Genomic DNA, 113,295 nt, shown 5'->3' on the forward strand with positions numbered 1-113,295 from the left:
TCGACCTCGAGATCATCGCCACCCTCCCAGAAAAACAACAGGCCGAACTCCACCACGTCCCCGCCAACACCCGCCTCGTCTCCTTCGTCCCCCTGCACGCCCTCGCCCCCACCTGCTCGGCGATCATCCACCACGGCGGCGGCGGATCCTTCTCCACCAGCCTCGTCAACGCCGTCCCCCAACTCATCCTCGCCGACATGTTCGACGCCCCCCTCAAAGGCCGACTCCTCGCCCAGCAAGGCGCCGGCCTCACCCTGCACAGCAGCCAGGCCACCGGACCCAGCGTCCGCGAACACCTCCTACGCCTCCTCAACGACCCATCCCACACCCACGCCGCCCAGCGACTCCGCCAGGAAACCCTCACCACCCCCGGCCCCAACCAACTCGTCCCCGAACTGGAAAGACTCACCGCCCAACACCGCGACACGGCGGGCTGAGGCCGGGCGCGGGCGATCAGACGACGTGGACCTCGGGCACGTACAGGATCCATTTGCCGCCCGCCTCGCGGAAGGCGCGCTCCTTGGCCATGATCTCCTCGGCGTGGTTCCAGGCGAACAGCAGCGCGTAGTCGGGGTACGGCTCGGCGAACGCCGAGGGCTCACGAACCGGGATGTGCGATCCGGGGGTGAGTTTGCCCTGCTTGGCGACTGTGGTGTCGCAGACGAACGGGACCAGCTCCGGGCCGATGCCGCAGTAGTTGGTCACCGTCGCGCTCTTGGCGGTCGCCCCGTAGCCCACGACCCGCTTGCCGTCGTCGCGCAGGTCGCGCAGCAGGGCGACGAGGTCGTCGCGGATCCGCTCGACGTTGCGTGCGAAGCCCTTCAGCGTGGGCATGGCCGCGAGGTTGCGCTTGTTCTCGTCAGCCAGCAGCTCGGCCACCGCGGCCGTCGGCGTCCTCGCGCCCGCGTGGGCCAGCGTGTAGCGGACCTCGCCGCCGTGCACCGGGAGCCTCTCGACGTCGACGAGCTCCAGGTCGAAGCGGGCGGCCATCGCCTGGACCGCGCGGACGGTGAAGAAGTAGAAGTGCTCGTCGTAGATCTGGTCGAAGGACGTGCGCTCGACGATCTCGGAGAAGTAGGGGTCCTCGAACACGAAGACGCCGGTCGGGGCGAGCAGCGCGGTCACCCCGCGCAGGATCGACTCGATGTAGGGGATGTGGCACAGGGTGTTGGCGGCGTAGATGACGTCCGCCCTGCCGTCGGTGGCGAGGATGTCCCTCGCGGTCGTCTCCTCGAAGAAGTCCTTGCGGACGCGGATGCCCTTGGCGTGCGCCATCTCCGCCACCCCTCCGGACGGCTCCACCCCCAGGTGCCTCACCCCGGCGTCGGCGATCGCCTTCAGCATCACCCCGTCGTTGCAGCCGAGCTCGACCACGAACGGGTCCTCGCCGGTCAGCTCGGTGGCGAGCAGCCGCCTGGCCAGCTTCTCGAAGTGCGCGCGCATGACGGCCGAACCCGAGGACACGTACGGGTAGTCCTCGTGGAACATGCGGTCGCGGGGGATCTCCTCCATCAGCTGAACCATCGTGCACGACTCGCATATCCCGACGGCGAGCCGCACGAAGAATTCGTCCGCGAAATCGTCGGAACGGACGAACGCGTCGGAGAGCGGCTGGCGCCCGAAGTCGAAGAATTCAGCGAGGGATCCGGCGCAGACACGGCACCGCGACGTGGCAGACATACTTTGCTCCTCGATTCTGGATGGCACAGGGTGAATCAGCTGTAAATCGCATCGCGGCCCGCCGCCTGCGTACGAAACAAAGAGGCGCGGGAGCGTTTTATCAGGACACGGGGACGCGGCCGGCGGCCACTTTCCTCGCTTTTGGCGGTCATATCGTTATCCGCCGGGCCCGCTCGCGGATCGCGTCGACGAGCTCGGCCTGGGCGAGGGCCGGCTTGGTGTGCTCGGCCTGGCCGCCGCCCTCCCTCACGGATCGCGCGAAGGACTCCAGGATGTTGACGAACTGGCGGTCGGCGGCGAGCGTCCGCTCCTGCAGGAGGTCCTGCCGCTCGATCCGCACGATGGGGCGCATCGAGTCCGGAGGGGTGTAGGCGCGGTCCAGGAGGATCGACCCCTCCGAGCCCCACAGCGCGTACGAGCTGCGGTAGGAGTGCTCGAACCCGAACCGGATCTGCGCGGTGACGCCTGCGGGCGAGCACAGCAGCGCGCTTCCCTCGACGTCCACCCCGCTGGCGGCGTCGTAGCGCAGGAACGCGCCGCAGACCTCGAGGTCGTCGCCGAGGAAGAGCCGCGCGGCGCGGATCGGGTAGACGCCGACCTCGAACAGGGCGCCGCCTCCGAGCTCGGGCCGGTAGCGGAAGTCGCCGGGGTCGCGCGGGGGGATGCCGAAGTCACCGGCGAAGGAGCGCAGCCGCCCGATCGTCCCGCCGTCGAGCAGCCGGCGCACCTCCTCGTGCTGGGAGTGGTGCGGGAAGACGAGGTTCTCCACGAGGAGCAGGTCGCGCTCCTCGGCGAGGGTGAGCAGCCTCTCGGCCTCGGCGCGGCTGGTGGCCAGTGGTTTCTCGGCCAGCACGTGCTTGCCCGCCCGCAGCGCGCGGTCGACCCACTCGGCGCGCAGCCCGGTGGGCAGCGGGATGTAGACCGCCTCCACGTCGGGGCGCTCCAGGAGGTTTCCGTACCCGGTCACCGCGTCGCAGCCGAAGCGCCGGGCGAAGGTCTCGGCCTTGGCCGCGTCGCGGCTGGCGACCGCGACCGGCAGCACGGCCGGGGCCTCCGTCATCGCCGGGAGCGTGCGCCGCCAGGCGATGTCCGCGCAGGAGAGCACGCCCATGCGTACGGGTGAGGTCGTCGTCAACGCTCTCCTCCCCAGAGTCCCTGCAGGCAGGCGACGAGCGTTCGGGCCTGGACGTTGAGGTAGTAGCTGTGCCGCAGCAGCCCGGACAGCTGGCCGACGGTGACCCAGGTGTAGTCCTCGGGCACCTCGACGGGGAAGTCGTCGTCGGCCTCGATCACCAGGTATCTGATCACCGCGCCCATGAAACGTCCGCCCTCCTCCGACAGCAGCGACTCGAAGCGGATCCGGGAGCGGTCGGCGTTCAGCACGTAGTCCATGAAGTACGGGCGCCGGTCGGCGGGCACCCCCTCGTAGCTCTCCGGCGCGCACTGCAGGGTGGCGGCCAGCTCGACCATGTCCGGCAGACCTCCCTCCATCCTGGCGTGGACCAGCACGTGCAGCACGCCGTGGATCCGCTTGACGACGAAGGCGACCACGCCCTGACCCACCGGCACGAACAGGGGCTGGCTCCACGAGCCGACCTCCCTGCCGGCCCCGCTCACCGCGACCGCGGCGACCGTGAAGTACTTTCCCTCCTCGTGGGCGATCTCGTCGCGGGAACGCTTCCAGCGGGTGACCTGCTCCAGGTTCACGCACCAGCGGTCGACGAGCTTGGTGCTTCTCGCCGCGGTGAACCAGCTCAGCAGGCTGGAGGTGGTGTGCAGGGCGGCCCCGCCGCTCACCACCGAGCGGCGCAGCGCTCCCAGAAAGTCCTCGCAATCCTCGCGGTCGCCGTCGGCGAGGGTCGCGCCGTCGAAGGGGACGCAGGCGAGCACGGTCCTGGAGTCCATGTTGACGAGGTTGTCGACGCGCAGCAGTTCCTGCAGCTGGCCGATGGTGAGCCAGCGAAAGCCGTCGCGGACCTCGATGTCCTCGGTCACCTCGACGACCATGTTGCGGTTGCGTTTGCACCAGAACCAGGACCCGTGCTCGGACTGGAGCACGTCGACGAGCACGCTGCCGGGCCGGGGCCGGATGAAGTACTCCAGGTAGGGCACGCCCGCGCCGCGGTGCACGCCGACGTAGTTGCTGTGCGTGGCCTGCACCGTGGGCGACAGCTGCACGGAGTTGACGTTCCCCGGCTCCATCTTCGCCTGCATGAGGAAGTGGACGACGCCGTCGATCTCCTTGGCGAGGATGCCGAGGATGCCGATCTCGGACTGGTTGATGATCGGCTGCGACCAGCCCTCCGCCGGGTCCGAGCGGGTGCTGACCCGCAGCCCCTCCACCGAGAAGAACCGTCCGCTGCGGTGGACCAGGTTGCCGCTGCCCGGCGTGAAGCTCCAGCCGTCGAGGTCGGCGAAGGGGATCCTGGTGACCTCGGCGCGCTCCGTGCGGTGACGTTCGGCGAACCACTCCCTGAACTCGGCGAGCGGCAGGACGGCGCTGTCCCTGGCCATGGACGATTTCGTGAGGCGGGCTCTGAATTCGTTATTCTCCCGGCGCAGAGAATGTGATATCTGGGGGAGGCTGGTCATATTCCGACCCTCCGGTCTTTGGATCGCACGGCCTTCGCCGGAGAGTAATTATATAAATCTCGTTAGTCCATTGCATTCGTTCTTCCCGAGGGCTCCCAAGGCGCCGAGAATCACTTGACCGCCGGGTTCTCGAAAAATAGCGTTTGTCCCGCTGGCGAGACGGGACGGGGCGGAACGACCCCTCGTCCGAGGGAGGGTGGAGGCTCGATGAGTTCTTCTGTGAACGGCGACGAGGACCTCGCGGTCGGCAGGGTCGAGCCATGCCGCCTCGTCGAGCTTCCGGAGATCGTCGACCCTCGGGGCAGCCTGTGCGTGGTCGAGTCCGGCAAGGAGATCGACTTCGACGTCAAGCGGGCCTACTACATGTTCGACATGCCGCCGGGCACCCGGCGCGGCGGGCACGGCCACCGCCGCCTGCGGCAGCTGATCATAGCCGTGCACGGCCGCTTCGAGGTGAAGGTGGACGACGGCTTCAACCGGCGCACGTTCGTGCTCGACCACCCCCGGCTGGGGCTCTACATGACCCCGATGGTCTGGCGGGACATGGTCGACTTCGCACCGGGGACGGTCGGTCTGTGGCTGGTCTCCGAGCCCTACGACGAGGGCGACTACTACCGCGACTACGACGAGTTCCTGCGAGACGCGCGGAGCGGGGCGTGAAGGTCCCCTTCCTCGACCTGCGGGCCCCGTACGAGGAGTTGCGGGACGACCTCGACACGGCACTCCAGCGGGTGCTGAGCTCGGGCTGGTATCTCATGGGTCCCGAGCTGGAGGCGTTCGAGGCGGAGTTCGCGGCCTACTGCGGCAACGCGCACTGCGTGGCGGTGGGCAGCGGCTGCGACGCGCTGGAGCTGTCCCTGCGCGCGATGGGCGTGGGCCAGGGCGACGAGGTGATCGTCGCGTCCCACACGTTCATCGCGAGCTGGGTGGCGATCTCCAGGGTCGGCGCGCGGCCGGTGCCGGTGGAGCCGGACGAGCGCACCTGCACCCTGGACCCCGCGCGGATCGAGGAGGCGATCACCCCCCGCACCAAGGTGATCATGCCGGTGCACCTGTACGGCCACCCCGCCGACCTGGGCGCCGTCGAGCGGATCGCGGCCAGGCACGGCCTGCGCGTCCTGGAGGACGCGGCACAGGCCCACGGCGCCCGCGAGCACGGCCGCCGGGTGGGGTCGGGCTCCACCGCCGCGTTCAGCTTCTATCCCGGCAAGAACCTCGGCGCCCTCGGCGACGGCGGCGCCGTCGTGACGGGGGACGCGGAGCTGGCGGCGCGGGTGCGGCTGCTGCGCAACGTCGGGGCCCGCGAGAAGTACCGGCACGAGGTCGTGGCCGCCAACTCCCGGCTGGACGAGATGCAGGCCGCCGCGCTGCGGGTCAAGCTGGCGTGGCTGGACGAGTGGAACGATCGCCGCCGTGCCGTGGCCGCGCGCTACCTGGACGAGCTCAAAGGCGTGGGCGACCTGCTGCTGCCTGTGCCGGCCCCGTGGGCCGAGCCGGTCTGGCACCTGTTCGTGGTGCGCACCGCCCGCCGGCGGGAGCTCCAGGAGCGGCTCGCCGCCGCCGGGATCGGCACGCTCGTGCACTACCCGATCGCGGTGCACCTCTCCCCCGCCTACGCCCGCGAGGGGTACCCGCCAGGATCGCTGCCGCTGGCCGAGCGGCTCGCCGACGAGGTACTGAGCCTGCCGATCGGCCCTCACCTCGACGACCGGGCGGTGGACGCGGTCGTCGCCGCGACCCGCGCGGCCTGCCTCTGAGCGGAGGCGTCCGGCAGCGGTTGTGCCCCGAGCCCGCGGCGCGGGCGCCCCTCCCCGCCCGCCATGAGCCTGTGCCCCGAGGTCGTAGCCGATCGTCAACCCGTCATCGGCATCCTCGCCAGGGAGCCTGCGCCGTCCCGCGGCCGCCGGTCAGGTGGAACCGCTGTCGGGCTGCTCCAGCCACCGGGGGTTGGCCCGCGCCCAGTCGATCGTCCTGGCCAGGCCGTCCCGCAGGGTGGTGGTGCTGCGCCATCCGAGCACGGCGAGTGCCTTGGAGGTGTCGGGAACGCGCCGCGACAGGTCCTGGTAGGCGTCGCCGAAGCCGTCGCGCGGGTCGACGGGGACCGCCTCGTCCCCGCCCGTCAGCTCCACCACGAGCTCGATCACCGCGCGGATGGTCGTCTCGACGGAACTGCCGATGTTGAAGCACTCCCCCAGCGCCGCGGCGGCGGTGCCCGCCTCGATCGTGGCCTCGATCGCGTCGTCGACGAAGGTGAAGCAGCGCGTCTGCCCGCCCTCGTCGTACAGGATCGGCGGCAGGCCGCGCAGGGCGCGGTGGACGCTGCGGCTGACCACGAAGCCGGGCCGCTGGCCGGGCCCGTAGACGTTGAAGTAGCGCACGATGGTGGCGTCGAGTCCGCGCTGGCGCATGTAGGCGAACGTCAGGTGCTCGGCCAGCGCCTTGCTGGAGGAGTAACTCCACCTGTCGGTGGCGGTGCTGCCGAGGACGCGGTCGTCGTCCTCGGCCCACGGGACGGCCGGGTTCTTGCCGAACACCTCGCTGGTGCTGGCCAGGACGACCCGGGCACCGGCCTTCTCGGCGAGTTCCAGGACGTTCTTCGTCCCCGACAGGTTGATGTCGATGACGTCGAGCGGCCGGTCGATGTAGCGGTCGACGCCGACCACAGCGGCGAGGTGGTAGACGGTGTCCACGTCGCCGGTGATCGCACCTGCGAGCGCCCCCGCGTCCCTGATGTCGCCGTCGACATGGCGGGGGGAGTCGCCGTCGCGGCCGGGCGGGGGCGGCCCCGCGTCGAAGACCGTCACCTCGTCCCCGCGCCGGGCGAGGGCGCCGGCGAGATGACCGCCGAGGAAACCGAGACCGCCTGTGACCACCACGTTCGCCACGGCCCCTACCTCCCGATCCCGCGGTAGGCGAACCCGGCCCCGCGCAGCAGCTCTATGGTCTCGCGCGGATAGTAGGCGCGGCCGTCGACCACCGCGCACGCGGGGGCGACCCGCTCGCGGAGCGCGGCGAGGTCGATGTCCTCGAACTCCCGGTGCCAGGCGAGCACCGCCAGGCAGTCGGCCCCGCGCACGGCCTCCTCCAGCGAGGAGGCCCTCGGCAGCCCGAAGAGCTTCTCCGCCTCGTCTCCGTCGACCAGCGGGTCGTACAGGCTCACCTCCGCGCCCGCTTTGCGTAGTTCTTCCACGACCGGTCTGACCGGTGTCTCGCGCAGGTCGCCGGTGTTGTTCTTGAAGGCGAGCCCGAGGACCGCCACCTTCGCGCCCACGGGCGACCTGCCGAGCTTGGCCAGCTCCTGCACGATGAGGTCACTGGTGTAGTGCGGCATGGAGTCGTTGACCTCGCGGGCGGCCGGGATGGTCAGCAGGTCGATGCCGCGCTGCCTGGCGGCTCGCCAGACCATCCAGGGGTCCTTGGTCAGGCAGGAGCCGCCCACTCCCACGCTCGGCAGCAGGATGTTGACGTTGCCGTTGCCCTTGGGGATCGAGTTCGCCGCGGAGATGATGTCGAGGACGTCGACCTCCAGCGCCGCGCAGAGCCGGGCGAGCTCGTTGGCCAGGGCGATGTTGTGGTCGATCCACCAGTTGTCGGCGAGCTTGACCATCTCGGCCGCCTCCAGGGAGGCCACCGGGATCACCTCCACCCCGACGGCCCCGCGCCAGAACGTCACCGCCGCCTGTGTGCTGTCGGCGCACCACCCGCCGACGATGATGGGGAAGCTGAGCAGCTCGCGCAACGCGGTCCCCTCGGAGAGGCGCTCCGGGCAGAAGGCGAGGCCGAAGTCCTCACCGCAGACCAGGCCGCCGCGCTCCAGCAGCGGCAGGGCGAGCGAGCGGGTCACCCCCGGCGGGACGGTGCTCTTGAAGACCAGGAGCTGGCCCGGCCTGATGTGCCGGCCCAGTTCCTCGCAGGCGCCGCGCAGCTGGCTCTCCTTCATCACCCCGCGCTCACCGGTGGGCGTGCCGACCGCGACGATGACGACGTCCGCCTCGGAGACGCTCTCGTAGCTCGTGGTGACGCGCAGCCGGCCGGTGCCCGCGTGGCGGGCCACGAGCTCGGGCAGCCCGGTCTCGCTGAACCGGCAGTGCCCGGCGTTGAGCTCCTCGACGAGCACGGGGTCGGTGTCCACCCCGATCACGTTCACGCCGCGGTCGGCCAGGACGGCGGCGACGCACGAGCCGACGTATCCCAGGCCGAGGACCGCGGCAGTGATGTTCTCCCGATCGGGCAGGAAACGCATGTCATCTCCAATGGTCTCGGCTTTACCGGGTGAGGACACGGCGCAGACGCCAGACGCCGAGGGCGAACAGGACCGCCGCGTAGCAGCTCAGGACACCGAACTGGGGCAGGATGTCGACGATGGTGCCGCCGTTCCTGACCAGTTCGGCGAAGGCCTCGTAGGCCCAGGCGTGTGGGGTCAGGTGGGCGACGACCTGCATCACGCCGCCGAACGACTCCAGGGGCAGCATGGAGCCGCCGAGCGCGGCGAGCCCCAGTCCGAGGATCATGGCGACGGAGATCACCGCTCCCGGCGTCTTGAACGCCGACCCCAGGAGCATGGCGGCCCCGCTCCCGACCAGGGAGAAGACGACGACGAGCGCCGCCGCCGCCAGCGGGTCGCCCCAGTCGACCCCGAAGATCAGCGCGGAGCCGAGCATGATCAGCAGCGCCTGTGTCAGCGCTATGACCATCCGTCCGAGTGCCTCTCCGGCGACGATGGCGCGGGCCGAGATCGGGGTCGCGTACATCCGGCGCGCCACTCCGAGCAGCCGGGTCTCGACGAGCCCGATCGCGGCGGTCAGCGAGGTGAGGAAGGTGAAGAGGAGCAGCAGCGGCGGAGCCGAGGCGGCGAAGGGGTTGAACCCCTCGGGGAACAGGCTCCGGCCCGTGGTGGTGACGCGCACCTGGACCTCGGCGACGCTCGCCTGCCCCGCCTTGCTCAGGCTCTCGTCGAAGCTTCCCGCCCCCTCCTGCTGCCCGAAGCGGGCGGCCCGCAGCAGGGCGGCCTGCTGGGGGACGACGGAGCGGACCCAGGTGCCGATCTCGGCCGCTCCCGGATCCTGCTGCCGGGTCAGGTAGCGCACCTCGACCTGGCCGCCTTCGCGGATCCGGGCGTCGTAGTCGGCCGGGACGACCACGCCGGCCCGCAGCTCGCCGCGCTCCACCGCGGTGCGCAGCTCGGACTCGTCCCCGGCCTTTTCGACCGTGACGCGCTCGCCGGAGCCCAGTGCCCCGACCAGTTGCTCGGTCAACGGCCCGGGGCCGCTCACCACGCCCAGTCTCAGCTGCTGGTCGACGCCGAACATCTGCCCGAGCACGAAGACCATCAGGAACGGCGCGACGATCACGAAGAAGATGTTGGTGCGGTCGCTGAAGACCCGGCGGAGGTTGACCATCCCTATGGCGAGGGCCTTCACGCGTGCACCATCCTTCCGACACGGAACAGGGTGAGGGCGCCACCCAGTACGGCGAAGCCGAGCAGCGCCGCGACCGGGACCGCCACGGCCTGCACCGACCCTCCGCCGGCCAGGTCGGCCAGCCCCTGCATGAACCACTTGTGCGGCGTGAGATAGCCGAGCGCGGTGAGCCCGCCGAGTTGCGCGCCGGGGAAGAACACCCCGCCGAGGATGCCCAGCACCATCGCCACCACCGACTGCCAGTTCGACGCCTGCTCTGCGGTACGGGCGAACGTGGCGAGCGCGGCCATCAGCCCGGTGGCGGCGAGCACGCCGGAGACCACCAGCGCGGCCACGCCGAGCGGATCGCCCCAGCGGGCGCCGATGACGAGGGTGGTGACCACGACGAGGATCGTCATGCTCACGATGCCCACCAGGACGCCGCTGAGCAGCTTGCCCAGCACGATCGCCGGCCGGGAGATCGGGGCGGCCAGCATCCTGGTCAGCGTCCCCGCCCTGCGCTCGTCGAAGACGCTGGTGATGCTGAAGACGACGGCGAAGAAGAGGAAGAACATCGCCATGCCGGCGGCGTAGTAGGTGGTGACGTCCAGCTGCCGCCGCACGGCGGAGGCGTCCTCGCGCACCGACACCGGCACGGGGAGCGCACCGGCCCGCTCCGCGAGCTGGGCGGCCCGCTCCGCGTCCGGCGCCGTCCCCGAGGGGGAGACCACGGCCACGGCCAGCTGGACCGAGCGCAGCCCGGTCGCGTAGGCCTGCCCGACCTCGCGGGCGACCTGGACCGCGACGGGCGCGGCGACACTTCCGATGATCTCCAGGGTGGTGGCACGTCCCGCCCGCACGTCGGCGGAGAAGCCGGCGGGGATGACGAAGGTGGCCTCCACCTCGCCGCGCTGCGTCAGCGCCCGTCCCTCCTCGGCCGTCGCCACCGGCCGCAGGGTCACGATGCCCGACTCGCGCATGGGCTCAAGGACCTGCTGGACGAACCCGCCGCCCGCGGCGCGGTCGGCGTCGGCCACCGCGTAGCGGGCCGTGAAGTCGCCGCCCGCTCCGCCCAGGACCGCGTTGAGGATGAACGCCATGCCCAGCGGCAGCACGATCGCGAAAACGATCAGGGTGCTGTCCTTCGCCCGCTGGCGCAGGTCCTTCAGCAGGATGATGATCATTCCACGCACCGTAGGCCCCGTCCCACTCAGTCCCGAAGCGCCTTACCTGTGAGGTGCAGGAAGACCGCCTCCAGGTCGGGTTCGCGCACCTCCGCGGACCGGATCGCCGCGTCCTGGCCGGCCACGACCTCGAAAATCCCGGGCAGGATCGCCCTCGCCCCCTCGACGAGCAGCTCGATGTGCGGGCCCTCGCCGCTCACCTTGCGGACCTGCGGCAGCCCGGTGAGCGCGCGCCTCACGCGGTCCAGGTCGCCGTCCACCTGCAGGACCACCTGGTCGTTCTCCCCCACCATGTCCACCAGCTCGCGGCGGGTGCCCTCGGCCTTCATCTGGCCCTCGTCGACGATGCCGACCCGGTCGCAGAGCCGCTCGGCCTCCTCCATGTAGTGGGTGGTGTAGAGCACGGCCACCCCCTCCCCCGTCAGGCGCCGCACGCTCTCCAGGATGGAGTTGCGGCTCTGCGGGTCGACTCCGGCGGTCGGCTCGTCCAGGATCAGCAGGCGTGGCCGGTTCAACAGCCCGATCCCGATGTTGAGGCGGCGGGCCATGCCTCCCGAGTAGGCGGAGACCGCCTCGTCGGCGCGGTCGGCCAGCCCGATCGTCTCAAGCACCTCGCCCACCTTGCTCCTGCCCTGGCGTCCTCGCAGGCCGTACAACTGCCCGAAGAACCAGAGGTTCTGACGTGCCGTGAGATCCTGGTAAAGCGCGAGCTCCTGGGGCACGTAACCGATCAGCGCTTTCGTCTTCGTGTTCCGCGCGTCGTGCGGCTGCCCGTCGATGAGAACCGTGCCCTCGTCGCGCTCGACAACTCCGACAATCATCGAAATCGTCGTCGTCTTTCCCGCCCCATTCGGACCGAGCAGGCCGTAGACCTCGCCCTCCGCAATGGAAAAACCGACTCCGTCGACCGCGACCATCTGGCCATAACGTTTACGCAGTCCTTCGCACGCCAGAATGATGTCGCTCATGGGGCCCAATTGAACACGGCCCCTTCTCGGGGCACAAGGCAAGGGAAAGTCAGAAAGGATCGCGGCGCGTTTCGCCGTCTCATCGGCGGTCGCGCGGCCCGTCACGGAGTGTGGTGCCCCGCCTTGAGGAGGGCACCCGGCGTCCGGCCACGAGATCCGCGTCCACCGGGTGTGCCGGTGACCGCGAACGCGGGGGGAGGCACAGGTCCGCCCCCCGCGAACACGGGGGAATCAGCAGGTGCTGTTGCTGATGGTGCTACTGGGGAGATCGGCGTACTCGGGTGCGACGTCGATCTCCTGCAGCTCAAGAATGTTGGACAGGTCCATTAAGACACCTCCTTCGAGGGCTCGAAAGTCAGACCGGCCGTGTGGCGGCCCCGGGCCGGCCGGGTCTTCCTCGTTGGCACACCGCCGCCCTCGCCGACTTCGGAGGGTGAACCGCGCGCATTCCACGGATTTCACGGAGCCTGCACCGTGACACCTACACCGAAAAACGATGACGAGCGAAAGCGCCATAAAGGCGTTAATCCCGGCCGTTCCGCTGACGAAACATAGTTATGGAACCCCGGAATGCGCAACGGCCTGTCCTAAAACGGCCATCCCCGGCGTTTCCATAAGTCGGAAACGACGACGGTCCCGAGACTTTAGCCATGACATTATATTTTCATGCGCCACGCCGATACAAACAGCAGCGAGGATCGGATAATCACACCACAGGAACTGCGTGAAGTGTTTTCCCGGATGGCGGAGAGCCGGTATCGGGAAGTCCTGGTGGTGCTCTCCGACGATCCGCTGGGGCGCTTCCTGTCCGGCCGGGTGGGAGAGCTGCTCGTCGAGGGGAATTGCCCGGTGTCCGTCGTGCGCGCCGGGGGCGGCGAGGAGAGCGAACCTCTCGCGGCCCCTTCCCTCGATCCCCGGCACGCCCGGACCAGGACGCTGCCTTCGGCCCCCCTGTCGGTGGTGATCGCCGACCGGCGGGTGGCGCTGCTGAGCCTGCGGCCCCCACCGGGGGAGGTGGCGCCCGTGACCCTGGTGACGCGGGCCGGTCACCTCTCCACGCTGCTGGCCATCTTCGGCCACCTGTGGAGCACCGCGCACGTGCCACCACCTCAGGAGACCGGGTCCCGGCAGCGGCGCGGCGCCGTGCTGAGCCTCCTGGCCGAGGGGCTGACCGATGGCGGCGTCGCTGCCCGGCTGGGCGTCGCGGAACGGACGGTGAGGCGCGAGGTCAACGGGCTGATGCGGTCGGCGGGCGCGACCAGCAGGTTTCAGCTGGCGTTGCGGGCTCAGGAACTCGGCTGGCTGCCCCGTCCCGCCGGCGAGACAACGCCGGATAACGATTCCGCATTTCACGGGCGCGCCGCTTTCTCATAGCCCCGGATAGCGAAACGTTGACGACCCGGGAACGCCAAACCTAGTGTCCATATATCGACGAGCTCAGGACGGTTCGATCCCACGGGACCATCGGGTCCGGAAACCATCGCCGCCGAAAGAATTCAAGGTGACAGAGTCGTGCTCATTCCCCATGTCGAGACTCAGCGGACGGCGCTCACCATCGCCGACCCGTCGGACGGGGTCGCCCTCTACGAGCTCCTTCTCGGCCTGGGACTGCACAGCATGCCGCCGCTCAAGGTATTCGTTGACCAGCTGAAAAAGCAGGACATCTCCGCGATTTTCGCGATCAAGCTGCGGCACAGCGGGGAGACCGTCGGGTTCGGGACCCTGCACGAGATGGACCCGGCCGGACACATCCAGGTCGGCATATTCACCGACACCGACAAGGCCAGATACGGCCTCGGCGGCGAGGCGATGATGCTTCTCGTGAATTACGCGTTCGCCACCTGGGAAGATATAAGAAAAGTATATTTCGTCACCACGGACGCCAGTATCGACCGGATCGGCTGGGTCGGTGACCTCATTCCCAAGGAGGCGACCCTCCCCAAGCACATGTTCTTCCGGGGATGCCTCTGGGACGTGCATTTCTACGCCATTTATCGGCATATGTGGGAAAAGCAGGGCGCGGATGTTCTCACCCGGCTGGTCCGGGGGCCGGAGGCCGAGCGCCCCCGGGGCATCAGGGCGCTCATCCACCACCTCAGGTGGCTCGTCACCAGGCCGAAGCCCGCCACGAGCCCGAAGGAGTACGCGCGGTGACCGACACACCGGCCGACCGCCGGCCCCCCGAGTTCGGCGGCGAGCGCCTGCTCGTGATCGGCACCGGCGCCATCGCCGCGATGTACCTGCCGTTCTGGCTCAACTGGCTGATCACGGCGTACCGGGACCTTGAGGTGCAGGTCGTCCTCACCCCGAGCGCGGAGCGCTTCGTGAGTGGGGAGGCGTTGAGCGTGCTCGTCCGCCGGGAGGTCGTGCGGGACCGGTGGCCCGAGGAGGCGCGGCCGGACGCGCTGCACGTGCGGCTCACCGAGTGGAGTGACAGCGTCATCGTCTATCCGGCGTGCGTGAACTTCATCTCCAGGCTCGCGCTCGGGCTCGCCGACACCCCCGCGCTGCTGTCCCTGCAGTGCACCTCCGCTCCCATCGCGCTGGCGCCCTCGCTGCCCCCCGGGGCGCTGGACAACCCCACGTTGCGGGGCCATCTGCGGACCCTCGCCGAGCGGCGCAACGTCGTGGTGGCACCGGTACGGGCGACGAGGAGCCTGACCACCGGACGCCAGGACGCGGCGGGCGCGCCCCCGCTGTCGACGATGATCGGCCTTCTGGAGCGGCTGCGCGTGTCCCTCTCCGGCGACGGCGAGAGCGACACGGACGGCGGAAGCAACGGAGACCGCGAGAGCAAAGCGGACAAAAAGAGCAACGGGGACGGCGAGAGCGGCGGGGACGGCGCGGGAGCGAAGAACACGGGCGAGGAGCACCACGCGTGCAGGACATGATGCAGATCTACACCCTGGCCGACCCCCTCTTCTTCGAGGAGCCCACGCGCTGGTCGGGTGGGGTGGGCTTCATCCGGGACCACGCGTTCACCGTGTCGGGCACGGCCGTTCCCGAAGGGTGGGTGCGCAAGGAGCGCGGGGTCTGGGTGTCCCTGCGCCCGCAGGGCCAGACCACCGCAGAGCAGGGCTGGAAGGTCCACCTGTCCGCGACACTGGAGAACGCCGACCGGCTCTGCTCCGCCGCCTGGGACTACTGCGTCGAGCGCGGCATCCCCTTCAAACACCTGCGCGACCGCAACATGCTGCTCGTCTTCAACGCCAAGTACTCACCGCGCGGCTCCAGCGGAAAGCTGGTCACCGTCTACCCGCGCGACGAGGAGGAGTTGCGAGCCGTACTGACGGACCTGTCGGCGGAACTGGAGGGCGAGCAGGGTCCGTACATCCTCAGCGACCTGCGCTGGGGCGACGGCCCGCTGTACGTCCGCTACGGCGGTTTCACCGAGATGACGTGCGTGGACGAGCACGGCGAGACCGTCTTCGCGATCCGTCACCCCGACGGCACCCTGCTGCCCGACCGGCGCAGGCCGTTCTTCGACCCGCCGAAGTGGGTGGAACTGCCCGGCTTCCTCCAGCCGCACCTGGACTCCCGTCGCGACGGCGCGGGCGCCGAGCTCCCCTACCTGGTGCGCCGGGCCCTGCACTTCTCCAACGCCGGGGGCGTCTACCTCGCCACCCGCCGCACCGACGACAGCCAGGTCGTGCTCAAGGAGGCCCGCCCGCACGCGGCGGTGGACGCCAACCATCACGACGCGACGACGAGGATGGAACGCGAGAGCTGGGCCCTCACCGCGTTGCGCGGCATCCCCGGGGTCCCCGCCCTGTACGACGAGCTCGACGTGGCGGGTCACCGCTTCCTGGTCGAGGAGTACGTCGAGGGGCAGCCCCTGAACGTGTGGTGCGGTACCGCCCATCCATGGGTGGTCATGGCCGAGCCCACGGCCGAGGACATCGAGTCCTACACCCGCAGGGCCGTGCTCATCACCGACCGCGTCGAGGCGCTGATCGCCGAGATACACGCCCGCGGGGTGGTCTTCGGCGACCTGCACCTGGGCAACGTCATCGTCCGGCCCGACGAGACGGTGGCCCTGGTCGATTTCGAACTGGCGTTCGATATCGCGGACACCGACTGGCGGCCGGGACTGGCCGCGACCGGTTTCGCCGGCCGGGACACCAACGGTGTGGCCCGCGACCTGTACGCCCTCGCCGCGTTGCGCCTCACCATGTTCCTGCCGTTCAGCAAGATCACCGCACTGCGGCCCGACCGGGTCCACCGGCTCGTACGCACGATGTGCGACAACTTCCCGGTTCCTGCCGGCTGGGCCGAGACGATCCTCTCCCACCTCGCCCCTTCGCGGAAGCTCCCGAACACCCCCGCCGCCGAGCCGGTGGAGGTGGAGGTGGGGCCCGCCGGTCCGGACGCCCCCGCCGTGGACTGGCGGGCGGTGCGCGAGTCCCTGGCCAGGGGAATCCTGAGTTCCGCGACCCCCGAACGTGAGGACCGTCTGTTCCCCGGCGACGTGCACCAGTTCGTCTCCGGCGGGCTCGGGTTCGCCTACGGCGCCGCCGGGGTGCTGTGGGCCCTGGAGGTGACCGGCCACGGCAGGCATCCGGAGCACGAGAGGTGGCTGGTCGACGCCGTGCGGCGCGACAGACCGCGCCGCCCCGGCTTCTACGACGGTACGGCCGGCATCGCCTACGTCCTCGACCACCTGGGATATACGCAGGAGGCGGCCGAGCTGCTCGACCGCCACCCGGTGCCCGACCGCGCGAACATCTCGATGTTCTCCGGGTACGCGGGCATCGGGGCGGCGCTGACGCACCTCGCGGGCACCCGGGGCAGGCAGGACCACCTCACCGCGGCGCTGGCCGTCGCCGACCGGCTGACCGACGCGGTGGAACGCGGAGACCCCGGCACGGCACGCGGCCCAGGGCTCCCTGCCCCCACCCGCCCGCTGGAGGCCGGCCTCATGCGGGGCTGGTGCGGAGTGGCCCTCTTCCTCGTCCGGCTGTTCGAGCGGACCGGCGACCCAGCCCTCCTCGACCACGCCGCCCGAGCCGTCGGGCTGGACCTCGACCGGTGCGTGACGACCGCGGACGACTGGCTCGTGGTCGAGGAGGCGGGCGTGCGCACGATGCCCTACCTCGACGTCGGCAGCGCGGGCATCGCCCTCGTCGCCGCCGAACTCCTCGCCCACCGAGAGGACGACCGGGTCCGCGCGAGCCTCCCCGGCCTGCTGCGCGCCTGCCGGACGCGCGTCTCGCTGCAGGCCGACCTCTTCCGCGGCATGGCCGGACAGGTGGCCGTACTCTCCCGGCTCGCGAACGGCACGCCCGACGACGGGACGAACGGCAGGACGGACGACGACACGGCGGAGGACCGGCGGCTGCGGGACCTGTGCGAGCACGCCGTCTCCTTCCGGGGGCACCTCGCGTTCACCGGCACCAGGGGCTTCCGGATCTCCATGGACCTGGCGACGGGTGGCGCGGGCGTCCTGCTCGCCATGTCACAGGCGAGCGGGGTCGCCGGGACCACTGCTCCCTTCCTGCCGTTCTTCTCCCCCCGCGGAGGGCGGTGAGGTGGACGACGGCGCGGCGGTGTCCGTGAGGGGACTGCGCAAGGAGTACGGAAGGATCGAGGCCGTCAGGGGCGTCGACTTCGACGTCGCCCCCGGCGAGGTGTTCGGCCTGCTGGGTCCCAACGGGGCGGGCAAGAGCACGACGATCAACATGTTGTGCACGCTGATCCGGCCCAGCGGGGGCAGCGCGACCGTCGGCGGGCACGACATCGTGCGCCGGCGCGACGAGGTGAGGCGCGACATCGGCCTGGTCTTCCAGGAACCGACCGTCGACGGATACCTCACCGGCGCGCAGAACCTGAGCTTCCACGCCGAGCTGTACGGCCTGCCCAAGAACGCCATCGACGACCGGATCAGGCGGGTCCTGGACATCGTCGGCCTGTGGAAGCGCCGCGACGACCGGGTGCACACCTACTCCGGTGGCATGCGGCGGCGCCTGGAGATCGCTCGCGGCCTGCTGCACTCCCCTCGGGTGCTCTTCCTCGACGAGCCGACGGTCGGGCTCGACCCGCAGACCCGCGCGGCCATCTGGGGGTACATCACCGAGCTCCGCGACCTGGAGAAGATCACGATCTTCATGACGACGCACTACCTGGAGGAGGCCGAGCACTGCGACCGCATCGCGATCATCGATCACGGTTCCGTCGTGGCGCTGGACACCCCCGAAGCGCTCAAGGCCGCGGTGGGCAGGGACCGGATCCGCATCCAGACCGGCGACGACCCGGCCGCCACCGTCATGCTGCGGGAACGCCTCTCGGTGGAGGCCGTGGCACGCGACGGGGGACTCACCTTCTCCGTCCCCAGCGGCGAGGAGTTCGTACCGCGCCTGTTCGCCGAGCTGGGCGTCCCCATCCTCTCCGTCCAGATGACCCGCCCCTCCCTGGACGACGTCTTCCTCTCCTACACCGGCTCGACCATCCGCGACGCGGAGGACACCGACGGCACCGACGCGGAGGACAGCGCGGAGACCGGGAGAACCGGCGGCCCCGGACAGGTCGGCGCGAAGGTCTCCGCGGAGACCGGGAACGACACGAACGGCGAAGCCGAGCACACCGCGGGCGCGAAGCCCTCCTCCGAGATCGGGGACGACGCGAACGCCGAAGCCGAGCACACCGCGGGCGGGAAGGCCCACGACGAGGAGGTGCCGGCCCATGGTCGCGGCTGAGACGGCCACGCCCCGCGTCCCGCTGCGCGGCGCCGCACACAACCTGCGCGCGGTGAAGGTGGTGCTCCGCAGGGAGATGATCCGCTTCGCCACCGACGGCAAGCGGGTCACGGCGATGCTCTTCCAGGCATTCATGTGGATCTTCATCATCGGCACGGGATTCGGATCCCTGATGCCGGGGGTTCCCGACGGCGTGGACCTGAAGACCTTCATGTTCCCCGGCGTGATCTCGATGACGGTGATCCTGACGGCGATGTTCTCCGCCTCGTCGATCGTCTGGGACCGCGAGTTCGGCTTCCTGCGGGAGATGCTCGTCGCCCCGGTGAGCCGTACCGCGATCGTGGTCGGCAAGATACTCGGCGGCGCGCTGGTCGCGACGCTGCAGAGCCTGGTGATCGTGGCCATGGCGGGACTGGTCGGCGTACCCTACGACCCGGTCCTCATCGTCTCGCTGGTCGGGGTGATGTTCCTGACCGCCTTCACCATGTCGGCCTTCGGCGTGCTGGTCGCCGCGCGGATGACGAGCATGGAGTCGTTCCAGGGGATCGCCCAGATGGCGATCATGCCGCTCATGTATCTGTCGGGGGCACTGTTCCCGCTCACCAACCTGCCCGGGTGGATGAGCACCGTGACGCTGCTGAACCCCCTGACGTACGCGGTCGACCCCGCTCGCCAGGTCGTCTTCGCCCACCTGTCCGTCCCGCCCGAGGTGATGGCCGTGTACGGTCCCGGGGTGTCCTGGTCGGGATGGATCGTCCCGATGGCGCTCGAACTCCTGCTGGTCGGCGGCGCGGGCCTGCTCATGCTCGCCCTCGCCGTCGCCCGCTTCAACCGGACCGGCTGAACCCCCGCCGGCCGCTTCCACCCGATCGGCTGAAACCCGCCACCCGCGTCCAGCGGTCCGGCCGAAACCCCGTCAGCCGCTTCCGTCGGACCGCTGGAAACCAGCTGACGCTTCCACCGGAACGAGGGAAAGCCGAAGCCCGCCGCCCGCGTCCCCGGTGGCGGTCGGGTCAGACGGACTGCGCGTCGACCGTGCCGAGCAGCTCCCCGAGCCGGTCCTGCTGCTCGGGGGTGAGCACGGAGAACAGCTCCTCGGCCACCCGCCTGCGCGCCTCGCGCACCTGCTCGTACCGCTTGAGGCCCTCGCCGGTGACCACGAGCAGGGTGGAGCGGCGGTTGGCGGGATCGACCTCGCGGCGGACCAGCCCGGCCTCCTCCAGCGCGTCGACCACCGGAGTCACCGAGCGGGGCACGATCCGCAGTCTCTCGGCGAGCTGCACCATCTTCAGCGGCGGCTCGGAGTCGACGATGACCCGAAGCGCCCGCGCCTGACCGGGGCTCAGGCCGAGCGGGCCGAGCCGCTCACCGTACCCCTGCCGCAGCCGACGGCCGACGCCGTGCACCAGGTCGGCCAGTTCCGTCTCCACAGCGCCGAACCTATCCCAGTGCCATAGGAATGAATGTGAGTTAACCTCTGTTTGAGAGTACATCAGAAAGGAGTTCCGTGGAGGAACAAACCAAAAGTGCCATACGGCACGAAACACCTGAGGTGAACGACGAACCTCGCGCCCCCCTGCGACGCGTCATCGGTCTGTTCCGCCCCTACCGGGGCCGCCTCGCCATCGTGGGCATCCTCATCGGACTGTCCTCCCTCGTCTCGCTCGCCTCGCCGTTCATGCTCCGCGCGGTGCTCGACGACGCGATCCCGCACGGCAGGACCGGCCTGCTCACGCTGCTCGCGCTCGGCATGGTCGCGGTCGCCGTCGTCACCAGCGTGCTCGACGTCGTCCAGACGCTGATCTCCACCGGGGTCGGCCAGCGCGTCATGCACGACCTGCGCACCAGCGTCTACGGCCACCTGCAGCGCATGTCCATGGCCTTCTTCACCCGCACCAGGACCGGCGAGGTGCAGTCGCGCATCGCCGGCGACATCGGCGGCATGCAACTGGTGGTCACCTCCACCGCGGCCTCGATGGTCTCCAACCTCACCACCGTGGTGGCGACGATCATCGCGATGCTCGTGCTGGATTGGCGGCTCACCATCGTGTCGCTGCTGCTGCTCCCCGTCTTCGTCGCGATCAGCCGCAGGGTCGGCAGGGAGCGCAGGAAGATCACCTCCGAGCGGCAGCGGAAGATGGCCGCGATGTCGTCGATGGTCCAGGAGTCGCTCTCGATCAGCGGCATCCTGCTCGGCCGGACGATGGGCCGCGGCCCCGAGCTCGCCGGGCGGTTCTCCACCGCCTCCGACGAGCTCGCCGACCTGGAGGTCCGCTCCAGCATGGCCGGACGCTGGCGGCAGTCCACCATCCAGATCATCATGGCGGCGATGCCCGCGGTGATCTACTGGGCCACCGGGCTCACCTCGGTCGTCTCCATCGGCACCGTCGTCGCCTTCACCACGCTGCAGATGAACCTGTTCCGGCCCGCCGTGTCACTGCTGCGGCTCGGCGTCGACGTGCAGAGCTCCCTCGCGCTGTTCGCCCGGATCTTCGAGTATCTGGACCTGCCGGTGGACATCCACCCCGGCACCCGCACCCCGGAGACCGTACGCGGTGAGATCCGCTTCGAGCACGTCGACTTCGCCTACGGCGAGACCCCGACCCTCTCCGACATCGACCTCACCGTCCCCGCCGGCACCACCCTGGCCGTGGTCGGCGAGACCGGCTCCGGCAAGACCACGCTGAGCTACCTGCTGCCCCGCCTGTACGACGTGACGGGCGGCCGGGTCACGATCGACGGGGTGGACGTGCGCGACCTCACCTTCGAGTCCCTCGCCGAGACGGTCGGCGTGGTCTCGCAGGAGACCTACCTGTTCCACTCCTCCATCGCCGACAACCTCAGGTTCGCCAACCCCTCCGCCACCGACGAGGAGATCGTCACGGCCGCGCGGGCCGCGCGGATCCACGACCACATCGCCGCACTGCCCGACGGGTACGACACCGTGGTCGGCGAGCGCGGCTACCGCTTCTCCGGCGGCGAGAAACAGCGCCTCGCCATCGCCAGGACCCTGCTGCGCGACCCGCCCGTGCTCATCCTCGACGAGGCCACCAGCTCCCTCGACACCCAGACCGAACGCGCCGTCCAGGAAGCCCTGGACACCCTGTCGCGGGGCCGTACCACCATCACGATCGCCCACCGCCTGTCGACGATCCGCGACGCCGACCAGATCGTGGTCCTCGACCACGGCCGCGTCGTCGAACGCGGCACCCACGACGAACTCCTCGCCGCCGACGGCCCCTACGCCGCCCTCGTCAACCGCGACCGCTCCCTCACCTCCGCCTGACCCAAGCCGTGTTCGGCCCTCCGTCGCAGCGTCCTCCGGCCAGCCGTTCCCGCCTCGAACACCACACCCATCTCCGGTCACCAAGCGGGCCGGGAGCGGAAGGTCACGCCTTGGCGGACGGGATCCGGTCGAGGGTGACTCCGAAGTGATCGCGGTAGGCGGGGAGAAGTTCACTCTCGTCCAGGTCGCGTTCCGTGCGCTCGCCGTCCACGGTGTGGATCAGTTTGCGGTCGCGGAGCGTGATCCGGCCCTCGGCCGTGCGCATCGAGCAGACCGGCGACCTGGTGAAGTGCGACTTCGGAGAGGTCTCCTGCCACCAGCACATCGGGACGAAGTCCGCCAGCTCGTAGGGCCGGGCGGTCAGCCGGTAACCCGGGTCGCCGTTGTGCGCGATGTCGAGGTCGCCGTGGTCGCCTGGGGCAAGCCCGACCAGGAACGCGCCCCCGCCGTTCTTCTGCTCCGCGCGCCCGTCGAGCCGCAGCGGCTCGTCGGAGAAGTCACCGAACCCGACGTCGACCAGCCACGGCTCGTCCAGATCGACGCGCAGCGCGAGATGGTCGAAGAGCGGCCCCGGCACACCACCACCGCCGAAGACGCGAGCGGCGAGCAGCGTCACCCGGTAGCCGAGCGCGGTCAGCAACTCGGCGAGCAGTCCGTTCAGCTCGTAACAGAAGCCACCGCGACGGCGGACGACGATCTTGTCGTACAGGGTGTCGGGGTCGAGCGAGATCGGCTCACCGAGATGAATGCTCAGGTTCTCGAACGGCACCGCCCTGAGGTGCGCGAGCTGCAGGGTCCGTAGGCCCTGGACATCCGGCTCCGCGGGGCGGTTCACGCCCAACCTGTCCAGGTAACGAGTGATCCGCGATTCATCCATGGGGAAAGCAAATCACGCGCCGCCACCCGCCGGATCCCACCACCGGATCCCCGTCCGCCCCACCGTACGGAGAGCCGCGACCGGACGAAAAGAGCCCATCACCGCCGGGACACCGTGCGCGCCCCTCGATATACGCAGTCACTTATTCAGCACTGGCGAGACATCCGACCACGAAGTAGCGTTCCGGGCATGGGTGACGTCCACGCCGCCAAAAAATGATCCTGCTGTGCTCCGCAATCGCGTTCATGTCGGCCTGTTCCGGACAAGCGGGACCGGGCAGCGACTCCAGCACGGCGGCAGATCAATGGCGCGATTTTCCATACACACGCGATCCACGCCCGATAATCATCGTTGACGATCTCCCAAAACTCGTTGGTGAAGCCAAGCCCGGAACTCGGTTCACTTTACGGGAAAAGCTGTCCGACGATCCACCGGGGAGCCCGGATGTCCTGCTCGACGGAGACAAGGTAAGCCTAACCCGGATATCGGCCGCAGATGCTTTCGATCGCCTTTCCGAGCGGCTTCGGGGGTTACCCGGAGAGACCATAACCGTCGTCGAAGCGCGCCTTAACCAGCTGGAATGGATGACGGACAGGGGCTCGCTGTCGCTTCCCTCATGGAGCTTCCGCACGGACAACGGAGGGTCGGTAAGCTGGCCGGCGGTAACCCCTGACGCGTTTTGGCGCCTGGGTCAGACAAGGCGCTCGGCGGCGATCGACAGTGTTTCCCTGGACGCGTCGAGAACCTCACTTTCCTTTAAAGTCACCGTCGCTCCGACTTCCTGCGATGGATCAACCGGCGACGATCATTTCGAAGCCGGCCAACTCCAGTCCGCCGTGGTGATCCTTACCGGTGAGCCAAGCACCGCGCAGCCCGACTGCGATCGGCCGGCCTTCGCCATGCTGAAAAGCGGAACCGTACGAATTGATCGCCCCCTGGAGGGAAGGGTCGTCGTCGATCAGCAAGGCAACCCTGTGCCGGTTGAAACACCGTGAAATCATCACTCCCGACAGAGTTTCACCCCCGGCCATACAGGCTCTCGGAGCGTCAGTAGGTTCGCAGTTGTAGCGGAAAACCGGCATCGAGGATCAGTGGCATCATGCTCATCCCCGCACACCTCGAAGGGCCGCTCCTCGGTGGGCGCATCACCACCCCGTCTGCGGTCTGACCATCCAGCGGACGCCTTCTTCCGTCCTCGTGTCCCGGTGTCCGGTCATCTCTCGCGGCCGTTCGGGCGTGTCTTGATCGATGAACGTTCACTGGCGTGAGACAGGGAGACGTTCATGCGGTGACTCGTGACGTCGCCCGCGTCACGGCCCGCTCAGGCCACCGTCGCGTGTCTCATCTGGCGGAGAAGTCGAACTCCCCGTCCTTGACACCACCGACGAACGCCTCCCACTCCGCACGGCTATAGACGATCACCTCACCATCAGGCCGATGACTATGCCGCACCGCAACCCGCCCGCTACCGTCCCCCAACGGCCCAGCTTCAACGCAGCTCCCGCCGCCGTTGTCGCTCTTCGTACTGATGCGCCAGGCAACGTGGGCTAAATTCATGGAATCAGGCATTTCACACCCTTCCCTCGCGTTTACCGCAATAGCTCCTCTGCTATCGCGGAGATCAATACAGCCGACTCCTCGGGAGTCAGAGCCAGCTCCCGCAGTTCATCGTACGTCCGCACGAAACGCTGAGCATCTGGCGATTCAATATAAATAGCCCCTTTCGGAGTCTCCGCGTAGCCGACCTCAGGAAACGGCTTCTCCATCGTGAAAATCCGGAACGCACCGGCCGGACTGGCATGCGCCCCAGCGCTGAATGGCAGGACGCGGACCTCGATGTTGGGCTGAGCAGCATGCCTGGCCAGTTCTCCGAGTTGCTTCGCCAGGCATACGGCACCACCGACCTGCCTGCGCAGCACAGACTCATCGATGATCGACAACAGACGGGGTGGGTTGTCTCCCGCGAGGATCCCTTGACGAGTCGTGCGAAGCTCGACCCAGCGGTCGATCTGCTCGCCTTTCGCGTCATACTCAGCCGCCGTGATCGCCGCCCTCGCATACTCCGGGGTGTGGAGCAGACCGGGCAGCAGAGTGTTATCGAAAGCCCGGATCTCACGCGCCCGGGACTCCAGCCACACATAGTCGACGAACGCACCGGCGACCTCGGTGGCGTACCCGTCCCACCAGCCCTTCTGCCAGACCTCCTGGCTGAGCTTCATCAAGCTTTCACGCCGTCCGCTGTCCGCCACGCCGTACAGATCAAGGAGGGCGAGCAGGTCAGGGCGCCGGATCGGATACTCCCCCGATTCGAAGCGACCGGCGGTGGACGGATCTCGCTGGAGGTACTCAGCCACATCTTTGAGCAACAGAGAGTTGGCCTCACGTAGCTCACGGAGTTGCTGGCCGAGCCACTGAGCTCGGAGCGTTACCCACTTGGGAGCAGCCATGCTCACCTTCCAGGCCGGGCTGTACAGGCCAGCGCTTTCAGCAACCTGGCAGATACAGCTTGTGAACTTCGGTAACCGCGTGTCACTATACTCAAAGTAGCGACCCGGTCACAGAGAGATGAAGAAAAGGCGTGTCCAACCACGAAAAGGGTCGCGTGATCACAGAAAGACCACCAAAAAGAAGAAGCCGGGGCGGGCTTCGCTTGGAGGCCCTGCTCGCCCCGGCCACAAAGCCGGAAGGAAGCACCCGAGATGGAGCACTTCAACGGTTCAGACAACCCGACTGTCTACCATGGCGCGAGCTCACGGGAGAGCGCAACCGGAAGTGACGGCTACGCCCTTCCCAACGGAATCGACCACGGTCCCACCAGGGAGGACGTGAGGGCGTTGGCCGGCGGTCTGCCTCGGGTGTTCGCCCTGGTCCAGGAGTTCGGCGAGGACGTCCCCGAGGTGGTGGCGTACGGGCTGGCGCTGCCGGGCGGAGAGGCGGCCACCGTCGGTGTGACCGCCCGGGGGTTCGGCAGCTGGCGGAGCGCCGACAGCGCCGCGTACCGGCTCCACTCCGACCTCGTCTAGCTCGGAGAGAGCGGAGAAACTCCCGCCTGAAAGGACGATCGTACGGCGACGGCCTGGCCGCGCGAGGTGGCCGCTCGGCACCGCACGAGCCTGGACAGGGAGCCGCCCGCCTCACCTGGTCTCACCGTCCGCGCTCGGTGCCACGCGGGCCCGGACGGGGACGCCCCTCAGCGGATCTCCCCGTCCGGGCTCGCGCGAACACCGTCCAGGTTCGCGCGCAGACCCGCCAGGATCGCGTTCAGCCCGTACTCGAAGTCGGCGTCGGCCGCCTCGCGCGACTCCCCCTCTACAGGGCGACCGGCGCTCGCCTGCTCCTCGACCACCCACCCGACGATGTAGCGGCCGATGACGAGGATCACCCGCCGGGCCTCCTCCGGAGGAAACCCCGCCTCGCCCAGCACCTCGACCACGGAGTCGGAGGTCGCGGCCTGGTTCCCGACCGGCCGGGCACCGACGTGCAGCCGCGCGCCGTCGCGATAGGTGAGCAGGCTCCGGCGCAGCGCCCGCCCCCGCTCGGCGAGCCAGTCGGCCCAGTCCTGGCCGGGCCCCGGGCGGGCCAGGTGCGCGAACGCGTCCTCGATCATGGTCGCGGCCATGTGGTCGAGGAGTTCCCGCTTGCTGCCGAAGTGGCGATACAGGACCGGTGAGCGTACGTCGAGCTCCTGCGCGAGCCCGCGCGTGGTCAGACCGTCCAGTCCGACCTCGTCGAGCAGCCGCAGCGCCGCCCGCATCACCGCCGCACGCGTGTGTCGCATCCCCCGCCTTCCCACGTTCTGTTACCGACGATAACTTCACGTCAGCTTCTCGGCCCTGAAGGGGCCGAGCTTGCGGCTCCTCGCCGTACCTGGCAGGTACGGTTCAGGCCGCGTCGTCGGCAGCGTGACTCACTGCCCTGCGACCGATGTTGATCGCAGCGTTGTGGTCGGCGGGGCCGGCGAACCCACAGCCGAGGCACTTGAAGTCGTCCCGGTTGGGACGGTTGCGTTTGTCGCAGTGCCCGCACCGGTGGCAGGTACGGGAGGTGTTGCGGGGGTCCACCAGGCGCACGGGCACGCCCGCGAGGGCGGCCTTGTAGGTCACGAACGTGCGGAGCTGGTGGAAGCCCCATGAGTGCAGGTCGGCGCGCTGAGCCTTACGAACCGTTACCCGGTCGCGGATGCCTTCGAGGTCTTCGAGGGCGATGCCGGTCTGGGTGTCTTTGGCTTTGCCGACCAGTTTCTTGCTGATCACGTGGTTGACGTTGCGGGCGAAGCGGGACTCTTTACGACGGCGGGCCTTGAGGAGGCGTTTGGCGGACTTGGTGCCCTTGGCCTGGAGGCGGGCGCGCAGGCGGGCGTTGCGCCGCCGCACAGCCCGCACCCCCTTGCCGGTGTGGGCTTGGCCGGTGGAGTCGGTGGCGAGGTTGACGATGCCGAGATCCACGCCCAGCCATTCGTCGGGCTCGGGACCTTGCGGCGGTTCGGGGACGTCGATCACGGTGGCGAGGTAGAACACGCCGTCGCGGTAGATGAGGTCGGCCTGGCCGCGTATGGTGGCGCCGCTGGTGGCCGGCCAGCGCCCCTGGTAGACCACGGGGATGATGATGCGGCCGGTGAGGGTGAGGATGCTGACCCGGTCGCGGCCTTTCCATGACAGGATGCGCTGGTCGTAGGCGACCGCACCCAGATCCCGGAAGACCGGCTTGATGTTCTTGTCGCGCTTGTAGGCCTCGCACGCCTTGGCGATCGACCGGATGGCCATCTGTGCCGACAGGCCGAACTCGTGCCGCAGGTCGGTGTACACCAGCTTCTGTAAGGCGATCTTGTTGGCGGTGTGGTGGGCGAACGCCACCTCGGCGGCACGGTTGGCGGCGGCGTTGCACGCGCGCATCGTCGCCAGCAGGGCTTTGCCCTGCTCGGCGCTCGGGGCGAGCTTCAGCATCTCAGTCACCAGCATGTATTGAAAATATCACTCAATACTTCACCGTGCCTTGTTTTCTTGGCATGACTCGGAAGAAAGCTGACCTGAATGCCTGGCCGGTCAGGGCACGCTCGGGCCTTGGCGGCCCTCCCGCTCCCGATTCCTCCCCGGCCTGAAGGCCAGGGCCTCCTCGGGAGAGTCGGTGACGGTGAACGCGCGGATCGCGGATCCCCGCGGGACCGGATCCGGCCCCGTACGACGGCCCGCCGACGGATTCCTCACGGTCCCGCCTCACGCGCCTCGCCCGCTTCCCGCGCGCCCCGGTGTGCCACCAGGAAGAGAGCGAGCGCGCCGAGGACGAGGACCGTCTGGCCGATCAGGTTGGCGGTGGTCGCGGTGCCGTGAAGGAACAGCAGCAGGAAACCGAGGAACGCCTGAGTCAGCAGCGCGCCCCCCGCCAGCGCGAGCCGGTGCGTGGCGCCCCAGCCGTCACCTCGCGACCACCGGCCGACCACGACCGCCGTCACGGCGATCAGCGCGATGCCCGCGGCGGTCCCCCACCAGTCCTCGGGACGGGCGACGAACGCCGCGGACGCGACGAATCCCGCCGTACCCACCAGCCAGGGTTTCGGCGACCGCCCATCCTTCGCCGGCCGGGAGCGCCAGCCGACGAGGAACGCGGCGACGGCCAGGAGCACGACCACGGCGGCGGCGCCGATCCTCTGTGGCGGCGAGGCCATGAATCCGCTGTCGTCGCGGATGCCGCCGAAGAGCACAAGGGAACCGAGGACGAACACGACGCAGGTGAAGAGCAGGCCGGGTATGCCCAGCCAGGGAGTCGTGGCGCGGCGGGGCACCAGGGTCTCGACGACGGCGATCGGGACGCCGATGCTCCAGACGGCGTGTCCCACGGTGAATCCCAGAGCGTTGACCGCGCTGAACCCCAGCGCCGGGATGAGCGTGGAACCGCGGGAGACGTCCCCCTCGAACAGCGGGGCGGGGTTGAAGAGGGTCTGGTCGATCAGGGTCGCCTCCAGCACGCCGTACGCGCACCCCAGCAGGATGATCGTCGGCCAGCCGCGCCCGGCGCGGCGCGTCACCTCGCGGATGATGATCGCGCCACCGCCGTACATCGGCGCGAGGACGACCAGACCCCAGAGCTCGGACGGGGGAACGTTGCCGAGCAGATATTCGGCGACCAGCGGGGAGAGGAGGAAGAGCCCGAGCGCGGGCGCGACCCGACGCAACGGCCCCGGACGCCCGCCGGGGGCCGCCTGAGCCGGCCGCGTCACCCTGGCTGCTTGGTCCGCCTCAGCCGCCTGAAGTGTCGGGGCCGGCTCGAAGGTCCGGGCCGCCTCAGCGGTCCTGGAGGGCTCGGAGAACTGAGCCGTTCGGTCAGTCTGGGTCGCGTGCCGTCGGTCGTCGGGAGGATTTCCGGTCATGGCGGCGACGCTAGGTCCGGACGCCCTCCGAGCACATCGAACGCGGGAGTGGCCTTCACCCCCCTCCCAGGGCGGAGCCGGGCCGCACCTCTCCCCCCTCGGACGGATTCCGGCCGAGAAAAATCTCAAAGGGAGCGCGGGCGCACGAGTCCCACGTCGTAGGCGAGGACGACGGCCTGGACCCGGTCGCGCAGGCCGAGCTTGCGCAGTACCGAGGACACGTGCGTCTTGACCGTGGCCTCGGTGAGCACGAGTCGCTCGGCGATCTCGGCGTTGGACAGCGCGAGCGCGACCAGCCGCAGCACCTCGACCTCCCGCCCGGTCAGCGAGCCGAGGCCGGGCGGCGTGGCACCAGGATCAGGCAGAACGGTGACGAACCGGTCGAGCAGCCTGCGGGTGACCGACGGCGCGAGCAGCGCGTCGCCGCGCGCGACCACGCGGACCGCCTCCACCAGTTCCGCGGGCCGCACGTCCTTGAGCAGGAAGGCACTCGCCCCGGCGCGCAGGGCGGCGAACACGGACTCGTCGACGTCGTAGGTGGTCAGCACGATGACCCGGGCCGGACTTCCCGAGGCGACGATCCTCCTGGTCGCCTCCAGACCGTCGACGCCGGGCATCCGCACGTCCATCAGGACGACGTCGGGCCTCAGCCGCTCGACCAGGGCCGCGGCCTCCCCGCCGTCCCCGGCCTCGCCGACCACCTCAAGGTCCGCCCTCGCCTCCAGGATCATCCGGAAACCACCGCGGACCAACGCCTGGTCGTCGACGATGACCACCCGGACGCTCATCGCGGCACTCCCAACGGCAGGCGGGCGCGGACGCGGAATCCGCCTTCGGGTCGCGGACCCGCGTCGAGGGTGCCGCCCAGCATCACGGCGCGCTCGCGCATCCCCGCGATCCCGTGACCGCCGCCACCACCGCTCCCGCCATCACCGTCGCCCATGTCTCCGCTCCCGCCTCCGCCGCCCATGCCTCCGTTGCTCCCATCGCCACCGCTGTCCGCGCCGTCACCGCCTCCGCCGCTCCCGCCACCGTGCCCGTCGTCGAGAATGTCCAGTTCGAGCATCCCCGAGGTGGCCCTGACGATCACCTCCGCGCGACCGGCGCCCGCGTGGCGCAACGTGTTGGTGAGCGCCTCCTGAACGATCCGGTAGGCGGAGAGGTCGACCCCTGACGGCAGCGCGCCATCGGCACCGATGTCCTCCATGCGCACCGCGACCTCCAGACCGGCGGCGCGGAACGGCTCCACGAGCTCCACGAGCCGATCGAGTCCCGGCTGGGGAGGCTGTGGCACGTCCTCCGCGCCCGGCCGTACCACGGCCAGCAACCGGCGCAGCTCCCCGAGCGCGTCACGCCCCGCCGCCTCGATCGAACGCAGCGCGGCGCGTGCCTGGTCTGGGCGTTCTTCGAAGACGTCGTCGGCGGCGGCCGCCTGCACGACGATGACCGAGACACTGTGCGCGATCACGTCGTGCAGCTCGCGGGCGATCCGCGCCTGCTCCTCGCTGACCGCCCTGCGCGACTCCTGGTCGATCGCCACACGCCGGTTGCGTACGACCTCGCCGAGTGCCCAGGCGAGGATGGGGAACGCCATCGCGAACTGCGCGTCCTGGCTGGGAGCGGTGAGAAAGTTCAGCGCGGTGAGAACGAGCAGCGCCGCGAGCGCGGGCAGCGACACGCGGGGCGGGCGGAGCGCGGCCAGCGAGCCGATCGCGAAGAGGCCCGCGAACGGGAAGAGCCCCTGCGGCGCGAGGTAGTGGACGAGAAGCCCTCCGGCGAGCGCGATCACCATCACCGTCACCGGATGGGATCGCCGCCACCACAGCGCCACGCCCTGCGCCGCGCCCGCGATCATCCCGAGGACCACCAGCGGTCCCGGACGCGCCACCGCCTCGTCCATCACCAGGGCGACGAGATACAGCCCGACGGCGAGCGAGACGGCGATATCGGCGATCAACCGGAGAGTGCTGCGGGACGAACGTCGCACTTCCGGAGTATCCCAGATCGGCTACCGCGTTTCTGTTGTCTCCGATCCGCCCACCGGTCTCCTGAACAGGAGCGAACACGTCCGACAGGAGATCCGTGATCCGGCCCGACCGGCGCGCCTCCGACAAACCTCCGATGCACCGACAGCGTCCGATCCCCACTCCTCCGTACGAAGGACCTCATCCACATGAGTGAGACTGTTCCGCGCGGTACCGCAACAGGTCGTCAGGTACGCCGCGCCGTGCTCGCGGGCGCCCTCGTCGCCGTCCTGGGCGCCTCCGTGGTGAACGCCCTCCCCGCGAGCGCGGGCGCGGCCGAGACCCCTGTGTCGCAGGGCCGGGCCGCCGTCGCCTCCTCGGTCGAGCGCGGCGACCTGTCCGCCGCGGCCGCGGTCGACGGCAGGAGCGACACCCGCTGGTCCAGCGCGTTCAGCGACCCCCAGTGGCTGCGGGTGGACCTGGGCAGGTCCACCGCGATCAACAAGATCGTGCTGAACTGGGAACACGCCTACGCCACCGCGTTCCGGATCCAGACCTCCAACGGCGACGGCCGGTGGAAGACGATCCACCGCACGACCGCGGGCAAGGGCGGCGTGCAGACCCTCAACGTCTCGGCCACCGGCCGGTACGTGCGGCTTCACGCCACCCAGCGGTCCAGCCGGTACGGTGTCTCGCTCTGGGAGTTCCAGGTCTTCGGCAAGGGCTCGGCCGCTCCCGTACCGGGCGTCACCCCGACCGCGCCGACGCCGAGTTCGAGCCCGAGCCGCACCCCGACCGCCGGCCCCAGCGCCTCCCCGACTCCCACCCCCAGCAGGACCCCGACCACACCGGCCCCGGAGGTCCCCGTGGAAACCTCCGCCGAGAAGGGCGTGGGCGTGTGGCAGGCGCCCGGTGTCAGCGCGGCCCTCGCGGCCTCCGGTGCGAGCTGGTATTACACCTGGTCCACGAACCACAACGGCGTCACGACTCCGAAGTCGGCCGAGTTCGTCCCGATGATCTGGGGAGCCGACAGCGTCACCGACCAGAATCTCGCCCAGGCGAAGAACGCCGGTCCCTACCTGCTCGGGTTCAACGAGCCGGACATGGCCGAACAGTCCAACATGACCGTGGAGAAGGCGCTGTCGCTGTGGCCGAGGCTCACCGCGACGGGCCAGAAGATCGGCAGTCCCGCCGTCGCCTACGGCGGTGACAGGGCGGGCGGCTGGCTGGACCGCTTCATGTCCGGGGCGGCCCAGAGGAACTACCGCGTCGACTTCGTCACGCTGCACTGGTACGGCGGGGACTTCCGCACCGAGGCGGCGGTCGGCCAGCTCAGGTCGTACATCCAGGCCGTGTACGAGCGCTATCGCAAGCCGATCTGGCTCACCGAGTACGCCCTGATCGACTTCTCGAACGGTGTCCGCTTCCCCACCGACGCCCAGCAGGCCGCCTTCGTCACCGCGTCCACCACGATGCTGGCCTCCCTGCCGTACGTGCAGCGCTACGCCTGGTTCGGCCTGCCCTCCTCGGACACCGAGCCGAACAGCGGCCTGTTCCTGAGCAACGGCGTCGCCACCCCCGCGGGCCGCGCCTTCCAGGCGGCCAAGTGAGCTGAGCAGCCCGTTTGGCTATGATGCGCAGGATCAGGCGACTCGATGACCGCACGTGTCACCGCCTGCCTAGAAGATCACCCCCGCCTTCCCCTTCACGCCGGAAGGCGAGGGTCTCCTGCGCAGAAAGGACTCCTCGGATGAACACCCCCTCCCGGACCACGCGGCCGGTCTTCCGCGCGGCCACCGTCGCGGACGTGCCCGCCCTGGTGCGCCTGGTCCACTCCGCGTACCGGGGGGAGTCGAGCCGGGCCGGGTGGACGACCGAGGCGGACCTGCTGGACGGGCGGCGGACGGACGTCGAGAGCGTGACCGCCGAGTTGGAGAAGCCGGAAAACCACATGATCCTCATGGAGGTGGACGGCGAACTCGTCGCCTGCTGCCAGGTGGAGCACCGCGGCGAATACGCCTATTTCGGGATGTTCGCCGTACGTCCCACCCTGCAGAACGGCGGCTTCGGCAAGGCGCTCCTCGCCGAGGCCGAGCGCTTCGCCCGTGAGACCTGGGACGTGCGCGAGATGCACATGACGGTGATCTCGGTCCGCGAGGAGCTCCTGGCCTGGTACGTACGCCGCGGCTACTCCCGCACCGGCGAGACGGCCCCGTTCCCCTACGGAGACGAGAGCTTCGGCCTGCCGACCAGGGACGACCTGGAATTCGAGATCTTGGTCAAGAAACTCGGCTGAGCGGGAAGCGGCACCGACGGCCGGAACACCCTGCCCGTTCGGCGGCAGGCCGTCGAACGGACGACCGCCGCGCGTCGGCGGGTCCCGGCCACGCCCGGCCGCCGGCGAAGGTAGCGTGACACGAATGAGCGAGTCCTATCTCGACCCCGCCGAGTGGTACGCGACCCTGCCCACCGTGTTCGTCTCGGCCTGCATGCTGATCACCGACGCGGAGGACCGTGTCCTGCTGGTCAAGCCCAACTACCGGCCCGGCTGGAACTTCCCCGGCGGGGTCGTCGAGGAGGGGGAGGCACCCCACGACGGCGCGACGCGCGAGGTGGCCGAGGAGCTCGGGGTGTCCGTCAAGGCGGGCGACCTGCTCGTGGTCCAGTGGACACCGCCGGCGAAGGACCGTCCCCGCCCGGTGATCCACTTCATGTTCGACGGCGGCGTCCTGGACGACACCGCCCACATCCGGTTGCAGGCCGAGGAGCTCGACGAGGCGGCGTTCCTCCCCTGGGACATCGCGATGTCCCTCCTGCCGGGGGACATCGCCCCACGCCTCGCCGCGGGGCGCCTGGCCCGCGAGAGCCAGCGTCCCGTCTACCTGCCGAGCGGCCTCTCGGACACCGGCGGCTGAGCCACCCGGTCACGGGCCCCGCTGAGGTACGGGGACGAACACCTGGCCTGGGATTCAAGGCGATAAAACGGGTAGGGCCGCGGTATGAGTGAAATGCCCCCAGACCGCGAGGGTCTGAGTGACGAGCAGGCGGTCGAGGTCGAGGAGTGGACCGACGACCTCGGCCTCAACCACGAGATCGTCGAACACGACGACGAGCACCGTGACACCCTCGACGAGCGTCTCCGGCGCGAGGCACCGGACCGCGAGCGGGCCCCGCGCGACGATACCCGCCTGGTGGCGCCGGACGAGGGGCTGAGCCCCGACGAGACGTCCGAGGAGTACGCCTCGGATGTGGGCCCCGACGACGGCGACCTGTCGGCCGAGGAGCGCGCCGTCCACATCGAGCCCGACATCGAGTACCGCGACACCTGAGCACCGGGAGCACGCCACCCGCTCGGGCACCGCGACACATGAGGACCCTGGGGCCCCGCGAACCCGCGACTCGGCGATGCGGTCAGGCCCCGGGGTCGGCTTGGTCTCGTCCCCGGGGCGGTCAGCGGGCGAGGGCGGCGGCCAGGGCGTGCAGGTCGTCGACCACGTGGTCCGCCTCGGCGGCGCGGGGGCGCTCGGCGTGGAGATGCCCCCAGGGCCCCCGGCGGATCAGCGCGGTCCGCATGCCCGCCGCTCGGGCGGGCAGGACGTCGTTGTCCAGCCGGTCGCCCACGTAGAGGATCTCGCCGGGCTCGCGGCCCGACACCGCGACGACCCTGGCGAAGAACTCCGGGGCGGGCTTGGAGACACCCCAGCCGTCTGAGGTGTGGATCGCGTCGACGGGCAGGTCCATCGCGGCGAGCGCGTCGCGCGCCTGCGGAGGCTGGTTGCCCGCGATGATCAGCTCGTATCCGAGGTCGCGCAGCGCCGCGAGAGCGGGCCGTACGTCCGGATAGAGGTCGTCGGCGTCGAAGTTCACCCGAAGCCCGGTGGGGTCGTCGCGCTTCCACGCCTCCTGCTCGGCCTCGACCTCGAACCCGGGCCGCAGCAGCCGGAAGGCGTCCTCGAACGAGCGGTCGAGCGCGGCCATGCCACCGAGCACGCCGAGCATGGTGAACCGGGTGACCCCCAGCCGGTCGGCCCAGCGCGACCAGATGCGCGTCTCGTCGATCAGCGTCTCACCTACGTCGAACACCAGCGCCCGGACCACGGTGCCCCCCTTTCCTTTTCAGGCCCACGATCGTAGTCCGGCCGCTCGGGACGACACCGAGCGGGACCGCGTCAACCCGCCTCCTCCCACCAAACGGGTGTGTCCTGCTTTTCTCACATGACCCGCCCATGCTCCCGGCCTCGCCTCTACGCCCGCGCCATGTCGCCGCCAGGCCGAACCGCGACCACGGACCATACGCGTCGCGCCCCACCGCACAGCCATACGAGACTTAGAGTCATCGCTCGGACACGGAGGGAGAGACTTATGGTGACAACGGCACGTGCCGTCCCGCCCGCCATATTCCCCGAAAGGATCCGGCACTGGCTCGCACGGCGCGGGATCTTCTCGAAACCCTGCCCCCCACCCCCGGCTTTCGCGCCGAAGTCATCGACGGGAACCTGATCGTGAGCCCCGTGGGCACCCCCGAACACAGCTGGAGCGCGACACTCCTCTCCTACGCGCTGCAGCCGGTCGTCATAGAGCGGAAGTGGCACGCCCACCTGGGCGGAGTGAACGTCTGCGTCGACGGCCCCCGAGACAGCCTCGTCCCCGACTTCGTGCTCGCCCCCGCCGACTGCCCACGCTGGGGCACACTGGAGCTGCGCTCCTCCGGGTTGATCATGGTTACCGAGATCGTCTCCTCGGGGAGCACGCGGGTCGACAGTGACGACAAGCCCCGCGTCTACGCCACGGGCGGGGTGCCCGTCATGCTGCTCGTCGACCCGATCGCCGCCCCTCCCACGGTCACGGTCCTGAGCGACCCCGAGGACGGGACCTACCAGACCGTCACACGCGTCCAGATGGGCAAGCCGCTCCGCATCCCCTCCCCCGTCGACTTCGACCTCGACACCTCGATCTTCCTGTGACTCCCGCCCCCCTGACGGAGCCTCGGCCTGCGGCGACGGTTCCGCGGGAATCACTCCGGAGCCGAACGGCTCCCCTTGGGGCAGCCCTCAGAGCTTCTCCATCGCCTTGCGGATGCGCTTGTCGGAGATCGAGTACGGAGTCCCGAGGGTCTGCGCGAAGTAGCTCACCCTGAGCTCCTCGATCATCCAGCGGATCTGGCGGACGTCGTCGTCCGAGCGACGGGCCGGTGGAAGCTTCTCGACCAGCTCGTGATACTCGTCCTCGATGTCGTGCACCCTGTCCATCCGCTCCCCGTCACGGAACGCGTCCTCGTGCACCTTCTCCAGCCGCCGTTCGGCCCCCTTGAGATAGCGGAGCAGGTCGGGCAGTCGCCGGTAACCGGTATCGGTGACGAAACCCGGATAGACGAGGTTGGCCACCTGGTCGCGGATGTCCTCGATCGCGCGGGTGGAGCGAGACTCGGGCAGCAGGGTCGAGACGGTGTGCCAGACCTTGAGGATGCTCTCGACCCGGGCGACCACCTCGGCGGTGGTGTCGAACAGCTCGGCCCTGACCCTGTCGTGCAGTGCGGTGAAGGCCGTCTCGTCCCAGACCGGGCCGCCGTGCTCGGCCATGAGGTGGTCGGCGGCGCAGGCGATGCAGTCGTCGAACAGCGCGGTGGCGCCGGCGTGCGGGCTGCGGCTCAGGGCGAGCTTGGACTGGTTGCCGAGGCGGCCGAGCACCCATTTGGCCGGTGACGGGGTGTTGAGCAGCAGCAGCCTGCGGGTGCCCTCCCACATCGCCCGGCGCTGCTCGGTCTCGGTCTCGTACATCCGTACGGCCACGGTGGCGCCCTCGTCGGCGAGCGCAGGGTAGGCCTTCATCCTGCGCTGCTCGAACGTCTTGGGCAGCGCGCCCACGGTCCATCCCGTCAGGCCGGTCTTCTCCAGGCCGGCGGCCTTGGAGAGGGTCTGGCGGAGCTTGGGGGCGAGCCGCCGTTTCAGCTCGGCCAGGTCCTTGCTCTCCGCCAGCTTCTGCCTGCGCCCGTCGATCACCCGGAAGGTGATCTTGAGGTGGTCGGGGACGAGGTCGGGCTGCCATGCCTCGCGCGGCACCTGGACGCCGGTCAGGTTCAGCAGCTCGCGCTCCAGCACGGCGAGCAGCGGCTCCTGGGTGGGCTCGGCCCGTTCCAGCGCCTTCTTGGCGTAGTTGGGGGCGGGGACGAAGTTGCGTCGGATGTGCTTGGGCAGGCTCCGGATGAGCGCGGTGAGCAGTTCCTCACGCAGCCCGGGGATCTGCCAGTCAAAACCCTCGACGTTGACCTGGTTGAGCAGCGCGAGCGGGATGTGCGCGGTGACGCCGTCGGCGTCGGTGCCGGGCTCGAACTGGTAGGTGAGGGGGAAGCGCAGGCCGCCCTGGCGCCACACGTCGGGGTAGTCGCGTCTGCTGACGTCGCCCGCCGTCTCGCTGATCAGCATCGACTTCTCGAAGTTGAGCAGGTCGGGCTGGTCGGTCCTCGTCTTCTTCCACCAGGAGTCGAAGTGGCGTCCGGAGACGACGTCGGCGGGGACGCGCTGGTCGTAGAAGTCGAACAGCGTCTCGTCGTCGACGAGGATGTCGCGGCGCCGTGCCCGCTCCTCCAGCTCCTCGACCTCTTCGAGAAGCTTGCGGTTCTCTGCGAAGAAGGCGTGGTGGGTCTCCCAGTCGCCCTCGACCAGGGCGTGCCGGATGAACAGCTCCCGGCTCAGCTCGGGGTCGATGCGGCCGTAGTTGACCTTGCGCTGGACCACGATCGGGACGCCGTACAGCGTCACCTTCTCGTAGGCCATCACCGAGCCCTGCTTCTTCTCCCAGTGCGGCTCGGAATAGGTGCGCTTGATCAGGTGCTGGGCGAGCGGCTCGACCCACTCGGGCTCGATCTTGGCGTTCACCCGGGCCCAGAGCCTGGAGGTCTCCACCAGCTCGGCCGACATCACCCAGAGCGGCTGCTTCTTGGCGAGCGCGGAGCCGGGGAAGATCGCGAACCGGGCGTTGCGCGCGCCGACGTACTCGGTCATGGGCCTGCGCGGCTCGTTCGGGGGGCGGCGACCGCCGCCGGCGTCGGCGGTCTTCTTGTCGATGTCCTTGACGCCGACGTGCGACAGCAGGCCCGACAGCAGGGAGATGTGGATCTTCTGCTCGTCGCCGGGGGTGCTGTTGAGGGTGACGCCCAGGGTCTTCGACATCTGGCGGAGCTGGCCGTAGACGTCCTGCCACTCGCGGACGCGCAGGTAGTTGAGGAACTCGGCCTTGCACAGTCGCCGGAACGCGCTGGAGGAGAGCTCCTTCTGCTGCTCCTGCAGGTATTCCCACAGGTTCAGGTACGAGACGAAGTCGGACTCCTTGTCCGCGAAGCGGCGGTGTTTCTCGTCGGCGGCCTGCTGCTTGTCGGCCGGTCGCTCGCGCGGGTCCTGGATCGACAGCGCGGAGGCGATGACCATCACCTCGCGGACACAGCCGTTGTGGTCGGCCTCCAGCACCATGCGGGCCAGTCGCGGGTCGACCGGCAGGCCCGCCAGCTTGCGGCCGAGCGGGGTCATCCGACGCCCCTGGTCGAAGGCGCCCAGCTCGAGCAGCAGGTCGTAGCCGTCCTTGACCTGGCGCTGGTCGGGCGGCTCGACGAACGGGAAGGCGCCGATGTCGCCCAGGCCGATCGAGGTCATCTGCAGGATGACCGAGGCGAGGTTGGTGCGCAGGATCTCCGGGTCGGTGAACTCCGGCCGGGTGACGAAGTCGTCCTCCTCGTACAGCCGGATGCAGACGCCCTCGGAGACGCGGCCGCAGCGGCCCTTGCGCTGGTTGGCCGAGGCCTGGGAGATCGCCTCGATGGGCAGGCGCTGGACCTTGGTGCGGTGGCTGTATCGGGAGATCCTGGCGAAGCCGGGGTCGACCACGTACTTGATGCCCGGCACGGTAAGCGAGGTCTCGGCCACGTTGGTGGCGAGCACGACCCGGCGGTTGGTGTGCGACTGGAAGACCCGGTGCTGCTCGGCGGCGGACAGCCTGGCGTACAGCGGCAGGATCTCCGCGTCCTTGCGCTTCGACAGCGCCTCGGCGGTGTCGCGGATCTCGCGCTCGCCGCTGAGGAAGACAAGGATGTCGCCGGGTCCCTCCGCGCACAGCTCGTCGACCGCCTTGCCGATCGCCTGGATCTGGTCGTCGTCCTCGGCGATCGGCCGGTAGCGCACCTCGACGGGGTAGGTCCGGCCGGAGACCTCCACGATCGGCGCGTCGCCGAAGTGCCGGGAGAATCGCTCGGGGTCGATCGTCGCCGAGGTGATGATCACCTTCAGGTCGGGGCGGCGCGGGAGCAGCTGCTTGAGGTAGCCCAGGATGAAGTCGATGTTGAGGCTGCGCTCGTGCGCCTCGTCGACGATGAGCGTGTCGTACTGGTCGAGGTCGCGGTCGTTCTGCAGCTCGGCGAGCAGGATGCCGTCCGTCATGACCTTGACGAGGGTGCCGTCGCCCACCTGGTCGGTGAAGCGCACCTTGTAGCCCACGGCGTCGCCGAGCGGGGTGTCGAGCTCCTCGGCGACGCGCTCGGCCACGGTGCGGGCCGCGATGCGGCGGGGCTGGGTGTGCCCGATCAGGCCCCTCACGCCCCTGCCCAGCTCAAGGCAGATCTTCGGCAGCTGGGTGGTCTTGCCGGAACCGGTCTCTCCGGCGACGATCACGACCTGGTTGTCGCGGATCGCCTCCAGGATGTCGTCCCTGCGCCGGCTGACCGGCAGCGCCTCGGGATAGGTGATCACGGGGACACCGGCGCGGCGCTGGGCGACGCGCCGTTCGGCCCGCTCGATGTCGGAGGTGATCTCCGCGGCGATCTTCTGCTGCGCGGCGCGGTTTCTGACCCTGCGTGCCCCGTCGAGCCTGCGGCGAAGCCGCCGCTGGTCACGCAGCGTGAGCTCGGGCAGGCGCGCGTGCAGGTCGGAGAGAGACGATGTCAAAGGAGGCGTTCCCATACTGAAGCCAGGATACTTTCGGCCCACGTGTGAAGGCTCACCCGCGGTCGTGAGGCGCGTGTGGGGCTCCACACCTGAAGGCCCCTGTGCGAAGGCCCAACCGCCCATGCTGCCCGAGACACCGCGCCACCGCATCCCAATATCGGACCCGTACGCCGTCCCCTTCTCCGGAAGGGGACGGCCCCGCCTCCCCCTGTAGGGGGTGACGGGGCCGTCGCGTCGGGCCTCACCCGGATTCCGCCGGGGCGGGAGCCGGGGTCAGCGGGTTACGGGAGGGGAGGGTAGGCGTTCTGGAGCAGCTGGCGGAACTGGGCGGAGAACCACTGGCCGGCGATCGGCGCGTCGGCCAGGGCACCGCTGGGGTTGTTGCCGTTGCGCTCGTTACCGCCGTAGGTCGGGTCGCACATCCGGTCGAAGCCCTTGCCCTCGTTGTTCGGGATCTCCTTGCTGGCGCCGTCGGACTCGCCCGGAGGCTTGACCCAGACGTAGGCGTCCAGGCCGGTCGCGGGGCTGGCCTGCGGGCGCTCGCCCAGTCCGGCACCGCTCTGGTTGCACCAGTTGCCGGCGTGGATCCTGCGGTCGATGCGCGACTGGTTGACGAAGGTGTCCACGTTCGTCGAGGTGCTGGGAGCGGCCGGGCGGGCCGAGCCTCCCCAGCCGTTGCGGGAGGTGTCGATCAGCATGCCGATGTTGGACTTGAAGCCCTTCTGGATCAGCGTGTTCCTGAACCCCTGGGCGAAGGAGAGCTCGTCGACGTAGTAGTTCCAGTCGACCCACTTGGACTGGCGGACGCTCTGGCCGTTGACGTTGGTGTTGATGGTGAAGTGCGGCTCACGCAGCGCCGAGTAGTTGGAGGTGTTGGTGATGAAGCCGTCCACGCTGTCGAAGCCCGCGACGGTGCCGGCGACGGTGCTCGCGAACAGGTCGGCGGACGGCCCCGAGTTGGAGTCCCAGCCAAGCCAGCCGTGGTGCCCGGCGTCGACGTAGGTGTAGACGTTCTTGATCGCGTGCAGCTTGTCCAGGGCGTAGCGGACGCCGTTGACGTAGGCGCCGCTGTCCTTGGCCTCCTGGCACGCCGCCAGGTTGAGGTTGGTCACCAGGTTCGGCAGCGAGTCGATCTCGACGATCGTCGAGATCCGCAGGCCCGCGTACTTCGGCTCGGCCATGATCGCGGCGATCGGGTCGATGTACTCGGTCTTGTAGCGGTTCATACCGTTCTCGGAGACGCGCAGCTCACCGTTGGAGGCGAGCGCCGAGCAGTCACGGTTGGGCAGGTTGTAGATGACGAACTGGATCGTCAGCGGCTTGCTGCCGTTGGCCGCGTCCTGCAGCAGGGCCTCGTCCAGGTGGGCGCGCACGCCCCTGTTCGAGGAGGTGCCCTCGATGGCGGCGATCCGGTCCAGCCACACGGCGGTGGAGATGTTGGCGATCGCGCTGCCGCCCGGCTCGGCGGCGGCCTTGGCCGACCAGTCGGGGTTCACGTAGCCGTCAGCGCCGGCGTAGGGGTTGTCGACGTGCACCGGCGTCGGGTCGGTGCCGTCGTCGTCGGCCTCGGTCACGGCGACGGTGGCGGCGGTGTGTCCGGCGGCGGTGGCCGTGATGGTGGCGGTGCCGTTGGTCTGGTCGGCGTCCTGGGCCGCCGAGACCGTCACGTTCTGCGCCGTGTTCCAGTTGGCGGTGGTGAAGGTCAGCGTGCTGGGCGCGATGGTGATGTCGCTGTCACCCGTCTTGGCCAGGCTGACCGTGACGTTGCCACTCGGCGCCTGGCTGAGCCGGAAGGCGGCCGTCCTCGACGAGCCCTCGGGGACGCTGAGGGAGGTCGGGGAGGCGACGATCGACGGCGTCGTGTTGCCGCCGCCCACGGTGAAGGGCACCGCGGCGGTCTGGGTGGAGAGCGCCGGGGAGGCGTTGTCGTACGCCTTGGCACTCGCGGTGTGCGAGCCGCTCGCCAGACCGGTGGCGGAGTAGGAGTAGGGAGCGCTGGTGTCGGTGTTGACCAGCGCGCCGTCGACGTAGAACTCCACCTTGCTGATGGAGCCGTCGTCGCTCGCGGTCGCGGCGAGCGGCACGGCGGCACCGGCCTGGTGGGTGGAGCCGGAGGCGGGGCTGGTCAGGCTGACCGTGGGGGGCTGGTTGACCGGGCCCTGCCCGCCGCAGGTGACGCCGTTGACCGTGAAGGAGGTGGGCTTGGGGTTGCTCCCGTTCCACGATCCGTTGAAGCCGATGTTGGTGGAGGCGCCGGTGGCGAGGGAGCCGTTGTAGGAGAGGCTCTTCGCGGTGACCTGGGCGCCCGACTGTGCCCAGGTGGCCGACCAGCCCTGCTGGACCGTCTGCCCGGCGCCGAAGGTGAAGCCCAGGGTCCAGCTCGTGAGCGGGTCACCGAGGTTCTTCAGGATAATGTTGGCGGTGAATCCGCCCTGCCAGTCATTGGTGGTGTAGGCGACGTCGCAGGCGACCGCGGCGTGTGCCGTGGCGGCCTGCCCGGTGGCAAGACCGGCGGCGGCCACGAACATGGCCGCCATGGTCGCCACCCGGTTGCGCCAGGTATGGCGGCGCGGATTGACTGTCATTCGTAATCATCTCCAGGACGATGGTGGGAGCGCTCCCATAGTCCGGATGTTTCGAGGATGTGTACAGCTTGTTGCACGTCGGAGGCCCTCGAATGAACCCCTCCCACCCTCTGACCTCACCGAACAGTTTTCTGGAGAAATGAAAGTTTCAGACTCCTCTCGGAAACCGCTCCCGGACCGTGCGTGATAGCCGCCGGTGAGCACCGCCGGGAGCCTTTCCTGAGGCACCGAACGCCTTTGGGGTCTCGTGAGAAACGCATGGTTCGACGTGAGCAGTCTCGCGAGCCGCCCGCGCGAAGTGTGTACCTCGGGCGGGCGACTTGAGGGAAGGTCGCCGCTACGCCAGGGCCGCCATGGCGGCGCCCACGATGCCCGCCTCGTTCTGGAGGCCCGCCGGGACGATCGGGGTGCGCAACTTGATCAGGGGCAGGAACCTGTCCGCCTTCTTGCTGACCCCTCCCCCGATGATGAACAGCGAAGGGGAGAACAGCGCCTCGACGTGCTCCAGATACTCCTGCACCCTCTCGGCCCACTCGGCCCAGTCGAGGTCGTGCGCCTCGCGCGCGTGGTCGGAGGCGCGCTTCTCGGCCTCCTTGCCCCTGATCTCCAGATGCCCGAGCTCGGTGTTGGGCACCAGGCGGCCGTCGATGAGCAGGGCGCTGCCGATCCCCGTGCCGAAGGTCAGCATCATCACCACCCCCGGCCTGCCCCTCGCGGCCCCCGCCGCCACCTCGGCCAGACCGGCCGCGTCCGCGTCGTTGAGCACGGTGACGGGCAGCCCCGTCACCTGGGAGAACAGCCTCCGCGCGTCCGTGCCGATCCAGTCCTTGTCCACGTTGGCGGCCGACCTGGCGACCCCGTCGAGCACGATCCCGGGGAAGGTGACCCCCACCGGCCCCTCCCAGGCGAAATGCTTGACGATCTCCGCCACCACCTCGGCCACGGCCTCGGGCTTGGCGGGGCTCGGTGTGGGGATGCGCCGCCTCTCCCGCGTCAGCCGCCCTCTCGTGACGTCCACCGGCGCACCCTTGATCCCCGACCCACCGATGTCTATTCCCAGCGTTTCCATGCACTTACCTCCTGTTGACTCCACATTCCCTCTTATAAGTGGCTGATACTCGTTTGCAGTGAGCGGTCAACCCGGCTGAAAGCGGCCCATCACACACTGTGGTCACAACAGCCGGAAAGGAATCCCTCCCATGACGATCAGCCGCCTTCTCACCGGACTCGTCCTCGCCACCGCACTCGTCTCCATCGCCCCGGCGACCGCCCAGGCGGCGACCGCGCCGGCGCGGAGCGGCCCGGCGACCGCCGACACGACGGCGGAGCAGGGCGCCGGCCCGTGGGGCACCTACTACGCCCCCGGCAGGAGGGCCAAGACGCACGGCTCGCTCACGGTCTACGGTGAGGACCACGCCGTCATCCCCGCCGCCGAGAGCGGCAGGATCTCCGGCAAGGTCTACGACCTGACCAGGGGCCCCTCCTGCGGCTGGGCGGTCTTCCGCCTCACCTACCGCACCCCCGACGGCAAGAACCTGCCGTTCAAGCACCGCAGCATCGTCGACTGCTCCTACGGCACCCCGAAGTCGTTCTCGTTCACCCAGCACGACCTCTACCAGGTCGAGCTCAAGGTCTGCTCCGAGCCCAAGGCTTCCAAGCCCTCCCTGAACTGCCTGTACGCGGGCACCTGGAAGATCCTCTACGTCTCGAAGTGAGCGACGGGCGGGGTCTCCCCACCCGTCCGCCCGCCCGGCACGGCCACCGGGCCGCCACCTCGACGGGAGCGTCAGCTCACCGAGGCGACGGCCCGGCGCCTGCGGCGCACCACGATGCCGAGGGCGGTGGCGGGAAGGAGCAGCCCGGCCACCAGCCCCACCAGGGGCAGGTAGTTCTCGTCAGGTTCGACGGAGAGGCCCGCGCCCGCCTCCGGGAAGGTGAGGGTGGCGGTGCCCATCCGTTTCACCATGCCGCTCATCAGGGTCAGCCTGGCCTTCCATGGACCGTCGGGCACGCGCCGGTCCATGGTCACCGTCACCGGGGCGGCGGTGTCCGGAAGCAGCGTGACCCCCAGGTCGGCGGGGAAAGGCCCGGCCTGCAGACCTCCGGGGCCATCCGTGAGCGACAACGACCCGTTCATGTCCAGGGTCCGCTTCCCGGTGTTACGGACCAGTGCCACCAGTTGCGGGCTGCCGTCCGGGGCGCGTGCGGGTGCCAGCGTCTCGATCCGGAAGTCCGACGGCGGTTCGCCGCCCGGCCCGACATCGAGGTAGACGCGGATCCCGACCCGGTTGACGACGCGCACGGGGTGGGAGTCGTCGGGTTCGGCGACGACCTCCGCCCAGACGACACCGAACCGCTCGCCGCGCGAGGCCACGGGCGGCACCTTGATCGCTACCTGGGCGGTCGACGTGCCGCCCGGCGGCACATCGACAGAGTCTCGGTCGAGCGACATCCAGCTCACCAGCTCGTTCCTGGGGCGGCCCGCCGGCGCGTTGAAGCTGTTGCGCGTGACGTCGGCGGCGGCCGGATACAGGCTGACGCGCTGCGGTCTCCTGGACGTGTTGGAGATCTCCACCTTCCGCTGGATGGTGGTGCCCGGATTGAGATGGTCGACGATGTAGGAGAGCGCGCGAGGATCGCCGCGGTAGCTGACCGGCGCTTCGAGAAGGCGGATGCCGATCGTGCCCCGGGGGTCCGCGGCGACCCGACTCCCGTCGGCTGACGCGCCGACCACACCGGAACACAGCGCGGCCAGCAGCGTCAGCGTGAACGGTCCAGCTATCCGGCTATGCCACCTGATGTGTCACCGTCCCGCTGTAGTCGCCGATCTGAGCCGTGATGGGAATGTTGACGATCAGCGTGGGGTTCCACGTCGCCGTGCTGCCACCCGTGCCTCCTGTGTGGGCCATGGCCGGGATGGCGTCCGCCGTCGTACCCGTCAGCGGGACCGCGTCGGCCGCCGTGGGCTGTCCGGGGATGAAGGTGCCGCCACCGGTGGTGGCGGTCGTCGGCCCGGACCAGTACTCCACGGAAGCGAAGGGGATCGTCAGGGCGGCGGCGGTGAAATCCGTCGCGAACACCGTCGCGGTCCAGACCGAGGTGGCCCCGCCTCGGGTGTCCGAGACCGACACCGGGCCGATCTGCCCGGTGAGCGTGCCACCGGGGGGAGCGGAGCCGAGATCGATTGGGCCGGCCGGCGCGGTGATGTCCAGGCTTCCTGCTTCCACGGAGAATGTGACGATTGTGTCGGCGCTGGGAGCGGCGACCGCCGGTGCCGCCAGGATGACCATGAAAGCGCCTACGCCCGCCGAGGCGAGCACGGCAAATCTCTTACGCAAGATCTTTTCCTTCCGAATGACGAAGCATGTCTTCGGGGGGCGGCAAGCGATGGATCCTCCACACTCGCCACGACAACTGTAAGAGATCGACAACTACACAGAGTGACGAAAACGGCAAACGGTAGGCCAGAGATGTTCCGGTGGCGACCAAAACCCTCGAAGGGGATGGAGGCGGGCATGCTGCGCTATTCCGGCGGGTTCACGGAAGGTCCGGACCCGTCACACGAACTCGCCCGGGACCGCCGCCACGAACACAGGTCCGTCACCGTCCGTCACACGAACCGGCGAAGGACACCTGTTGCGCGAACCGGCCCGGATCCTCTCGGCACCCGAGTCGGCCCGGGTACGCGGAGCCGCCGTCGGACATGTTTCCTAGGAAGCCAGAGACATTTCAACTTATTTTTTACGACATAGACTCGTAATAAAGAAAGGAAAGCTCGGAATATAGCGACGGCATACTGCCAGTTCGTCCGTGGCGTGACCGGAAGCGGGTCCCTCGGCGCGGCGACCGTCACTCGGACGCCCGGAACACCCGGAGCTCCAGCGAGGCGACCGGCGAGAGCCCCGGGGATCGGGCGCCGGGGCGCGGGGCGGCATCCCGCGCCTCGCGACCGGCGCCCCTCAGCGCTTGACCGGGCCCGTCGAGGCCCTGACCACCAGTTCGGGCTCGAAGAGCAACTCGTCGGCCGGGACGAGGGCCTTGTCGATCTGGGCCGCGAGCAGGTCGACGACCGCGCGGCCCATCGCGTCGATCGGCTGACGCAGCGTCGTCAGCGGCGGGTCGGTGCAGTTCATCAGCGCGGAGTCGTCGTAGCCGATCACCGAGACGTCATCGGGCACGGAGAGCCCGGCCCTGCGGGCCGCCCTGATCGCGCCCAGGGCCATCACGTCGCTCGCGCAGATGACGCCGGTCACGCCCTTTCGCATCAGCCGCGCGGCCGCCGCGTGCCCCCCTTCCAGGGAGAACATGGTGTGCTCCACGAACTCGGGGTCGAGGTCCGCCGCGTCCAGCTTGCGCCGCGAGGGCACGTGGTCGGGAGGGCCGAGCACCATGCCGATCCGCTCGTGGCCCAGCGACCGCAGGTGGCCGAGCGCCATCTCGGCGGCGGCCGCGTCGTCGCAGGAGACCTGCGGGAAGGCGAGGTGCGCGACCGCGGCGTTCACCAGCACGGTCGGCAGGCGTCGCTCCCGCAGCAGCTCGTAATGGTCGTGGGGGGCGTCGGCCTGGGCGAACAGCCCCCCGGCGAAGACGACCCCTGACACCTGCTGCTGGAGCAGCAGATCGACGTACTCCGCCTCGGAGACGCCGCCCAGGGTCCGGGTGCACAGCACGGAGGTGAAGCCCTGCTGGGCCAGCGCGCCCCCGACCACCTCGGCGAAGGCGGGGAAGATGGGGTTCTGCAGCTCGGGGAGGACCAGCCCGACCAGCCGCGCCCTGTCACCTCGCAGCTGGGTCGGCCGCTCGTAGCCGAGCACGTCGAGCGCCGTGAGGACGGCCTCACGGGTCGCCTCGGACACGCCGGGCTTCCCGTTGAGCACGCGACTGACCGTCGCCTCGCTCATCCCGACCTTCTTGGCCACTTCTGCAAGCCGTCGCGTCATGATGAAACTATAAGGCAAAAAAAGCAATTACTTGCAGAGACTTGCGAAAATTACGTCATCAGTCAGGTCCCGCAGGCGTCTCGGTCACCTTTCGGTGATCCGGCCTTCGTCGACGTGGACCCGCCGGGTGGTGTGCACCGCCTCCAGCATCCGGCGGTCGTGGGTGACCAGCAGCAGCGTACCGGGATAGGAGGCGAGCGCGGACTCCAGCTGCTCGATCGCAGCCAGGTCCAGATGGTTGGTCGGCTCGTCCAGGACGAGCAGGTTCACCCCGCGCGCCTGGAGCAGCGCGAGCGCGGCCCGGGTCCGCTCCCCCGGCGAGAGGGTGGCGGCCGGGCGCGGCACGTGCGCGGCGCGCAGGCCGAACTTGGCGAGCAGCGTGCGGACGTCGCCGGGGGCCATGTCGGGCACGGCCGCGCCGAAGGCGTCCACCAGGGGTTCGTCGCCGAGGAAGAGCCCGCGCGCCTGGTCCACCTCCCCGACGACCACGCCGGGACCGAGCGAGGCGTTGCCCTCCTCCAGCGGGAGCCGGCCCAGGAGCGCCGCGAGCAGGGTGGACTTTCCCGAGCCGTTCGCGCCGGTGATCGCCACCCGCTCCGCCCAGCCGACCTGCAGGTTCACCGGGCCGAGGGTGAACGTGCCGCGGCGGACCACGGCGTCGCGCAGCGTCGCGACGACGGCGCCCGACCTCGGCGCCACCGCGATCTCCATGCGCAGCTCCCACTCCTTGCGGGGCTCCTCGACCTCTTCCAGCCGCTCGATCATCCGCTCGGTCTGGCGGGCCTTCGCCGCCTGCTTCTCCGTCGTCTCGGTACGGAGGTTGCGGCCGATCTTGTCGTTGTCGGGCGCCTTTCGCCGCGCGTTCTTGACGCCCTTCTCCATCCAGGCGCGCTGCATCCCCGCGCGCTGCTTGAGGGAGGCGACGGTGCCCGCGTACTCCTCGTACTCCTCGCGGGCATGCCTGCGGGCGACCTCGCGCTCGGCGAGGTAGGCCTCGTAGCCGCCGCCGTGCACCCTGACCAGCTGCTGGGCGAGATCGAGCTCGACGACCCTGTTCACGGTCCTGGCCAGGAACTCGCGGTCGTGGCTGACCAGGACGGTCCCGGCGCGCAGGCCGGTGACGAAGCGTTCGAGCCGCTCCAGCCCCTCCAGGTCGAGGTCGTTGGTGGGTTCGTCCAGCAGGAAGACGTCGTATCGGCTGAGCAGCAGGGAGGCCATGCCCGCCCGCGCGGCCTGGCCGCCGGAGAGCGCCGTCATCGGCCGGTCGAGCTCCACGGCGAGGCCGAGTTCGTCGACGACCTCGGCGGCCCGGTCCTCCAGGTCGGCGCCGCCCAGGGCGAGCCAGCGCTCCAGCCCGGTGGCGTAGTCGTCGTCGGCGCCCGGGGTGCCCTCCACCAGCCCCTGGGTGGCGGTGTCCAGCGCGCGCTGCGCGGCGGCCACCCCGGTGCGGCGGGCCAGGAACTCCGCGATCGTCTCGCCCGCGCGGCGCTCACGCTCCTGGGGCAGGTAGCCGACCGACGCCGAGGGTGGGCTGAGGCGCACGGAGCCGTGCTCGGCGGGCAGCAGCCCCGCGAGGATCCGCAGCAGGGTGGACTTGCCCGCGCCGTTCACCCCGACCAGGCCGACGATGTCACCGGGGGCGACCACCAGGTCGAGCCCGGTGAAAAGCGCGCGGTCGCCGTGTCCGGCGGCCAGATCCTTGGTGACGATGGTGGCACTCATACGCAAACGCTATCCGTCCGGCGACACCGCGACACCACACCCCAATTGTCCGTTATGTCCGATTGGCGATGCTAAACCCACTCGCAGCCCCTTCGTTCCACAGAGAGAATTTCCGACAAATCGGACATAAAAGACTTACTTCAAATAAATTTTCGGTACCCGGCGACCGATGCCTGACCTGGCCATTCCTACCCAGGAACGTTACCTTACGGAGACTTAAACTCCCTTTTTTGGAGATTTTTGGCAACATCACCCGCTTCTGTGTCGTCTTATGGATGCGGGAGCGGTCAACCCTGACCGTCTCCTGAAACGGGGAGAAGAGGAAAGCGTCTTGATGAAACGAATCGCCATCGGCCTGCTGTCGACCGCGGTGGGCAGCTCTCTGCTCCTGTCCGCGGGAACGGCCTCCGCGGAGCGAGTCGCTCTCAGTGTGCGCATCGACAACATCGACCCGAACCCGGTCGTCGTGAAGGGAGACGACGACACAAGGGTCACCATCGAGGTCCGTACCACCGAGGCCACCCGCGTCGAGCTTCGCCTCAGGCCGGTCTCCGACCGGGCCCGTACCCTGGCCGCCCAGGAGCCCAGGCTCCTGCACCAGGGCGACCTGTGGCGCTTCACGACCAGCTTCGACGAGAGCGACTTCGAAGGTCGCTGGGTCGCGATCGCCGACGCGTACGACAAGGACGGCAAGAAGGTGACCGACGAGGTCAACTTCTCCGTCGCGCACGAGAAGGCCGAGAAGGCCGAGACCCGCGTCTACCGGTTCTCCGCGAACCCCGAGCGCGTCCGCAAGGGCCGCTCGGTCTACTTCACCGGCCGTCTCCAGGTCGACGACAGGCGCTGGAAGGGCGTACGCGGCGAGGAGGTGGAGATCTACTTCCGCAAGCGCGGCTCCAGCGCCTGGAAGTACGTGACCTCCGCCGACACGAACTGGCAGGGTACGTTCCGCGCCAAGGCCCGCGCGAGCAAGAGCGGTGACTACCGCGCGATCTTCGACGGCACCGACAAGCTCGAGGAGAGCCGCAGCCGGACCGACGGGGTGCGTGTTTACACCCGCCGCTGGTAGTCCCGCCTGAGACCGCATCGCGGCCGGGCGACACCTGACGGCGACCAACATGAAGGCCCGGGGACATCCCGGGCCTTCATCGTCTCCGGCGTGTTCCGCTTGATGCCCCGGCTTTCGGGCATTCGGCCAAGACAGGGACACGACTACCGGAGGGAAGCCGCGCCGATGACGACCGGTGATTTCTATGACTACTTCGACCTGCTGGAGGAGCACGAGAAGGAGATCGTGCTCCGGGTGCGGGAGTTCATGGCGCGCGAGGTCGCGCCCATCGCGAACGAGGCGTGGACCAACTCCCGCTTTCCCCACGAGCTGGTTCCCGGGTTCGCCAAGCTTGACATCGCGGGCCTGTCCTATCGGGGCGCGCGGAGCCTGCTGACCGGGTTCGTGGTCCTGGAGATGAACCGGGTGGATCCGTCGATGGGCACGTTCTTCGGCGTCCACAACGGTCTCGCGATGGGCAGCGTCGACCGGCTGGGCTCAGAGGAGCAGCGGGAGCGGTGGCTGGCGCCGATGGCGGCGATGGAGAAGATCGGCGCGTTCGCGCTGACGGAACCCGAGGGGGGTTCCGACGTCGCGGCCGGACTGCGCACGACCGCCCGCCGCGAGGGCGACATGTGGGTGCTCAACGGGGCCAAGCGCTGGATCGGCAACGCGACCTTCGCCGACCTGATCGTGGTGTGGGCGAAGGACGAGACCGACGGCGCCGACGGCGCAGTCAAGGGATTCGTGGTCGAGAAGGGTACGCCCGGCTTCGCCGCGACGAAGATCGAGAACAAGATAGCCCTGCGGACGGTCCAGAACGCCGACATCACCCTCACCAACTGCCTGGTGCCGGAGATCAACCGGCTGCAGAAGGCCAACGGCTTCCGCGACACCGGCGCCATCCTGCGGCAGACCCGGGGAGGCGTGGCGTGGCAGGCGGTGGGGTGCATGATGGGCGCCTACGAGCTGGCGCTGGAGTACGCCGGGACGCGCGAGCAGTTCGGGCGGCCGATCGCGGGGTTCCAGCTCGTGCAGGACCTGCTCGTGCGGATGCTGGGCAACATCACCTGCTCGCTGGGCATGGTGGTGCGGCTGGCGCAACTTCAGGACGCGGGCGTCTACCGGGACGAGCACTCGGCGATGGCCAAGGCCTTCTGCACGGCGCGGATGCGCGAGGCCGTGGGGTGGGCGAGGGAGATCCTGGGCGGTAACGGCATCGACCTCGACTACGACGTCGGCCGGTTCGTCGCCGACTCCGAGGCGATCTACTCCTACGAGGGGACGCGGGAGATCAACACCCTGATCGTGGGACGGGCGATCACCGGTATCGGCGCCTTCGTCTGAGGGCTCCACCGAGGAGGCGAACGCGGAGGTGCCCGCCCACCTCCGCACCGTCTAGTGGTCGCGGCGGGTGACGAGACGGGCGAGGGTGGTCAGCTCCGCGGCGGGCCGGGGCAGCGCCCCCACCGCCTCCAGGTGGCGCAGTGCCCGCGCGAGCAGCTCGTCGGCCTCCACCCGCGTCCAGTCGCGCCCGCCCGCGGCCTCGACGAGCGTGGCCGCGTGGACCAGCTCGTCGTCGGAGAGCGACTGCTCCCGGTGGTAGAGCTCCGACAGCTCCCGTCCGGCCGGGGTGCCCGAGGTGAGGGCCGCGACGACCGGGACGGACTTCTTGCGGCTGCGCAGATCCGAGTGGACGGGCTTGCCGGTCGTCGCGGGATCTCCCCAGATGCCGAGCAGGTCGTCGACGAGCTGGAACGCGAGTCCCAGGTCCCTGCCGAAGGCGACGAGGTGCTCGACCTGCTCGGGAGTGCCACCGCCGAACAGGGCGCCGAGCCCGCACGCGCACCCCAGCAGGGCCCCGGTCTTACCGGTCGCCATGCTCAGGCAGTCGGCCGGCCCGACATCCCGGCGATCCTCGAAGGCGACGTCCGCGCTCTGGCCGTCCAGGAGCTCCTGCACGGCGGTGCTGAAGATCCGGGTCGCCTCGGCGGTGGCCGGGTGCCCTCCGGTCGCGAGCACGTCGAAGGCGAGCGTCAGCAGCGCGTCACCGGCCAGGATGGCCGGGCTGACGCCGAAGACCGCCCAGGCCGTGGGGCGGTGGCGGCGGGTCCGGTCACCGTCCATCACGTCGTCGTGCAGCAGGGAGAAGTCGTGCACCAGCTCGACGGCCGCCGCCGGCCGAAGAGCCGAGACGGCGGCCCCCCCGACGGCTTCGGCCGAGAGCAGGGCGAGCGCGGGACGGAGCGCCTTGCCCCCGCCGATCGTGGACGGCCTGCCCTGCTCGTCCCACCAGCCGAACTGGTATCCGGCGATTCGCCGCATCGAGGCGGGCAGCGTGTCGGCCGCCGGGCGCAGGGTCGCCTCGACCATGTCCCGGCTCCAGGCGAGCACCTCACCCGCGGACCGCCCGTTCGTCGACATCTCGATGGTCGTCATCCTTGCTCTCCCTCGCTCAGCGGCCGGTCCGAAGGTGGTGGGTCGCCCGGCCCGTCCTCAGTGGCCGATCTCGACGTCTTCCAGGATGCCGAGCGCGTCGGGCACCAGGACGGCAGCGGAGTAGTAGGCGCTGACCAGGTAGGAGATGATCGCCTTCTCGCTGATGCCCATGAAGCGGACCGAGAGGCTCGGCTGGTATTCGTCGGGGATGCCGGTCTGGTGCAGGCCGATGACCCCCTGGTTGTCCTCGCCGACGCGCATCGCCAGGATCGAGGTGGTGCGGGTGGAGGTGATGGGGATCTTGCTGCAGGAGAAGATGGGGACGCCGCGCCAGGCGGGCACCCCGCTGCCGCCGACGTCGACGCCCTGCGGGTAGAGTCCGCGCGCGTTGCACTCGCGGCCGAAGGCGGCGATGGCGTGCGGGTGGGCGAGGAAGAAGCTCGTGCTCCTGCGACGGCTGAGCAGCTCGTCGAGGTCGTCGGGGGTGGGCGGGCCGCTGCGGGTGTGGATCCGCTGCTTGAGGTCGGCGTTGTGCAGCAGCCCGAACTCGCGGTTGTTGATCAGCTCGTGCTCCTGGCGCTCGCGCAGCACCTCGATCGTGAGCCGGAGCTGCTGCTCGATCTGGTCCATCGGGTCGTTGTAGAGGTCGGCCACCCGGGTGTGCACCCGCAGGACCGTCTGCGCGACGCTCAGCTGGTACTCGCGCGGGGTGAGCTCGTAGTCGACGAACGTGCCCGGCAGGTCGGCCTCTCCCGCGTGCCCGGCGGCCACCTCGACGGCGGCCTCGCCGTACTTGTTCTGTGGCCCGCGCTCGGCCGTCTCCCGCTGCCGTAGGTGGGCCTGGAGCGGCTCCGCCTGCCCGGCCAGCTCAAGGAACGCGTGCCGGGGCAGGACCATCGCCGTGCCGCTGGTGACCGCCTTGGCGGTGAACGGCCACTCGCCCTCGTCACCGACGAGCGCGTCGTCACCGAAGTGGTCGCCCGCCGCGAGCACGGTCAGCACGATCTCGTCACCGTACGGACCCGTGCCGAGCTTGTTGACCTTGCCGTGCGCGATGAGCACGACCTCGTCGGCCGGCTGTCCCGCCTCCACGAGCACGTCGCCGGCCTGGAACTCGCGCTGGACGAACCTGCCCGCCAGCGCGTCGAGGACGTCGGAGTCGTCGAACCCGCGCAGCAGGGGCAGCTCGCACAGCTCGGCCGGGATGACCGCCACCTGCGACCCCGAGCTGGTGAAGCTCACCCGCCCGTCGCCGATCGTGTAGCTCAGCCGCCGGTTGACGCGGTAGGTGCCGCCCGAGACCTGCGTCCAGGGGAGCATCCGCAGCAGCCACCGTGAGGTGATCTCCTGCATCTGGGGAGTCGACTTGGTCGTCGTCGCCAGGTTACGCGCGGCGTCCGTACTCAAACTCAGCTGCGACCGGCCAGCCTCGAACTCCGTCACAACACACCACCGATCCGTACTCGTACTGACAGGGGAGAAAAAAGACATGAAACAGCCAGGGGGAACGCCAATTACCCGCGACAGAAACGGCAGAATCGTTGACCCCCCGATGCGCGGAGCCGGATACGGACCGCCATCGTGGACGCCTCAATATTGGGAGGTCCTTAAATAACCTGTCAAGCATTGAATAGGATCCGGCCAACAATTAACAAAGTCGCCATCGCCAAATGCCCGAAAAACATTGAATGTCTTATTCATCTCGGCGCCACACATACGACGGGCTCCGCGGGCCGGGATGTCCGTCACGGCAGACATGGCATCACGCATCCCCGGCGACCGGCGCCGCGACGCGGAAACCCCCTCGCGTGAAACGGGCCCCGGTCACGTCCTCGCCCCCGGGCGCACCTCGGACAGGCCGACGGCCGATCCCGGACGCCCCTCGGTCGTCCCGGGCACACCGGCGGCCATATCCCGGGCGCCCGAACATGCCGTCGACCTCACACGAAAACGCGACGGCACAGCAAAAAAGGCGGAATATGACTCAGAACGACATTTCCCTTAAAAGCGGAAAGTCGGGCGAAGCCGGTCAGCGTTACCGTTCCGGCGCGCGGTCCAGAAGCTCGGCGAACAGGTTCTCCCAAAGCGGCATGACCACCTCGGGCGTGTAGTCGCGCGCGGTGACGATCGCGGCTGCCCCTATCCGCTCCCGCAGCTCCCGGTCCTCGATGAGCCGGACCATCGCGGCCGCCAGCGCGTCGACGTCCTTGGGGGGGACGAGCAGCCCGTCGACGCCGGGAGTGAGCACGTCGGCCGGGCCGGTCGGGCAGTCGAAGGCGACAACGGGCAGCGCCTGGGCCATCGCCTCGATCATCACCATCGGCAGCCCCTCGAACCGCGAGCTGAGCACGTAGAAGGACGCCTTGGCCAGCTCCTCGTCGAGGCGCTCGGTCCGTCCCATCAAAGTGACGTTGTCACCCAGCGCGTGCTCCTTCAGGAGCTCGCGCAGCTTGTCCTTCTTCGGGCCGGTGCCGTAGATGCGCAACCGCCAGTCGGGGTGGCGGTCGACGACCTGCCGGAACGCGGGGATCAGCAGGTCGAACCCCTTCTGCCCGACGAGCCGCCCGGCCGCGACCACGAGCCTTCCCTCCCGGCCGGCGGGCGGCTGCCGCACCGGGCCGACCGCGTTGGGTATCCGCACGACGGGGGTGTCCGGCAGAAGCTCCTGGTATTCCTTTCTGTCGGTCCCGGTGAGCACGGCCACCGCGTCCAGGCCGCCGTAGTGGCGGGCGATCGCCGACCGGACCGCCTCGGGGTGGGTGGCCAGGTTCATGTGTTCCTGGGCGATCCTGACGACACTCGTGGGAGTGCGCCGGGCGGAGATGAGGTTCAGCGCGGGACGGGTGGTGACCAGGATGCCGTCCTGGAGCGCGGAGACGTACTCGATGACGGCCCGTTCCACGCGCTCGGTGAAGTAGGAGGCCGCGAACTCCCCTGCGGGCACGATCTTGCCGCGGATCCGCCGCCAGGCCTTGCGCCCCACCGAGTCGACGGGCCTGGCCTCCCGCTGGTCCGACAGCGCCAGGAGGCGGACACGCTCGTCGATCGGGAACTGCGGGCTCTCCCTACGGCGCACCACGCTGACGATCTCGACCTCGTGTCCGGCAGCGGCCATCGCGTTCGCCTGGTTGATCACCGTGCGGATCGTTCCACCCATGCCGTACGCGTGCAGAAGCATGTAGCGGATCTTCATCGCACCGGGAGATCCGGGCGCCCCCGGGGCCGTCACGCGGGCTCCGCGGCGCGCGGCAGGTATCCCCAGCTCTCACACATCGGCCTGAGCGGCTCGGGGATCTCCTCCGTCGTCGGCAGCTCGCGCGCGGGCTGTACGCTCCCGGAGCGGATCTTGTCCTTCCAGTCGCCGAGCCCCTTCTCCAGTACGGACTGCTCTCCGTACGTCAGCATCTCCGGTTCCCAGGGAACACCGAGGAAGTCGCAGAGACGGCGCCCCTCGGTCTCGGGGTCGGCGGTCAGGTCCTCGTAGCGCACGGTGCACCCGTTGAGCGCCCCTCGGGCCCGCTGCACGGCCTTCATGTAACGAAGGGCGTCGAGCGCCGCCTCCTCGGGCGTCCTCTTGCCCGCGCCGGCCTCGTACCACGAACTCGCGATGGACGCCGGGTGGCGCAGCAGGAAGACGAACCGGGCGTCCGGCCAGCACGCGGCGATGCGCCGGTACGCGAAGGCGTTGGCCGGAGTCTTGTCCACGACGAACGTCTTGCCGCTTCTGACCAGCTCGCGGTGGAGCACGCGATCCCACAGCAGGTGTTCCAGGTCGGCCCGGTCGTGCCCGAGTGCCCCCATCGCCTTCTCCGCCAGCGAGGTGCCGAACTCCACCCGCAGCCTTCGGACGTGCAGCTCGTGCGGGGCGTGCAGCATGGAGTGGGCGTTGAGCAGGACCCTCAGGAGCGTGGAGCCGGACCGCACCGGCGAGAGGATGAAGATCGGAGCGATCAGCAGCCGGTCGACCTTCGGGTCCGAGGGCGGCCTGAACGACTCCTCCGCCACCGCGGGTGTCCTCACCGCCGCCGGTGGACCAACTTTTCCTACTCGGTTAAGCTGGAATCCGGTTAGCTTGACAAGTGCGTTGTTTGCCTTGCGCTGCCAGTCCATGCCCACGGAGGGTAGCCACCTTTCCTGGCATTTAACTGTGTGTTCACCGAACCTCCCCAGAAGGCCCGGCCTTCAGGCCGGGGAGGAATCGGGAGCAGGAGGGCCACCAAGGCCCGAGCGTGCCCTGACCAGTCAGTCATGAACGAGGCACCAGCATGCATTGAGTGATGTCACTCAATGCATGCTGGTGACGGAGATGCTGAAACTCGCCCCGAGCGCTGAGCAGCGCGAGGCGCTGCTGGCGACGATGCGGGCCTGCAACGCCGCCGCCAACCGCGCCGCCGAGGTGGCGTTCACCCACCACACCGCCAACAAGATCGCCTTACAGAAGCTGGTGTACACCGACCTGCGGCACGAGTTCGGCCTGTCGGCGCAGATGGCCATCCGGTCGATCGCCAAGGCGTGCGAGGCGTACAAGCGCGACAAGAAGATCAAGCCGGTCTTCCGGGATCTGGGTGCGGTCGCCTACGACCAGCGCATCCTGTCGTGGAAAGGCCGCGGCGCGGTCAGCATCCTCACCCTCGCAGGCCGCATCGTCGTCCCCGTCGTTTACCAGGGCCGGTGGCTGAAAACCAGCGGGGCCACCGCGCGGGGACAGGCCGATCTCGTCTACCGCGACGGCATGTCCTACCTCGCGGTCGTGATCGACGTGCCCGAACCAGCGCGGGGTGGCGAGCCCAACGAGTGGCTGGGCGTGGATCTCGGTATCGTCAACCTGGCCACCGACTCCACCGGTCAGGCACACACCGGCAAGGGGGTGCGGGCTGTGCGGCGGCGCAACGCCCGCCTGCGCGCCCGCCTCCAGGCCAAGGGCACCAAGTCCGCCAAGCGCCTCCTCAAGGCGCGCCGCCGTAAAGAGTCCCGGTTCGCCCGGAACACCAACCATGTGATCAGCAAGCATCTGGTCGGCAAAGCCAAAGGCACCCGCTCGGGCATCGCCCTCGAAGACCTCGAAGGCATCCGGGATCGGGTAACGGTTCGTAAGGCTCAGCGTGCCGACCTGCACTCGTGGGCGTTTCACCAGCTCCGTACCTTCGTGACCTACAAGGCCGCCCTCGCGGGCGTGCCCGTGCGTCTGGTCGATCCCTGCAACACCTCCCGCACCCGCCATCGGTGCGGGCACTGCGACAAACGCAACCGTCCCAACCGGGATGACTTCAAGTGCCTCGGCTGCGGGTTCGCCGGCCCCGCCGACCACAACGCTGCGATCAACATCGGTCGCAGGGCAGTGAGTCACGCTGCCGACGACGCGGCCTGACCCGTGCACCCCATGCACGGCGAGGAGCTGCAAGCTCGAACCCTTCAGGGCCGAGAAGTTGACTCAAGACCACCTCTTTGCCCACGGCGCGAAGCCGGTGATTCACGCTCTCCACGCGGGGTAGGGACACGTTCCCACAGCTCATAGGGCATGCAGCCGACAGCGACCGAGCTCCGGCGCACCGCCCCGAGCCCGCCGCCGCCCCGCGAGGAGGAGATCGGGTGACCCACGACGTACGGCCGAAGACGGCCTCCTCCCGAACCTCGCCCGACGCCTCGCCCCGCGTCGAGGCCGACACCGGGACCGGGACCGACACCGAGGTCGACGACGCGACCGCCGAGGCCCTGGGCAAGCTCTCCGAGGCCCTGGAGACGACCGAGAGGGCTCGCGGGCACCTCTACTCCTTCCACCAGCTGACCGGCCACGCCGACCTGCAGCTCGACGAGGCCGTGGAACTGCTGCGCGCCGCGGGCCACCCCGAGATGGCCGACATGGTGACCCGCGAGCTGATCGGCCTCGACGTCATCCCCGACAGGTGGACCTTCCAGATCGTGGAGGAGTACGAGGACGGCTACCACGCCGCCTTCACCGGCGTGGAGAGACGGATCAGAAAGCAGCTCGCCGGCGGGCGCCGCCACCTCCACGAGGCGCGGATGAAGAAACGGCGCCAGGGCTGAGGCTCTCCGCCTCCGCCATGCCCGGAAGCCCACTCCTCGCCGCCGGACCCTTACCTGTACCCGCACTCGTACCTGTGCCCGCAGTCGCCGCAGGACCTGCCGCTCAGGCTCCCGCCCGCACTCGCGCTCTCGCCCGCTCCTCGCCGCCGGATCCCGCTCTCGCGAAGCCCCGGGATTTCCGGCGTACGGATCCGATGGCGGCTCCCCGTACAGTGTGAGGCATGGGGATGGTCAAGACCGTGGGACTGGTTCTGCACCCACAGCGCGATTCGAAGGTGGCCATCGACACGATCGTGGAGTGGGCCCGCGCCCGCGACGTCACGGTGCTCGGGCTGCCCGACGAGGTCGGGCGCATCGACTGCAGCGCCGTCGCGGTCGACGCCCCCACCCTGGTCGACCGCGCCGACCTGCTGGTCAGCCTCGGCGGCGACGGCACGATGCTGCGCACCATGCGGCTCGTCTCGGAGCGCAAGATCCCCGTCCTGGGCGTCAACCTCGGCAGGCTGGGGTTCCTCGCGGAGATCGACGTCGACGAGCTGCCTCCCGCGCTGTCGGCCATCGACAATCACGACTACCGGGTCGAGCCGCGCATGGCGGTGCGGGCGACCCTGCCCGACGGCACGACGATGACCGCGTTCAACGACATCGCCCTGGTGCGGATACCGGGTGACGGGCTCTCCGCGGTGTCGATCACCGTGGAGGGCCACCCCTTCGTGCGCTACGCGGCCGACGCGGTGATCGTGGCCACCCCCACCGGGTCGACCGCCTACAGCTTCTCCGCGGGCGGTCCCATCGTGTCGCCGACGGTCGAGGGGTTCCTGGTGGTTCCCGCCGCCGCGCACTCGTCGTTCAACCGGGCCATCGTGCTGTCGGCCGACGAGCGGGTCGTGCTCGACCTGCTGCCGACGAGCGGGCGGCTCGCCGTGGAGGTGGACGGCGCGGTGGCCGCGCACCTGACACCCGGGGACGCGCTCGGCATCACCGCGATCCGCGCCGCCGCCTGGGTGGTCAGGCTCGGCCCCAAGAGCTTCTACGACCGCGCCCGCCGCAAGCTCCGCGTCAACGGCAGTGCCGAGGTCGACCAGTAGCCGAATCCTGTCGTGGCGGATCCGACGCCTCGGATGGCGATCGTCCCGTCACATGGATCTCACCCGTGCCGGATTGAGGGCCGGATCACCCGTCCGCCGTCTTTCCCGGCGTGATCCCCTCAAGGCATGCGGCCCGCGATGTCTTGTCGCGGCGCTAACGGCGGCTGCGCTCGATGTGCTGGAGCATCACCTCGTGGTGGTGACGGATCGCGGCGCGGGTGGCGTCGTCGTCACCGGCGGTCATCCCGTCCAGGATGGGCTTGTGAATGGCCATCTGAGCGTCGGCGCTGTCCGGTAACAGCCAGTCGGGGATCAGGTCCCTGTTGACCCAGTCGTCGTACTCGTAAGAGATGATCGCGGTGTGGACCGCCTCGTAGATCGAGGTCAGGAACGGGTTGCCGGAGGTCCGGACGACCGCCGCGTGGAAGACCGTGTCGGCGGCGATCCACGCCGACGTGCCGTGGGCCATGCTCTCCTCGAGGCGTTGCAGCGCCGACCTCACCTCGGCGAGGTCGGTTTCGGGGTTTCGCAACCCTTCGGTCGCCCCCAGCGTCTCCAGCCAGAGCCTCAGGTCGACCAGGCGTGACAGGGACTGCCTGTCGAGGTCGAGCATCAGGTTGACGGAGGCGGCCAGGCCCGACTCCGGGCGACGCATCACGTACGCCCCCGAGCCCTGTTTGATCTCGACAAGCCCCATGAGCGACAACGTGCGCAGGGCCTGGCTGACGATCGGCCGACTGGCGCCGAACATCTCCGCGAGGTGGCGTTCCGACGGCAGGCGCGCACCTTCGGCGATGTCCTGGGTGATGATGAGCTGTCGAATCTGCTCGGCGACGTCGTCTGCGAGCCGGCTGGTCGACACGGTTCGGACAGCCCCGAACTCCACAACCTTGCGTGGGCGTGAACCGTTTTCGTGGTCCGCCAGCGCCATGGATTCCTCCAGTTTGACCAAGACGAGGGAGAGCGTACGCCCGCCACGGAACCGCCAGGAAGAGGGCTTGACACGGCATAAGCTCTGTGGTTGTACTAAAGCGGCATAGCCACTTTACCACTAGAGAGCAGACATGGACCAAAAAACCGAGTCACTCGCCGCGTTGGCCGACCGCATCCGGCTTCACGCCGTGCGGATGGTGGCGACGCATGGGCTTGGCTATCTGGGACAGGCGCTGTCGTCGGCCGAGATCCTGGCGACCGTCTACGGCAGGGTGTACCGACCCGAGGTGGACCGCATCGTGATCTCACCGGGCCACTATGTGATCGGAGCGTTCGCGGCGGCGGCCGAGTGCGGCCTGCTCGATCCGGCCGCGCTCGCGACCTACGGTCACGACGGCTCGCGTTTGGAAGCGATCGGCACGGAACGCTCCCCCTCGATCGACCTCACCTGCGGATCGCTGGGGCAGGGCCTGTCCGCCGCGGTCGGCTTCGCGCTCTCCGACCGGCTGCTGGGCCGCACCGACGCCAGGACCGTGGTGCTCGTCAGTGACGGCGAGTTGGAGGAGGGCCAGGTCTGGGAGGCGGCGATGTTCGCCGCCCACCACGGGCTCGGCGGCGTCATCGCGCTCGTCGACGCGAACAACTCCCAGGTGGACGGCCCGGTCGCGGAGATCACCACGATCGAGCCCGTCGCCGACAAGTGGCGCGCGTTCGGGTGGCACGCCCAGGACGTGGACGGCCACGACATCGAGGCGCTGGAGTCCGCGCTCGAGAAGGCCGTCCGGTCCGACCGCCCCGCGGTCGTCATCGCCAGGACCGCCACGACCACCGGCCTGGACTGTCTGCCCAGCACCATCGACGGACACTTCGTCAAGCTCCCCCCGAAGTTGGCCGAGCAGGCCGTCGCCGAACTGGAGGCCCGCCTTGCGTAGACCGCCGTACCCCACAGTCCTGAAACCGTACGGCAGGGCACTGCTGGATCTGGCCCGCATCGACGAGCGGATCGTCTGCCTGTCCGGAGACCTGACCCGTCAGTGCGAGATCGACCTGTTCCGCGACGAGCTGCCGGAACGTTTCATCAACGTCGGCATGGCCGAGGCCAACATGATCGGCATCGCCGGGGCGCTGGCCCGGTCCGGCCACATACCGTTCGTGCACACCTTCGGTGTCTTCGCCACCCGGCGCCCGCTCGACCAGATCGTCAACGCCGTCGCATACCCGAACCTGCCGGTGCGCATCGTCGGCTTCATGCCGGGCATCTCCAGCCCCGGTGGTCCGAGCCACCAGGCCATCGAGGACGTGGCGCTGATGCGTGCGCTGCCCAACCTGACGGTGATCGACGCCGCCGACGCCACGGAGATCCAACAGGTCGTGCCCACGATCCTCGACCATCCGGGCCCGGTCTACCTGCGCCTCAAGCGCGGCGAGATCCCGGTGATCTTCGAGGAGGGGTACGAGTTCTCGATGCACCGCGCCCAGCGGCTGCGGACGGGCTGCGATGCGGTGATCGTCACCAACGGCATGATGCTTCCCGCCGCCATCGTCGCCACCGACATACTCGGCGCCGCCGGGATCGACTGCGGCCTCGTGCACGCCCCCGTGATCAAGCCGCTGGACACCGCCACGGTGGTGGACGCCGCGGCCGGGGTACGCGTGGTCGTGACCGCGGAGAACCACACGATCGTCGGCGGCCTGGGGTCGGCCGTCGCCGAGGCCCTGGCCGAGGCCGGGTCCGGCGCCAGGCTACGCCGGGTCGGCCTGCGGGACACCTTCGCCGAGGGTGCTCTGACCGCCCATCACCTTTTCCAGACCTACGACCTCACCACCCAGTCGATCGTCGACGCGGTGTGGGGTGTGCTCAAACCGGGCGGCCCCGCGCCGGTCGCCCCGACAAGTCCCGCCGCCGTCGGCGAGTACTCACCAGTCTGATACAGGAGGCCCTGTGACCAATTTCTATGCTCCACCGGCGGAGACCGGCTCGATCGCCTCGCTCGGCGCGACCATGGGCGTCGACTGGGAGGAGCGAGTCAATTTCGACCGGCTCCGCAGGGAGCGCTTCGCCAAGGTGCAGAACGCGTTCGCCCGGTCCGACCTGGGCGCGCTTGTTCTGTTCGACATGAACAACATCCGCTACACGACCGGCACGCACATCGGGAACTGGGCGCGCGACAAGCTTTTCCGGTGCGCGCTGGTGATGCGGGACCAGGAGCCGATCCTGTGGGACATCGGTTCGGCCGCGCGCACACACCAGCGGTTCGCGACCTGGTTCGGCAAGGAGAGCTGGCAGGCGGGCCTGTCCAGCTGGCGTGGCTCGATTCCCGAGGAGGTGGGTGTCGAGCGGGGCAACGCGGCCAGGATCGCCCAACTGCTCCGCGACCACGGCCTGGCCGGCGAGCCGATCGGTGTCGACGTGGTCGAGTTGCCGGTGCTGCGCGCCCTGGAGGGCGCCGGTCTCACCATCGTTGACGGGCACTCGTTCATGCAGGACGTCCGCGCGGTCAAGACCCCCGACGAGATCGCCCTGCTGGACCATTCGGCCGGCCTGGTGGACGGGGCCTACGAGGAACTGTTCCGCACCCTGCGGCCGGGCATCCGCGAGAACGACTGCGTGGCGCTGGTCAACCGTTACCTCTACGAACACGGCTCAGAGGAGGTCGAGGCGGTCAACTCCATCTCCGGCGGCCGCTGCAGCCCACACCCGCACGTGTTCTCCGACCGCCTGATCCGGCCCGGCGACACCGCGTACTTCGACATCATCCACTCTTTCAACGGCTACCGGACCTGCTACTACCGGACGTTCAACGTCGGAGGGGCCAGCCTGGCCCAGGTGGAGGCGTACCGGCGGGCCCGGGAGTTCATGGACAACGCGATCGCCGAGATCCGTCCCGGCGCGACCTCGGCCGACGTGGTCCGGCACTTCCCGGCCGCTCAGGAGTTCGGGTACGCCAACGAGGAGGAGGCGTTCGGGCTCCAGTACTGCCACGGGCTCGGCCTGTCCAACTGGGAGCGGCCGCTGATGAGCCGATACCACTCCTTCGAGCATCCGGTGACGTTGCAGGAAGGCATGGTCTTCGCGATCGAGACCTACTGGCCGACGCCGGACGGCAGCGCCGCCGCGCGCATCGAGGAGGAGGTCGTGGTGACCGCGGACGGCTGCCAGTTGCTCACCCGATTCCCGGCCGACCAACTGTACGTGACGGGCATCCGGTATACGCGAGGCGCCGACCTACTGTGAGCGGAGAAGAAAAGATGACAGAGATCGGCTGGATCGGCGCTGGACGGATGGGCACGGCGATGGCCGGCCGCCTGCTGGACGCCCACCTCCCGGTGCGGGTCTGGAACCGTACGCGGGCCAAGGCGGAGGCGCTGGTGCCACGCGGCGCGACGGTCGCCGACGAGGTGTCCGACCTGGGCGGTTGTGATGTCGTGTTCATCATGGTCTCGACCTCGGACGACCTGCACGAGGTATTGCGCCGCCTCTACGCGGGAACAGCCCTGCCGGGCACGGTAGTCGACTGCTCGACCGTCTCCGCGGAGGCGTCGGCCGAAGCGCGCGCCGAGTCGGTCGCGCGCGGCGTGCGTTTCGTGGCCTCCCCGGTGAGCGGGAACCCGCATGTGGTCGCCGCCGGGGACGCGCGCCTGGTGGCGTCGGGCGACCGGGAGAGCTTCGACCTGGTCCGGCCATTGCTGGAGACGATCGGCCAGAGCGCGGTCTACGCCGGTCCGGGAGAGGTGAGCCGGCTGGTCAAGGTCTGCCACAACCTCTACCTGGGGATGATGGTCGAGTCCCTGGTGGAGGTGGTGACGCTGGCCGAGAAGGGCGGCGTGGACAGGGCCGCGTTCCTGGAGTTCCTCGGCGGCACCGTGCTCGGCTCCGAGTGGGTCCGTCACCGCACACCCGACCTGCTGGAACGGGACTGGCGTCCGACCTTCACGACCGCGCTGCTGCGCAAGGACTTCGATCTCGGCCTCGGCGCCGCCCGGGCCCACGAGGTGCCGATGCCGGTGGCGAGCCTGGTGCACCAGATCATCCAGGCCGCGATCGGGCAGGGCCACCGCGACGACGACTTCCTGTCCATGTACGACGTGCAGGCGGCCAACGCCGGTCTGCGGCCCGACTCCACGTGAGCGCTGCGATTCCGGTGGACGTGTCGACCGGAACATTCGTCGCGGGCTAGCGGGTCGAGGCGGCCGATCACGTCCCGGTGACCACCCCGGCGACGGCCGAGGCCATCGCCGGGGTCGCCGGCGGCACGGTCGGGGACATGCTCGCGGCAGTCGTCGCGGCGCACGCGACGGGTGGCCCCGGGCCGGCGTCGAGGCGTTCCTCGAACCCGGATACGTGGCCGTCGACGGTAGCTACGGCTTGGTAACGAGCCGTTGGCGACCTTGACACCAGGGGCGGACCATCCGCTTAAATTGGCTAAGCCACATGGCCACTAGGGCACTTTGAAGCGACATAATTACCCAAACCGGTATTTACCCGAAGATAAATAGGCACCAAAGTCAGGCATCGTTACGGGCGTGGCCACCGGCTCCGACCGTAGGAGGGAACCGGCCGTGCCACAGCACAGGGAGCTAACGACATGACAGGCAGAGGGGCCGCATCGGGGATCGCCGCGCTCGCGCTCGCGCTCGCCCTGACCGGTTGCGGCGGCAGCACCGTCGCGGGCGGCGAGAGTGCCGAATCAACCGGCACGAGCGACTCGATCAAGATCGGGTTCATGGTGCCGAAGTCCGGCATCTACGCCTCGATCGGCACCGACCTCGATCGAGCGATGCAGATCTACCTCGACAAGAACAACGGCGAACTGGGTGGCCGCAAGGTCGACCTGGTCACGGTCGACGAGGGCAGCACCCCGCAGACCGGCACGGCCGCCGCCCGGCGGCTCGTGCAGCAGGAGCAGGTGAGCGTCGTCACCGGCATCGTCAACAGCGCCACGGCCGTCGGCGTGGCCACGGTCTTCTCCGACGCGAAGATCCCGGTCGTCTCCACCGGCCAGGTCGCCGACAACCCGTTCTGGTGGCGGGTCGGCTGGACCAATCCGATGATGAACAAATCCATCGTGGACTACCTCGTGGCCCAGGCGAAGGACAAGCCCGCCTACCTGATCGGCGCGGACTACAAGCAGGGCCGCGACATCATCGACGACGTCAAGGCCGGCCTGGAGGCCGGCGGAGTCGAGGTCGTCGGCACCACGTTCACCCCGTTCGGCAACACCCAGGACTACCAGCCATATCTGTCGGAGATCAAGAAGAGCAAGGCCGGCACGGTGTACGCGTTCTACGCCGGCGCCGAGGCCGCCAAGTTCGTGACCCAGTACGGCCAGTTCGGTCTCAAGGACCAGGCGACGCTCTACGGTAACCAGGCGCTGACCGAGGGCAACCTCGCCGCGCAGGGCTCGGCCGCCGCCGGCGTGCTGACGAACTCGATCTACAGCCCGGGCATCGACACCCCGGTCAACAAGGAGTTCGTCGACGCGTACGTGGCCAAGTTCGACGCGCGGCCGTCCGTCTACTCCGAGGCCCAGTACGCCTCGGCCGCGGTGCTGGACAAGGCGATCGCGTCGATCGGCGACGGCGCGATCACCGGAGACGCCGTCAACGCGGCGCTGGGCAAGGTGGGTGATGTCGAAACGCCGCGCGGGACCTGGCGCTTCGACACCTTCCAGGCACCCAGCCAGACCATCTACCTGCGGCGGGCCACCGACACCGACGGTGTCATGAGCGACGAGGTGCTCGAGGTCCTGGGCGTCTACTCCAGCGACGGCAAGAAGTCCTGAAAAGCCCGCGGGCGGCGCGTCCCGACAGGACGCGCCGCCCGCCACAGGCATCAATGAGGCATCCATTGAAGGGAGGAACGTGTCCGTAGTAACGCAATGGTTCGACGCCAACCTCATCACGGTGATCAACGGACTGGCGTACGGGCTACTGCTCTACACGCTGGCCGTCGGTCTGTCGCTCGTGTTCGGCATGCTCAACCTGTTGAACCTGGCGCACGGCACGCTTTTCCTCGCCGGCGCCTATGTCGCCGCCGTGGTGGTGGCACCGAGCGGCGCGTGGCTGTCGTGGGTGCTGGCGCTCAGCATCGCGCTGGTCGTCGGCGCACTGGCCGGGGTCGGGCTCACCACGATGACCCGGCTGCTGACCCGCCGCGGCCACATGGCGGAGGCACTGCTCACACTCGGCATCTCGCTGGCCGGGTCCAGCCTGCTGTTGTGGATCTTCGGCGCGGATGTGCGCTCGGTTCCGGCACCGGCAGGCCTGGACGGCAGCGTCACGATCCTCGGCAACCCCTACCCGGTCTACCGGCTGGTGCTGATCGGCTTCGGGCTGCTCATCGCCCTGCTGGCCGAGGTGATCCTGGAGCGCACGATGATGGGCGCCGTCGTGCGGGCCATCGTCGCCGACGCCGACATCGTCAGCACGCTCGGCATCGACACCCGGAAGATCCTTTACGGCGTGCTGGCCGCCGGCTCCGCACTCGCCGTGGTGGCCGGTGTCCTCGGCGGCCCGATGCTCGGCGCCGCTCCCGGACTCGACGGCCATGTCCTGTTGATCGCCTTGGTCGTGGTGGTCATCGGCGGGATGGGCTCGGCTCGCGGCGCGCTGATCGGCGGCCTGCTGATCGGTCAGGTGCAGACCCTCGGCACGGCCCTCGCGCCGGAGGTCGCCCCGTTTCTCATATTCGGCGCGATGGCGCTGGTCCTGGTCGTGCGGCCGCACGGCCTCCTTGGCCGAGCGGAGGCGACCACATGAACATCCTCGAACGTCCGGCCACGGGCGCGCTCGTCCCACCGATGCTCGTCCCGCCACTGCTCGTGCTGGCCGCCGCCGCGCCACCGTTCCTGCTCGGCCCGTACGCGGTGTCCACCCTCACCCAGATCCTGGCCTTCTCCCTCATGGTGATGAGCATCGTCCTGCTCATGGGCATCGCCGGAGTGCCGACCATCGGGCAGGCCGGCTTCTTCGGCGTCGGCGGCTACGTGACCGCCCTGCTGGCCGGCCACCTGACCACCAGCGCACCCACGCTGCTGGTGATCTCGGCGGTGGCCGGGGCGCTGGTCGCCGCCGCCACCGGCTGGCTGCTCGTCCGGGTGAGGGGCACGTACGTGCTGATGCTGACGCTGGCCATCGGCGAGTTGCTCGCGCTGGTGGCCATCGCGCGGGTCAGCCTCACCGGCGGCTCCGACGGCCTCGCGAACATCCCGGCACTGACACTGCTGCCCGGCGTCGTGCTGCGGCACATCGCCGTCGTCTACTGGTACATCGCCGGAGCCGTGCTCATCATGGCGGCCCTCATCGCGCTGCTGATCCGCTCGCCGTTCGGCCGGGCGCTACGCGGCGTGCGCGACAACGAACCGCGGATGCGCGCGCTCGGCTACAGCACCGCCCTCTACAAGTACGCCGCGTTCACCGTGAGCGGCGCGTTCGCCGGCGTGGCCGGGTCGTTGTGGGTGACCCAGACGTTGTTCATCTCCCCGTCCGACATGAGCTTCCACACCTCGGCGCTGGCACTGCTCGCGCTGATCGTCGGCGGGTCGCAAAGCCTCTGGGGCGCGGTGGCCGGCTCCGCATTGATCATCGTCGCGCAGAACATGCTGCCGATCTCCATGCAGGGCCTCGGCCCCGTCGTCCTCGGCGTGGTGCTCGTGGTGGTGGTCTACACGCTGCCGGACGGCTTCGCCGGAATCCGCAACCCGCTGCGCCGTCGCCCGCCCGCGACCGCGACCGCCGAGCCGCCACGGAAGGAGCGGGTATGACCGCCGCACTACGGCTGGATGGCCTGACCCGGGCGTACGGCGCGCTGCGCGCGGTCGACGACGTGACGCTGACGGTCCGCGCCGGGGCCCGGCACGCGCTGATCGGACCCAACGGCGCCGGGAAGTCCACGATGTTCAAGCTGCTCTCCGGCGAGGTCCGCCCGACCGACGGCCGGATCCGCTACTTCGACGACGACGTCACCCGCTACTCCCAGCCGCGCCGGGTCCGGATGGGGATCGCCCAGACCTACCAGCACTCCAGCGTCTTCATGTCGCTCACGGTCGCCGAGAACGTCGCGCTCGCCGCCCAGCGGGTGCAGGGCATCGGCACCGTGTGGTGGCGCGGCGCCGTCCGGTACGCGGACCGGACCGCCGCCACCGGGGAATGTCTCACCGCGGTGGGCCTGGCCGAGCGGAGCGATGACCTCGTGTCATCGTTGTCCCACGGCGAGCGCCGTCAGCTGGAGCTGGCCCTGGCGCTCGCCTCCAAGCCCCGCCTGCTGCTGCTCGACGAGCCCACGGCCGGTATGTCGGCGACCGAGTCGGACGCCTTCGTCCAGCTGGTCAAGACGCTTCCCGGCGACCTGACGGTGATCGTGGTCGAGCACGACCTCGACGTCGTGTTCAGCCTGGCGACCGACATCTCCGTACTGCACCACGGCAAGCTCCTGGCCACCGGCACACCGGCCGAGGTGTCGGCGGACCCGGCCGTCCAGGAGGCGTATCTGTCCTGGTCGGCGACCGACGACGACCTGAAGGAGACCCCGTGAGCCCGCTACTGGAGGTACGCGATCTGCGCGCCGGATACGACGGGAGCGTGGTGCTGCAGGGCGTCGACGTGACCATCGAAGAAGGCACCGTGCTGGCGGTGCTCGGCAGGAACGGGGTCGGCAAGTCGACGCTGGTCATGTCGGTGATCGGGCTCGTACGGGCGTACTCGGGCAGTGTCGTGTTCGCCGGGCGGGAGCTGACCCGCGAGCGGACCGACAGGATCGCCTCGACCGGCATCGCGCTGGTGCCCCAGGGGCGGCGGGTGTTCAGCCCGCTGACGGTCGAGGAGAACCTGCGCATCGCCATACGCCGCAACCGGCCGGGGCCCTGGACGCTGGAGCGGCTCTACGAACTGCTGCCACGGCTGCGGGAACGGCGGGGCAACCGCGGCGACCAGCTCTCCGGCGGCGAGCAGCAGATGCTCGCGATCGGCCGGGCACTGCTGACCAACCCGCGCCTGCTGTTGCTCGACGAGCCGTCCGACGGGCTCTCCCCGATGGTGGTGCGGCAGGTCGCCGACGTCGTCCGCGCGTTGCGCGAGGACGGCATCACCGTCCTGCTCGTCGAACAGAACGTGCGATTGGCACTCGAACTCGCCGACAACGTCGCGGTGATGGTCAAGGGCGAGATCGCCTGGCACACCGACCCCGCCGGCTTCCACGGCGACCGCGAACGCGTCCGCGCGCTGATGAGCGTGGCCGGTCCACAGTAGAGGGGATGAACGTTGACCACGAAGGACTATGGGTGGGACGAACAGCGCCGGCTCTTCGTCCATCCGCAGAGCACACCGTACGTGAGCGGACCGCGGCCCCTGCCGCAGAGCCTGGATCACCTGGAGGACCGCGAGTACACCTCCAACATGACCGTCGAGGCCCGCTGGCCCACGGTCGTCAGGCTTACCCACACCTGGCAGAACGTCGTCGACATGGGCGGCCGACGCTACATGTTCCACTACTACCGACAGGCTCTCAACGTCTACGACATCACCGACCCGACGGCCCGCGACCTGGTGCTCGAAAAGCGGTACGGCCCCGGGAACGGCGAGTTCGGGGCGGCGGCCATCGCCTACAACAAGGAGCGGGACGCCTGGATCCTGGTGCAGTGCTTCGAGGTGCCGCGCACCTACGGGCCCGACTCCAACAAGTACGCCGACCCCGCCGTGCTGCCCCGGCTGATGGCGGCGCCCGGATTCCGCGGCTTCCGGGTCTACGAGCTGACCAGCCCCACCGACTGGAAGCTGCTCGCCGAGGTGCCGACCGGCCCGGTCGACCCGGCCACCGGGATCCATCAGGGTTCCGGCGGAGTGGACACGCCCGCCTACGACGGCGGCCGTTACATGTTCATCGCCGCCGCCCCCGACGACACGTTCATCAACCAGGAGTTCGCCACCTACCCGTACACACCCGCACAGCTCGTGTACGACATGGAGGATCCGGCGCACCCGAAGCTCCTGTCCACCTGGTGGGTGCCCGGCCAGCGGGCGGGTGAGACCGGCGCCTACGAGTCGTGGAGCAGGCACGGCAACCGGACCTCGTGGATCGGCGCGCGGGTGCCCATGTCGGTGCCGGTGCCCCTGGAGCAGGGCGGCCGGTACGGCTACGCGGTCATGGGCGGCCTCGGGCTGTACGTGCTCGACCTCGCGGACCCGCGCCGCCCACTGGTCAGCGGCCATCTCGACCTGCCGCACAGCTGGGCCGGCATCGAAGGCGACGTGGTGGACACGAGCCGGGTGACCAGCCACGGCGTCGTGTTCGTCAACGGCGGCCCGATGAACGAGGACGGGTACGAGCCGTACAAGGACATCTACGTGATCGACGTCAAAGACCCGGCGAATCCGCACATCGTGGCGACGTTCCCCCGGCCGGTTCCGCCGGCCGGAGCGCCCTACCAGGACTTCGTGTTCCGGCGGGGCAAGTTCGGTCCCAAACGCTTCGGCTCCAACGCCCACCCCGGGACGGCCGACCCCAACCTCACGCTGTACTCCTTCGGCAACGCGGGTGTTCAGATGTTCGACCTCACAGACGTCCGCCGACCGGCCCTGGCAGGGTACTTCGTGCCGAAGATGACCGACGAGCTGGGCGACCCGCGCTCCTATCTCGTGCCGACCGAGAGCATCTTCGTGGAGTGGGACCGCCGCCTGGTCTGGGCCTTCACGAACTCCGGCATGTACCTGCTGACCAGCCCGCTGCTGGGCGAGCCGAGGATCGCCCGATGACGGCCGATCTCATCCTGGTCGACGGCGACATCACCACCAGCGCGGGCGGGCGGCGGGTGAGTGGCCTCGCCGTACGCGCCGGGCGGGTGCTCGCGGCCGGGAGCACCGACGAGATCCGCCGGTACGCCGACTCCGACACCCGGGTCGTGGACCTGGGAGGCCGCTGCGTGATCCCCGGCCTGGTCGACAACCACATCCACTTCGTGCGGGCCGGGCTCACCTGGAACTCGGAGCTGCGCTGGGAACGCTGCCCCAGCCTCGCCGCCGGTCTGCGGACCATCGCCGAGGCGGCTGGCACCCGGACGCCGGGCGAGTGGGTGCTGGTGATCGGCGGCTGGCACGAACGCCAGTTCCCGGAAGGACGCGGACCGAATCTCGCCGAACTGGACGAGGTCTCGCCGGATCGCCCCGTCTTCGTGCAGATGATGTACGACTGGGCCCAGGTCAACACCGCGGGAATGCGCGCCGCCGGTCTCACCGCCGAGACCGCCCGCGCGGCCGGAGCGCACCTGTTCGAGTGGGACGGCCAAGGCCGGCCGACCGGCCGGGTGCTGGGCATGGAGGGCTGCAAATGGCTCTACGCCCGGCTGCCCAAGGAGACACTGGAAGCCCAGATCGCCTCGACCGCCCGGCTCTCCCGCGACCTCAACCGCTTCGCGGTGACCGCGCTGATCGACGGCGGCGGCGTGAACACCGGCCCGGACGTCTACGAGGCCGTGTACGAGGTGGACCGGCGCGGTGACCTGACCGTGCGGACGTTCCTGACCGTGCACGCGTCGGCGCGTGGGCGCGAGGCCGAGGAGATCGCCGGATACCTGCGCTACGGTCGCCCCCGGCACGGCAGCGGAACGCTCCGGCTGCTCGGCTTCGGCGAGGTCGTGCTGTACGGCCTGCACGACCGGGTGCACACCCGGGTCGACGTGACCGACGCCGACCGGGCCGAACTGATCCGCGTCTTCACCGACCTGGCGGCCGGTGGCTGGCCGGTACAGATGCACGCGCACCGGCCGGAGGTGATCGAGACCGTCATCGCGGCCTGCGAGGAGGTGAACGCCCGCCATCCGCTGGCACCGCTGCGGTGGGGCATCGTGCACGGCGAGATGATCAATTCGGCGCAGGTGGGACGCATCCGCGCACTCGGACTCGGCGTCCTCACCCAGAGCCTGCTGCGTTTCCTCGGCGACCAGGTGGTGGGCGCGTTCGGCGCCGACCGGGTCCGCGACGCGCCCCCGCTGCGCGCCCTGCTCGACGCCGGGGTTCCGGTCAGCGCAGGCACCGACGCGATGCGCGGCGCCTCCTACGACCCGTTCACCTCGCTGCACTTCTACCTGACCGGCCGCACCATCGGTGGCGACCGGATCGTCGCCGACGAGAACCTGCTCGACCGCGACGAGGCACTGCGCCTCTATACGCGCGGCAGCGCCTGGAACTGCTTCGCCGAGCACGAGATCGGCGCGCTGGAACCGGGCTTCCGCGCCGACCTCGCGGTGCTCTCCGACGACTACTTCACCGTCGACCTGAACAAGATCCTTACACTGGAGTCGGAGCTGACCCTGCTCGGCGGCCGGCCCGTGCACGCGAGCGGCGAACTGGCCGCAGTCCTGGAGGAGGGCCGATGAGCCGACTGCTGATCCGCGGTGGCCACGTGGTGACCATGGACCCGGCGCTGGGCGACGTCGACGGCGATGTCCTCGTGGTCGACGGGCGGATCGCCGAGATCGGTCCCGACCTGTCCGCCGCGGACGCGGAGATCCTCGACGCGACCGGCACCGTCGTGCTTCCCGGCTTCGTCGACACCCACCGTCACACCTACCAGTCGCTGGTCCGCGGCCTGCTGCCGAGCTGCACGCTCGGGGAGTTCATGGGGACCATCTTCAACAGCGTGGCCCCGGCCTACACCCCCGAGCTGATGCGGCTGGGCAACTACGTCGGCGCCCTCGACGCGCTCGACGCCGGCATCACGACCATGGTCGACTGGTCGCCGAGCGAGACCCCGGACCACGCCGACGGAGCGATCGAGGGCCTGCGGCAGGCCGGCATCCGGGCGATGTACGCACACGGCATGCCGGCCGGCGGCCAGTGGTGGTACCGCAGCGAGCTCAACCACCCGGCCGACGCCCGCCGGATCAGAGCCGAGCACTTCCCCTCCGACGACGGCCTGCTCACGATGGCGCTCGCGCTCCGCCAGCCCGGCAACGTCGTCGACGAGGTCGCCGTAAACGACTGGAACCTCTCGCGTGACCTCGGCGTCCGCGTCTCGGTGCACACCGCGATGCGCTCAGGCGGCGCGACCGGCCACCCGATCCGCTCCCTGCACCGGCTCGGCCTGCTCGGCGAGAACACCACGTTCATCCACTGCACGACCAGCACCGACGACGAAATCGCGATGATCGCCGACTCCGGAGGCACGGTCTCGATCGCGCCGTACGTCGAACTGGTGATGGGCCACGGCCTGCCGCGGATCACCGCGATGCTCGCGCACGGCGTGGCCCCCACGCTCAGCATCGACACGGTCACCACCTCGCCCGGCGACATGTTCACCCAGCTGCGGATGGCACTCGCCCTTGGCCGCGCCGAGGCGTTGCCCGAGAACCCGGAGGATCCTTTCACCCCGACGCTCACCCACCGCGATGTCCTGCGGCTGGCCACCCTCGACGGTGCCCGAGCCTGCGGCCTCGGCGACCGAACCGGCACCCTCACCCCGGGCAAGGCGGCTGACGTCCTCCTCGTCCGAGCCGACTCGATCCGTACCCTCCCCCTGCGGGACCCGGCGGCCACGGTGGTCTCCTCGGCCGACCGGGCCGACGTCGACACGGTGCTCGTCGCCGGCGTGATCCGCAAGCGCGGCGGCATCCTGGTCGGCGTCGACCTGCCCCGCCTCCGCGCCGAGGCGATCGCCGCCCACGAGGACATCCTGACCCGAGCCGGACTCGAGACAGGAGATCGAGCCGCAGGGGCGTAGCCGCGGTGAGGCACCGGCCGCGGCCCTGACGTGCGATGACATCTCACGGCGGCACGCCGGAAAGGTCTCGGACGTGCCGCCGTGAGGGTCACTGGTGGGCGAACTGGGTGAGCGCGGGCAGCGCCCTGTCGGCGAAGTCGAACAGTGCCTGGTTCTCCCAGCCGTTACCCGACGACGGGTCGGCCGGGTCCCAGCCGTTCCCGGTCACCGCGGTCCAGGTGGGTTCCCAGTACACCGCGCCGAGCCCGCGCCCGCCCGGCACGGCCTGCACGATGCTCATCACGTCGCGCAGCATCGCCGACTGGCCCGCCGGTGAGGCCGGGTATCCGGGGTACGGGGTCGCCGCGGTGATGATGTTGGCGAGGCCGTCGTCGTTGCCCGTGGTGAAGGGGTAGGCGGTCTCGGCGAGCAGGACGGGCCTGCCGTAGCGGGACGCGATGTCGTTGATGTTGGACTGGAAGGCGCCGAGCGTGCCGTGCCAGTAGGGGTAGTAGGAGACGCCGATCACGTCGTAGTTCACGCCGTGCGCCGCGGCGCTGTCGAACCACCAGCGAAACAGCCCGTTGTCGCCGCCCTCGGCCAGATGCAGCACCACCTTGGTCGAGGACGAGACGGCCTTGACCGCGCTGTAGCCCGAGTTGAGCAGCTGGGCGAGGTTGCCGAAGTTGGAGCTGCGGCCGTCCTCCCAGAGCATGCCGTCGTTGATCTCGTTTCCGACCTGGACCATGTCCGCAGTGGTGCCCTGCGCCTTCAGCGCGTTCAGCACGTCGTAGGTGTGGTTGTAGACGGCCGTCTTGAGCTGCGCGAACGTGTATCCGTTCCATGCGGCCGGCTTGTACTGCTTGCCGGGGTCGGCCCAGGTGTCGGAGTAGTGGAAGTCGACGAGCAGGCGCATCCCCCTGGCCTTGACCCGCTGCGCCATGGCCAGCACCCGCGCCTTGTTGTTGTAGCCGTCGGCCGGGTTCACCCACACCTTCAGCCGGACGTAGTTGGCTCCGGCCGCCGCCAGGATCGCGAGGGCGTCGCCCCGCGCGCCCCCGGCGTCGTGGTACCTGCCCCCGTACGCCTCCGACTTGGGCAGGCTTGAGGTGTCGGCGCCCTTCACCGCCAGCGTCGCCGACCCCGCCGCGAAGGTGACGTCGTCGAAGTTGGCCCAGCCGCCCGCCGCCGCCGCGGAGCCGAGGGAGATCGTGCACTGCCCGCCCGTCACGTTCTGGGTGACGGCGATCTGGATCCACTCCGAGGAGCTGACCGGCGTGTGGGTCCGCCTCTCGGCGGAGCCGCAGTTGCGCAACGCGATCCAGCTCTGGCTCATCGCCCCCGACCTCACCCAGACGCGGAGGGTGTAGGTGCCCGAGGCCAGGCCGGTCAGCGTCTGGTTGGTCTCGACGGTGTACGCGGCGGTGGACCAGTGCGACAGGCGGTAGGAGCCCGTGCGACCGCCGGCCTCGGTGAAGTCGGCGGAGGCGTTGCCCGCGGTGCTCCACGAGACCGGCGCGGCGACGCCGCCCCCGGTCTCGAAGCCGCCGTTGGCGACCGTGGGCGCGGCTCGGGCCGGTAACGGCACCAGGACGGCGGCGGCACATGCCAGCAGTGCCACCAGGATCTTCTTCATGGGTCCTCACTTGGTCAGGAGTGATGTGGACGATCCCCGAAGACCCCGGGTGCCGCGCTCAGGTGGCGGGCGCGACCCCGGGGACGATCACGCGTCTGCGGTCGGCTCGACGACCGTGACGCCGCCGGCGGGCACGGTCGCCGACCCGGTGTACGCGGCGCCGTCGAGCATCCCGGTCCCGCTCACCTCCGGGACGGTGACCGGCTCCTCGCCGTGGTTGATGAGGAAGAGGTAGCGCCCCCGGCGTACGAGTTCCAGGGTGTCGGGCAGGCCGCGCGGGCGGGACACGCCCGCCAGGTCGAGGACCGTGCGGAGGAGCGCGCGCAGATCCCGCCCGGCACCCGTTCCCGTGCCGCCCGCCGGGTCGCCGGGGTCGCCGGGGTCGCCGGGGTCGCGGCGGCCTTCGGGACCGCCGGGGCCGGAGGTGTGGTCGGGGGACGGGTCGAGCGCGGTGGCGACGTACCAGGCGGTGCCCGCGCCCAGCTCGTGGCGGGTCACCGCGGGGTGGCCCGCGTCCGGCCCGCCGGTGAAGGCGTGGACGGCGCGCGCCCCGGCGAGGCGGATCCGCTCGGACCAGATCCGGCCGGTCAGGCCGTCGTCGCCGACGGGCACCGTGCCGTTCTCCGGCAGCGGGTGGAACTCCTCCACCGACAGGCCGAGCACGTCGCGCAGCGCGCCGGGAGGGGCGCCGGGATGGACGGCGTCGTTCTCGTCGACGATTCCCGAGAAGTAGGAGACGACCAGGTGCCCGCCCGCCTCCACGTAGCGGCGCAGGTTCTTGCCCGCCGCCTCCGTGAGCAGGTAGGAGCTGGGGACGACGACCATCCGGTACGCCGAGAGGTCGGCGCCGGGGTGGGCGAAGTCGACGGTGACGTGCTCGCGCCAGAGCGCCTCGTAGTAGGACTCCATCCGCTCGCGAAAGCGCAGGTCGACCGAGGGGCGCCACTCCAGCTCCAGCGCCCAGAACGACTCCCAGTCCCACACGAGCGCGACCTCGGCCTCGACGCGGGAGCCGCGCAGGTCGGCCAGCCCGCGCAGGTCGGCGCCGAGGGCGACCACGTCGCGCCAGAGGCCGGAGTCCGTCCCGGCGTGCGGCAGCATCGCCGAGTGGAACTTCTCCGCGCCGTGCCGGGAGGCGCGCCACTGGAAGAACAGCACCGAGTCCGATCCCCGGGCGACGTGGGCGAGGCTGTTGCGCCGCATCTCCCCCGGCCGCTTGGCGAGGTTGCGCGGCTGCCAGTTGACGGCGCCGGTCGAGTGCTCCATGAGCATCCACGCCTGTCCGCCCGCCACCGAGCGGGTGAGGTCGGCGGCCATGGCCAGCTCGATGTGGTTCCCGGCCCGCCCGGCGTCGAGGTAGTGGTCGTTGGAGACGACGTCCACCTCGCCCGCCCACCGCCAGTAGTCCATCGGCTCACAGTTGGCGATCATGAAGTTGGTGGTGACCGGCTGGTCCCCGAAGCGGCGGATGGCGTCGCGCTCGCGGCGGAAGTTGGCGATGTGCGCGTCGACGGAGAAGCGCGCGTAGTCGAGCTGCAGGGCCGTCAGCTGGCCGGGCGGTGCGAGCCTCGGTGGCTCCACCTCCTCGAACGAGCCGTAGGTCAGCCCCCAGAACGTGGTCCCCCAGGCGGCGTTGAGCGCCGCCACGTCCCCGTGCCGCTCGCGCAGCCAGTCGCGGAACGCCTCGGCCGAGGTCTCGCAGTAGCAGCGGGCGTTGGCCCAGCCGTACTCGTTGTGGACGTGCCACATCGCGACCGCCGGATGCCCGGCGTAGCGCTCGGCGAGCCGCTCGGCGATTCGCTCGGAGGCGGCGGCGTACTCGGGGGAACTCGGGCAGAAGCTGTGCCGGGAGCCTCCGGCGACGACGCGGCCCTCGCGGTCGACCAGGCGGGCGCCGGGGTGGGCCGTCCTGAACCAGGTGGGCGGGGACGAGGTCGGCGTCGCGAGGTCGATCATGATGCCCCAGGAGTGCAGCAGGTCGACGATCCTGTCCAGCCTGCCGAAGTCGTGGACCCCCTCGGCGGGCTCCAGCATGCTCCAGTTGAACACCCCGAGGCTGACCAGGTTCACCCCGGCCTCGCGCATCAGCCGGACGTCCTCGCGCCAGACCTCCTCCGGCCACTGCTCGGGGTTGTAGTCCCCGCCGTACGCGATGCCCTCTGGCAGGGCGGGATATCCGGGCAACGACTCCCCCTCGAACGATTTCTGTGAACGTGCACAGTAATGTACGACCGATGCCCCCGGAAGGCCAGCGCCGAGATTCCCGGCACATCAGCGGGTTAACAAGAACGTAACGGGCATTGACAGCGCCTCCCGGCTGATTTCAGTCTGTGAACGTTCCCAGAGAGGTGCCAGCGGCCTCGGCCTCTCTCGCCGACTTCACCGGCGGCCCCGCCCTGCGGCCTCCCAGCGGCCGACGCCCCTGTCATAAACCCGTCATGAACCTGTCATGAACTCCCACACGGACCCCCACGGAGGAACACATGCAGATGAACCGGCTCATAGCGGTGGCGACCGCGCTCCTCGCCGCCGCCCTGGCCGCCGGGTGCTCGGGCACCCCCCAGGAGGCGGCCGCCCCGGACGCGCGGAGTTCGGCCCCCGCCGGGCCGGTGAAGCTCACCTACTGGACCTGGGTCCCCAACATGGACAAGATCGTGACGGTCTGGAACCAGACCAACCCCGACATCCAGGTCACCGTCAGCAAGCAGGCCGGCGGCGACGACGCGGCCGCCAAGTTCCTCACCGCCGCCAAGGCGGGAAACCCTCCCGACCTCGTCCAGGCCGAGTACCAGATGCTGCCCTCCTTCGTCGCCGCCGACGCGGTGGCCGACCTCTCGGGCGAGGCCGGCGCGGCGAAGGGCGAGTTCGGCGAGGGCGTCTGGGGACTGGTCACGCTCGGCACCGACGCCGTCTACGCGCTCCCCCAGGACAGCGGCCCGATGATGCTCTACTACCGCCAGGACCTGTTCGACAAGTACGGCATCGAGGTGCCGAAGACCTGGGACGAGTACGCCGAGGCCGCCCGCACCGTGCGGAAGAAGGACCCCAAGGTCTTCCTGGGGACCTTCTCCAGCAAGGACCCCGGCTCCTTCGTCGGCCTCGCCCAGCAGGCGGGCGCCCAGTGGTGGTCGATCAGCGGCGAGTCCTGGAAGGTCGCCGTCGACGACGAGGCCACCAGGAAGGTCGCCGACTACTGGGGCGGTCTCGTCTCCGAGGGCGCCATCGACGACCAGCCCTATTTCACCCCCGAGTGGAACAAGGCGCTGAACGACGGCAGGCTGCTCACCTGGCCCTCGGCGGTCTGGGCGCCTGGCGTGCTGTCCAGCAACGCCCCCAAGGCGAAGGGGAAGTGGGCGATCGCCCCGCTGCCGCAGTGGAACGCCGGTGAGAACGCGAGCGGCTTCTGGGGCGGTTCCTCCACCGCGGTCTCCGCCAAGTCCCCCCACCTGGCCGCCGCCGCGAAGTTCGCGACCTGGCTCAACACCGACCCCGAGGCGCTCGGCCTGCTCGTCTCCGAGGGCGCGCTCTATCCCGCGGCCACCAAGGGCGGCACCATGCTCGGTGGGGCCCCCGAATACTTCTCCAACCAGCCCGACTTCTGGCAGCAGACCGCCACGATCGCGGGCGGCGCCCGCGGCTTCACCTTCGGCCCGAACGTCAACGTGACCTACAACGCCTTCAAGGACGCCTTCGACAAGGCCCTGCAGGACAGGTCGGCGTTCTCCGACGCCCTCGTGAAGATGCAGGACGCGACGGTCGCCGACATGCAGAAGTCCGGATTCCAGCTCACCCGATGACACGACGCCCCGGCGGCGGCGTTCGCACCGCGAGCGCCGTCCCCTACCTCCTCCTCGCACCGGCCATGGCGCTGTTCACGCTCTTCATGGCCCTCCCCATCGCCTACACGGCCTACCTCAGCCTGCGGCGCACGAAGGTCTCGGGGCTGGGCCTGGGCAAGGGGTCCCGCCGCGAGGTCTTCGCCGGCCTCGACAACTACGCGGCGACGCTCGCCGACGGCGAGCTGTGGGCCGGCTGGCTGCGCGTCCTGGCCTACGGCCTGCTGGTGCTCGTCGTCATGCTCGGGCTCGCCCTGCTGTTCGCGCTGCTGCTGGACTCGGCGCACGTGCGGCTCGCCCGCTTCTCCAGGATCTCCCTCTTCCTGCCGTACGCGGTGCCGGGCGTGGCCGCGACCCTGCTGTGGGGCTTCCTCTACCTGCCCAGCCTCAGCCCGATCCGCCAGGTGCTCGACATCGACCTGCTCGGCGCGGGCACGGTGGTGCTGTCCATGGCGAACGTGGCCGTCTGGGGCGGCGTCGGCTTCAACACCCTGGTCCTCTACACCGCGCTGCGGGCCGTACCCAGGACCTACTACGAGGCTGCCAGGATCGACGGGGCGAGCGAGATCCAGACAGCGCTGCGGGTCAAGGTCCCGATCCTGCTGCCCGCGATCATCCTGACCACGGTCTTCTCCATCATCGCCACGATCCAGGTGTTCACCGAGCCGACCACCCTGCGGCCGCTCACCAACACGATCAGCTCGACCTGGAGCCCGCTCATGAAGGTCTACCGCGACGCCTTCGTCACCGGCGACCTCTACTCGGCCGCCGCCACCTCGATCGTCATCGCGGCGATCTCCCTCGTCCTGTCGTTCGGTTTCCTGCGCGTCGTCCGCGACCGCGCCTTCGGGGAGGGCTGATGGCCACCACACCCCTCACCGGGACCCGCCGCCGACGCCGACGCCCGGCCGGGATCGCGCCGACCGCGATCCTGCTGCTGGGCGCGCTCTACTGCCTGCTGCCGGTCAGCTGGGTGCTGGTGGCGTCCAGCAAGTCGAAGGCCGAGCTGTTCTCCACCTCGACCTTCGCCCCCGGCACCGGGCTGCTGTCCAACCTCGCCGACCTCGCCGCCTACCGTGACGGCGTGTTCTGGCTGTGGATGCTCAACACGCTGCTGTACGCGGGCGGCGGCGCCCTGCTGTCCACGGCCGTCTCCGCCGTCTCCGGCTACACCCTGGCCAAGTACCGCTTCCCGGGGCGCAACCTGATCTTCAACCTGCTGCTCGGCGGCGTCCTGGTGCCCGCCGTGGTGCTCGCCATCCCGCAGTATCTGCTGTTCTCGCGGATCGGGCTCGCCGACACCTACTGGTCGGTCCTGCTCCCGCAGATCCTGAGTCCGTACGGCATCTATCTCGCCCGCGTCTACGCCACCGCCGCCGTCCCCGACGCGCTGCTGGAGGCCGGGCGCATCGACGGCGCCGGGCACCGGCTGCTGCTGGGCCGGATAGCCCTGCCCCTCATGTTGCCCGGCATGGTGACCATCTTCCTGTTCCAGTTCGTCGCGATCTGGAACAACTTCCTGCTGCCGTTCATCATGCTGGGCGACGACCAGAGGTTCCCGCTCACCGTCGGGCTCTACACCCTGCTCGCCGCGGGGGCCAACCAGCCCTCGCTCTACAACCTGATCCTCACCGGCACACTGCTCTCGATCATCCCGTTGATCGCGCTCTTCCTCACGATGCAGCGCCACTGGAGGACCGACCTGGCCGGCGGGGCCGTGAAAAGCTGACGGCCCGGCCGATCGGCGGCCGGTCGAGGGGAAAATGGGGAGCATGGCGAAGCGTCCGACCATTCACGACGTCGCGGCGGTGGCGGGGGTGTCCCGGGGAACGGTGTCCCGGGTCCTCAACGACGACCGGTACGTCAGCCCCGCCGCGCACGCCGCCGTCAAGCGGGCCATCGCCGAGACGGGCTACGTGCTCAACCGGGCCGCCCGCAGCCTGGTCACCCAGCGGACCGGCTCGGTGGTGATGGTCCTGTCGGAGCCGCAGGAGCGGCTGTTCGAGGATCCCACCTTCAGTGTGCTGCTGCGCACCGCCACCCGGCGGCTCGCCGAGCGGGACGTGTCGCTCGTGATGATGATCGCCGGGAACGACGGCGACCGCGACCGGGTGATCCGCTACCTGCGCGGCGGCCACGCCGACGGGGTCTTCCTGGTCTCCACCCACGCCGGTGACAAACTGGTGGACGCGCTGCTGGACATTCCGGTGGCCGCCGTCGCCCAGGGGGCGGTCATCGGCAGGGAGAACGTGATCCCGTACGCCGCCGCCGACGACCGCGAGGGCGCCCGGCAGATGACGCGCTACCTGGTGGAGCGCGGCCACCGGCGGATCGCCACCATCACCGGCCCGCTCGACACCCCCGGCGGCGCGCTACGGCTGGAGGGCTTCGCCGACATCCTCGGCAGGAAGGCCGGCAGGAGGCTCATCGAGCACGGCGACTACACCCAGCTGGGCGGGGAGAGCGCGATGGCCAGACTGTTGGAGCGCTCCCCCGACATCGACGCGGTGTTCGTCGCCTCCGACCTGATGGCCGCGGGCGCGCTCTCGGCCCTGCGCGCCGCGGGGCGGCGGGTGCCGGAGGACGTCGCGGTGGGCGGCTTCGACGACTCGGCGGTGGCGCTCACCACCCACCCGCCGCTCACCACCGTCCGCCAGCCCCTGGAACGGGTCGCGGAGGAGACCGTCCGCCTGCTGCTCGCCCTGATCGACGGCGCGGAGCGCCTGGAGCCGGTCATACTGCCCACGACCCTCATCGTGCGCGAGTCGGCCTGACCTGCCGGTTACCTAAAGCGGGCCCACCTGACCGGTCGGCCACCGTACGCGGGGCCGCCTCACCGCTCGCCCGGTCGGCCTGATCTCAGGCCGGCCGGGCGAGCGGCGAAATCGAACGGGATCAAACGGGCTCGACGGCGGGGTCAACGACCGGGCGAGGACCCGTTCACGGTGAGGACCTGCTCGGTCTCGATCGCCGGGAAGGTGCCGGTGTCGATGATCCCGTGCTCGTGGAAGGCGGCCTCCAGTAGCGCGTGAGCCTTGGGCTCCAGCTTCCACAGGGCGCGGTACTCACGGGCGGTGGCCAGGGAGACCCCGGTCTCGTGGGCGATGTCGGACGCGCGGGGCACGAACTTCCGCTCGATCTGCTTGTCCCAGTATTCCCGCGCGGCGCGCATCAGGGCCGCGCGCTGCGCCGTGTCGACGACCGGCGGCGGGGCGTCCAGCACCTGGAGCTCGTCGTCGTCATCGTCGTCCCCGAGCCGCGAGGACGGGCCCGCGGCCACCGCGGGACGCGCGGGCGGCTCCTCGGGCGCGGGGGCCCACGGCACGGGCGGGGTCAGGTCGATCAGGGCGGAGGTGTTGTAGAGGGCGCCGATCTGGGAGAGCAGGGCCTCCTGCCTGGCGGAGTCGACCGCCAGGCCGCTGTGCTCCACCGCCCGGTCCATGGCACGGTCCAGCTTGGTGAGGGCCACGCGCATCTTCCTGTCGGACGCGCCCGAGGCGCGGAGCGCGCGGGCACGCTTGGCCGCCAGCGCGACCCGGGTCAGCCTGCGGTGGGCGTCCACCTCGCTCGCCGTGCGGTCGCTCACCTCGGCCAGCCCGACGCGGACCAGCGCCCGCTCCGGGGTGATCCGCCAGTTGATGCGGGAACGCCCCGTGATGCGGTGGCGTTCGATCGCCATGCCGCGCTCCCACAGCCACGCCGCCACCAGGGGTGCGGCGAGCCGGAAGACGGCCTCGGCGACACTGCGGGCGTCCATGCTCGACAGCACGGCCGTCAGACCGGTGAGCGCCCACACGGCGACGCCGTCGATGCCCGCGGAGAAGTTCTCCCGCATGTTGCGGCGCGCCCGGACGGCGCTGGTGATGACGGCGACCTCGATGAAGGCGAAGAGCAGCAGCCGCAGGGGGCCGTCGAAGCCGAGCACGTCACCGGAGAAACGCCACATGCCCTGCGCGGAGACACCCGTCGCGATGCTCGCGGCGACGATGGTGAGGATGTCCTCGGCCGGACGGGGTGCGATGTGACGATGGTAGAAGCGGACCGCCACGCGCTGGGTGGCACGGAGCGCGAAATACGCCGCGACCAGCAGGACGAGGGCGAACACGCCGATGATGACCGTCAGGATCGGCTGGTCCGATGCGAAGGCGGTGATTTGATCGATGGGGGGCATCAGTCACTGTCCGTCAGTCTCGAATGTCCGACAGGATATTCAGCGATCATTCCAGAATGTTCGGTGGCTTGTTCGCGAAACGGGCGCTCACGCGCGTGACAGAAGTGCACACAGTTGCGCCGGAGGCCAGTAAAGATCGCGCCCCTCGCCCGGCCGACATCCACCTGATCGGACAGGGTGAGTACGTGTGATCACCGAAAGCCCGCCCCACGCCCACCAGGGGGCCGTTGTCGAGACTGCCGACCGGCGTCGTAGCGTCGAGGGATGGATGCCAGAGACGAAGTGGTCACACCTCACGCTCCCGGACCGTCGCCCACCGGCGGCCACCCGCCCCACGCCCCGCGGGCGACCGGGACCGGCCGCGAACGCGGGTCGCTCGGCATCGACCGTGACCACCTCCCCGAGCTGCTTGAGGCCACCCGTGCCTACGCCGCACGCCTCCTCGCCGGGCTCGGCGACCGGGCGGCGGCGCGGACGCCGACCAGGCCGGCGCCCGCGTCACTGCCCGAGGCGGGGATCGGCCTGCGAGGGGCGTTGGAGGAGTTCGCACGCAGGTGGGAGCCCGGCTTCGCGGCCGGTGCGGGCCCCCGCTACCTGGGTTTCGTCACGGGCGGCGTGACGCCCGCCGCGCTCGCGGGCGACTGGCTGACCGGCACCCTCGACCAGAATCCCACCTCGGGCCTGGACTCGCTCGCCCCCGACCTGGAACGGGAGGCAGTCACGTGGCTGCGCGACCTCTTCGGCCTGCCCTCCGAGCACGAGGGGGCGTTCGTCAGCGGCGCGACCCTGTCCAACTTCACCGGCCTCGCGATCGCCAGGGAGTGGCTGGGCGAGCGGCGCGGCGTCTCGGTGGCCGAGGAGGGCACGGCGGCGCTCGGGCCGGTGACCGTGCTGTCGGGAAGCCCGCACTCCAGCACCGTCAAGTCGCTGTCCATGCTCGGCCTGGGACGGTCGGCGATCCGGCGGGTCGGCCTGCTGCCCGGCCGGGAGGCGGTGGACGTGGCCAGGCTCGCCGAGGAACTCGACCGGCTGGACGGGGCTCCGGCGATCGTCGTCGCCAACTCCGGCACGGTGAACACCGTCGACTTCGACGACCTGCGCGCCATCGCGGCCCTGCGCGAGCACCACCCGTTCTGGCTGCACGTGGACGCCGCGTTCGGGGCCTTCGCCGCGCTGTCGGCCGAGCACGCCCACCTCGTCGCGGGCCTCGGCGAGGCCGACTCGGTCTGCGTGGACCTGCACAAGTGGCTGAACGTGCCCTACGACAGCGCGGTCCAGTTCACCCGCCGCCGTGACCTGCAGATCCGCGTCTTCCAGAACTCCGCCGCCTATCTCACCCCGGTGGGCGACGTCCCCGACCTCGTGCACCTCACACCGGAGAACTCCCGACGCCTGCGTGCGCTGGCCGCCTGGTTCACCCTCGCCGCGTACGGGCGCGAGGGGCACGCGGAGATCGTCGCACGCGACATCGCCCTCGCCGCCGAACTCGGCGAGCGGATCGCCGCGATGCCCGCCTACCGGCTGCTCGCCCCCGTACGGCTCAACGTGGTCTGCTTCACCCTCGCCTCCTCCCCCACCCCTGCCGGGATCGCCGAGGTGGCCGACGCGATCACCGAGTCCGGTGAGGCGTTCCTCACGCCGACCGTCCACGAGGGGGTGCCCGCGCTGCGCGCCGCGTTCAGCAACTGGCGCACCACCGAATCCGACGTCGAACGAATCGCGAAGCTCCTCCAGGAGGTCGTGAACCAAGCGTGAGCTCGATCGGCCTCGGGGCAGTGATCGAACGGTTCTGATTCGTCCAGTCCGCGCGACGTCCGCCTTCTGCCGTGATCCCGTTCTCGTACTCCATCGGAAGCGGGATCACGGCGAAAAGGCGCCCATCCGGCGCTTTCGCTATCGGAGCAGCCCGAGGACCGTGTGGAGGGCCTCGTCGACCTCTTCGACCTCGGCGGGGTCCAGGCGACCGGCGAAGTCGCCCAGACGGTGCAGGGTGACAGCCATGGTCTGCTCGACCATGACCCGGCTCTGCTTGCCGAGCAGTTCGACTTCGGGACGGAAGGGTGCGGGGGGTGCGCTGGCTGAGGTCGGTGCGATGAGGACGGTGGAGAGGTGGGAGAGGAAATCCGACTGGAGGATCACGGCGAAGCGCTCGCCTCGCTGTTCATGGGCCATCACGTCACGAGGAGCGCGCAGCCGGTACACGTCACCACGCACGCAGGTGCTCCGTGTCCTTCATAATCGCTTGGGCTTCGGCCCTGTCAGCGGGATCTTTGGCCAGCCTCTCGGCCGCGATCCGGGCTTCCTCCATTCGATGGAGTCGTTGGGCGACGACGAGGGCTTCACGAACCGCTTCGGTCACGGAACGGCCATCGGCGGTCAGCTCGTTCAAAGCCTTCTCCGCTCTGGCATCGAGGTCGACAGTCAGCATGGCCATACCTTCACTGTACGACGCGACGTCTCGCAGGCCTTCGATCGAATTCTGTGAGCGTTTGGATACCTAGAGTGGTCGAATATATGCCGAAAGAGCTCAACCGTTGCCGCTCTCGCGGAGGAAGAGCACCATTTTCAGTGGTGTGCGGCGGAGCGCGTGATGAGGAGGCGCCGACGCGTTTCGCGACGTTGCGCCGGGGTGCCTGACTCGGTACGGTCCGACGTTCCTACATCAGCGCGTTCTCCCCCAGCGCGGTCGAGGTGCTGGAGAACCTGGACCGCCTCGGCCACTGAACCCGTACAGGAGCGGAGCGGTGGATGAGAGCGTGGCGTGCGATCGACACGAACATGATCCGGCTCCGCCTGCCGAGCGGTGAGAGACGTCTGGACGACAGGTTCCCGGTCATGTCATCTCACCGCGCTCTCGCAGGATCGCGACGCCGTCGCCGTCGAGTTCGTCGCAGTACGTCATGCGCCCGGTCATGGCCATCGTGAGTGCCAGGGTGGTGCCGGAAACGAGCGGGCCGGAGCCGGTCGCGAAGGGGCCGTCGTCGGCGACGAGCCGCAGGCCGGCGATCCGTCCCTTGGCGACGACGACGAAGTCGCTGCCCTGGTAGTACTCGGCCAGCCGGGTGATGGTCCCGATCGGGTAGTCACGGCGAATGCCCAGTGGCCGCCGGATGTCCTCCGCGTGCAGGATCGTCTCACCCAGCATCGCCACGACCGGGATGGGCGGCTTGGTGGTGCTCTCGACGACACGACGGAACCTGTCGTGCGTCTCGGTCGCGGTCGCGCCCAACTGTTCGGCGAGCCGCATGGCGTTCTGCCTGTTGAAGTCGAACCGGCAGCGGATCACGCCCGCCATCCACCGCACCGGGGTGAGGGTCGCCGCCGAGGTGAGGTGCGCCAGCACCTCACGCACGGTCAGTCCGGAGCACAGTGACGGTGTCGCCCACTGCTCGTCGGTCAGATCCGCCAGGTCGGCGGCGAGGGCCGCTCGCTCGGCGTGGACCAGTGGCCAGATGCCGGAGGCGCGGCGAAGACGGCGAAGACGGCGAAGACGCAGCCTCGGTTCCGGAGCGGTCATGTCGGACGATGTTCTGTCGTGGGTCATGGCAGTCCTCGCGACGGTCGGTAAGAACGGTTACGCGTAGGACTTTCACCATGGGGCGGAATCGTCGCCGGCGAGCGGTTTTTCCACGGGTGATCTCGCAGGGGAACGGCCGGACGGGCAATGGTACGCGGCCTCCGGTCCCGTGCGGCAGGGCTCTCGGCAGCGTGTTCGCCCTCTGGCGCCACGCCGGCTTGGGCGGGAGCGGGAGGCCGGAGACCTCGGCTTCACGGGATGGGGTCTCCGGCCGTCGAGGGTCTGTTTCGCGCTACTCGGCGACAGGGTTGGATCTTGTGTGTGCCTGTGTCGAGATCACGCGCGTGCCGATCGTCAGGCTCCAGGGCATGGATTGTTTCGGGTGTTCTCGCCGAGGTTGTCCAGACGTTCGCCCCACTTCTCGCGGCCTTCCGGCGTCTTCAGGCTGTTGATCTCGTCCCGGACCTTCTTGCCCGCGTAGGCGCCCCCGAGCGCTCCGGCCACCGGTTGCCCGACGGCGGTGCCGAGGAGCGTGACTTTCACCGCGGCCGTTGAACCGGCGACCGTGGCCACCGCGTCGATGACGTCGTGAGCCAAGGAGTTCTTCTTTTTCTTTCCCATATCGCCCCTTCTTCCGGCCCCCTACGGTCCGGTTGAACATAACCAAAAGATAAGACATGGAATGATTTACGACGACTACAGGTAATATGGTTGTAGCTTCCCGGCCAGAGTGCTGGATATTGACATGTATCGTGTAATCTTCTGACAGGGCGTGACCTCGATGAATTACCGGCGGTAGTCGTGCTCGAAATGGGTGAGGACGGAGGTCACAGATCCGATCATCGGCATTTTCCGGCCCATCTCGTTTCTCCCCTTCGTGCTCGACCACCCAACCGCCGACGCGATAACAAATCCAGACAATTCGCCGAAACCATCGAACTCCTCTCGCGTATGAGGACGGAAATGCCGAGGTGAGTCAATCGTTCACGTGCCGTTGAAAGCGGGTGTGTCGCGCCAGGGTCGCGTCGATGATCTGGGTGCCGCTGGGCGGAGCGTCGGCGGTGTCCCACCAGCGGATGGCGCTGATCTCCCCGTTGGGGGTGAAGGCGTCGTGAAGGGCGGGGATGTGGGCGGTGTAGATCGCGGCGTACTCGTCACGTGGCGGGCCGACGAGCCGGAAGCGTGCGTACCCGGCGAGGGTGAGGGCGGGCAGGTACAGGCCGCTCTCCTCATGGAGTTCCCGCGCGGCGGCCTGGAGAGGTGTCTCGCCGGGATCGATCTTGCCGCCGGGTAGTTCCCATTCCCCGCGGAAGCGATCGAAGACCAGTAGCAGGTGCCGGCCGCACCAGACCGCGACCAAAGCCGCGGGCATCGGCGCGTCGTCCGGCACGTCGGCGACACGTGCGGCCGGCAGGAACGCCATCAGCGCGTTCCCTTTCGTGTCCTGGGCCAAGGCTTGATCCATGCACCCATGATGAACACCCACGGCCAAGAACCCCCCGCCCGACACCTCGACCGTCCGCCAGGCGTGCCCGGCCGTGGCATCCACGTCGGCAGCCTGACTCTGGAATGTGCGGCTTTCACCCCGACAGGACACGGCCGAATCCCGCGCCGCCGGAACAGACCGAACACCGCCCGCCCAAGCCCGGTCGGCGGAATCGGCCGACGGACGCTCCCCGACGCGACCGGCTTTCCGGCACGGGTGAAGTCCGCCTGTCCCTACTTGGAGTCGAGACTGCCCAGGGCGCTCTCCACCGGTGCCGGCCAGGTGGAGTCCTTGAGGCCGAGGGCGTCGCGAAGGTAGGCCCAGGTGAGCCGCTGGATCAGGGCGACCCGCTCGGGGCTCTCGTCCGTCGTCTCCTTGGCTTCGTAACCGGAGACACCGCCGAGCGAGTGCTCCGCCCCGGCCAGGGTGAGCAGGCTCTTGCCGCCCGGACTCAGGTGGTAGGCGTCGGTGAACCAGTCCGGCCCCCGGACCGACAGCGGGGAGTCATCCCGGTCGCCCGCGACGACGAGGGCCGGGGTGGTCATGTCCGCGAAACTCGGGCTCATGAAGGGAAAGTGCTCGGCCGCGAACGGGGAAAGGTCGGCTCCGCCCGTACCCGTCACAGCCAGCAGTACGCCCGCCTTGATCCGCGGGTCGGACATGTCCTCTCCGGAGGCGCCGTCGGCGTCGAGGACTCGCGCTCCCAGTAGCGTGCTCGCCGTCTGGGCGCCCCAGGAGTGCCCGGCCACGGCGACGCGCGTGCCGTCGAGGCGTCCGGTGAGACCGGGGACGGACGACTCCAGGAGGTCGAGCCGGTCGAGGGCGAGCTTCAGGTCATCGACCCGGAGCCTCCAGATCAGCGGTGTGCGCGGGTCGTCGGGCGGGAGGTTCAGCGTCCGCGAGTCGAGGTGGGTGGGCTGAACGACGACGAAACCGTGGGAGGCCCAGAAGCCGACCAGGGGGTCATAGCCGGTCGCCGACTGGCCGAAACCGTGGGAGAAGACGATGACGGGCAGTTCGTGACCGGTCGTGGGGGCGGAGATCCGTACCCGCAGATCCTCTCCGCGATCCGGGGCCGGCAGCGTGACGGGGTGCACCGAGACGACCGGCGTGGGCTCTGGCAGTGCGTGCATGTTTGTTCCTTCGCGACGTGGCGATTCGGCGGTGACGTGACTTGTCGATGGCCGTGATTCGGCGATGACCGTGACTTGGCATCGGCCTGCCGGGCTGACATCCTGACGATGTGGAACTTGGTTCCGCTTCGAATATACGGAACCCGGTTCCGCTTTGCAAGAGGAGCAACGATGACCGGCACGAGTGGCGAATCGGCGGTCCCGCGCAAACGGGCCGATGCCCGACGCAACGAGAAGACCCTGCTGGAAGCCGCCGCGGCGATGTTCGTCTCCTCCGGCGTCGACGTGCCCGTGCGGGACATCGCCGCCAAGGCCGGTGTCGGCGTCGGCACGATCTACCGCCACTTCCCGACGCGGGCCGACCTCATCGTCGCGGTCTACCGTCACCAGGTGGAGGCGTGCGCCGAGGCCGGTCCCGCACTGCTGGCGAAGAGCACCACACCACACGCCGCACTCGCGAGCTGGATCAACCTTTTCGTCGACTTCCTGGTCACCAAGCACGGCCTGGCCGAGGCACTACGGTCCAACGACGCCGCCTTCCAGACCCTGCACGCCTACTTCCTCGACCGCCTCGTCCCCGTCTGCGCCGACCTGCTCAACGCCGCCGCCACGGCGGGCGAGATCGTCCCCGACATGGACGCCCTCGTCCTGATGCACGGCATCGGCAATCTCTGCATCGGCGCCGACAACCCCCGCTACGACGCGCGCCTCATGGTCGGGCTCGTCATCGCGGGACTACGGATTCGTTGAGCCCGTTTCCCGCAGGAATCCGCCATGGACGATCTTCCATCTCTCGATGAGAACGTCGCCACCGCCCCTTTCGAACCACCACACTCGCAGGGCCCCGGCTTGGCAGATCTGGCCGTCACGCTCCTGCCGGTGTGCTTCTACCGTGCTGTCATGGACGCTCCGGACCTGCTCATCCACAACGCCACCCTGCGCGGCCGTCCCGGCAGGTGGTCGCTGGCCGCCACGGGCGGGCTCATCAGCCACGTCGCCGAGGACGATCCCGACCTGGCCCCGGCGACCGGCGTGACCCTCGACGCGGACGGCGCCCTGGTCACCGAGCCGTTCGTGGACGCGCACCTGCACCTGTGCAAGGTCCACACCCTCGACCGGGCCGGGTCCGCCGCGCTCTCGGAGTACACCGAGGGCGCGATGGGGGCCGCGATGGGCGCCATCGAGACGGCCGCCGCCGTCAAGACCGGTCAGACCGCGCGATCCGTCCTCGAACGCGCGAGGCCGGTGCTCCTGGAGTCCGTACGACACGGCGTCCGGGCGGTCCAGGCCTTCGCCGACATCGACCCCAAAGCGGGACTCACCGGCCTGGAGGCGCTGCTGGCGCTGCGCGAGGAGTTTCGCGGCGTGGTCGACGTGCGGGTGGTGGCGTTCCCGCAGGACGGCCTGCTCCGCGAACCCGGAACCGAGGAACTCGTCGTCGAGGCGGTACGGCTCGGCGCCGACGTGGTGGGCGGCATCCCCTGGATCGAGTGGACCGACGCCGACGCCGCCGAGCACGTGCGGCGCATGGTCGACCTCGCCCAGCGGCACGGCCTGCGCGTCGCCATGCTCGTCGACGACGCGGGAGACCCGGGACTGCGCACGGCCGAGATGCTGGCGCGGGAACTGCTGGCGCGCGACATGATCGGACGCGGCAGCGCCCAGCACGCCAGGGCGATGGCGCTCTACCCCGAGCCGTACCTGCGCCGCCTGGCCGGGCTGTGCCGCGCCGCGGGGCTCGGATTCGTGAGCGATCCGCACACCGGGCCGCTCCACCTGCCGGTCTTCCAGCTCGCCGACGCCGGCGTTCCGGTCGCCCTCGGCCAGGACGACATCGAGGACGCCTACTACCCGTTCGGGCGGCACAACCTCCTGGAGGTGGCCTTCCTCGCCGCCCACCTGCTCGACGCGCGCACCGACGACGCCCTGGAGCGGTTGTACGACATGGTGACCGTCGACGCCGCGCGGGTCGTCGGCCTGCCCGTCCACCGCCTGGAGGCCGGCGTCCCCGCCGATCTCGTCGTCCTCGAAGGACGAACCCTCCGCGAAGCCCTCACCAGGCACGCGCCACCCCGCCACGTTGTCGTCGCGGGCCGGATCGTCGCCTCCTCCACCCTGCGCACCTCCTTCGGATCCGGCGTTCCCCGCTGATCGCGTTCCTTCGTACCCGGCGTTTCCTCGGCGCCGGCGTTCCCCGTGAGGGACGCTCTTTCGAACCCGGCCTTCCCCGGACGCTCTTTCGGACTCGGCATTTCCGCTGGCGGATGCCCTTTCGAAGGCGGTGGTCTCCGATAACGGATACGGGAAACCGGTGCCCGAGCGCCATGGCGGCCCTGGCCGACGGAGGGCTCTCCCACGAAAAACAGGCGCTCGGACCAGGAAGATCTACTGAACCCTGGCGGTTCCGCCGCGGATGACATCCTGCCGGGGCGCGAGCCTTCCACCGGAACCGGTAGCCGAGCGTCACCGATCCCCCCTCCTCAGCTCCTTTCCGCTACCGCCAGGTAATCCGACCGCCCCAAGCCTTTGGGATCCGCCAGCAGACTCTCACGACCCCAACCACTTACCGTGAAGGTAGGTTACGCATCGTGTCGACGTCGCCCTCGACGCGGCACGGCGCTCCGCCGGCCCGGGCACCGCCCTGGGCTCGACCGATTCGACATCGATTCGATGTGGAGTGATCTGCCATGACCATGATCAGAAATGCCCTGGCGGCCGGAGCCGTGATGGCCTCCGCCCTCGTCGTCCCCGTGGCGATGCCGACCTCGTCCGCCGTCGCGGACACCGTGGCCGTGACCACCCCGGCCACCGCCACCTCCGCCCTGAAGCCCTGCCGTGAGCACAAGAACCCCGCAAGGTGCCGCGCCCGGCGCGAACACCGGCACGAGTACGGACGGAACTACCGGCACAAGCACCGACATGAGAACAGACGCGGGCACAAGCAGGACTACGGGCGTGAGCACGAAAGAAGCGAACGCGGACGCGAGCGTGTCGGCATCGGCGAGGGCGTCGGTATCGGCGGCGGTATCAGCGACAGCATCGGCGGTAGCGGCACCGGCCGCGGAATCAACAACTGACGGACGACCGACGGACGCCTGACGACGACCGGCCGACCGGCCGACCGGGCAGCGAACGAACGACGGAGACGGCCACCGGCGGCCGGGAGACCAAAGAAGCGTCACCGTGACCACGAGCCGCACGCTCACCTTCCCCTGAGACAACCTCCTGTCGGCCCCGCGTTCCGCATGTGCCACCGCCCGAACCGGATCGGATATGGCTTCTGACCGGCAACGATGCGGCACACGCGGAACGCGGGGCCGACCGGGGCTAGTGTGCGGCCTCGTGGGCGTCGACGAGCTTCTTGGGAGCCGTCAGGCACCACGCCTCGGTGACCAGCTCGAACAGCTCATCTGCGTCGATCTTCGCGAGGTGGACCACGACCCAGCCGAACTGGCCCGCGGTGAACTGGATCTCGAACACCTCCGGCCGCTCCGCCACCAGCGCGAGCTGCTCGGCGATCGTCGACTTGAGCCCCACGGTCTCCGTCTTCTCCCACAGGTAGCCGAAGCCCTTGCCCCGCACCTTCAGCGAGACCCACTCACCGCCGTCGCCCTGCTCGGTCTCCGGCAGCTGCTTCACCATCTCCAGGAATTCATCCACGCTCACACCCATGGCCCACGGTCTACCAGAGCGCACCGACATTTCCCCCTGCCGCCCCCGGCGGCCGTCAGCCCGTGACGCTCGGTTCGCCGTTCTCGATGTGCCCCATCAGGCGCCGGGCGAAGCCGGTGTCCCCGGCGACGGTGATCCACAGGTCGTACCACCCGGTCGCGGCCCGCCACGGCATCCGCGCGGCGCCCTGGGACGCGACCCGCAGCGTCCGCGCCGTCCCCCCGTAGGCGAGGGGCAGGATCGTCACGTCGGCGGGTCTGTTACCGGTGTTGACGATGGTGATCTCGATCGTCCGGGTGGCCGCGTCGATCACGCTGGACATCTCCACCCTGTCGTCGGTCCCACCCCGAAACTCCCTGCGGAAACCGTTCGGGCCGGTGAGAACGAGGGCGTAGGTGGGACAGGGGAAGTAGACCACCTCGCGAACCTGGCCGAGCACGTCGAAGTGCATGGGCCGGACGAGCTCCCCCATGTAGCCGTACAGCGCCAGGTGCGCGCTCTCCGTACCGGTGTTGCTCATCGTGATCTCGACGGCGCGACCGCCGGTGCGTGCCGAGGCGTCGGGCCGGTACGGCAGCGCGCGGGCGGGCCTGACACCCGGTTCCGCGCACGGCATGCGCTGCTCGGCGGGGGCGTCGGGATACCAGCGGCCGGCCGCGACACCCTGGACGACCGGAGCGTCCCGGTCGGCCGAAATATCCCGAACAGTCGAGATGTCCTGATCGGTCAGAGCACCCCGGGCGAACGCGGTACCCTCCGGGACACTGATTTCCGGCGTCACCGGCGTGGACCACGCCTCCGGACGGGCGAAGTCGAAGGCGGAGGTGAGGTCTCCGGCGACGGTCCGCCGCCAGGCACCGATATCGGGGGCCTCGATACCGAGCCAGGTCTCCAGGAACCGGACCGTCGAGCTGTGGTCGAACGTCTGCGAACAGACATGGCCTCCCACGCTCCACGGTGATACGACGATCATCGGGACGCGCATGCCCAGCCCGATGGGCCGTCCTCCGACGAACTCCCCCGGGGTTCCATCCGGCGGGACGGGCGGGGGAACGTGGTCGAAGAAGCCGTCGTTCTCGTCGTAGGTGACGAAGACCGCGGTGCTCGCCCACACCTCCGGACTCGATGCCAACGCGTCGAGAATCCGGTAGACGACCTTCCCGCTCTCCACCGCTGAGGAGCCCTCGGGATGTTCGGAGTCGGCGAGCGAGGTCACGACGTACGAGACCGCCGGGAGGCGTCCCGCCGCCACGTCGGCGGCGAACCAGTCCCCCAGCCCGCCCGTCCGGGTGCGCCGCAACGCCCGGTCGTAGAGCGCCCGGTCGGCCGGATCCAGGCGTGCCACCTTCTCCTCAAGCTCGGCGAGCATCGGCGCGGGATCCTCGGACGCGCGCACCTTCTCGTAGAAGGAGTGCATGCTGCTCTGCCCGAGTTTCGCCATGACCGCCTTGAACGTGGCGAAGAACTCAAAGTTGTTGCACTGGTAGTTGTCCCACTCCTGGTAGACCTGCCAGGAGTGCCCGGCCTGGGTCAGCAGTTCGGGCACCGTGGTCCACGTGTAGCCCGGGTGCCTGTCCTCCTCACAGGCGCCGTTGTCGACGGCCCGCTGCTCGGTGCCCGGCTCGTAACCCGTGTGGCCGGAGACGTGGTAGTTGCGGTTCGGCGTCGTGGAACTCAGCACCGAGCAGTGGTAGGCGTCGCAGATCGTGAACGCGTCCGCCAGCTCGTAGTGGAACGGAAGATCCCCGCGGTCGTAGTACGCCATGGTGGACGGCCCCTTGTTGGGCACCCAGGCGTCGTTCCAGCCCATCGCCCACGCGTTCTGCGTACCGAGCCAGGTGTGGTCGTGGGTGTCGAGCAGCATCGGGTCGGCTCCCGCGCGCTCGGCCGCCTCCCGTAGGGAGAAGGGCAGGATCCCGTCCTGCTCGAAGATCGGACGAAGAGCCCGGGCGGACACCGCGTTACGGTCCCCGTAGCCGCGCACCCCGCGCATCCGGCCGAAGTAGTGGTCGAACGACCGGTTCTCCTGCATGACGAAGACGACGTGCTTGAGGTCGGAGAGCCCTCCGGGAGGAGCGGGCCGCGCCAGCAGGCGTATGAGAGAGGGGGGAAGTGCGGACGGTGCCGACATTGAGCATCCCTTTAACGGCATTTCAGGCAAGCCTCAACCTAACCCACCCTCGGGGCGCGACCGGTGCGGCGGCGGGAACACGGTGTGGAGGGAGAGCGCGGGGCAGCGGCGTGCGGTCAACGGTCCGGCCGCTGCAACCGCTGGATCTGGAGGCGCAGCTCTCGTTCGCGGTTCAGGTGCCGCTGCTCACGGCGTATCTCCGACTCCTCGGCGGCCTGCTCGTCCCAGCGCGTCCGAATCGCCTGGATGTGGCGCAGGGTGACGTGAGACAACCACATGACGCCGATCGCGATCGCCATGAGCATGGTCACGTGACCGGCGAGGAACAGCACGAAACCGGCGAAGAAACACATCCAGTACGCGGCCTTGACCGTGATTTCTATCGCGTCAATGTGCTTTTCGAACAGCGTCATCCGTTACTCCGGTGGTGTTTGGTGGAGTAGTCGTTGCAGCGTGAGAGAAATGACCGAAATATCAGTTCCGTCCGCCCACGCGGCCTCGGCCCCATCGGCGAAAGCGCGATGCCGACCGGGTACGGGACTTGCCGACTTAGACGATCAATACCTACTCTGGTATGCGAATTTTTCTTCATCACGGGGTCACGAAAAGGGCGGGGGTGGCGTGGCCGAGCGGATGGTGCCCAGTCCTCGATACGAACGGCTGAAACAACTGCTCATCGAGGCCGAAGACAGGGCTCACGAGGTGCGGCAGGCATACCAGCGCGCCTCCTCGGCGATGCGGTCGGGACAGGTGTGGACGGGGCCGACGGCCACCACCTGGACCAACGAGCTGGAAGAGCGGCGCCGATCCCTCGGGCGGCTCGCCCAGCGCGTGGTGGACGCGGTCGAGGAGGAGCTGCGCCGCTCTCCCCCGCTGGTGACCGAGACCGAGGCGGACGCCATGCGCAGGGAGATGGCCGGACGCATGTGACCGTCACGACCATGAGCCGGACGTACGTGACCGTCACGACCACGAGGGGGAACGTTCCATGACACCGACCGCCGAGTTCTGCGGCATCGACCCCGACCAGATGGGGCAGCTCGCCACCTCCCTGCGCGGCGAGGCCGACCGGCTGACCACGTTCACCAGGGAGTTCGAGCAAAAACTCGGCCGGTACGGGATCAGCACCCCCGCGCTGCGGGAGATCGCCGACATCGCCGAATGGGCCGGGAAGCAGGTCTCCATGCTCCACGGCCGGATCGACCTGATCAAAACCCTGGGCAACGGCGCCCCCGAGCTGGGCGGCGCGGGTGGCACGGGTGGCGCAGCCTCGATGACGGCGGGCGGCCAAGGGCTCATCCGACTCCCCGACGAGCTGAAGGACTTCGAGCTCGCCCAAGGGCTGGCCAGGATGTACGGCGAGGACATCCTCGTGAACTTCCACGGCGAGTCGCAGGCCAAGCTCATCCACGAGCACATCGACGACGTCGCCAAACTCGCAGAAAGCCCCCAAGCCGCCGCCGCCTTCTTCGCCCTGCTCTCCCCCAAGGTCCGCGACAGCCTGCCCAATCTCATCGCGGTCACCGGCAGCAAGACCGCCAAGCAAGACCTCGCCGCCTTCAGCAAGGCCCTCGGCGCGGCCCTGCGGGCCCCCGCCCTTGTCCCTGCCTTCTCCAAGGTCAGAGAAGACCTGGTGAAACCGACCGACAGCAAGGCCGCCGCCTGGAACCGGCTCGCACTGCTCAGCGGCGCCAACGCCCCCTCCTCCGTCCGCAGCGCGGCGGCCCGCGCGCTCGTCCTGGACGAGTTCGCGAAGAAGCCCCGGCAGGACTGGCGTGCCGGCGGGCCCGCCGAGACGAAGGCGTACGGCCTTCCCGACGACCTGGTCGCCATGGGCTTGGAGGTGCTCGACGGAGACGGTGTCGCCGTACGGGACGCCTTCGCCAAGATGGGCGGGGCCGACGTCAAGCTCAGCCAGGTCGACAAGATGAAACTGTTCCTCGACCGCGCCAAGACCACGGGCACCGGAGACGAGGTGGCCGACGCCTTCGGCCGGGCGATGGAAGCGGGCACCGAGGCCAAGACAGAGAAAGCCGGTCAGCACAGCCCGGAGGCCGCCGCCTTCGCCTTGGACGCGATAACGGTCGCCGGTTCCTTCGGCAGCGACCTGCCCAGGGGCGCCTGGGACTCCATGAGCGTGATCGCGAAGTCCTACATCCACGAACTCGCCTCGGGCGCCCGCTTCGACAAGGCCGTCTACCGCGACTCCGGAATGGGAGTCCCGGAGAACTGGGCTCACCTTCCTCCCGTAACCCCAGGGTTCTACCTCAGTCCGGGCGACACCTTTCGCTTCCTGAAGACCTTCGTCGGAGACAAACGGCTCACCGACGACTTCGACGCGACGGCGGCCCAGTTCCGTCACGATGCGCTGACGGCAGCAGCTCGTCTGGATGCGAAAGCAGACCAGAAATATTTCGAACAAACCGCAAGAATGTTCGGCGACCTGGCCGGGTTGGAGTTCAAGGCGACTCTGGATGTGCGCGGAGAGCAGGACGCCCTCAACGATGTGATCGTTGACATCGTCAAAAACACCGCTTCTTTCGCGGTCGGCGGCATTTCCCCTGCAAGCAGAGGGGCAATAGCGTTGTGGGAGTTCTCCAAAACATACGTTATCAGCTACGGCCTTGATGAAGTGGTTGACAGGATCGAGACACAGGTAGAGCAAGCCACCGGAGCCCGAGAGGACTTTATTCTTCGCCTGAAATACGATACGGCTCGACTCCTTTACGATGCCGGCTATCCAGCCAGTGATCCCCCTGCTGAAATCATCAGCAAAAGCACTGGAAGCCTTAAGACATATGACGAATTTGTGGCCGAAGCGAAGCGAGAAGCCGGAGACGGCGAAAAATGGGATCAGGTTTTACAGGAAAAGCTGACGCCCTACGAACGCTGGATGGACAGCAACAAAAATTTCGACTATAAGGCCGAAAGTGCTGCGACCAACCAAGCCAACGAGCGCCCCAAGGGAGAGATAGGGGTATGGGAGTAAGCTAAAGTTAATTAGCGTGACAAGCAGGCGGTCACCGCACGCAACCGCCAAGTGGGAGCATCAGGGGTCACGAATACGCTTACCTTGATTTCCGAATCTTTCTTCGTTCCATAAATGAATCGCCCCTCCTCGACATCCGCCTGACTGAGGTCATACTCCAGCTCGTATCCAAGAACCCTTGAAAGCGTGCTCTCCATCAACCCTTGAGCCAAGTCAAGATGACTATCCACATCAGGGGTTGCGCGCTCGTAGTCGGCTGTAGCTCGCAACACTCGCTTGAACTTGCCCTTGGCGCAAGGAATGTCCTTGTCTGGGCGCTGCAAAATGCGCAGTTTACTAAGTGGGTTCTTGAAGATGCCGTCAGCCTCCAGGAGTCGCGCGTCCTTCTGTAGCTCTGCTGCCGCATCCTTCAGAGAAGGATCGGAGGCACACCCTGAGGCCGCCATCGTCAGCGTCAAACCGATGGCGAGTAACCGGGTGAAGCGCATTCAGGACCTCCGGGGAGAGTGGGCGCCGGGACGTACTAATCTTTACCCACTCAGCCCACCTTCGCCACACCCTTCCCATACTCGTTCGTCAACCATGGGGAGTTTCCAGGTCACACCGACCGCTGTCATCAACCAGGACAGAGGAATACCCTCACGGTCCAGAGCAGTGAGCCACGCGGTCGACTGCTCGCTCGTCGCCATGCCTTCACCTTTCGAATGCTTTCCGACGCTCGCGGCAGGAGACCAAAAGAGGACTATCTCATTCATCTCCGACCCGATTCACCTCCGACCGAGAAAGCATTTTACCAGTTTCTTGTCAACGCTTTCACGAAGAGGATTACTGTGCCTAGAATGCCTTATCGGTAGTCGACCGACTACCGGATCGGCAATCCAGGCTAGAGCGGATGATGACAGCCGTTGGTCTACCTGGATTGGAGTCAATCCGCCAGCTGACCATTAAGTCCATTTTTTTTCTAATTCGGGAGGAAATGCAATGGATGTGGCGCCATCTCTCGATCCTGGATCTCCCCGCGTGCAGTTCGGTGCCGAGATGCGCCGACTGCGGGAGGAAGCTCAGCTCTCGCAGTCCTCCGTGGCCTCCCGACTGGGGTGTACGCAGACCCAGGTCAGTAGACTGGAGAGTGCCAACCGCACACCTTCGAAGTCCGACGCCGAAAGGCTGGATCGACTCTTCAAAACGGCCGATGGCAACGCCTTCACCCGGCTCCGTCAGCGCATCCTGGCCCAACCTGGCGGCCCGGTCTGGTTCCAGAGCTGGGTCGAGGAGATCGAGCCCACTGCGCTCGTTCTGCGATCCTGGGACCCCCTCCTCATCCCAGGTCTTCTCCAGACGGAGTCTTATGCCCGGCATATCTTCAGCCAGGAGCCTCAGACAACCTCACAGGAGATTGAGGAACGAGTCAAAAATCGTATAGAGCGACAGAAAATTCTCGATCGAGACATTCCTTTCTCGCTCCTCATCCTTATCGACGTAGGTGTGCTACACCGCAAGGTCGGCGGAGCCAAGGTGATGCACGAACAGCTCGGCCATCTGCTGGAGCTCACCCAGAGGCCGACCATCTCTATCCAGATCGTCAGCCCGGAATGCCTTACCGGACTTATGGGCGCATTCATGATCGCTGAGCTTCCCCACGAGAAGCCAGATGCCGTCCACCTGGACTCGTCAGACGCAGGACATGTCACGACTGATCGTGATTCCGTGACGGCAATTTGGAAGCGCTATGAGAAGATCCGCCTCTGGGCCTATCCTGAGAGCGTGTCTCTCAAAATGATCGAGGAAGTGAGGCAGGAATGGACCTAAGTGACGCAGTGTGGCGGAAGTCATCGCGCTCTGGCGGAAATGGCGGCCAGTGTGTTGAGGTGGCCGCCAACCTGCCCGGAGTGATCGCGCTCCGCGACAGCAAGAACCCCGACGGCCCCAAACTGCTCTTCACCCCCACCGCGTGGGACACCTTCGTCCGCCGTATCAAGACCGGTGACTTCGACCACTAGCTCCGCCACAGTCAAGGACCATCGGCACGCACCCCTCAAGAAGATCGAGGAAGTGAAGCGGGAATGGACCTAAGTAACGCAGTATGGCGAAAATCATCGCGCTCCTCAGACAACGGCGGCCAGTGTGTTGAGGTGGCTAACAACTTGTCCGGAGTGGTCGCCGTTCGCGACAGCAAGAACCCCGACAGCCCCAAGCTGCTCTTCACCCCCACCCAGTGGAAAAGGTTCGTCGGCGGCGTCAAGACCGGCGAGTTCGACTCTCTGACCTGAGCTTTCACCCCTTCGACGCGATGCTCATCCGCCCTGGTCAGAGCCCGGCAGCGCGCCCGCGTTGCCGGGCCTTACGTCGTGCTTGCCGAACCCTCAGCACCGGACTTCGAAAACCCAGCCTCACCCGGAAAAGAGTTGAGCCGAAGAGACGGAAGCGAGCACGATGAACCTCATGGACCTCGTCGCCTCCCTGCCCGCCTTCGTCGTCGCCGTCGTGCTGATCTCGGCGTCGCCTGGTCCCGCGATGGCGTTGATCCTGCGGCGGGCCGCGCTGCACGGTTTCCGGGGAGCGGTGCCGACGGTGCTGGGCCTGGAGGCCGGTCTGTACGCCTGGGCGCTGTTCGCCGCGGCCGGTCTCGCCGCCCTGGTGGCCGCTTCCGAGGTGGCCTTCGTCGTTCTCCGTGTGATCGGCGCGGGTTTCCTGCTCTACCTCGGACTGAAGGCGTGGCGCACCGCGTGGCGGATCGGGAAGGCCGGACCGGTGCGGGAGACAACAGAAGACGCGTCGCCCAGCCTGAGGCAGAGCTGGTGGAGGGCCTTCGGTGAGGGCGCTCTCGTGATGCTCGCCAACCCGAAGGCCGCGGCCTTCATGATCGCTTTCTATCCCCAGTTCGTACCGGCCGACCAGCCGCTGTTCTCCACCACCGCGCTCCTCGCGCTCCTGCAGGTCGCCGTCGAGATCGTGCTGTACCTCGCCTTGGCCGCGGTGGTGGGACGCGCGGGCGCGTGGTTCCGCAGGCCCGTGATCCGTCGCCGCCTGGAGGCCGTCAGCGGCACCGTTCTCATCGCCCTTGGCCTGCGCATGGCCGCCGCGACCCGCTGACGCCGCGCGGGCGAACGGGCTCACGCCTCCCGCTCACACCTCCTTGGAGCCGCTTGCATCTCCCCCGGGGGGAGGCGCGAGGGTGGGGGCATGAACGGCGACACGCTCTACTCGATCGGTGATCTGGCCCGGCGGACCGGGCTCACGGTCAAGACCGTTCGGTTCTACTCCGACCGCGGGATCGTGCCGCCGACCGGTCGCAGCCCGGCCGGTCACCGCCTCTACAGCATCGACGCCGTCGCACGCCTGGACCTCGTACGGACACTGCGCGACCTGGGAGTGGACCTTTCCACGATCCGCAGGCTCGTGGAAAGGGAGATCTCGCTTCCCGAGGTGGCCGCGGCGCACGCCGAGGCGCTCGCGGTGCAGATCCGGACGCTGCGCCTGCGGCGCGCGGTGCTGACGGCGGTGACCAGGCGCGGGTCCACCCATGAGGAGATGGATCTCATGCACAAGCTGGCCAAGCTCTCCGAGGACGAACGCCGACGCCTGATCGGCGACTTCCTCGACACCGCCTTCGGCGGCCTGGACGCCAACCCCGAATTCGCGGGGATCAGGCGCTCGATGACCCCCGAACTGCCCGACGACCCCGCACCCGAGCAGGTCGAGGCCTGGGTGGAGCTGGCCGAGCTGTCCCAGGACCCGGAGTTTCGCGGCGTCATGCGACGCCTGGCCGAACAGCACGCGGCCGAGCGCGCCCGGGGCGACGCCACCGGCCCGCCGCGCCGCGATCCCGTCGCGATGGTCCGTGACCAGGCGAGCCCCAGCCTGGCGGCCGGCATCGCTCCGGACTCGTCCCGGAGTGACCCGGTCGTCGCGGCTGTCACGGCCCGATACGCGAACATCGTCGGCCGCCCCGACGACGCCGACCTCCGGCGCCGATTGCTGGTCCGACTGGAGAGCGCGAACGACCCCCGCAGGGACACGTACCTCCGACTGCTCGCGGTGATCAACGGCTGGCCGGCCCCGGAGAGCCTGACGCCGGCGCTCGACTGGTTCGTCCAGGCCCTGCGCACCCGGACATCGGCGTAGCGAGCCGTTCGAGGTGCGATCCTCACCGCCCCCGAAGGCCCGGACAGAGGAGGCGAGGACGGTTTCGCTCTGCGCGAAGGCGGCGGGACTCGAACGCACCGCCTACCTATGGTGAGGTATGGCCTCCTCTGTCCCGCCGCTGCGTCCGGCGATCGATCGGACCGCCCCCAAGCCGTCTCCGGTTCGCGAGCCCCTGTGGCGGCACGTGCTCGGTGACTGTCTCAGAGATCTTCGTCACGAGCGGGGCGAGAAGCTGAGCGAGACGGCGCGTCGCGCCGGCGTCTCGCCGCAGTATCTCTCGGAGATGGAACGAGGCCGCAAGGAGCCGTCGAGCGAGATGATCGCCGCGGTCGCGGGCGCGCTGGATGTCACCCTGGTCGATCTGACCCTCGCCGTCGCCGAGAGCCTGCGGTCCGCTCAGAACAGCACGTCGAGAGGCGCTACCTGCTCGGCGGCGTACGCCCTGGCCGCTTGACGCGCTCCCCGGCCTGAAGGGCCGGGGATTCAGTCCGTGCCGCATCACGCGGCACCTCTGTGGCTACCTGCTTCACCGGCGTCGGCCACCGCGAACGGTGGTCTTACGTCACCTCCACAGGCGTTTAACGTCTCCGCCTCCCGCCGCCTCCCAGCGGCGGGTTTCCGTCCAGCGGCGACGGACCGTCGGCCCTCGGCCAGGATGTTGCGTGCGGCGTTGACGTCACGGTCATGGACCGCCCCGCACGGGCAGGCCCATTCCCGGACGCCCAGCGGCAGGGTAGTGGCCACGGTCTCGCACTGTGAGCACCGCTTGGAAGAGGGGAACCACCTATCGACCTTGGCGAAGGTCCGCCCGTACCGCTTCGCCTTGTACTCCAGCATGGCCACGAACTGCGACCAGCCCGCATCATGGACGCTCTTGGCCAGCCGGGTGCGCGCCAGTCCCTTGACCGACAGGTCCTCCACGTAGATCGCTTGGTTGTCGCGGATCAATTGGGTGGAGAGCTTGTGGGCGAAGTCCCGGCGCGCATCAGCCACCCGGACATGCGCACGGGCGACCTTGACAACGGCCTTGGCACGGTTGTTCGACCCCTTCGCCGTACGACCGAGGGCCTTTTGCGCCTTACGGAGCCTCTTGGCCGCCCGACGTAGGAGACGCGGGTTGTCGATCTTCCGGCCGTCCGACAGCACCGCGAAATGCGTGAGACCCAGATCCACGCCGACCTCGGAGGTGACCTTGGGCAGCGGCTCATCACCGGTCTCAACCATGAAGGAGGCGAAGTACCTGCCCGCCGCGTCCTTGATCACCGTCACCGACGACGGCTCGGCGGGCAGCGGGCGCGACCAGCGCACCACCACCTCACCGATCTTCGGCAGGCGCAACCTCCCGCCCGCCGTGACGGCGAACCGGGCGTTGCGGGTGAACCGGATCGCCTGACGGGCATCCTTACGCGACCGGAACCGGGGCGGGCCGACCTTCGGCCCCTGGCGCTTACCGGTGATCGAGGCGAAGAAGTTGCGGTAGGCGGCGTTCAGGTCGGCCAAAGCCTGCTGCAACACCACCGCCGACACCTCACCCAGCCACACCCGCTCCGCCGTCGCCTTCGCGACACTCAGACGCCGGGACAACTCCGTATCCGAGACGTACGGCAAACCGTTCTCACGGGCTTCCTGCCGCAGGCGCAGCCCGTCGTTGAACACCACCCGCGCACACCCGAACGCCAGCGCCTGACACTGAACGGCGTCCGGATAGAGCCGATACCGGTAACGAAGCTGCACGATGGCGATGGTCGCATGACGAAACGCCTGAGCGCTCGACAACTCCGCGAGAACCTGGGGCACCGGATCGATGTCACCCCCTTCGCCGACGAACCCACGCACGGGGAGCCCCGCGCCGCCCGGGTGTCCTGCACCTGGTGGGCCGAGCGGCAGGACTAGGAAGGTCAGGGCACGCTCGCGCCCTAAAGGGCACTCCCGCGCGGGCCTTCCCCTCCCGGCCTGAAGGCCGGAGCACTGGCCCTCATTTCGGTAGCGTGGCCTGCCGGGATCATCCACGAGCCTACGAACGCTCCTCGATGATCTCGTCGAGGAGTCCGTACTCCAGGGCCGCTCTCGCGGTGAACACGCGATCGTGATCGGTGTCGGCGCGCAGGGTCTCGACAGTCTGACCCGTGTGCCGTGACAGTATGCGCTCGATGTCCGCCCGGACACGTACGACCTCGTCGGCCTGCAGGATGAGGTCGGGGATCGTTCCGCGCCCCTGAGCAGCCGGTTGGTGCAGGACCACTCGTGCGTGCGGGAGAGCGGCGCGTTTCCCCTCGGCGCCCGCGGCGAGAAGGACGGCCCCCACCGCGATGGCCTGTCCGACGCAGGTTGTCTCAACCCGCGGACGGATATAGCGCATGGTGTCGTATATCGCGAGCATCGCGCTCGGATCCCCGCCCTCACAGTTGATATAGAACTGTATGACGCCATCGGGATTGTCCGACTCCAGGAAAATAAGCTGTGCGACGAGCGCGTTCGCGACGCCCGCGTCGATCGCGGTTCCCAGATAGACGATTCGCTCGGTGAGAAGATGCGAGTAGACATCCATGATCCGCTCGCCACGAGGATTCCGGGCGATGACATTGGGGATCGTGTAAGTGGTCACTGGCCTGCTCCTTCGGTGACGCCGAATCCGAGCCGCGGGCGGTCGGGGGGCGCGATCTCGTTGAAGCTCTGGACGATCGCGTCGATGAAGCCGTAGTCCAGTGCCTCCTGTGCCGTGTACCAGCGATCGTGCAGGGAATCCTCGAATATGCGCTCCACGGGCTGCCCTGTGTCCTCGGCGATGAGAGCGAGCACCGTGTCGCGAGTATGCCGGAGGTCGTCGGCCTGCAACTCGATGTCGACCGCGGTGCCGCCGATCCCGGCCGAGCCCTGGTGCATCAGGACACGCGCGTGCGGCAGGGCGCGGCGCTTGCCCCGGGCCCCCGATGACAACAGGAACTGCCCGGCGCTGTAGGCGATGCCCAGCACGAGGGTCGACACGTCACAGGGAATGAGCCGAATGACGTCGCGGATCGCGAGCATCGACGGAACCGAGCCGCCCGGAGAATGAATCCACAATGCGATATCGGTCGACGCGTCCTGCGTGGCAAGTGCTATCAATTGCGTGGCGAGCAACGTCCCGTTGTCATCGTTGAGAGGACCGTCGAGAACGAGAACACGCCGTTCGTAAAGCTGATTTCTCACCCGCGCGTTGAACAGTGGAAGTTTCGATTCTTCAGCCATGCGTCCATGATGTGGGGCAGTCCGGATCGGCGTCGACGCGATCTGCCTGGGGCAGATCTGCTCTGAGCAGAGGAAACCCGATTTCCGGCCCGGTTCACAGCACCTTCGCGGTGCCTTCCCGGTGGCGCGTCACGCAACCTTGGTGGGATAACTGGTCCATGGGCGGATCGGGGAGCCGGCCGCGAAGCTGACCTTGGGCTGAGCGGGCAACGGCCACGGTGCCGGCGCGGAAGACGCCACGTGGCTGTGTCCATCGGAGTCCGGGAGCGGCGACGCCGCTCGGTCCAGTAGTCGGTCAGGACCGGGTCCTCGGGGGACGCCCGCCCTGCGACCATCCGGTGCCCGGACTACCGGGGGAAGCTCACGGTGCTTCTGGCCACCCGCCGACCTGTTCCCTTCTCAGGTGCTCCTCGGTCGCGGCGCGGATGGCGCGGACGCACGCGGCGACCGCGGGGTGCTCGGCGGCTCCTCGGCGGTAGGCGATCCGGGTCCTGCGCCGTGCCCGTAGCGGCAAGAGGCGCACGCCGTCGGGAAGGCGACCGGCGCCGAGTTGCGGCACCAGGGCGACACCCTGGCCTGCGGCGACCAAGATCAGCACCGCGGCGAAATCATCTACTTGGTGGCGCACCTTCGGCGCGAATCCCGCCGCCTGGCAGGCGCGTACCGCCACGGTATGGCAGAGGGTGCCGGGCGAACCCACGATCCAGTCCGCCTCACGGAAGCCGTCGACCGGATCTGCGGCTGCCACGGCGCCCTCCGTATCGGCTGAATACACGCCCGCCACCGCCCCGACCGAACATGCGGATGTCCCGGCGCCGGCCGGATCCGTGAGTGCCGTGCTGTCCGCTGCGCCGGGAAGCGCGGGGAAGACCGTCTCATCCGGCCGCGACGTCGTATCGAGCGCCGCGCCACAGGGAACCGCGAGGAAGACCGTCTCGTCCAGCAGGGGTGTCGAGTCGAGCGTCGGGTCGGGTTCGACGGGTGCCAGGTCGTAGTCGTGCAGCAGTGCCACGTCGAGGTGTCGTTCCCGCAGCGCGTCGGGGGCGGCGGCCGGATCCAGTTCGGTGACCATCAGGGCGAGCCCCGGATGGTCGCGGCCCAGTGCGACGAGGGCCGCCGGCAGCAGGGTGTGCACGGCGGTGGGGAAGGCCCCGATGTGCACGGTCCCGCTCAGGCCGGACCGGGCGGCGGCGAGGGTCGCCGAGGCCGCCTCCAGTTCGGCGAGCACGGTCTCGGTGTGCTCGACCAGCGCGACGCCCGCCGGTGTGAGGGTGACCCCGCGACCGGTCCGTTCCAGCAGTGCCACCCCCGCCTCCCGTTGCAGCGCCGCGAGCTGCTGGGAGACGGCCGACGGCGTGTAGGTGTGGACCTGGGCCACCGCGGCGATGGTGCCGAGTCTGGCCAGGTCGCGGAGCAGCCGCAGTCTGCGAACATCAAGCATAAGATCAGCTTACGTATGTCTTTATGAATCGGAACTGGTTCTTCATATTTGATCGCGCGACGATGGCCCCATGACGCTCAACGGTCTCTACGTCCCATTGATCACTCCGTTCGAGACCTCCGGCGAGGTGGCCCTCGGCGCACTGGAACTGCTCGCGCGGCGGCTGCTCGACGACGGCGCGACGGGCTTGGTCGCGCTCGGCACCACGGGGGAATCCGGCGCGCTCACGGAAGCGGAGAAGCGCGCCGTGGTCGAGGTGTCGGCCCGGGTCTGCCGGGAGCGGTCGGCGCCGCTCGTGGTGGGCGCCGCCACGGCCGAGGCGTTGCGGCGGCTGGGCGACCACCCGGAGGTCGTCGCCGCGCTCACGGTGGTGCCCCCGTTCGTACGCCCCGGTGAGGAGGGCGTTCTCGCGCATTTCGCGCACCTCGCCAAGCTGAGCCCGGTGCCGCTCATCGTCTACGACGTTCCACGTCGCACGGGCCAGCACCTGTCGGCCGGGACCTTGCGGAGGCTCGCCGCGATCCCCGGCGTCGCCGGGTTGAAGTCCTCCCCCGGTGCGATCACCGACGACAGCATCGAACTGCTGGCTGACCCGCCTCCCGGGTTCGCGATCCTCGGCGGCGACGATCCGCACATCTCGCCGCTGCTGGCACTCGGCGCGCACGGCGGCATTCTGGCCTCGGCACTGGTCGCCACCGCCGACTTCGCGCGGCTCGTCACCGCGTGGCGGGCCGGTGACGTGTCCGAGGCGCGCGCCCTCGGACACCGTCTGGCGCCGCTCTCGCTCCGGCTGTTCGCGGAGCCGAACCCCACGGTGATCAAAGCCGTGCTGCACGCGCGGGGCGACATCCCCACCCCCGCCGTACGGCTGCCGCTGCTGACCGCTTCCCCGGACACGGTGGCGGCGGCGCTGGAGTCCTGGCAGCCGCTCCGTCCGTGAATCGGAACCGGCGCCGTCAGGAAAGCCGTCGTTCGCGCGTTTCTCGCGGTGGTTACGCCTTGGGCGCCTGCGAGATGCGCACCATGTTGCCCGAGGGGTCCCGGAAGGCGCAGTCGCGCGGGCCCCAGGGCTGGTCGATGGGCTCCTGCAGCACCTCGGCGCCGAAGTCGCGCACCCTCTCGAAGGTCGCGTCGACATCGTCGGTGCGGAACACGGTCATGGGCAGGACCCCCTTGGTCAGCAGCTCCTGCAGGGCGTCGCCGTCGGCCTGGGACCGGCCGGCGTGCGGCTCGGAGAGCACGATCTCAAGGTCCGGCTGGGAGGCGCTGCCGAGGGTGACCCAGCGGAACCCGCCCGAGGCGACGTCGTTGCGCACCTCAAGACCGAGCGCGTCGCGGTAGAAGGCGAGCGATCCGTCCAGGTCGTTGACGGTGACGTGGCAGTACTGGAGAGAAATGGTCATGTGGCCAACGCTAGATGACCGTGGCGCGGACCACTTCTCCGATCCTGACCTGTTGGTTCCTCGTCGGCCGGGTCTGCACCTTGGCCACGCAGGCGGGCATCGCCCGCACCGCACGGTGCTCCTGGGCCCGGTACGCGCTCGGCGTCATCTTCACGAGCTCGGTGAACCGCGAGCTGAACGAGCCAAGGGAGGTACAGCCGACCGCCATGCACGCGTCGGTCACACTCATGCCCCCGCGCAGCAGCGCCATCGCCCGCTCGACCCGCCGGGTCATGAGGTAGCTGTACGGCGTCTCACCGTAGGCCGCCCGAAACGCCCGAGAGAAGTGCCCCGGCGACATCAGCGCGTGGCGGGCCATTGTCGGGACGTCAAGCGGACGTGCGTACTCCCGGTCGATCAGATCCCGCGCCCGGCGCAGGTGCGCGAGGTTGGCAAGGTGCGACTGGTCCATGGAACGAGAGTATCCGAGGTAGAAAATTACTAGACCAGTCTGTAGAGTTCACTCATGCGGATTCATCATCTGAACTGCGGGACCATGCGTCCCATCGGCGGACGCCTGGTCAGCGGGACCGGCAGCCTGCTCACCTACGCGCGGAACGTGTGCCACTGCCTGCTGATCGAGACCGACGACGGGCTCGTCCTGGTCGATACCGGGCTGGGCATGGGCGACGTACGGGACCCCGGGAGACTGAACACGGTGTTTCGGCGGCTGGTACGGCCCGTGCTGTCCGCCGAGGAGACAGCCGTGCACCAGGTCGTCCGGCTCGGCTACGAGCCCGGCGACGTCCGGCACATCGTGCTCACCCACCTGGATTTCGATCACGCGGGAGGGCTTGGCGACTTCCCCAACGCCAAGGTCCACCTGTACGCGACGGAGTTGGAGGCCGCGCGGCGTCCGCTCACCACCCTGGAACGGTCTCGCTACCACACCTCGCACTGGGCACACGGCCCCGACTGGGTGACGCACGCCGCCGGCGGCGACGACTGGTTCGGCTTCTCAGCGGTACGTGACCTGCCGGGGCTGCCACCCTCGATCCTGCTCGTGCCGCTGGCCGGGCACACGCGCGGGCACGCCGGTGTCGCCGTCGACACCGGCCACAGTGACCACGGCACGGCGCGGTGGCTGCTGCACGCCGGCGACGCCTACTTCAATCACGCCCAGATGGCTTCCACCCCCTCCTGCCCGCCGGCCACCGACTTGTTCCAGACCTTGATGCAGGACGATCGCGCCACACGCCTCGACAACCTTCACCGGCTCAACGAACTCGCGCGTACCGGTGCGGTGGACATCTTCTGCGCACACGACAAGACCGAACTCGACCGTGCCCGGTCCGCGGTGTTCCCCGAGCCGTCGAGCAGCCCCGCAGGCGGCGCCTCGCCCGCTCCATCGGATCGCGGCGACCTCACTCCCGCACCGGCCACGGAGTAGACCATGGCACCGCGAGGCCAGACCAGGCGGCAAATTCTCGACACCGCCCAAACCCTGTTCCAGCGACAGGGCTACCACGCCACCGGCGTCAACCAGATCCTCGCTGAGGCAGAGGCCCCTAAGGGAACGCTGTACTTCCACTTCCCCGGAGGAAAGGAGCAACTCGCCGCCGAAACGGTCACCCGGGCCGCGCAGGAGTGGGGCCGGGCCATCGACGACGCCCTCCGCCAGGCCGATGATCCCGCCACGGCCATCTCCGAGATCACCAACCTGCTCAGCGGCTTCCTGCAACGGTCGGACTTCCGCGACGGCTGCCCGCTCGCCACCGTTGCCCTGGAGGTCGCGGCCGACAGCGACCAGGTCCAGGCCGCCTGCGCCCACGGCTACCAACACTGGATCACCCTCATTGCGACTCACCTCCGCGAACGAGAGATCCCCGACGACACGGCGGAAGAACTGGCGGCGTTCATCCTCTCCTCCATCGAAGGGGCCCTCCTGCTCTCCCGAGTACGACGTGACACCACCCCCCTCCGGCAAGCCGCTGTCCGGCTCACCGCCATCGTCGCCCAGGAGATTCCCCGGCAGGACGCCTGATCTCGCCACATCGAGAGATCAGGTGTCCGACGATCAGGCGGCCGTCTCGACAGGCGGACTCGTCAGGCCCAGGGGTCGAAGGGGATGCCACTCGGCTTGGCGCGCGAGAGGAGGTCCCCGAACCTGCCATCATTGATCTTGATCGTCGCGGCCCCGAAGTCCGCGCTCATCAGCCTGTCGCGCAGCGAGGTGCTGGGCCAGCCGTTCCAGTCCACGAGCGGGGGGTAGCGCCAGTTGTGGTAGTGGTTCTCCGGCGGCTCGTCATTGCCGTTGGCGAGCCGGAAGAAGTGCGTGGACAACCCGTCCTTGTGGTAGACGACCTTGGGATGCGACCCGTCGAAGCGCACCTGCGAGCGCGGGTAGGTCACGACGCTGCTGTGTTGCGTGGTCGAGAGATACTCCACCTGGTTGGATGCCTGGTTGACCCAGGAGATGACGTGTTCCCAGTCGTGTCGGTGGCCGCCGAGGCTGATGCCGGGCAGCGCCTGGTCCTTCTCGAAGTAGCTGGCGTACACGATGGCGCACCATCCGCTGTTGCACTTGGAACGGGCGTAGGTCTGCGAGTTGTCCAGGTCCGACTGGTCACGGCAGTTGCCGTTCACCGCGCCGGTCGGGTTCAGCCCCGCAGCGAGGGTTCCGTCCGGTCCGATGGCGGGGGTGGCGTAGCAGCCGTCGCCGTCGTAGTCGTAGGCCGGCGAGAACGAGGACTCGTACCCTCCAGCCGACTGAGGCAGATTGCCGGGCGGAGCGGCATGGGCCGCCGACGCGGGGATCACGACCCCCAGCACGGCGACGCCGAACACGATCCCGAGCCGCGAACGCCTGCGCGTGAAGAACGTGGGGGAGGATGTGCTCCTCTCTGAGGTGGTCGCTGACTTCGATGCCCTCGCGGTGGACGTGAATGACGACAGCTTTCGCATGCTTCCGCCTTCTCGAAGAACTGACTTCATGACCTGACGGCGCTTCGGCGTGCCGGGGCGTCGGCGGTGTGCTCCGCGCCGATATGAGCACGCCTCGCACTTTCACGGCACCACGGAACCGACGCTTGATCAAGGTCTACGGACCAAATGGCGCCAATACGTATCGGCGAGGTCCGAAAGGTGAACCACAGGCGGCGACCGGTAGGCAGACCTGTCACGGAGAGGGGAAAAGGATCAGCAAAGTCATCTCCAAGGCGTCTACAAGTTCGTCTTGGGAGCATCCCTGCATCAGGTTCGCTATCCGAAAGGGGTCATCGAGAGATGAACGACTTCGCAATCACCGCTCGTGAGCTCGACGAGAACGAGCTCGCCGGCGTCACCGGCGGTCACCGTCCGGACTACGACTGGATGAACTACGACTGGCGCGACGCGGTCATCTGCGCCCTGCCGTAACCATGGGACGGGGGCCGCTCTCACGGGTCGGCCCCCACCTCAGGTCGTACGACAGGCTGTACACATCACCGAAGGCATGGGTGTCGTCACCCGGTCGACCACCCCAGAGCTCGGCTCCCCCGCCCGCACACAGATCCGTCCCGATCTCGCCGCGCCTTACCGGAGAAACACATCCGGCTGTGAACAGTGCCCGTGTCACGACCCGCCGCGGCGGGTCGCTTTCGCCATAGAGAAAGGCGTAGAGAAAAGACTGCAACCTTTCGCCCGATGAGTCGCGTTGGGAACGGGCGAGAGGAGATCACAGTGGATCGTTATGACGGCTTCCGCGAGTTCGTGCTCGCCCGCCAGCAGACGCTGATGCGAACCGCGTACCTGCTGACGGGAGACGCCCATCTCGCCGAAGACCTGCTGCAGAGCGTCCTGATCAAGATCGTGGGGCACTGGCCCAAGCTGTCCAGGAGCGGCAATCCCGAGGCGTATACGCGCAAGGCGCTGGTCAACCAGTACATCTCCTGGCGGCGTCGGCCACATCTTGAGTTACCGAGCGCCGATCCACCCGAACGCGGTGCCTTTTACGACGGGGCCGCGCTCGACCGGATCGTGCTCCGGCAGGCGCTGGCCAAGTTGACGCCCAAGCAGCGTGCCGTGATCGTGCTGCGCTTCTGGGAGGACCTCACCGAGGCG

The 113,295-nt window shown here is 69.0% G+C and carries 109 protein-coding genes and 1 pseudogene (1 of these 110 only partly in view); 57 read left to right on the top strand and 53 right to left on the bottom strand.

Annotated features, from left to right (window positions below; translation table 11 throughout):
* Positions 1-437, top strand: a 437-nt coding sequence (locus ABZ664_RS28410; protein ID WP_362516263.1) for a nucleotide disphospho-sugar-binding domain-containing protein, incomplete at its 5' end; no start/stop codon positions are given.
* Between the two features lie 16 nt (positions 438-453).
* Here ABZ664_RS28410 and ABZ664_RS28415 read toward each other — a convergent pair.
* From ABZ664_RS28415 to ABZ664_RS28425, 3 genes are all read right to left on the bottom strand, one after another.
* Entirely contained in the window at positions 454-1,680 is a 1,227-nt protein-coding gene (locus tag ABZ664_RS28415) for a class I SAM-dependent methyltransferase (protein ID WP_362516266.1), read from the bottom strand.
* A 148-nt stretch (positions 1,681-1,828) separates the two neighbouring features.
* On the bottom strand, positions 1,829-2,815 hold the full coding sequence (locus ABZ664_RS28420; protein ID WP_362516268.1) for a Gfo/Idh/MocA family oxidoreductase: 987 nt from the start codon (positions 2,813-2,815) through the stop codon (positions 1,829-1,831).
* Positions 2,812-4,194 carry an NDP-hexose 2,3-dehydratase family protein gene (locus ABZ664_RS28425; protein WP_362516270.1) on the bottom strand — a complete coding sequence of 461 codons (1,383 nt, stop codon included), beginning with the start codon at positions 4,192-4,194 and terminating at the stop codon, positions 2,812-2,814. The genes ABZ664_RS28420 and ABZ664_RS28425 overlap by 4 nt, the downstream gene beginning before the upstream one ends.
* A 285-nt stretch (positions 4,195-4,479) precedes the next feature.
* Here ABZ664_RS28425 and ABZ664_RS28430 point away from each other — a divergent pair, with 285 nt between their 5' ends.
* Together ABZ664_RS28430 and ABZ664_RS28435 are read left to right on the top strand one after the other, a co-directional pair.
* Positions 4,480-4,932 (top strand): FdtA/QdtA family cupin domain-containing protein, encoded by a 453-nt coding sequence (locus ABZ664_RS28430; RefSeq protein WP_362516272.1) that lies wholly within the window; start codon positions 4,480-4,482, stop codon positions 4,930-4,932.
* Positions 4,929-6,029, top strand: a complete 1,101-nt coding sequence (locus tag ABZ664_RS28435; protein WP_362516274.1) for a DegT/DnrJ/EryC1/StrS family aminotransferase — start codon at positions 4,929-4,931, stop codon at positions 6,027-6,029. The genes ABZ664_RS28430 and ABZ664_RS28435 overlap by 4 nt, the downstream gene beginning before the upstream one ends.
* Positions 6,030-6,179: 150 nt before the next feature.
* On the opposite strand, the gene ABZ664_RS28440 is transcribed toward ABZ664_RS28435, so the two are convergent.
* From ABZ664_RS28440 to ABZ664_RS28465, 6 genes are all read right to left on the bottom strand, one after another.
* Positions 6,180-7,157, bottom strand: coding sequence for an NAD-dependent epimerase/dehydratase family protein (locus tag ABZ664_RS28440; protein ID WP_362516276.1), 978 nt, complete (start codon positions 7,155-7,157; stop codon positions 6,180-6,182).
* Positions 7,158-7,162: 5 nt separating this feature from the next.
* Positions 7,163-8,515, bottom strand: a complete 1,353-nt coding sequence (locus ABZ664_RS28445) for a nucleotide sugar dehydrogenase (protein ID WP_362516278.1) — start codon at positions 8,513-8,515, stop codon at positions 7,163-7,165.
* 22 nt (positions 8,516-8,537) lie between these two features.
* Positions 8,538-9,692: an ABC transporter permease gene (locus ABZ664_RS28450; RefSeq protein ID WP_362516280.1), complete on the bottom strand. Its 1,155-nt coding sequence runs from the start codon at positions 9,690-9,692 to the stop codon at positions 8,538-8,540.
* Positions 9,689-10,855 carry an ABC transporter permease gene (locus tag ABZ664_RS28455; RefSeq protein WP_362516283.1) on the bottom strand — a complete coding sequence of 389 codons (1,167 nt, stop codon included), beginning with the start codon at positions 10,853-10,855 and terminating at the stop codon, positions 9,689-9,691. Before ABZ664_RS28455 ends, ABZ664_RS28450 begins: the two co-directional genes overlap by 4 nt.
* A 26-nt stretch (positions 10,856-10,881) precedes the next feature.
* On the bottom strand, positions 10,882-11,823 hold the full coding sequence (locus ABZ664_RS28460; protein ID WP_362516285.1) for an ABC transporter ATP-binding protein: 942 nt from the start codon (positions 11,821-11,823) through the stop codon (positions 10,882-10,884).
* Positions 11,824-12,054: 231 nt separating this feature from the next.
* Positions 12,055-12,150 carry a class III lanthipeptide gene (locus ABZ664_RS28465; protein ID WP_350946092.1) on the bottom strand — a complete coding sequence of 32 codons (96 nt, stop codon included), beginning with the start codon at positions 12,148-12,150 and terminating at the stop codon, positions 12,055-12,057.
* Between the two features lie 414 nt (positions 12,151-12,564).
* Here ABZ664_RS28465 and ABZ664_RS28470 point away from each other — a divergent pair, with 414 nt between their 5' ends.
* The 6 genes from ABZ664_RS28470 to ABZ664_RS28495 all read left to right on the top strand — a co-directional run bounded on the left by ABZ664_RS28470 (position 12,565) and on the right by ABZ664_RS28495 (position 19,359).
* The gene (locus tag ABZ664_RS28470; RefSeq protein ID WP_362516288.1) at positions 12,565-13,197 is read left to right on the top strand and encodes a helix-turn-helix transcriptional regulator; all 633 of its coding nucleotides are present in this window, start codon (positions 12,565-12,567) and stop codon (positions 13,195-13,197) included.
* A 138-nt stretch (positions 13,198-13,335) separates the two neighbouring features.
* Complete coding sequence (locus ABZ664_RS28475; protein ID WP_362516290.1) at positions 13,336-13,977, top strand: GNAT family protein; 642 nt, start codon at positions 13,336-13,338, stop codon at positions 13,975-13,977.
* Complete coding sequence (locus tag ABZ664_RS28480; RefSeq protein WP_362516292.1) at positions 13,974-14,714, top strand: flavoprotein; 741 nt, start codon at positions 13,974-13,976, stop codon at positions 14,712-14,714. Before ABZ664_RS28475 ends, ABZ664_RS28480 begins: the two co-directional genes overlap by 4 nt.
* On the top strand, positions 14,711-17,350 hold the full coding sequence (lanKC, locus tag ABZ664_RS28485; protein WP_362516588.1) for a class III lanthionine synthetase LanKC: 2,640 nt from the start codon (positions 14,711-14,713) through the stop codon (positions 17,348-17,350). Before ABZ664_RS28480 ends, lanKC begins: the two co-directional genes overlap by 4 nt.
* Before the next feature lies 1 nt (position 17,351).
* Positions 17,352-18,515 carry an ATP-binding cassette domain-containing protein gene (locus ABZ664_RS28490; RefSeq protein ID WP_362516295.1) on the top strand — a complete coding sequence of 388 codons (1,164 nt, stop codon included), beginning with the start codon at positions 17,352-17,354 and terminating at the stop codon, positions 18,513-18,515.
* On the top strand, positions 18,502-19,359 hold the full coding sequence (locus ABZ664_RS28495) for an ABC transporter permease (RefSeq protein ID WP_362516297.1): 858 nt from the start codon (positions 18,502-18,504) through the stop codon (positions 19,357-19,359). Before ABZ664_RS28490 ends, ABZ664_RS28495 begins: the two co-directional genes overlap by 14 nt.
* Before the next feature lie 169 nt (positions 19,360-19,528).
* Here the strand turns inward: ABZ664_RS28495 and ABZ664_RS28500 are convergent, their stop codons facing one another.
* Complete coding sequence (locus tag ABZ664_RS28500) at positions 19,529-19,945, bottom strand: MarR family transcriptional regulator (protein WP_362516299.1); 417 nt, start codon at positions 19,943-19,945, stop codon at positions 19,529-19,531.
* A 122-nt stretch (positions 19,946-20,067) separates the two neighbouring features.
* On the opposite strand from ABZ664_RS28500, the gene ABZ664_RS28505 reads away from it, so the two are divergent.
* Complete coding sequence (locus ABZ664_RS28505; protein WP_362516301.1) at positions 20,068-21,801, top strand: ABC transporter ATP-binding protein; 1,734 nt, start codon at positions 20,068-20,070, stop codon at positions 21,799-21,801.
* A gap of 103 nt (positions 21,802-21,904) precedes the next feature.
* Here the strand turns inward: ABZ664_RS28505 and ABZ664_RS28510 are convergent, their stop codons facing one another.
* The gene (locus ABZ664_RS28510) at positions 21,905-22,678 is read right to left on the bottom strand and encodes an arylamine N-acetyltransferase (protein ID WP_362516304.1); all 774 of its coding nucleotides are present in this window, start codon (positions 22,676-22,678) and stop codon (positions 21,905-21,907) included.
* A gap of 215 nt (positions 22,679-22,893) precedes the next feature.
* Here ABZ664_RS28510 and ABZ664_RS28515 point away from each other — a divergent pair, with 215 nt between their 5' ends.
* On the top strand, positions 22,894-23,673 hold the full coding sequence (locus ABZ664_RS28515) for a hypothetical protein (RefSeq protein ID WP_362516306.1): 780 nt from the start codon (positions 22,894-22,896) through the stop codon (positions 23,671-23,673).
* Between the two features lie 346 nt (positions 23,674-24,019).
* Here ABZ664_RS28515 and ABZ664_RS28520 read toward each other — a convergent pair whose 3' ends face one another.
* Together ABZ664_RS28520 and ABZ664_RS28525 are read right to left on the bottom strand one after the other, a co-directional pair.
* Positions 24,020-24,247, bottom strand: coding sequence for a DUF397 domain-containing protein (locus ABZ664_RS28520; protein ID WP_362516308.1), 228 nt, complete (start codon positions 24,245-24,247; stop codon positions 24,020-24,022).
* Between the two features lie 20 nt (positions 24,248-24,267).
* Positions 24,268-25,125, bottom strand: a complete 858-nt coding sequence (locus tag ABZ664_RS28525; RefSeq protein WP_362516310.1) for a helix-turn-helix transcriptional regulator — start codon at positions 25,123-25,125, stop codon at positions 24,268-24,270.
* A gap of 252 nt (positions 25,126-25,377) precedes the next feature.
* On the opposite strand from ABZ664_RS28525, the gene ABZ664_RS28530 reads away from it, so the two are divergent.
* Positions 25,378-25,701, top strand: coding sequence for a hypothetical protein (locus ABZ664_RS28530; protein ID WP_362516313.1), 324 nt, complete (start codon positions 25,378-25,380; stop codon positions 25,699-25,701).
* A gap of 167 nt (positions 25,702-25,868) precedes the next feature.
* Here the strand turns inward: ABZ664_RS28530 and ABZ664_RS28535 are convergent, their stop codons facing one another.
* The 5 genes from ABZ664_RS28535 to ABZ664_RS28555 all read right to left on the bottom strand — a co-directional run bounded on the left by ABZ664_RS28535 (position 25,869) and on the right by ABZ664_RS28555 (position 31,029).
* Complete coding sequence (locus ABZ664_RS28535; protein WP_362516315.1) at positions 25,869-26,456, bottom strand: TetR/AcrR family transcriptional regulator C-terminal domain-containing protein; 588 nt, start codon at positions 26,454-26,456, stop codon at positions 25,869-25,871.
* Between the two features lie 103 nt (positions 26,457-26,559).
* Entirely contained in the window at positions 26,560-27,636 is a 1,077-nt protein-coding gene (locus ABZ664_RS28540) for a transposase (protein WP_362516317.1), read from the bottom strand.
* Positions 27,637-27,878: 242 nt separating this feature from the next.
* Positions 27,879-28,892, bottom strand: a complete 1,014-nt coding sequence (locus ABZ664_RS28545; RefSeq protein WP_362516319.1) for a hypothetical protein — start codon at positions 28,890-28,892, stop codon at positions 27,879-27,881.
* 275 nt (positions 28,893-29,167) lie between these two features.
* Entirely contained in the window at positions 29,168-29,830 is a 663-nt protein-coding gene (locus ABZ664_RS28550) for a response regulator transcription factor (protein WP_362516321.1), read from the bottom strand.
* On the bottom strand, positions 29,827-31,029 hold the full coding sequence (locus ABZ664_RS28555; protein ID WP_362516323.1) for a histidine kinase: 1,203 nt from the start codon (positions 31,027-31,029) through the stop codon (positions 29,827-29,829). The genes ABZ664_RS28550 and ABZ664_RS28555 overlap by 4 nt, the downstream gene beginning before the upstream one ends.
* Before the next feature lie 186 nt (positions 31,030-31,215).
* Here ABZ664_RS28555 and ABZ664_RS28560 point away from each other — a divergent pair, with 186 nt between their 5' ends.
* The 4 genes from ABZ664_RS28560 to ABZ664_RS28575 all read left to right on the top strand — a co-directional run bounded on the left by ABZ664_RS28560 (position 31,216) and on the right by ABZ664_RS28575 (position 34,335).
* Complete coding sequence (locus ABZ664_RS28560; RefSeq protein ID WP_362516325.1) at positions 31,216-32,616, top strand: glycosyl hydrolase; 1,401 nt, start codon at positions 31,216-31,218, stop codon at positions 32,614-32,616.
* A 140-nt stretch (positions 32,617-32,756) separates the two neighbouring features.
* Positions 32,757-33,302 carry a GNAT family N-acetyltransferase gene (locus tag ABZ664_RS28565; protein ID WP_362516328.1) on the top strand — a complete coding sequence of 182 codons (546 nt, stop codon included), beginning with the start codon at positions 32,757-32,759 and terminating at the stop codon, positions 33,300-33,302.
* A 124-nt stretch (positions 33,303-33,426) separates the two neighbouring features.
* Positions 33,427-33,921: an NUDIX hydrolase gene (locus ABZ664_RS28570; protein WP_362516330.1), complete on the top strand. Its 495-nt coding sequence runs from the start codon at positions 33,427-33,429 to the stop codon at positions 33,919-33,921.
* Positions 33,922-34,005: 84 nt separating this feature from the next.
* Positions 34,006-34,335 (top strand): DUF5709 domain-containing protein, encoded by a 330-nt coding sequence (locus ABZ664_RS28575; RefSeq protein WP_350946069.1) that lies wholly within the window; start codon positions 34,006-34,008, stop codon positions 34,333-34,335.
* Between the two features lie 121 nt (positions 34,336-34,456).
* Here the strand turns inward: ABZ664_RS28575 and ABZ664_RS28580 are convergent, their stop codons facing one another.
* Positions 34,457-35,104 (bottom strand): HAD family hydrolase, encoded by a 648-nt coding sequence (locus tag ABZ664_RS28580; protein WP_362516334.1) that lies wholly within the window; start codon positions 35,102-35,104, stop codon positions 34,457-34,459.
* 353 nt (positions 35,105-35,457) lie between these two features.
* Here ABZ664_RS28580 and ABZ664_RS28585 point away from each other — a divergent pair, with 353 nt between their 5' ends.
* Entirely contained in the window at positions 35,458-35,970 is a 513-nt protein-coding gene (locus ABZ664_RS28585) for a Uma2 family endonuclease (RefSeq protein WP_362516590.1), read from the top strand.
* 87 nt (positions 35,971-36,057) lie between these two features.
* Here the strand turns inward: ABZ664_RS28585 and hrpA are convergent, their stop codons facing one another.
* From hrpA to ppgK, 4 genes and pseudogenes are all read right to left on the bottom strand, one after another.
* Complete coding sequence (hrpA, locus tag ABZ664_RS28590; protein WP_362516337.1) at positions 36,058-39,951, bottom strand: ATP-dependent RNA helicase HrpA; 3,894 nt, start codon at positions 39,949-39,951, stop codon at positions 36,058-36,060.
* A gap of 266 nt (positions 39,952-40,217) precedes the next feature.
* On the bottom strand, positions 40,218-42,065 hold the full coding sequence (locus ABZ664_RS28595) for a glycoside hydrolase family 6 protein (protein WP_362516592.1): 1,848 nt from the start codon (positions 42,063-42,065) through the stop codon (positions 40,218-40,220).
* 51 nt (positions 42,066-42,116) lie between these two features.
* A pseudogene (locus tag ABZ664_RS28600) lies at positions 42,117-42,521 on the bottom strand (cellulose-binding domain-containing protein); the annotation flags it as partial.
* 337 nt (positions 42,522-42,858) lie between these two features.
* Positions 42,859-43,590, bottom strand: a complete 732-nt coding sequence (gene ppgK, locus ABZ664_RS28605; RefSeq protein WP_362516341.1) for a polyphosphate--glucose phosphotransferase — start codon at positions 43,588-43,590, stop codon at positions 42,859-42,861.
* A gap of 130 nt (positions 43,591-43,720) precedes the next feature.
* Here ppgK and ABZ664_RS28610 point away from each other — a divergent pair, with 130 nt between their 5' ends.
* Entirely contained in the window at positions 43,721-44,236 is a 516-nt protein-coding gene (locus tag ABZ664_RS28610) for a hypothetical protein (RefSeq protein ID WP_362516343.1), read from the top strand.
* A gap of 71 nt (positions 44,237-44,307) precedes the next feature.
* Here the strand turns inward: ABZ664_RS28610 and ABZ664_RS28615 are convergent, their stop codons facing one another.
* The 4 genes from ABZ664_RS28615 to ABZ664_RS28630 form a co-directional block, all read right to left on the bottom strand.
* Complete coding sequence (locus tag ABZ664_RS28615) at positions 44,308-45,255, bottom strand: hypothetical protein (RefSeq protein ID WP_362516346.1); 948 nt, start codon at positions 45,253-45,255, stop codon at positions 44,308-44,310.
* Positions 45,256-45,307: 52 nt separating this feature from the next.
* Positions 45,308-45,859: a hypothetical protein gene (locus tag ABZ664_RS28620; RefSeq protein ID WP_362516348.1), complete on the bottom strand. Its 552-nt coding sequence runs from the start codon at positions 45,857-45,859 to the stop codon at positions 45,308-45,310.
* A 621-nt stretch (positions 45,860-46,480) separates the two neighbouring features.
* Positions 46,481-47,461, bottom strand: a complete 981-nt coding sequence (locus tag ABZ664_RS28625; protein WP_362516350.1) for a LacI family DNA-binding transcriptional regulator — start codon at positions 47,459-47,461, stop codon at positions 46,481-46,483.
* Positions 47,462-47,545: 84 nt separating this feature from the next.
* Positions 47,546-49,183 (bottom strand): ABC-F family ATP-binding cassette domain-containing protein, encoded by a 1,638-nt coding sequence (locus tag ABZ664_RS28630; protein ID WP_362516353.1) that lies wholly within the window; start codon positions 49,181-49,183, stop codon positions 47,546-47,548.
* A 334-nt stretch (positions 49,184-49,517) separates the two neighbouring features.
* Between ABZ664_RS28630 and ABZ664_RS28635 the strand changes: the two genes are divergently transcribed.
* Both ABZ664_RS28635 and ABZ664_RS28640 read left to right on the top strand, forming a co-directional pair.
* Entirely contained in the window at positions 49,518-50,252 is a 735-nt protein-coding gene (locus ABZ664_RS28635; protein ID WP_362516355.1) for a hypothetical protein, read from the top strand.
* 165 nt (positions 50,253-50,417) lie between these two features.
* Positions 50,418-51,578: an acyl-CoA dehydrogenase family protein gene (locus tag ABZ664_RS28640; RefSeq protein WP_362516358.1), complete on the top strand. Its 1,161-nt coding sequence runs from the start codon at positions 50,418-50,420 to the stop codon at positions 51,576-51,578.
* A 51-nt stretch (positions 51,579-51,629) separates the two neighbouring features.
* Here ABZ664_RS28640 and ABZ664_RS28645 read toward each other — a convergent pair whose 3' ends face one another.
* From ABZ664_RS28645 to ABZ664_RS28660, 4 genes are all read right to left on the bottom strand, one after another.
* Positions 51,630-52,670 (bottom strand): family 2 encapsulin nanocompartment cargo protein polyprenyl transferase, encoded by a 1,041-nt coding sequence (locus tag ABZ664_RS28645; protein WP_362516360.1) that lies wholly within the window; start codon positions 52,668-52,670, stop codon positions 51,630-51,632.
* 57 nt (positions 52,671-52,727) lie between these two features.
* A complete protein-coding gene (locus ABZ664_RS28650; protein ID WP_362516362.1) occupies positions 52,728-54,077 on the bottom strand; it encodes a family 2B encapsulin nanocompartment shell protein in 1,350 nt (449 codons plus the stop codon).
* Between the two features lie 628 nt (positions 54,078-54,705).
* The gene (locus ABZ664_RS28655; RefSeq protein WP_362516365.1) at positions 54,706-55,899 is read right to left on the bottom strand and encodes a glycosyltransferase family 4 protein; all 1,194 of its coding nucleotides are present in this window, start codon (positions 55,897-55,899) and stop codon (positions 54,706-54,708) included.
* Positions 55,896-56,690 carry a sulfotransferase gene (locus ABZ664_RS28660; RefSeq protein WP_362516367.1) on the bottom strand — a complete coding sequence of 265 codons (795 nt, stop codon included), beginning with the start codon at positions 56,688-56,690 and terminating at the stop codon, positions 55,896-55,898. Before ABZ664_RS28660 ends, ABZ664_RS28655 begins: the two co-directional genes overlap by 4 nt.
* Positions 56,691-56,961: 271 nt before the next feature.
* Between ABZ664_RS28660 and ABZ664_RS28665 the strand changes: the two genes are divergently transcribed.
* From ABZ664_RS28665 to ABZ664_RS28675, 3 genes are all read left to right on the top strand, one after another.
* Positions 56,962-58,038: a transposase gene (locus ABZ664_RS28665; protein WP_362516370.1), complete on the top strand. Its 1,077-nt coding sequence runs from the start codon at positions 56,962-56,964 to the stop codon at positions 58,036-58,038.
* 221 nt (positions 58,039-58,259) lie between these two features.
* Positions 58,260-58,715, top strand: a complete 456-nt coding sequence (locus tag ABZ664_RS28670; protein WP_362516373.1) for a hypothetical protein — start codon at positions 58,260-58,262, stop codon at positions 58,713-58,715.
* A 221-nt stretch (positions 58,716-58,936) separates the two neighbouring features.
* Entirely contained in the window at positions 58,937-59,803 is an 867-nt protein-coding gene (locus ABZ664_RS28675; RefSeq protein WP_362516375.1) for an NAD(+)/NADH kinase, read from the top strand.
* Positions 59,804-59,957: 154 nt separating this feature from the next.
* Here ABZ664_RS28675 and ABZ664_RS28680 read toward each other — a convergent pair whose 3' ends face one another.
* Positions 59,958-60,665: a GntR family transcriptional regulator gene (locus tag ABZ664_RS28680; RefSeq protein WP_362516377.1), complete on the bottom strand. Its 708-nt coding sequence runs from the start codon at positions 60,663-60,665 to the stop codon at positions 59,958-59,960.
* A gap of 202 nt (positions 60,666-60,867) precedes the next feature.
* On the opposite strand from ABZ664_RS28680, the gene ABZ664_RS28685 reads away from it, so the two are divergent.
* The 12 genes from ABZ664_RS28685 (at position 60,868) to ABZ664_RS28740 (ending at position 74,447) form a co-directional block, all read left to right on the top strand.
* Positions 60,868-61,668 (top strand): thiamine pyrophosphate-dependent enzyme, encoded by an 801-nt coding sequence (locus ABZ664_RS28685; protein WP_362516379.1) that lies wholly within the window; start codon positions 60,868-60,870, stop codon positions 61,666-61,668.
* Positions 61,661-62,665 carry a transketolase C-terminal domain-containing protein gene (locus ABZ664_RS28690; RefSeq protein WP_362516382.1) on the top strand — a complete coding sequence of 335 codons (1,005 nt, stop codon included), beginning with the start codon at positions 61,661-61,663 and terminating at the stop codon, positions 62,663-62,665. Before ABZ664_RS28685 ends, ABZ664_RS28690 begins: the two co-directional genes overlap by 8 nt.
* Before the next feature lie 13 nt (positions 62,666-62,678).
* Complete coding sequence (locus tag ABZ664_RS28695) at positions 62,679-63,971, top strand: Xaa-Pro peptidase family protein (protein ID WP_362516384.1); 1,293 nt, start codon at positions 62,679-62,681, stop codon at positions 63,969-63,971.
* Between the two features lie 14 nt (positions 63,972-63,985).
* Positions 63,986-64,864, top strand: a complete 879-nt coding sequence (locus ABZ664_RS28700; protein WP_362516386.1) for an NAD(P)-dependent oxidoreductase — start codon at positions 63,986-63,988, stop codon at positions 64,862-64,864.
* Positions 64,865-65,322: 458 nt separating this feature from the next.
* A complete protein-coding gene (locus tag ABZ664_RS28705) occupies positions 65,323-66,519 on the top strand; it encodes an ABC transporter substrate-binding protein (RefSeq protein ID WP_362516388.1) in 1,197 nt (398 codons plus the stop codon).
* A 79-nt stretch (positions 66,520-66,598) separates the two neighbouring features.
* The gene (locus ABZ664_RS28710) at positions 66,599-67,495 is read left to right on the top strand and encodes a branched-chain amino acid ABC transporter permease (RefSeq protein ID WP_362516390.1); all 897 of its coding nucleotides are present in this window, start codon (positions 66,599-66,601) and stop codon (positions 67,493-67,495) included.
* Positions 67,492-68,499: a branched-chain amino acid ABC transporter permease gene (locus ABZ664_RS28715; RefSeq protein WP_362516393.1), complete on the top strand. Its 1,008-nt coding sequence runs from the start codon at positions 67,492-67,494 to the stop codon at positions 68,497-68,499. Before ABZ664_RS28710 ends, ABZ664_RS28715 begins: the two co-directional genes overlap by 4 nt.
* Positions 68,496-69,269, top strand: a complete 774-nt coding sequence (locus tag ABZ664_RS28720; protein WP_362516395.1) for an ABC transporter ATP-binding protein — start codon at positions 68,496-68,498, stop codon at positions 69,267-69,269. Before ABZ664_RS28715 ends, ABZ664_RS28720 begins: the two co-directional genes overlap by 4 nt.
* A complete protein-coding gene (locus ABZ664_RS28725) occupies positions 69,266-69,982 on the top strand; it encodes an ABC transporter ATP-binding protein (RefSeq protein ID WP_362516398.1) in 717 nt (238 codons plus the stop codon). Before ABZ664_RS28720 ends, ABZ664_RS28725 begins: the two co-directional genes overlap by 4 nt.
* A gap of 12 nt (positions 69,983-69,994) precedes the next feature.
* Positions 69,995-71,485 (top strand): hypothetical protein, encoded by a 1,491-nt coding sequence (locus ABZ664_RS28730; protein WP_362516400.1) that lies wholly within the window; start codon positions 69,995-69,997, stop codon positions 71,483-71,485.
* Positions 71,482-73,104 (top strand): amidohydrolase, encoded by a 1,623-nt coding sequence (locus ABZ664_RS28735; RefSeq protein WP_362516402.1) that lies wholly within the window; start codon positions 71,482-71,484, stop codon positions 73,102-73,104. The genes ABZ664_RS28730 and ABZ664_RS28735 overlap by 4 nt, the downstream gene beginning before the upstream one ends.
* Positions 73,101-74,447: an amidohydrolase family protein gene (locus ABZ664_RS28740; protein WP_362516404.1), complete on the top strand. Its 1,347-nt coding sequence runs from the start codon at positions 73,101-73,103 to the stop codon at positions 74,445-74,447. Before ABZ664_RS28735 ends, ABZ664_RS28740 begins: the two co-directional genes overlap by 4 nt.
* 88 nt (positions 74,448-74,535) lie before the next feature.
* On the opposite strand, the gene ABZ664_RS28745 is transcribed toward ABZ664_RS28740, so the two are convergent.
* Together ABZ664_RS28745 and ABZ664_RS28750 are read right to left on the bottom strand one after the other, a co-directional pair.
* The gene (locus tag ABZ664_RS28745) at positions 74,536-76,062 is read right to left on the bottom strand and encodes an arabinogalactan endo-1,4-beta-galactosidase (protein ID WP_362516406.1); all 1,527 of its coding nucleotides are present in this window, start codon (positions 76,060-76,062) and stop codon (positions 74,536-74,538) included.
* 87 nt (positions 76,063-76,149) lie between these two features.
* Positions 76,150-78,246, bottom strand: coding sequence for a beta-galactosidase (locus tag ABZ664_RS28750; RefSeq protein WP_362516409.1), 2,097 nt, complete (start codon positions 78,244-78,246; stop codon positions 76,150-76,152).
* Between the two features lie 305 nt (positions 78,247-78,551).
* Between ABZ664_RS28750 and ABZ664_RS28755 the strand changes: the two genes are divergently transcribed.
* From ABZ664_RS28755 to ABZ664_RS28770, 4 genes are read left to right on the top strand one after another with little or no spacing between them, the layout of a single operon-like run.
* Positions 78,552-79,859 carry a sugar ABC transporter substrate-binding protein gene (locus ABZ664_RS28755; RefSeq protein ID WP_362516411.1) on the top strand — a complete coding sequence of 436 codons (1,308 nt, stop codon included), beginning with the start codon at positions 78,552-78,554 and terminating at the stop codon, positions 79,857-79,859.
* Positions 79,856-80,758 (top strand): sugar ABC transporter permease, encoded by a 903-nt coding sequence (locus ABZ664_RS28760; RefSeq protein WP_362516413.1) that lies wholly within the window; start codon positions 79,856-79,858, stop codon positions 80,756-80,758. Before ABZ664_RS28755 ends, ABZ664_RS28760 begins: the two co-directional genes overlap by 4 nt.
* Complete coding sequence (locus tag ABZ664_RS28765) at positions 80,758-81,627, top strand: carbohydrate ABC transporter permease (protein ID WP_362516415.1); 870 nt, start codon at positions 80,758-80,760, stop codon at positions 81,625-81,627. Before ABZ664_RS28760 ends, ABZ664_RS28765 begins: the two co-directional genes overlap by 1 nt.
* Positions 81,628-81,670: 43 nt before the next feature.
* Positions 81,671-82,672 carry a LacI family DNA-binding transcriptional regulator gene (locus ABZ664_RS28770; protein WP_362516418.1) on the top strand — a complete coding sequence of 334 codons (1,002 nt, stop codon included), beginning with the start codon at positions 81,671-81,673 and terminating at the stop codon, positions 82,670-82,672.
* Positions 82,673-82,815: 143 nt separating this feature from the next.
* On the opposite strand, the gene ABZ664_RS28775 is transcribed toward ABZ664_RS28770, so the two are convergent.
* Entirely contained in the window at positions 82,816-84,069 is a 1,254-nt protein-coding gene (locus ABZ664_RS28775) for a hypothetical protein (protein WP_362516420.1), read from the bottom strand.
* A 264-nt stretch (positions 84,070-84,333) separates the two neighbouring features.
* Between ABZ664_RS28775 and ABZ664_RS28780 the strand changes: the two genes are divergently transcribed.
* The gene (locus tag ABZ664_RS28780; protein ID WP_362516422.1) at positions 84,334-85,824 is read left to right on the top strand and encodes a pyridoxal-dependent decarboxylase; all 1,491 of its coding nucleotides are present in this window, start codon (positions 84,334-84,336) and stop codon (positions 85,822-85,824) included.
* Positions 85,825-85,962: 138 nt separating this feature from the next.
* Here ABZ664_RS28780 and ABZ664_RS28785 read toward each other — a convergent pair whose 3' ends face one another.
* The 7 genes from ABZ664_RS28785 to ABZ664_RS28815 form a co-directional block, all read right to left on the bottom strand.
* On the bottom strand, positions 85,963-86,283 hold the full coding sequence (locus ABZ664_RS28785) for a type II toxin-antitoxin system PemK/MazF family toxin (protein WP_362516424.1): 321 nt from the start codon (positions 86,281-86,283) through the stop codon (positions 85,963-85,965).
* Positions 86,273-86,503: a hypothetical protein gene (locus ABZ664_RS28790; RefSeq protein ID WP_362516426.1), complete on the bottom strand. Its 231-nt coding sequence runs from the start codon at positions 86,501-86,503 to the stop codon at positions 86,273-86,275. Before ABZ664_RS28790 ends, ABZ664_RS28785 begins: the two co-directional genes overlap by 11 nt.
* A gap of 223 nt (positions 86,504-86,726) precedes the next feature.
* The gene (locus ABZ664_RS28795) at positions 86,727-86,906 is read right to left on the bottom strand and encodes a hypothetical protein (protein ID WP_362516428.1); all 180 of its coding nucleotides are present in this window, start codon (positions 86,904-86,906) and stop codon (positions 86,727-86,729) included.
* Positions 86,903-87,586: a maleylpyruvate isomerase family mycothiol-dependent enzyme gene (locus ABZ664_RS28800; RefSeq protein ID WP_362516430.1), complete on the bottom strand. Its 684-nt coding sequence runs from the start codon at positions 87,584-87,586 to the stop codon at positions 86,903-86,905. Before ABZ664_RS28800 ends, ABZ664_RS28795 begins: the two co-directional genes overlap by 4 nt.
* A 354-nt stretch (positions 87,587-87,940) precedes the next feature.
* Positions 87,941-88,207, bottom strand: a complete 267-nt coding sequence (locus ABZ664_RS28805; protein WP_362516432.1) for a hypothetical protein — start codon at positions 88,205-88,207, stop codon at positions 87,941-87,943.
* Between the two features lie 355 nt (positions 88,208-88,562).
* On the bottom strand, positions 88,563-89,051 hold the full coding sequence (locus ABZ664_RS28810) for an NUDIX hydrolase (RefSeq protein WP_362516434.1): 489 nt from the start codon (positions 89,049-89,051) through the stop codon (positions 88,563-88,565).
* Between the two features lie 254 nt (positions 89,052-89,305).
* Positions 89,306-90,205: a chlorophyllase gene (locus ABZ664_RS28815; RefSeq protein WP_362516436.1), complete on the bottom strand. Its 900-nt coding sequence runs from the start codon at positions 90,203-90,205 to the stop codon at positions 89,306-89,308.
* Positions 90,206-90,376: 171 nt separating this feature from the next.
* Between ABZ664_RS28815 and ABZ664_RS28820 the strand changes: the two genes are divergently transcribed.
* The 3 genes from ABZ664_RS28820 (at position 90,377) to ABZ664_RS28830 (ending at position 93,282) form a co-directional block, all read left to right on the top strand.
* Positions 90,377-90,955, top strand: coding sequence for a TetR/AcrR family transcriptional regulator (locus ABZ664_RS28820; protein WP_362516439.1), 579 nt, complete (start codon positions 90,377-90,379; stop codon positions 90,953-90,955).
* Positions 90,956-91,105: 150 nt separating this feature from the next.
* Positions 91,106-92,356, top strand: a complete 1,251-nt coding sequence (locus ABZ664_RS28825) for an amidohydrolase family protein (protein WP_362516442.1) — start codon at positions 91,106-91,108, stop codon at positions 92,354-92,356.
* 536 nt (positions 92,357-92,892) lie between these two features.
* Positions 92,893-93,282, top strand: coding sequence for a hypothetical protein (locus tag ABZ664_RS28830; RefSeq protein WP_362516444.1), 390 nt, complete (start codon positions 92,893-92,895; stop codon positions 93,280-93,282).
* A 250-nt stretch (positions 93,283-93,532) separates the two neighbouring features.
* On the opposite strand, the gene ABZ664_RS28835 is transcribed toward ABZ664_RS28830, so the two are convergent.
* From ABZ664_RS28835 to ABZ664_RS28845, 3 genes are all read right to left on the bottom strand, one after another.
* The gene (locus tag ABZ664_RS28835; RefSeq protein WP_362516446.1) at positions 93,533-93,877 is read right to left on the bottom strand and encodes an MmcQ/YjbR family DNA-binding protein; all 345 of its coding nucleotides are present in this window, start codon (positions 93,875-93,877) and stop codon (positions 93,533-93,535) included.
* A 55-nt stretch (positions 93,878-93,932) separates the two neighbouring features.
* Positions 93,933-96,008: a phosphocholine-specific phospholipase C gene (locus tag ABZ664_RS28840; protein WP_362516448.1), complete on the bottom strand. Its 2,076-nt coding sequence runs from the start codon at positions 96,006-96,008 to the stop codon at positions 93,933-93,935.
* Positions 96,009-96,124: 116 nt separating this feature from the next.
* Positions 96,125-96,421, bottom strand: a complete 297-nt coding sequence (locus tag ABZ664_RS28845) for a hypothetical protein (RefSeq protein WP_362516450.1) — start codon at positions 96,419-96,421, stop codon at positions 96,125-96,127.
* Between the two features lie 208 nt (positions 96,422-96,629).
* Between ABZ664_RS28845 and ABZ664_RS28850 the strand changes: the two genes are divergently transcribed.
* Positions 96,630-96,938, top strand: a complete 309-nt coding sequence (locus ABZ664_RS28850; RefSeq protein WP_362516452.1) for a hypothetical protein — start codon at positions 96,630-96,632, stop codon at positions 96,936-96,938.
* A gap of 58 nt (positions 96,939-96,996) precedes the next feature.
* On the top strand, positions 96,997-98,997 hold the full coding sequence (locus ABZ664_RS28855) for a hypothetical protein (RefSeq protein ID WP_362516454.1): 2,001 nt from the start codon (positions 96,997-96,999) through the stop codon (positions 98,995-98,997).
* Between the two features lie 11 nt (positions 98,998-99,008).
* Here the strand turns inward: ABZ664_RS28855 and ABZ664_RS28860 are convergent, their stop codons facing one another.
* Positions 99,009-99,485, bottom strand: a complete 477-nt coding sequence (locus tag ABZ664_RS28860; RefSeq protein ID WP_362516456.1) for a hypothetical protein — start codon at positions 99,483-99,485, stop codon at positions 99,009-99,011.
* A 493-nt stretch (positions 99,486-99,978) separates the two neighbouring features.
* Between ABZ664_RS28860 and ABZ664_RS28865 the strand changes: the two genes are divergently transcribed.
* The 6 genes from ABZ664_RS28865 (at position 99,979) to ABZ664_RS28890 (ending at position 103,597) form a co-directional block, all read left to right on the top strand.
* Entirely contained in the window at positions 99,979-100,806 is an 828-nt protein-coding gene (locus tag ABZ664_RS28865; RefSeq protein WP_362516458.1) for a helix-turn-helix transcriptional regulator, read from the top strand.
* Complete coding sequence (locus ABZ664_RS28870) at positions 100,797-100,997, top strand: DUF397 domain-containing protein (RefSeq protein WP_362516460.1); 201 nt, start codon at positions 100,797-100,799, stop codon at positions 100,995-100,997. Before ABZ664_RS28865 ends, ABZ664_RS28870 begins: the two co-directional genes overlap by 10 nt.
* Before the next feature lie 63 nt (positions 100,998-101,060).
* On the top strand, positions 101,061-101,267 hold the full coding sequence (locus tag ABZ664_RS28875) for a DUF397 domain-containing protein (RefSeq protein WP_362516462.1): 207 nt from the start codon (positions 101,061-101,063) through the stop codon (positions 101,265-101,267).
* 163 nt (positions 101,268-101,430) lie between these two features.
* A complete protein-coding gene (locus ABZ664_RS28880) occupies positions 101,431-102,090 on the top strand; it encodes a LysE family translocator (RefSeq protein WP_362516464.1) in 660 nt (219 codons plus the stop codon).
* A 90-nt stretch (positions 102,091-102,180) separates the two neighbouring features.
* Positions 102,181-103,122 (top strand): MerR family transcriptional regulator, encoded by a 942-nt coding sequence (locus ABZ664_RS28885; protein WP_362516466.1) that lies wholly within the window; start codon positions 102,181-102,183, stop codon positions 103,120-103,122.
* Positions 103,123-103,240: 118 nt separating this feature from the next.
* Positions 103,241-103,597 (top strand): helix-turn-helix transcriptional regulator, encoded by a 357-nt coding sequence (locus ABZ664_RS28890; RefSeq protein WP_344747863.1) that lies wholly within the window; start codon positions 103,241-103,243, stop codon positions 103,595-103,597.
* Positions 103,598-103,641: 44 nt separating this feature from the next.
* Here the strand turns inward: ABZ664_RS28890 and ABZ664_RS28895 are convergent, their stop codons facing one another.
* The gene (locus ABZ664_RS28895; RefSeq protein ID WP_362516469.1) at positions 103,642-104,877 is read right to left on the bottom strand and encodes a transposase; all 1,236 of its coding nucleotides are present in this window, start codon (positions 104,875-104,877) and stop codon (positions 103,642-103,644) included.
* Between the two features lie 15 nt (positions 104,878-104,892).
* Between ABZ664_RS28895 and ABZ664_RS28900 the strand changes: the two genes are divergently transcribed.
* The gene (locus ABZ664_RS28900; protein ID WP_362516471.1) at positions 104,893-105,036 is read left to right on the top strand and encodes a hypothetical protein; all 144 of its coding nucleotides are present in this window, start codon (positions 104,893-104,895) and stop codon (positions 105,034-105,036) included.
* Positions 105,037-105,157: 121 nt separating this feature from the next.
* On the opposite strand, the gene ABZ664_RS28905 is transcribed toward ABZ664_RS28900, so the two are convergent.
* The 3 genes from ABZ664_RS28905 to ABZ664_RS28915 all read right to left on the bottom strand — a co-directional run bounded on the left by ABZ664_RS28905 (position 105,158) and on the right by ABZ664_RS28915 (position 107,812).
* Positions 105,158-105,748 (bottom strand): ATP-dependent Clp protease proteolytic subunit, encoded by a 591-nt coding sequence (locus ABZ664_RS28905; RefSeq protein ID WP_344747864.1) that lies wholly within the window; start codon positions 105,746-105,748, stop codon positions 105,158-105,160.
* Entirely contained in the window at positions 105,745-106,371 is a 627-nt protein-coding gene (locus tag ABZ664_RS28910) for an ATP-dependent Clp protease proteolytic subunit (protein ID WP_362516474.1), read from the bottom strand. The genes ABZ664_RS28905 and ABZ664_RS28910 overlap by 4 nt, the downstream gene beginning before the upstream one ends.
* A gap of 361 nt (positions 106,372-106,732) precedes the next feature.
* On the bottom strand, positions 106,733-107,812 hold the full coding sequence (locus ABZ664_RS28915) for a LysR family transcriptional regulator (RefSeq protein WP_362516476.1): 1,080 nt from the start codon (positions 107,810-107,812) through the stop codon (positions 106,733-106,735).
* 70 nt (positions 107,813-107,882) lie between these two features.
* Here ABZ664_RS28915 and ABZ664_RS28920 point away from each other — a divergent pair, with 70 nt between their 5' ends.
* Positions 107,883-108,752 carry a dihydrodipicolinate synthase family protein gene (locus ABZ664_RS28920; protein WP_362516478.1) on the top strand — a complete coding sequence of 290 codons (870 nt, stop codon included), beginning with the start codon at positions 107,883-107,885 and terminating at the stop codon, positions 108,750-108,752.
* A gap of 52 nt (positions 108,753-108,804) precedes the next feature.
* Here ABZ664_RS28920 and ABZ664_RS28925 read toward each other — a convergent pair whose 3' ends face one another.
* Both ABZ664_RS28925 and ABZ664_RS28930 read right to left on the bottom strand, forming a co-directional pair.
* Positions 108,805-109,215 (bottom strand): VOC family protein, encoded by a 411-nt coding sequence (locus ABZ664_RS28925; RefSeq protein WP_362516480.1) that lies wholly within the window; start codon positions 109,213-109,215, stop codon positions 108,805-108,807.
* A 10-nt stretch (positions 109,216-109,225) separates the two neighbouring features.
* The gene (locus tag ABZ664_RS28930; protein ID WP_362516482.1) at positions 109,226-109,666 is read right to left on the bottom strand and encodes a helix-turn-helix transcriptional regulator; all 441 of its coding nucleotides are present in this window, start codon (positions 109,664-109,666) and stop codon (positions 109,226-109,228) included.
* A gap of 54 nt (positions 109,667-109,720) precedes the next feature.
* Between ABZ664_RS28930 and ABZ664_RS28935 the strand changes: the two genes are divergently transcribed.
* Together ABZ664_RS28935 and ABZ664_RS28940 are read left to right on the top strand one after the other, a co-directional pair.
* A complete protein-coding gene (locus ABZ664_RS28935) occupies positions 109,721-110,644 on the top strand; it encodes an MBL fold metallo-hydrolase (protein WP_362516484.1) in 924 nt (307 codons plus the stop codon).
* 3 nt (positions 110,645-110,647) lie between these two features.
* Positions 110,648-111,238: a TetR/AcrR family transcriptional regulator gene (locus ABZ664_RS28940; protein WP_362516486.1), complete on the top strand. Its 591-nt coding sequence runs from the start codon at positions 110,648-110,650 to the stop codon at positions 111,236-111,238.
* Between the two features lie 62 nt (positions 111,239-111,300).
* Here the strand turns inward: ABZ664_RS28940 and ABZ664_RS28945 are convergent, their stop codons facing one another.
* Entirely contained in the window at positions 111,301-112,041 is a 741-nt protein-coding gene (locus ABZ664_RS28945) for an NPP1 family protein (RefSeq protein ID WP_362516488.1), read from the bottom strand.
* Positions 112,042-112,479: 438 nt separating this feature from the next.
* Here ABZ664_RS28945 and ABZ664_RS28950 point away from each other — a divergent pair, with 438 nt between their 5' ends.
* On the top strand, positions 112,480-112,611 hold the full coding sequence (locus ABZ664_RS28950) for a hypothetical protein (RefSeq protein ID WP_362516490.1): 132 nt from the start codon (positions 112,480-112,482) through the stop codon (positions 112,609-112,611).
* 303 nt (positions 112,612-112,914) lie between these two features.
* Positions 112,915-113,295, top strand: partial view of a SigE family RNA polymerase sigma factor gene (locus ABZ664_RS28955; protein ID WP_362516492.1) — the 5' portion only. 138 nt of this gene lie beyond the right edge of the window; only the first 381 of its 519 coding nucleotides appear in the window; its start codon is at positions 112,915-112,917; its stop codon lies beyond the right edge, outside the window.

It is taken from the genome of Streptosporangium sp. NPDC006930, from assembly GCF_040635605.1.
Lineage (GTDB): Bacteria > Actinomycetota > Actinomycetes > Streptosporangiales > Streptosporangiaceae > Streptosporangium.

Bases quoted from the DNA above. Each gene is read 5' to 3' on its own strand.
- ABZ664_RS28870 (WP_362516460.1), top strand. From the start codon at position 100,797: ATGGACCTAAGTGACGCAGTGTGGCGGAAGTCATCGCGCTCTGGCGGA.
- ABZ664_RS28520 (WP_362516308.1), bottom strand. From the start codon at position 24,247: ATGCCTGATTCCATGAATTTAGCCCACGTTGCCTGGCGCATCAGTACG.
- ABZ664_RS28665 (WP_362516370.1), top strand. From the start codon at position 56,962: ATGCTGGTGACGGAGATGCTGAAACTCGCCCCGAGCGCTGAGCAGCGC.
- ABZ664_RS28470 (WP_362516288.1), top strand. From the start codon at position 12,565: ATGGCGGAGAGCCGGTATCGGGAAGTCCTGGTGGTGCTCTCCGACGAT.
- ABZ664_RS28570 (WP_362516330.1), top strand. From the start codon at position 33,427: ATGAGCGAGTCCTATCTCGACCCCGCCGAGTGGTACGCGACCCTGCCC.
- ABZ664_RS28795 (WP_362516428.1), bottom strand. From the start codon at position 86,906: ATGACCGGGAACCTGTCGTCCAGACGTCTCTCACCGCTCGGCAGGCGG.
- ABZ664_RS28770 (WP_362516418.1), top strand. From the start codon at position 81,671: ATGGCGAAGCGTCCGACCATTCACGACGTCGCGGCGGTGGCGGGGGTG.
- ABZ664_RS28940 (WP_362516486.1), top strand. From the start codon at position 110,648: ATGGCACCGCGAGGCCAGACCAGGCGGCAAATTCTCGACACCGCCCAA.
- ABZ664_RS28560 (WP_362516325.1), top strand. From the start codon at position 31,216: ATGAGTGAGACTGTTCCGCGCGGTACCGCAACAGGTCGTCAGGTACGC.
- ABZ664_RS28800 (WP_362516430.1), bottom strand. From the start codon at position 87,586: ATGACCGCTCCGGAACCGAGGCTGCGTCTTCGCCGTCTTCGCCGTCTT.
- ABZ664_RS28575 (WP_350946069.1), top strand. From the start codon at position 34,006: ATGAGTGAAATGCCCCCAGACCGCGAGGGTCTGAGTGACGAGCAGGCG.
- ABZ664_RS28515 (WP_362516306.1), top strand. From the start codon at position 22,894: ATGATCCTGCTGTGCTCCGCAATCGCGTTCATGTCGGCCTGTTCCGGA.
- ABZ664_RS28920 (WP_362516478.1), top strand. From the start codon at position 107,883: ATGACGCTCAACGGTCTCTACGTCCCATTGATCACTCCGTTCGAGACC.
- ABZ664_RS28455 (WP_362516283.1), bottom strand. From the start codon at position 10,855: ATGATCATCATCCTGCTGAAGGACCTGCGCCAGCGGGCGAAGGACAGC.
- ABZ664_RS28510 (WP_362516304.1), bottom strand. From the start codon at position 22,678: ATGGATGAATCGCGGATCACTCGTTACCTGGACAGGTTGGGCGTGAAC.
- ABZ664_RS28550 (WP_362516321.1), bottom strand. From the start codon at position 29,830: ATGAGCGTCCGGGTGGTCATCGTCGACGACCAGGCGTTGGTCCGCGGT.
- ABZ664_RS28720 (WP_362516395.1), top strand. From the start codon at position 68,496: ATGACCGCCGCACTACGGCTGGATGGCCTGACCCGGGCGTACGGCGCG.
- ABZ664_RS28840 (WP_362516448.1), bottom strand. From the start codon at position 96,008: ATGTCGGCACCGTCCGCACTTCCCCCCTCTCTCATACGCCTGCTGGCG.
- ABZ664_RS28935 (WP_362516484.1), top strand. From the start codon at position 109,721: ATGCGGATTCATCATCTGAACTGCGGGACCATGCGTCCCATCGGCGGA.
- ABZ664_RS28495 (WP_362516297.1), top strand. From the start codon at position 18,502: ATGGTCGCGGCTGAGACGGCCACGCCCCGCGTCCCGCTGCGCGGCGCC.
- ABZ664_RS28910 (WP_362516474.1), bottom strand. From the start codon at position 106,371: ATGGCTGAAGAATCGAAACTTCCACTGTTCAACGCGCGGGTGAGAAAT.
- ABZ664_RS28780 (WP_362516422.1), top strand. From the start codon at position 84,334: ATGGATGCCAGAGACGAAGTGGTCACACCTCACGCTCCCGGACCGTCG.
- ABZ664_RS28430 (WP_362516272.1), top strand. From the start codon at position 4,480: ATGAGTTCTTCTGTGAACGGCGACGAGGACCTCGCGGTCGGCAGGGTC.
- ABZ664_RS28755 (WP_362516411.1), top strand. From the start codon at position 78,552: ATGAACCGGCTCATAGCGGTGGCGACCGCGCTCCTCGCCGCCGCCCTG.
- ABZ664_RS28790 (WP_362516426.1), bottom strand. From the start codon at position 86,503: ATGGCCATGCTGACTGTCGACCTCGATGCCAGAGCGGAGAAGGCTTTG.
- ABZ664_RS28880 (WP_362516464.1), top strand. From the start codon at position 101,431: ATGAACCTCATGGACCTCGTCGCCTCCCTGCCCGCCTTCGTCGTCGCC.
- ABZ664_RS28925 (WP_362516480.1), bottom strand. From the start codon at position 109,215: ATGACCATTTCTCTCCAGTACTGCCACGTCACCGTCAACGACCTGGAC.
- ABZ664_RS28610 (WP_362516343.1), top strand. From the start codon at position 43,721: ATGACGATCAGCCGCCTTCTCACCGGACTCGTCCTCGCCACCGCACTC.
- ABZ664_RS28885 (WP_362516466.1), top strand. From the start codon at position 102,181: ATGAACGGCGACACGCTCTACTCGATCGGTGATCTGGCCCGGCGGACC.
- ABZ664_RS28685 (WP_362516379.1), top strand. From the start codon at position 60,868: ATGGACCAAAAAACCGAGTCACTCGCCGCGTTGGCCGACCGCATCCGG.
- ABZ664_RS28915 (WP_362516476.1), bottom strand. From the start codon at position 107,812: ATGCTTGATGTTCGCAGACTGCGGCTGCTCCGCGACCTGGCCAGACTC.
- ABZ664_RS28445 (WP_362516278.1), bottom strand. From the start codon at position 8,515: ATGCGTTTCCTGCCCGATCGGGAGAACATCACTGCCGCGGTCCTCGGC.
- ABZ664_RS28865 (WP_362516458.1), top strand. From the start codon at position 99,979: ATGGATGTGGCGCCATCTCTCGATCCTGGATCTCCCCGCGTGCAGTTC.
- ABZ664_RS28825 (WP_362516442.1), top strand. From the start codon at position 91,106: ATGGACGCTCCGGACCTGCTCATCCACAACGCCACCCTGCGCGGCCGT.
- ABZ664_RS28820 (WP_362516439.1), top strand. From the start codon at position 90,377: ATGACCGGCACGAGTGGCGAATCGGCGGTCCCGCGCAAACGGGCCGAT.
- ABZ664_RS28805 (WP_362516432.1), bottom strand. From the start codon at position 88,207: ATGGGAAAGAAAAAGAAGAACTCCTTGGCTCACGACGTCATCGACGCG.
- ABZ664_RS28765 (WP_362516415.1), top strand. From the start codon at position 80,758: ATGGCCACCACACCCCTCACCGGGACCCGCCGCCGACGCCGACGCCCG.
- ABZ664_RS28460 (WP_362516285.1), bottom strand. From the start codon at position 11,823: ATGAGCGACATCATTCTGGCGTGCGAAGGACTGCGTAAACGTTATGGC.
- ABZ664_RS28930 (WP_362516482.1), bottom strand. From the start codon at position 109,666: ATGGACCAGTCGCACCTTGCCAACCTCGCGCACCTGCGCCGGGCGCGG.
- ABZ664_RS28640 (WP_362516358.1), top strand. From the start codon at position 50,418: ATGACGACCGGTGATTTCTATGACTACTTCGACCTGCTGGAGGAGCAC.
- ABZ664_RS28625 (WP_362516350.1), bottom strand. From the start codon at position 47,461: ATGACGCGACGGCTTGCAGAAGTGGCCAAGAAGGTCGGGATGAGCGAG.
- ABZ664_RS28855 (WP_362516454.1), top strand. From the start codon at position 96,997: ATGACACCGACCGCCGAGTTCTGCGGCATCGACCCCGACCAGATGGGG.
- ABZ664_RS28810 (WP_362516434.1), bottom strand. From the start codon at position 89,051: ATGGATCAAGCCTTGGCCCAGGACACGAAAGGGAACGCGCTGATGGCG.
- ABZ664_RS28860 (WP_362516456.1), bottom strand. From the start codon at position 99,485: ATGCGCTTCACCCGGTTACTCGCCATCGGTTTGACGCTGACGATGGCG.
- ABZ664_RS28700 (WP_362516386.1), top strand. From the start codon at position 63,986: ATGACAGAGATCGGCTGGATCGGCGCTGGACGGATGGGCACGGCGATG.
- ABZ664_RS28760 (WP_362516413.1), top strand. From the start codon at position 79,856: ATGACACGACGCCCCGGCGGCGGCGTTCGCACCGCGAGCGCCGTCCCC.
- ABZ664_RS28830 (WP_362516444.1), top strand. From the start codon at position 92,893: ATGACCATGATCAGAAATGCCCTGGCGGCCGGAGCCGTGATGGCCTCC.
- ABZ664_RS28675 (WP_362516375.1), top strand. From the start codon at position 58,937: ATGGGGATGGTCAAGACCGTGGGACTGGTTCTGCACCCACAGCGCGAT.
- ppgK (WP_362516341.1), bottom strand. From the start codon at position 43,590: ATGGAAACGCTGGGAATAGACATCGGTGGGTCGGGGATCAAGGGTGCG.
- ABZ664_RS28565 (WP_362516328.1), top strand. From the start codon at position 32,757: ATGAACACCCCCTCCCGGACCACGCGGCCGGTCTTCCGCGCGGCCACC.
- ABZ664_RS28705 (WP_362516388.1), top strand. From the start codon at position 65,323: ATGACAGGCAGAGGGGCCGCATCGGGGATCGCCGCGCTCGCGCTCGCG.
- ABZ664_RS28815 (WP_362516436.1), bottom strand. From the start codon at position 90,205: ATGCACGCACTGCCAGAGCCCACGCCGGTCGTCTCGGTGCACCCCGTC.
- ABZ664_RS28745 (WP_362516406.1), bottom strand. From the start codon at position 76,062: ATGAAGAAGATCCTGGTGGCACTGCTGGCATGTGCCGCCGCCGTCCTG.
- ABZ664_RS28540 (WP_362516317.1), bottom strand. From the start codon at position 27,636: ATGCTGGTGACTGAGATGCTGAAGCTCGCCCCGAGCGCCGAGCAGGGC.
- ABZ664_RS28535 (WP_362516315.1), bottom strand. From the start codon at position 26,456: ATGCGACACACGCGTGCGGCGGTGATGCGGGCGGCGCTGCGGCTGCTC.
- ABZ664_RS28635 (WP_362516355.1), top strand. From the start codon at position 49,518: ATGAAACGAATCGCCATCGGCCTGCTGTCGACCGCGGTGGGCAGCTCT.
- ABZ664_RS28735 (WP_362516402.1), top strand. From the start codon at position 71,482: ATGACGGCCGATCTCATCCTGGTCGACGGCGACATCACCACCAGCGCG.
- ABZ664_RS28425 (WP_362516270.1), bottom strand. From the start codon at position 4,194: ATGGCCAGGGACAGCGCCGTCCTGCCGCTCGCCGAGTTCAGGGAGTGG.
- lanKC (WP_362516588.1), top strand. From the start codon at position 14,711: ATGATGCAGATCTACACCCTGGCCGACCCCCTCTTCTTCGAGGAGCCC.
- ABZ664_RS28890 (WP_344747863.1), top strand. From the start codon at position 103,241: ATGGCCTCCTCTGTCCCGCCGCTGCGTCCGGCGATCGATCGGACCGCC.
- ABZ664_RS28775 (WP_362516420.1), bottom strand. From the start codon at position 84,069: ATGCCCCCCATCGATCAAATCACCGCCTTCGCATCGGACCAGCCGATC.
- ABZ664_RS28645 (WP_362516360.1), bottom strand. From the start codon at position 52,670: ATGACGACCATCGAGATGTCGACGAACGGGCGGTCCGCGGGTGAGGTG.
- ABZ664_RS28845 (WP_362516450.1), bottom strand. From the start codon at position 96,421: ATGACGCTGTTCGAAAAGCACATTGACGCGATAGAAATCACGGTCAAG.
- ABZ664_RS28530 (WP_362516313.1), top strand. From the start codon at position 25,378: ATGGAGCACTTCAACGGTTCAGACAACCCGACTGTCTACCATGGCGCG.
- ABZ664_RS28835 (WP_362516446.1), bottom strand. From the start codon at position 93,877: ATGGGTGTGAGCGTGGATGAATTCCTGGAGATGGTGAAGCAGCTGCCG.
- ABZ664_RS28465 (WP_350946092.1), bottom strand. From the start codon at position 12,150: ATGGACCTGTCCAACATTCTTGAGCTGCAGGAGATCGACGTCGCACCC.
- ABZ664_RS28525 (WP_362516310.1), bottom strand. From the start codon at position 25,125: ATGGCTGCTCCCAAGTGGGTAACGCTCCGAGCTCAGTGGCTCGGCCAG.
- hrpA (WP_362516337.1), bottom strand. From the start codon at position 39,951: ATGGGAACGCCTCCTTTGACATCGTCTCTCTCCGACCTGCACGCGCGC.
- ABZ664_RS28630 (WP_362516353.1), bottom strand. From the start codon at position 49,183: ATGAGTGCCACCATCGTCACCAAGGATCTGGCCGCCGGACACGGCGAC.
- ABZ664_RS28900 (WP_362516471.1), top strand. From the start codon at position 104,893: ATGACGAAACGCCTGAGCGCTCGACAACTCCGCGAGAACCTGGGGCAC.
- ABZ664_RS28415 (WP_362516266.1), bottom strand. From the start codon at position 1,680: ATGTCTGCCACGTCGCGGTGCCGTGTCTGCGCCGGATCCCTCGCTGAA.
- ABZ664_RS28950 (WP_362516490.1), top strand. From the start codon at position 112,480: ATGAACGACTTCGCAATCACCGCTCGTGAGCTCGACGAGAACGAGCTC.
- ABZ664_RS28715 (WP_362516393.1), top strand. From the start codon at position 67,492: ATGAACATCCTCGAACGTCCGGCCACGGGCGCGCTCGTCCCACCGATG.
- ABZ664_RS28740 (WP_362516404.1), top strand. From the start codon at position 73,101: ATGAGCCGACTGCTGATCCGCGGTGGCCACGTGGTGACCATGGACCCG.
- ABZ664_RS28875 (WP_362516462.1), top strand. From the start codon at position 101,061: ATGGACCTAAGTAACGCAGTATGGCGAAAATCATCGCGCTCCTCAGAC.